This is a genomic window from Pseudomonas sp. PDM27 (assembly GCF_019219205.1).
In the GTDB taxonomy this organism is placed as follows: Bacteria; Pseudomonadota; Gammaproteobacteria; order Pseudomonadales; family Pseudomonadaceae; genus Aquipseudomonas; species Aquipseudomonas laurylsulfatiphila.
This window is the reverse complement of sequence record NZ_JAHUWF010000003.1, coordinates 284977-399123: the sequence shown is the minus strand read 5'-3', so window position 1 is coordinate 399123 and position 114147 is coordinate 284977. Positions and strand designations below refer to the sequence as shown.

The window sequence follows — 114147 nt, the reverse complement described above, 5'->3', positions numbered from 1 at the left end:
CTGTTCCCGGTGACGCCTTCGGAACTCAAGTCTCTGGATGCTGAAGAGGCCTGGAACCCGGAGGGTATCGCCCAGCGCGCCACCCGCGCCCTGCGTGCGCAATTCCCTGAGCTGGGTGTGATCACCGACGTGGCCCTGGATCCGTTCACCACCCACGGCCAGGACGGCATTCTTGATGAAGAAGGCTACGTGCAGAACGACATCACCGTCGATGCACTGGTCAGGCAAGCCCTGTCCCACGCCGAGGCCGGCGCTCAGGTCGTGGCCCCATCGGACATGATGGACGGTCGCATCCAGGCGATTCGCGAAGCCCTTGAGGTGGCCGGTCACGTCAACGTGCGGATCATGGCCTACTCGGCCAAGTACGCCAGCGCCTATTACGGCCCGTTCCGCGATGCGGTCGGTTCGGCGCTGAACCTGGGCAAGGCCAACAAGGCCTCCTATCAGATGGACCCGGCCAACAGCAACGAAGCCCTGCACGAAGTCGCGGCGGACTTGTCAGAAGGTGCGGACATGGTCATGGTCAAGCCAGGCATGCCGTACCTCGACATCCTGTGCCGGGTCAAAGAAGAATTCAAAGTGCCGACGTTTGTCTATCAAGTCAGCGGCGAATACGCCATGCACATGGCGGCGATCCAGAATGGCTGGTTGAGCGAAGGGGTTATCCTCGAGTCGCTGACCGCTTTCAAACGTGCAGGCGCCGATGGCATCCTGACGTACTTTGCCGTTCGTGCCGCTCAATTGTTACGAGAGCAGAAATAGCCCTCCCAGGAACATTCGATGAATACCGAAGTACTCACTGAAGTTGCCGTAAAAGACGCTCAACCGGTGGTGGAGCAAGTCGACGAGACCCCGCCGGAGCTGGAGCCAGCTCCGCCCGCGGCGGTCGTCGAACCTACTGCGACAGCGCCGGCGGTGGCCATTCCCGGTCTGGATGACAGCAGCCTGTACATTCACCGCGAACTGTCGCAACTGCAGTTCAACATCCGCGTGCTGGAGCAGGCGCTGGACGAGTCCTACCCGTTGCTGGAACGGCTGAAGTTTCTGCTGATCTTCTCCAGCAACCTGGACGAGTTCTTCGAAATTCGCGTCGCCGGACTGAAGAAGCAGATCACCTTCGCCCGTGAACAGGCGGGCGCCGATGGTCTGCAACCGCATCAGGCACTGGCGCGCATCAGCGAACTGGTACACGGTCACGTCGACCGTCAGTACGCGATCCTCAACGACATTCTGTTGCCGGAGCTGGAGAAACATCAGGTCCGCTTCATCCGTCGCCGCAATTGGACGACCAAGCTCAAGACCTGGGTCCGCCGCTATTTCCGCGACGAAATTGCACCGATCATCACCCCCATCGGTCTCGACCCTACGCACCCGTTCCCTCTGCTGGTGAACAAGAGCCTGAACTTCATCGTCGAGCTCGAAGGTATCGACGCCTTCGGTCGCGACTCCGGTCTGGCGATCATCCCGGCGCCACGCCTGCTGCCGCGCATCATCAAGGTGCCGGAAGAAGTCGGCGGTGCCGGCGACAACTATGTATTCCTGTCGTCGATGATCCACGCTCACGCCGATGACCTGTTCCAGGGCATGAAGGTCAAGGGTTGCTACCAGTTCCGCCTGACCCGCAACGCCGACCTCGCGCTGGACTCCGAAGACGTCGAAGACCTGGCCCGCGCCTTGCGCGGCGAGCTGTTCTCCCGTCGCTACGGTGACGCAGTGCGCCTGGAAGTGGCCGACACGTGCCCGAAACACCTGTCCGACTACCTGCTCAAGCAGTTCAACCTGAGCGAGACCGAGTTGTACCAGGTCAACGGTCCGGTGAACCTGACGCGGCTGTTCAGCATCACCGGCCTGGACAGCCAGCGCGAGCTGCAATACCTGCCGTTCACCCCGCAGATCCCGAAACTGCTGCAGAACAGCGAGAACATTTTCAGTGTGATCAGCAAGCAGGACATCCTGCTGCTGCACCCGTTCGAGTCGTTCACCCCGGTGGTCGACCTGCTGCGCCAGGCCGCCAAGGACCCTCACGTGCTGGCGGTGCGCCAGACGCTGTACCGCTCTGGAGCCAACTCGGAAATCGTCGATGCGCTGGTGGATGCGGCGCGTAACGGCAAGGAAGTCACGGCGGTGATCGAATTGCGTGCGCGGTTCGATGAAGAGTCCAACCTGCAACTGGCCAGCCGCCTGCAAGCGGCCGGTGCGGTGGTGATCTACGGTGTGGTCGGCTTCAAGACCCACGCCAAGATGATGCTGATCCTGCGTCGCGAAGCGGGCGAGATCGTGCGTTATGCGCACCTCGGCACGGGTAACTACCACGCCGGCAATGCCCGCCTGTACACCGACTACAGCCTGCTGACCTCCGACGACGCCCTGTGCGAAGACGTCGGCAAACTGTTCAGCCAGTTGATCGGCATGGGTAAGACGCTGCGCATGAAGAAGCTGCTGCACGCGCCGTTCACCCTGAAAAAGGGCATGCTGGACATGATTGCCCGGGAAACCCAGTTCGCCCTCGACGGCAAACCGGCGCACATCATCGCCAAGTTCAACTCGCTGACCGATCCGAAGATCATCCGCGCGCTGTACAAGGCCAGCCAGTCAGGCGTGCGCATCGATCTGGTGGTGCGTGGCATGTGCTGCCTGCGGCCGGGCATCGCCGGGGTCTCGCATAACATCCACGTGCGTTCGATCATTGGCCGTTTCCTGGAGCACACCCGGGTCTTCTACTTCCTCAACGGCGGCGATGAGCAGATGTTCCTGTCCAGCGCCGACTGGATGGAACGCAACCTCGACAAGCGCGTCGAGACTTGCTTCCCGGTGGAAGGCAAGAAGCTGATCATGCGGGTCAAGAAAGAGCTGGAGTTGTATCTGACCGATAACACCCACAGCTGGAGCCTGCAGCCGGACGGTCGTTACGTCCGTAACACACCGACCGGCAACCAGAACCCGCGCAGCGCCCAGGCGACATTGCTGGAGCGTTTGGGCAGTCCGATTCTCACGGTCCGCTGAGGCAAGAAAAATGGCGATCCCCAGGGATCGCCATTTTCATTTGCGCCAGACCCATCCCCTGTAGGAGCTGCCGAAGGCTGCGATCTTTTGATTTTGCTTTAAAAGATCGCAGCCTGCGGCAGCTCCTACAAGGGGCGGTGGCTTAGCGGGCGGTCAACACGATGTCGACCCGGGTCAGCCATTGCGCTTCAATTTCAAAGTCGGCCTGGGTCAGCTGGTTTTCGTCCAGCCAGTTCTCCGGGAACACCACTTCCAGGTGGTTGCCATAGGCGTTCAGTTCCACCTGGGGCATTTGCTGGGTGCCGCGGATGTGGTGGAACAGAATCGCAAAGCGCAGTAGCACGCACAGGCGAATCAGCTTGACGCCGTCGTCGCCGAAATCGGCGAACTTGTCCTTGGGAATATTGCGCCGGTGGCCACGTACCAGCAGCGCGAGCATCAACTGGTCTTCGCGGGAGAATCCGGCGAGGTCCGAGTGCTCGATCAGGTAGGCGCCGTGCTTGTGATACTGGTAGTGGGCGATATCCAGACCCACTTCATGGACCTTGGCCGCCCAGCCGAGCAGTTCGCGCCAGACACCGTCTTCCAGGTCCCAGTCTTCAGCCACCTGGTCAAATGCGTGCAGCGCCTTGCGCTCGACCCGTGCCGCCTGTTCCTGATCGACGTGGTAGCGCTCCATCAGCGAGGTGAGGGTGCGTTCGCGCACGTCCTCGTGATGATGGCGGCCCAGCAAGTCATAGAGCACGCCTTCGCGCAGGGCGCCTTCGCAGTGATCCATGCGTTGCAGTTCGAGGGAGTCAAAGATCGCTTCGAGGATGGCCAGGCCCGCCGGGAAAATCGCCCGGCGATCCGGCTTGATACCTTCGAAATCGATTTTCTCGACGTCGCCCAGCTTCATCAGTTTGCGCTTGAGCCAGGCCAGGCCTTCGGCGTTGACCTCGCCGGTGCCGTGGCCGCCAGCCTTCAGCGCCAGACCGATGGCGCGGATGGTGCCCGAGGAGCCGATGGCTTCATCCCAGGTCAGGCGGTGCAGGGCGTGCTCGATGCTCATGATCTCCAGCCGCGCCGCCGTGTACGCCTGGGCGTAACGGGCCGGAGTGATCTTGCCGTCCTTGAAATAGCGCTGGGTGTAGCTGACGCAACCCATCTGCAGGCTTTCGCGCAGCAGTGGTTCGAAGCGCTGGCCAATGATGAATTCGGTACTACCGCCGCCGATGTCGGCCACCAGGCGCTTGCCCGGGGTATCGGCGAGGGTGTGGGACACGCCGAGATAGATCAGGCGCGCTTCTTCACGGCCGGAAATGACTTCCACCGGGTGGCCGAGAATTTCTTCGGCGCGACGGATGAATTCGGCGCGGTTGCGCGCTTCACGCAAGGCGTTGGTGCCGACGATGCGCACGGCACCCGTGGGCATACCGTTGATCAGTTGGGCAAAGCGCTTGAGGCAATCGAGCCCGCGTTGCATGGATTCTTCGTTGAGATGGCGCTCGTCGTCGATGCCGGCGGCCAGCTGAACCTTCTCCCCGAGACGCTCGAGAATACGGATTTCGCCGTTCTGGGCCTTGGCCACGACCATGTGAAAGCTGTTGGAGCCCAGGTCGATTGCGGCGATCAGGGACAGATTCTTGGCTTGGGATTGCGGCATGGTCGGGGGTCTCGGTCGATAACCTCGACATCGTGCCACGATCAAAGGCTGCCGCCAACGCGTAGGTGACCGCTTTGCGGTCAATCGCGAGCAAGCTCGCTCCCACAGGGTTCCAGGTTGCCTCTAATCCCGCGACCGGCGCAGGACCCATGTGGGAGCGAGCTTGCTCGCGATGACGGTATCGCTGGCGCTGAAGGTTTGTCAGACCGCTGCTTCGACCGTGCCAATGAAATTCGCCAGCTCCGCCGTCTGCGGATTGGCGAACAAAACTTTCGGATCCCCCACCTCATGCACCTTGCCCTGGTGCATGAACACCAGCTTGTCCCCAACCTCCCGGGCGAAGCGCATTTCGTGGGTGACCATGATCAGTGTCATGCCTTCCTTGGCCAGTTGTCGGACCACGCTCAGCACTTCATTGACCAGCTCCGGGTCCAGGGCCGAGGTGATTTCATCGCACAGCAACACTTTCGGCGACATCGCCAGGGCGCGGGCAATCGCCACCCGCTGTTGCTGGCCGCCGGACAGTCGATCCGGAAAGGCATCGAACTTTTCCCCCAGCCCGACCCGTTCCAGCATCTGTCGCGCCAATTCGGCGGCCTTGGCCTTTGGCACCTTCTGCACCACTTGCGGCGCCAGCATGACGTTCTCACCCACGGTCAGGTGCGGGAACAGGTTGAACTGCTGGAACACCATGCCGACTTTCTGTCGCAGGCTGCGCAGGTCGGCGCGGGCGGCGTCGAGGTATTCGCCGTCGACTTCGATCACACCGTCATTGATCGACTCCAGGCCGTTGAGGGTGCGCAGCAAGGTGGATTTGCCCGAGCCACTGCGGCCGATGATCGCCACCACCTGGCCTTCCTCGATGCTCAGGTCGATGCCTTTGAGCACATGATGGTCGCCGTAGTATTTATGCAGGGCGGAAATTCTAAGCAGAGGCATGCAGTCTCCTTTCCAGGTAGCGCGCACTGAGCGACAGGGGGTAGCAGAGCAGGAAATAGCCAAGGGCCACGAGGCCATAGACCATGAAGGGTTCGAAGGTCGCGTTGGCGAGCATGCCGCCGGTCTTGGTCAGTTCGGTGAAGCCGATGATCGAGGTGACGGCGGTGCCTTTGACCACTTGGACCGAGAAGCCCACGGTCGGCGCCACGGCGATGCGCAGCGCCTGGGGCAGGATCACATGGCGCAATTGTTCCAGCGGGTTCAGCGCCAGGCTCGCCGAGGCTTCCCATTGGCCGTTGGGGATCGATTCGACGCAGCCGCGCCAGATCTCCGCCAGGTAAGCGCTGGTGAACAGCGTCAAGGCAATCGCCGCTGCCATCCACGGCGAGATTTCCACCCCGGCCAGGGCCACGCCGAAAAACACCAGGAACAGCTGCATCAGCAGCGGCGTGCCCTGGAACAGTTCGATGTAGGTGCGGGCAAAGCTGCGCGGCAGGGATTTACCCGATATGCGCATGACCATGATCAGCAGGCCGATCAGCCCGCCGCCAACGAACGCCACCAGCGACAGCGCCAGCGTCCATTGCAGGCCGGTGAGCAGGTTGCGCACGATGTCCCAGAAAGTGAAATCACTCATCGGCTGCTCCTTGCGATGAACCGTTGGCCTATCCAGTTCAGCAACTGGCGGATCAGCAGCGCCATGCACAGATAGAGCAAGGTGGTCAGGGCGTAGGTTTCAAAGGCGCGGAAGTTGCGCGACTGAATGAAGTTGGCGGCGAAGCTCAGTTCTTCAGTGGCGATCTGCGAACACACCGCCGAGCCGAGCATGACGATGATGATCTGGCTGCTCAGGGCCGGCCAGACTTTGCCCAGTGCCGGCAGCAGCACCACATGGCGGAACGCTTCGAAGCGCGTCATCGCCAACGCCGCCGCGGCTTCCAGCTGACCCCGGGGGATCGCCTGGATGCCGGCGCGGATGATCTCGGTCGAATAGGCGCCGAGGTTGATCACCATCGCCAGCACCGCCGCCTGCCATTCGGAAATCTGCACGCCCAGGGACGGCAAGCCGAAGAAGATGAAAAACAGTTGCACCAGGAAGGGCGTGTTGCGGATCAACTCGACGTAGACGGCGAAAATCCCCGCGAAAGGCCGGATGTTCCATGCTCGCACCAGCGCCCCGACGATGCCCAGCCCCACACCGAGCACAGCGCCGATGGCGGTCAGCTCAAGGGTGAACAACGCACCGCGCAGCAACAAATCGGTGTTGTTCACCACCGGCAAGAAGTCGAACTGATAAGCCATAACGTCTCTCCTGCGCGCGAGATCAGAGGTCGGCCGGCAGTGGTTCTTTCAGCCAGGTCAGGGCGTTTTTCTCCAGTGCGCCGTCACTCTTGGCGGTGACGAGGATCTGGTTGACCTTGTCCAGCAGCGCCGGCTCGTTCTTGTTCACACCGACGTAGACCGGCGAATCCTTGAGCTTCACTTTCAGCACCGGCACGCGTTTCGGACTCTTCTCGCTGATCGCGACCATCACCACGTTGCCGCTGGCGATCAGGTCGACCTGGCCCGCCAGGTACGCGGCGATGGTCGAGTTGTTGTCTTCGAAGCGCTTGATGGTCACGCCTTCGGGGGCGACCTTGGTCAGCTCGATGTCTTCGATGGCGCCGCGGGTGACGCTGATGGTCTTGCCCTTGAGGTCATCCAGGGTCTTGATGTCGGCGTCTGGCGGACCGAACACGGCGAGGTAGAACGGCGCATAGGCGCGGGAGAAGTCGATGACCTTCTCGCGCTCCGGGTTCTTGCCGAGGCTGGAGATCACCAGGTCGACCTTGCCGGTGGTCAGGAACGGGATGCGGTTGGTGCTGTTGACCGGAGTCAGTTCGAGTTTGACCTTGAGCTGGTCGGCCAGCAGTTTCGCGGTGTCGATATCGAGGCCACGGGGTTTCATGTCCGGCCCGACCGAGCCGAAGGGCGGGAAGTCCTGGGGCACGGCCACCTTGAGGACGCCGCGCTTGACCACATCCTCCAGACCGTCGGCGTGGGCGGGTGCCTGGGTCAGCATCAGACTGGCAAACAGGGCGGCGAGGAGGGTGCTGAAACGCTGGGTCATGGCAAATCTCCAAATCGGCAAGAAGTGATTTCTGCCGATCGACAGAGCATGGGCCATGCCAACATGGGGTTTTGGGGGCGCCAGAGCGCGGTTTTGCTGGCGTCGAACGGTCTTACTGGTCTGAACAGTCAGGTTGTGTTTCGCACCCCGATGGCGCAGCCGGGAAAATCACCGAACCCCCATGGGGCACGACTTGCCGGGCGTCGCGAATAGCTTTACAACTGAGCGCACATTGGCCTGGTTCGTCTGGAAAACCATGAACTCGATCTCCCGCGCCGTACCCGAAGTGGCGCTGCAAGCCATCCGCAAACTGATTACCGAGCAGGGCTTCGGGCCGGGGGATGCCTTGCCCTCGCAACGGGACCTGGCGGTCCAGTTGGGCGTAAGCCGGGCTTCTTTGCGCGAGGCGTTGTCGTCCCTGAGTGCGCTGGGCGTCATCAGCATCCAGCCGGGCAAAGGCGTGTTCGTGCAGGCGCCGGTGGAGCTGCCGCGAGGCGAGGTCGCAGCGGGCTGGCCGTTTGCGGCACAGGCTTCGCCGCTGGATATCTTCCAGTTGCGCTACGCGCTGGAGGGGTTTGCCGCGGGGTTGGCGGCCGTGACCTTGAGCACCGAGGAACTCGATGCGCTGGAAGACAATGTCGCTGCCATGCGCAACGAACTCAAGGCCGCAGACTTCGAAGCGGCGGCGCGCCTGGACTTCGAATTCCACCGGCGCATCCTGCTGGCCAGCGGCAATCAGGCAATGTTGAGTATCCTCACCGCCAGCGCCGATATCTTCCTGGAAAGCCAGAAACTACCGTTCATCCGGGCCGAGCGGGCCATGGAAACCTGGCAGGAGCACCGCAAGATCCTTCGCGCGCTGGCTCGCCGTGCCTCTGGCGCCGCGCAAAAAGCCATGCACGAGCACGTGCGCAACGCGGCGTTGCGCACTGGAATCGCCTTTGTCGCTCCCGCCACGGCGTGAACCCGGCTATACCCAAACTCATGGAACACCATAGCGAGACTCAATCAACTGCACCTTCCTGAACGAGGGAAGGGCAGCTATGATGGGCCACGTTTTTTTGCTTACAACCCTGGAGAATTCCATGAGCAGCGATCTTATCAAACACGTTAGCGACGCTAGCTTCGAGGCCGACGTACTCAAGGCTGAAGGCGCTGTACTGGTCGATTACTGGGCTGAGTGGTGCGGCCCTTGCAAAATGATCGCTCCTGTTCTGGACGAAATTGCCGAGACCTACAAAGGCAAGCTGACCGTCGCCAAGCTGAACATCGACGAAAACCAGGAAACCCCGGCCAAGCATGGCGTGCGTGGTATCCCGACCCTGATGCTGTTCAAGAACGGCAACGTTGAAGCGACCAAGGTCGGCGCACTGTCGAAGTCGCAACTGGCTGCTTTCCTCGACGCCAACATCTAAGCGTCGTTGCAAAGTGTCCTTAAAAAGCCTCGCAAATAGCGGGGCTTTTTGCGTATTCAGGGCTAGACGCTCCTAAACTCAGGTGGTACATTCGGCCCCGCACTGGTTTCTCCATTGCCCCCTGCTAGCCGTCGCCGACGCACTCCTTTTCGAATAAGTACGCGATCCTGTCGCCTTCTCTGCGGCGCGGCCTCATTAAGCCAAAAGCTTAATTTCCCCCCTCCATAAATGATTACGTCATTCCTATATGAATCTGACTGAACTCAAGCAAAAGCCGATTACCGAACTGCTCGAATTGGCCGAACAGATGGGCATAGAAAATATGGCCCGTTCGCGCAAGCAGGACGTGATTTTCTCCCTGCTCAAGAAGCACGCGAAAAGCGGTGAGGAAATCTCCGGTGATGGCGTGCTGGAGATTCTCCAGGACGGCTTCGGCTTCCTGCGCTCCGCTGACGCTTCCTATCTCGCCGGTCCAGACGATATCTACGTCTCGCCGAGCCAGATCCGTCGTTTCAACTTGCGCACCGGTGACACCATCGTTGGCAAGATCCGCCCTCCAAAGGAAGGCGAGCGTTATTTCGCGCTGCTCAAGGTCGACACGATCAACTTCGACCGTCCGGAAAACGCGAAAAACAAGATTCTCTTCGAGAACCTGACCCCGCTGTTCCCGACCGTACGCATGAAGATGGAAGCCGGTAACGGTTCCACCGAAGACTTGACCGGTCGTGTCATCGACCTGTGCGCCCCGATCGGTAAAGGCCAGCGCGGTCTGATCGTTGCTCCGCCGAAAGCGGGCAAGACGATCATGCTGCAGAACATTGCCGCGAACATCGCGCGTAACAACCCTGAAGTTCACCTGATCGTGCTGCTGATCGACGAACGTCCGGAAGAAGTAACCGAAATGCAGCGCACCGTGCGCGGCGAAGTGGTTGCCTCGACGTTCGACGAGCCGCCAACCCGTCACGTGCAGGTTGCCGAAATGGTGATCGAGAAGGCCAAGCGCCTGGTCGAGCACAAGAAAGACGTGGTGATCCTGCTCGACTCCATCACCCGTCTGGCCCGTGCCTACAACACCGTGATCCCGAGCTCCGGCAAGGTACTGACCGGTGGTGTCGATGCCCACGCCCTGGAGAAACCGAAACGTTTCTTCGGCGCCGCGCGGAACATCGAAGAAGGCGGCTCGCTGACCATCATCGCCACCGCGCTGGTTGAAACCGGCTCGAAGATGGACGAAGTGATCTACGAGGAATTCAAAGGCACCGGCAACATGGAGCTGCCTCTGGATCGCCGCATCGCTGAAAAGCGCGTATTCCCGGCCATCAACATCAACCGTTCCGGCACCCGCCGCGAAGAGTTGCTGACCGCCGACGACGAGCTGCAGCGTATGTGGATCCTGCGTAAGCTGCTGCATCCGATGGATGAAGTCGCTGCCATCGAGTTCCTGGTCGACAAGCTGAAAACGACCAAGACCAACGATGAGTTCTTCCTGTCGATGAAACGCAAGTAAGTCGAGCAGGGCTGTGCCCTGTGTGGCTGTCTCGTTAGTTCAAATTCGGATGCCGCTGGCTCATAGCCAAGGCGCTGCGACGAGTCATAGCCCGCTATGGCGAGGAGCAGCAACGCAGGATATGAGCTAGCGGCGCCGAAGTTGACTAACAGAGACAGCCATACAGGGCACTAGAGCCGGGGAAACCCGGCTTTTTGCTATCCGATTTTTGATCAGGTGGCAGTTCGTGGTTCTGAACCGAAGGGTTCGGCGCTAAACTGCCTGCCCCGAACGCCACGGCCAACACGAGGCTTACGCATGCAGTATCGCGACTTGCGCGACTTTATCAGCGGGCTGGAACAGCGCGGCGAACTCAAGCGCATTCAGGTTCCGGTGTCCCCAGTCCTGGAAATGACCGAGGTCTGCGACCGCACCTTGCGCGCCAAAGGCCCGGCCCTGCTTTTCGAAAAGCCCACGGGTTTTGACATTCCGGTGCTCGGCAACCTGTTCGGTACGCCTGAGCGCGTAGCACTGGGCATGGGCGCGGAAGCAGTCAGCGAACTGCGCGAGATCGGCAAGCTGCTGGCGTTCCTCAAGGAACCCGAGCCGCCGAAAGGCCTGAAGGATGCCTGGTCCAAGCTGCCGATCTTCCGCAAGATCATCTCGATGGCGCCCAAGGTGGTCAAAGACGCGATCTGCCAGGAAGTGGTCATCGAAGGCGACGATGTTGACCTCTCGAAGTTGCCGGTGCAGACCTGCTGGCCAGGCGACGTCGCACCGCTGATCACCTGGGGCCTGACCGTCACCAAGGGGCCGAACAAGGACCGACAGAACCTCGGTATCTACCGCCAGCAGGTGATTGGCCGCAATAAAGTCATCATGCGCTGGCTGAGCCACCGTGGCGGTGCGCTGGATTATCGCGAGTGGTGCGAAAAGCATCCGGGCCAACCCTTTCCTGTTGCCGTTGCATTGGGCGCAGACCCGGCGACCATCCTCGGCGCCGTGACCCCGGTGCCCGACAGCCTTTCCGAATACGCCTTCGCCGGCCTGTTGCGCGGTAACCGCACCGAGCTGGTGAAATGCCGCGGCAATGACCTGCAAGTGCCGGCCACCGCCGAAATCATCCTCGAAGGCGTGATCCATCCGGGCGAGATGGCCGATGAAGGCCCGTACGGCGACCACACTGGTTACTACAACGAAGTCGACAGCTTCCCGGTGTTCACCGTCGAGCGCATCACCCACCGGATCAAGCCGATCTACCACAGCACCTACACCGGTCGTCCGCCGGATGAGCCGGCGATCCTCGGCGTCGCGCTGAACGAAGTGTTCGTGCCGATCCTGCAGAAGCAGTTCCCGGAGATCACCGATTTCTACCTGCCACCCGAAGGTTGCTCTTACCGCATGGCCATCGTGACCATGAAAAAGTCGTACCCGGGCCATGCCAAGCGGGTAATGCTGGGTGTCTGGTCGTTTTTGCGACAGTTCATGTACACCAAGTTCGTTATCGTCACCGACGACGATATCAACGCCCGGGACTGGAACGACGTGATCTGGGCCATCACCACGCGCATGGACCCCAAGCGCGACACGGTGATGATCGACAACACGCCGATCGACTACCTGGACTTCGCTTCGCCGGTGTCCGGCCTGGGGTCGAAAATGGGCCTTGATGCCACGCATAAATGGCCGGGCGAAACCACCCGTGAGTGGGGCCGTGTCATCGTCAAGGACGATGCGGTGACCCAGCGGATCGATGCCATCTGGAATCAGTTAGGAATAGATTGATGCGTGTAACCTTGCAGCCCTCCGGAGCAGTGCTTGAGATATTGCCCGGCGAGCGGATTCTCGATGGCGCGCGACGACTGGGCTATGAATGCCCGCAAAGTTGCCGCAACGGCAATTGCCACGTGTGCGCGGCGCTGCTGGTGGAAGGTCGGGTCGAGCAGGCCGGCAATGTGCGTGATCATGGCGAGTTCTACACTTGCATTGCGGAGCCGCTGGAAGACTGCATTGTGCTGTGGGATGGCGTGCTCGCCTTGGGAGAACTGCCGGTGCGCAGCGTGTCGTGTCAGGTCATTGAGTGCAAGGACGTGGGCGGCGATACCTGGCGCGTGCGTCTGCGGGCTCCGGCCGGCAAACCGCCGCGCTACCACGCCGGCCAGTACCTGATGATCGAGCGCGAGAATGGCGAAAAGTCCGCCTTCTCCCTCGCTTCGGCACCGCATGCGGGGCGCGACCTGGAAATCCACGTACTGGCGCGCGAATCCAGTGCGCTGAGCCTGATCGAGCAGCTCCAGCGCAACAGCATGGTGCGGGTCGAGTTGCCGTTTGGCGATACCCACCTGGAGGAGTTGCCGGACGGTCCTCTCGTGCTGATCGCCGCCGGCACCGGCATGGGTCAGATCCACGGCCTGATCGAACATTGCCGGGCCACGGGTTTCAAGCATCCGGTGCATTTGTATTGGGGCGTGCGTCGTCCAGAAGATTTTTATCAAGTCGAGCATTGGAACGAATGGCTGAAATTGCCCAACCTGTTCCTGCACAAGGTCGTCAGCGATCAATGCGGTTGGGAAGGGCGCTGCGGCATGTTGCATGAAGCGGTCTGTGAAGACTTTCCCGATCTCAAGGCCCTGCATGTCTACGCCAGTGGCTCGCCGGCCATGGTCTACGGCACGCTGGATGCGCTGGTGGAAGCGGGAATGGACGCCCACCAGATGCGCGCCGACGTATTTGCCTACGCCCCTCGCTCCTGACGCTGCCCCCCTGTAGGAGCGAGCTTGCTCGCGATGGACTCAAGAACACTGCGGGTAGCCAGACCTCCCGCGTAATCGTTAACGACCATCGTCGGAACGCCGCCCGGAGCAAGCTCGCTCCCACAGGTATATAACTCCGTATATAGCCTATCGATATTTATAAACTTTAATAAATATCGGTAGGTTATATGTCACGCAGGCAACCCATTAAGAACTGTGCCATGGCATTCAAATTGCCTTAAAACTTATGTGCCTTATTGTTACAGCCGTGCGTTCTATTAAGTAATTCTTCACCCGCGGGGAGCTGAACGCTATTCGCCATGAGCGCCATCGAATCTGCTTTTTTGAATCTGGCTTACCCTCCGCGGCTCGATCTGGGGCCGCAGCTCACCCACGAACAATTGCTCAGCTCGATGCAGTCGACCATGGCCCGTCACAAGGGTGGGCCGGTGTGGCTGTTTGCCTATGGCTCGCTGATCTGGCGGCCTGAATGCACGGCGGTTGAGCGGGTTCGCGGCCGGGTGCATGGCTACCATCGCGGGTTGTACCTGTGGTCTCACGAACATCGCGGCACTCCGGAAATGCCCGGCCTGGTGTTCGGCCTGGATCGCGGTGGCTCTTGCAGCGGTTTCGCCTATCGATTGCCCGAAGAGCAACTCGAAGCGTCGCTGTACGCACTTTGGCAGCGCGAGATGCCATTTCCTTCCTACCGCCCGCACTGGCTCAACTGCCGACTCGAAGATGGCAGCCAGGTTCAGGCCTTGGGGTTTGTGCTGGAGCGACATCTGCCCAGCTATGCCGGTAACCTGCCGGACCATGTGCTGAGCCATGTGTTCGAAAACGCTTGCGGGCGTTACGGCACCACTCGCGATTATGTCGAGCAGACCGCGCACGCCCTGCGTAGCCACGCCATGCCAGACCGGAATCTGGAGGCGCGGCTCAAGCGCTGTAAATCAAAGGCTGATCAAGCGAGTGCTTCGCGGCCCTGACTGGCGACTTGTTTGTGGCGTAGCGTCGGGGCGAGGAAGGCCATCGCCAGCAGGCAGGCGCCCACCAGCAGCACGAAACCACCGTCCCAACCGAAATGGTCCACGGTGTAGCCCATCGCTGCACTGGCCGCGACCGAACCGCCCAGGTAACCGAACAGGCCGGTGAAGCCCGCCGCCGTGCCGGCCGCTTTCTTCGGAGCCAGCTCCAGCGCCTGCAGGCCGATCAGCATGACCGGGCCGTAGATCAGGAAGCCGATGGAAAGCAGCGCGATCATGTCGATCATCGGGTTGCCGGCCGGGTTGAGCCAGTAAACCAGCGTCGCGACCGTCACCAGCGCCATGAACACCATGCCGGTCAGGCCGCGGTTGCCACGGAAGATCTTGTCCGACATCCAGCCGCACAGCAGGGTGCCCGGGATACCTGCCCACTCGTAGAAGAAATACGCCCACGAGGTTTTATCCACGGTGAAGCCCTTGGCTTCCTTGAGGTAGGTCGGTGCCCAGTCCAGCACGCCGTAGCGCAGCAGATAGACAAAGACGTTGGCCAGGGCGATGTACCAGAGCATTTTGTTGCGCAGCACGTATTTGACGAAGATTTCCTTGGCGCTGAATTCCTCTTCGTGGCTGGCATCGTAGCCTTCCGGGTAGTCGTTCTTGTACTGCTCGATCGGCGGCAGGCCAACCGATTGCGGGGTGTCGCGCATGGTCACAAAGGCAAACACCGCAACCGCCAGTGCCACCGCTGCCGGCACGTAGAACGCCGCATGCCAGTCATTGAACAGGCCCATGCCGATCAGGAACAGCGGGCCGATCAGGCCGCCGCCGACGTTGTGCGCCACGTTCCACACCGACACCACGCCGCCACGTTCCTTCTGCGACCACCAGTGCACCATGGTCCGGCCACTCGGCGGCCAACCCATGCCCTGCGCCCAGCCGTTGATGAACAGCAGAATGAACATCATGGTCACGCTGGACGTCGCCCAGGGCGCGAAACCGAAAATGAACATCACCCCGGCCGACACCAGCAGGCCGAACGGCAGGAAGAAACGCGGGTTGGACCGGTCGGACACCAGGCCCATGAGGAACTTCGACAGGCCGTAGGCAATCGCGATGGCGGACATCGCCAGACCCAGCTGACCGCGGGAGTAACCCTCGTCGATCAGGTAGGGCATGGCCAGGGAGAAGTTCTTGCGCAGCAGGTAGTAACCGGCATAGCCAATGAAGATGCCGGCGAAGATCTGCCAGCGCAGGCGTCGGTAGGTGCTGTCTATTTTTTCTTCAGGCAATGGAGCCTGATGTGCGGCAGGACGAAAGAAAGCAAACATTCAAGAGCTCCAGATTTCTTGTTTTGACTGCGGTTACGAATGTTACAGTTTCGTTACCGAAAATAGCACCGGTTCTCATCGGCAAAACAGCGGAAATGTTGGATATCGCGCATTCCTTTATGAACATGTCGCTCAGGTGAAGGTGAAGGGCGTTGTAGGAAGCATTACCCACCCATGCTTTACGCGGCTGATCCATCCCGGGTAGGGCAATTCTTTGGGAAATGTCCTTCTCTGCTACCGGAAGCCGTGACCTTCAGTGCCGCACCCTTGAGCTTTAACCTTGGCCGCACAGCCAATTTTGGCGTTTCAGGTGCGAGGGAGAGGAGGATGCGGTGGTTTGTGTTCGTGGTGCTGCTGTTTGTCTGGTCTGTTGCAAGCAACGCAGGTGAGGTGTTCCTGATACCGGAAAACAACCCCAAGCCGATTTACCCACCGGCGCTGCACCGGGCTGGAATCACCGGTAATGTCCGGGTCAGGTTCGTGGCGCATGCCAACGGCGCGGTCAGCAAGGTGAGCATTTTGCAAAGCGATCACCCTGATTTCGCCGAGGCGGCCCGAGTCGCCATAGCGCAGTGGCGGTTCAAGCCATGGACCGTTGAGGGTGGCAAGCCTGAGGAGCAGGAAGTCATTGCGCCGATAATATTCGGGTTCGATGTGTATCTACCGCTGCATCTCAACCAGCGGCTCAAGGCATTGAGATGCCGCGATCTCAATGAGGCACTGGCGCGAGCCCCGGAGCACGAGTGGATTTATTCCGCCGCCTTCCATTACATCCGGGCTTATCTGTCGAACGCGTTTTCCACGGCAACACTGCCGACCGAACGGCGTCTGTCATTGATCGCTGAAATGAACAGGAAGGTGCCGATCATTATCAGGCAATGCTCGAACAACCCGGGTTCCAGGTATGTAAGGTTTTTGCCGGAAGATATCCGCCAGTTACTGTAGGGAAAGAGCCTGGACCCAGAGGTCCGGGCCCTTTGCCGGGGTCAGCGAACCTGCACCACCACTTTCCCGACGGCTTTACGCTGGCCAAGATCATTGATCGCCTGCGCCGCATTGCCCAGTGGATACACCTGCGACACCAGCGGTTTCAATTTGCCTTCGGCAAACCAGCCAAACAGCTGCTGGAAGTTCGCGGCGTTGTCCTGCGGTTGGCGTTGGGCGAAGGAACCCCAGAATACGCCGAGCACCGCCGCGCCTTTGAGCAGCGCCAGGTTGACCGGCAATTCGGGGATGCGCCCGCTGGCGAAGCCGACCACCAGCAGGCGGCCGTTCCAGGCGATGGCGCGGATGGCCTGGTCGAACAGGTCGCCGCCCACCGGGTCGTAGATCACGTCGGCGCCCTGGCCGTCGGTCAGGCGCTTGATTTCGTCCTTGAGGCTGGTTTCGCTGTAGTTGATCAGTTCATCGGCGCCGGCGGCCTTGGCCACGGCGAGTTTTTCCGCGCTGCTGGCCGCGGCAATCACCCGGGCGCCCATGGCTTTGCCGATTTCCACTGCCGCCAGGCCGACACCGCCGGAGGCACCAAGCACCAGCAGGGTTTCGCCTGGTTGCAGGTTGCCGCGCTGCTTGAGGGCGTGCATCGAGGTGCCGTAGGTCATGCTGAAGGCGGCGGCGGTGTTGAAGTCCATGGAGGGCGGAATCGGCAACGCGTTGTAGCCTGGCACGGCGACCTGTTCGGCAAAGCTGCCCCAGCCGGTCAGGGCCATGACCCGGTCACCGACTTTCAGGTGGCTGACCTTCTCGCCGACTTCGCGGACCACGCCGGCCGCTTCGCCACCCGGGGAAAACGGGAAGGGCGGCTTGAACTGGTACTTGCCCTCGATGATCAGCGTGTCGGGGAAATTGACCCCGGCGGCGTGCACGTCCAGCAGGATTTCATTCTTCTTCGCGACAGGACTGGCGACGTCTTCCAGCACCAGCGATTCGGCAGGGCCGAAGGCTTTGCACAGCACGGCTTTCATCAGGGCTATTCCTTTGGGAGTGATGGCCGATAAGTGTAGGTGTGTGGGTCGAAGGGTCAACGAGCATGCCCAGCCCTGATAGTCAGCCATAAGCTTGTGCTTGCATGGCGGGTCGTTATGCTAGGCCGCAAACCGGATAAGGAGTGAATTGTGAAAGCGTGGATCATGTTGTTGCTGGCCCTGTCCCTGCCTGTGGCAGCGGTGGCCGAAGAAGCCAAAGAAGATACGGCTCCCAAGGTCAGTTACATCACCCTGAGCCCACCGTTCGTGGGGAACTACGGGCTGGACGGCACGCCGAAATTGAAAGTCTACAAGGCCGATGTGGCGTTGCGGGTGACCGGTGACGAGGCTGCCAAGGCGGTGAAGGCCAATGAACCCTTGATCCGCAATCAATTGGTCGCGCTGTTCGCCCAGCAGACCACCGAGACGATGAACAATGTCGAGGCCAAGGAAAAGCTGCGTCAGGAAGCCCTGAAACAGACCCAGCAGGTGATGAGCGACGAAACCAGCAAGCCGGTGGTTGAGGATTTGTTGTTCAACAACCTGATCATTCAGTAAGACTTCTATTGCTTGAGCTGGCGTCATCGCGAGCAAGCTCGCTCCCACAGTGGATTTGTGTTGAGGCACAATCACATGTCCGCCACAGCCCCCTGTGGGAGCGAGCTTGCTCGCGATGGGGCCAGTCCAGGCGATGAACGACTCAAGGCTTTAAGGCAATCACCGCCGCCCACTGCTCCGGCGTCACCGGCATCACCGACAGCCGCGAACCTTTCTGCACCAGCGGCATCTCGGCCAGCGAAGTCTGCTGTTTCAGGTAATCCAGTTTCAGCACCCGGGCAAACGTCTCGACATGGGCGACATCGATCGCGCTCCAGGCGTTTTTCTCCGCCGTTGCCTTTGGGTCGTAGTAATGACTTTCAGGTTCCAGCGCCGTCGGGTCCGGATACGCGGCTTCGACAATTTTGCCGATGCCGGCGATGCCCGGCTCCGGGCAGCTGGAATGATAGAAAAAGAACTCATCCCCTACGGCCATGGCCCGCAGGAAGTTGCGTGCCTGGTAGTTTCGAACCCCGTCCCAGCGCGCTTTGCCGAGTTTTTCCAACCCCTTGATCGAGAGTTCGTCGGGCTCGGATTTCATCAGCCAATAGGCCATGTCTTTTTGCTCCTTGCGGGGTGATTGAGCCGCTTTTCGGCAATTTTATGACAAACCGACAGTCGGTTGACGTCAGCATTTGCGCAGCGGTTCACGTTGTCGCAAAATGCCGGCCTTTAAAGCTTGACGCTGCTGCACGGCCTACAAACGGAAACCGCTGCTGTCATCGTGTAGATCTGCCTTTGGGGGGCAATCGATGAAACGCAAACCGGATTTACTATGGATTTTGGTCATTTTGTTTGGCCTTGGCGTCGTGACCACCGGCTATGCCCAAAGCCTGTGGGCCAGCAAGACCGATGCGCCGGTCGAGCTCGCCCAATTGCAGCAACAGTCGACAGCCTTCAAGCGCTGATCCTGTTGTCCCGGCGTCGCTGATCGAAGTGGCGCCTAGCCTGCGTAATACCAGGCCTTGTCCGTCACCGTTCCCTGCAGCGGCACATCCCAGCTCGCCTGAGCCAATCGCTCCACCTTTTGACACTCATGGGCCAGCCCCAACAGCGTCGGCTTGCGCCAGTCATTGCGGCGCGCCAGGTAAGCCAGGCTCCGATCGTAGAAACCGCCGCCCATCCCCAGGCGTCCGCCAACATCGTCAAACCCCACCAATGGCAACAACACCAGGTCCAGCGCCCAGATCCTGCGCTGCCGGGCGAGGTTGGCCCGTGGTTCGAGAATGCGGAAGCGGTTGGGTTTGAGTTTTTCCCCGGGCCGGATGCGCTGGAACACCATTTTGGTTCGCGGCCAGGCACTCAGCACCGGCAGATAGGTGGCCTTGCCCCGGCGCTGCGCGGCACGCAGCAACAGACGCGGATCAATTTCACCATCGGTCGGCAGATAGAGGGAGATGTGTCTGGCGCGGCGGAACAGCGGTTGCTGGGCCAATTGCCTGTACAGCCCGCGAGCGGCCTGGCGCTGCTGACTGGGTGTCAGTGCGCGACGGGCCTTGCGCAGCATGCGTCGAAGTTGCGGGCGGGGAAGCAGCGCAGGTTCGGTCATGGATTCGGACTTCGGCAGGACGGATACGTAAAGCGTACCCGCAAAAACGCCAATGCCGGTATTTAAACCGGCATTGGACTGGAATCAGGCTCCCCGAATGTGTCGCTGTCGACTTAGCCCTTGAACCCGAAAGTTCAAGGTGGAAGATGCAGTAGGCTTTAAGGCTTTCCGTCTAGCGGACATGCACACCAGCCCAACGTGCAACCTCCAGGGTATAGCAAATCGGCTCAGGGACATCGCCAACTGGCAAACACCCCAGGGAGTGATGGCAGTATACCGCAAGCGGCGACGCGAATCAGCCTTTGGTGACGTCCGGATCGGTCGCCAGGACCAGATCGACGCGATCGAGCAGGTCGCGAACCTGCTCACGGGTCGAGCCGCTGACCTGAACATCCGGGCGATCTTCCTTGTGCAGCAGGTCGTGGGTGATGTTCAGCGCAGCCATCACGGCGATACGGTCGGCGCCGATGACTTTGCCGCTGCTGCGGATCTCGCGCATCTTGCCGTCCAGATAACGGGCGGCGCTGACCAGGTTGCTGCGCTCTTCCTGAGGGCAGATGATCGAATACTCTTTGTCGAGAATCTGCACGGTGACGCTATTGCTTGAACTCATGAGTCTTGCTCCAGGGCCTTGAGGCGCGAAATCATCGACTCGACCTTACGCCGGGCGATTTCGTTTTTTTCAATGAGATGCGCGCGTTCCTCGCGCCAGGTCTTTTCCTGAGCTAGTAAGAGTCCGTTTTGACTCTTAAGTTGCTCGACTCGGGTAATCAGCAGTTCGAGTCTGGCCATCAGCGCTTGCAGGTCGGTGTCTTCCATTGTCTTCACTGTCTGATGGGTGTTGGACTGTAGGAGCGAGCTTGCTCGCGATGGTCGCCAACGATAACGCTGGGTCCCTGACAATCCGCGGCGTTCTCGGGTTCATCGCGAGCAAGCTCGCTCCTACAGGGGTAGTCGATGTAGGATACAAGGCCTTCATTCTAGACATAGCGCCGTCTGGCGCCTAGCTGCCCATGACCATTCAGAATTCCCCGTACCAAGGCTTCGCCACCCTGCTGACTTCCAGCGGCCACAACGTCTCGCCTGCCGAACTGCACGGCCTGTTGCTCGGCCGCAGCTGCGCCGGTGCCGGTTTCGACGCCGAAGGCTGGCTGATCGACGCCGCCGAACTGCTCGAAAGCGAGCCGCAGGACAACGTTCGCAACGCCCTGATCGGCCTGCAAGAGATGGTAAAAGGCGAGCTCACCGGCGATGACGTGACCGTCGTTCTGCTGCTGCCGACCGACGACGCTCCGCTCACCGAGCGTGCCGCCGCCCTGGGCCAATGGTGCCAGGGTTTCCTCAGCGGTTTCGGCCTGAACTGCCGTGACAGCAGCGCCCTGAGCACCGAGGCCACCGAAGTGTTGCAGGATCTGGCGGCCATTTCCCAGGTGCAAGACGCGCTGGAAGAGTCCGACGACGGCGAAAACGACTATATGGAAGTCATGGAGTACCTGCGCGTCGCGCCGCTGCTGCTGTTCTCCGAGACCAAGAAAGACGTGCCGGCCGCCGCCAAACCGTCGCTGCACTAATCGTTTGCCAGGGAACGCCATCTGCCCATGATCCACATCCCGAAATCGGAATACAGCCGTCGCCGCAAGGCCCTGATGGCGCAGATGGAACCCAACAGCATCGCCATCCTGCCCGCCGCCGCGGTGGCCATTCGTAACCGCGACGTCGAGCACGTCTACCGCCAGGACAGCGACTTCCAGTACCTCAGCGGTTTTCCCGAGCCCCAGGCCGTACTGGTGCTGATGCCGGGGCGCGTGCATGGCGAATACATCCTGTTCTGCCGCGAGCGCAACGCCGAGCGCGAATTGTGGGATGGCCTGCGCGCCGGGCAGGAAGGCGCGATTCGCGACTTCGGCGCCGACGACGCCTTTCCCATCACCGATATCGACGACATCCTGCCGGGCCTGATCGAAGGCCGTGACCGGGTGTACTCGGCCATGGGCAGCAACCCCGAATTCGACCGCCACCTGATGGAATGGATCAACGTGATCCGCTCCAAGGCCAACCTCGGTGCCCAGCCGCCGAACGAATTCGTTGCCCTGGATCATCTGCTGCACGACATGCGCCTGTATAAGTCGGCGGCAGAAGTGAAAGTGATGCGCGAGGCGGCGCGGATTTCTGCCCAGGCGCACGTACGGGCAATGCAGGCCTGTCGCGCCGGGTTGCACGAATTCAGCCTGGAAGCCGAGCTCGATTACGAATTCCGCAAGGGCGGGGCGAAGATGCCGGCCTACGGGTCGATCGTCGCGGCGGGGCGCAACAGCTGCATCCTGCATTACCAGCAGAATGATGCGCTGCTCAAGGACGGTGACCTGGTGCTGATCGACGCCGGGTGCGAGATCGACTGCTACGCCAGCGACATCACCCGGACCTTTCCGGTCAGCGGCAAGTATTCAGCGGAGCAGAAAGCGATTTACGAGTTGGTGCTGGCCTCCCAGGAAGCCGCCTTTGCCGAAATCGCCCCGAACAAACACTGGAATCAAGCGCACGAGGCCACAGTCCGGGTCATCACGGCCGGGCTGGTCAAGCTGGGGCTGCTGCGGGGCGACGTCGACGAGTTGATCGCCAGCGAAGCCTACAAGGCGTTTTACATGCACCGCGCCGGTCATTGGCTGGGCATGGATGTGCACGATGTCGGTGAATACAAGGTCGGCGGCGAGTGGCGCGTACTGGAGGTCGGCATGGCGTTGACCGTGGAGCCGGGGATCTACATTGCTCCGGACAACCAGAGCGTGGCGAAGAAATGGCGCGGCATTGGCGTGCGCATCGAGGACGACGTAGTGGTCACCAGAACCGGCTGTGAAATATTGACGGGCGGCGTGCCGAAAACCGTCAACGAAATCGAGGCCCTGATGGAGCAAGCACGGACACAAGCGGCATGAGTCGAGTCAATTTGGCAATCATCGGTGGCGGGCTGGTCGGTGCGAGTCTGGCGCTGGCCTTGCAGGCCGGCGCCAAGGCCCGTGGCTGGAAGATCGTGCTGATCGAGCCGTTCGCCCCGGGGGATACGTATCAACCGAGTTACGACGCCCGTTCTTCGGCGCTGTCCTTTGGCTCGCGGCAGATTTACCAACGCCTGGGCATCTGGCAGGAAGTTTCGCGCCGCGCCGAGCCGATCAAGCAGATTCATGTTTCCGACCGTGGTCGATTCTCGACGGCGCGGTTGTCGGCGATGGAAGAGGGTGTTCCAGCGCTGGGTTATGTCGTTGAAAACGCCTGGCTCGGCCAATGCCTGTGGCAAGGCCTGGACAAGGACGTGATCAGCTGGCGTTGCCCGGCGGAAGTCACCCGCATGGAGCCGCTGACCGATGGCTATCGCCTGACCCTCAACGATGAAACCACCCTTGAGTGCGACCTCGCGGTGCTCGCCGATGGCGGCCGTTCCGGCCTGCGCGAGCAACTGGGGATCGGCATCCGCAAGCGTCCTTACAACCAGAGTGCGCTGATCGCCAACATCACCCCGAGCGAGGCCCACAACGGCATGGCCTTCGAGCGTTTCACCGACGAAGGCCCGATGGCGTTGCTGCCGCTGCCGGAAAACCGCTGCGCACTGGTCTGGACTCGCCTGGGCATGGACGCACAGCGCCTGGCAGCCCTTGACGAGCGCAGTTTCCTCAGTGAGTTGCAGGGCGTCTTCGGTTATCGCCTCGGTACGTTGAAGCAGGTTGGTGCACGACACCTGTATCCGCTGACACTGGTCGAGGCCGAGGAACAGGTGCGCCCGCATCTGGCGGTGCTCGGCAACGCGGCGCACAGCCTTCATCCGATTGCCGGCCAGGGGTTCAACCTGTCCCTGCGCGATGCCCAGGCCCTGGCCGATGCCTTGCTCGCCAGCGAAAAACCCTTGGGCGACTTTGCCACCTTGCAGGCCTATCGCGAACATCAGCGTCTAGACCAGGACCTCACCGTGGGCTTCTCCGATCAGGTTACGCGCCTGTTCGGCAGTACCCAGCCGCTGGTGTCCCTGGGCCGCAACATCGGCTTGCTCGGCCTCGACCTGCTGCCACCGGCCAAACGCTGGTTTGCCCGGCAGGCGATGGGGCTGGGGACGCGACCGGATGCATAGCCGGCTGACCCGCCGATTTGGCAAGGCACGATCGATAAAAAACCTTTACGTGCGGCTCAAGCCGCAAGAGAGACAGGCTTAAAGCATGGAAATGCGCGCAGATCTGCTGATTGTCGGGGCCGGAATGGTCGGCAGCGCCCTGGCGCTGGCGTTGCAGAACAGCGGGCTGGAAGTCCTGCTGCTGGACGGCAGCCCCATGAGTGTCAAACCCTTCAATGCCCAAGCCGTGTTTGAGCCGCGCGTAAGCGCCTTGTCGGCTGCCAGCCAGCGGATTCTCGAACGCCTTGGCGTCTGGGACGGCATCGCCGGGCGGCGCAGCAGCCCCTACACCGACATGCAAGTCTGGGATGGCAGTGGCACCGGGCAAATCCACTTCTCGGCGGCCAGCGTGCATGCCGAGGTGCTGGGGCATATCGTCGAAAACCGAGTGGTCCAGGATGCCTTGCTCGAGCGCCTGCACGACTGTGACCTGGGCTTGCTGGCCAATGCGCGACTGGAACAGATGCGCCGCTCCGGCGATGACTGGCTGCTGACCCTGGCCGATGGCCGCACCCTGCGCGCGCCGCTGGTGATCGCGGCGGATGGCGCCAATTCGGCCGTGCGGCGCCTGGCCGGGGTCGCGACCCGCGAATGGGATTATCTGCACCATGCCATCGTCACCAGCGTGCGTTGCGCCAAGCCGCACCAGATGACGGCCTGGCAGCGCTTCACCGACAACGGTCCGTTGGCGTTTCTGCCGCTGGAGCGCGACGGCGAACAGGATTGGTGCTCGATCGTCTGGTCGACCACACCCGGCGAAGCCGAACGCTTGATGGCGATGGATGACCAGGGTTTCTGCAAGGCACTGGAGCGAGCCTTTGAGGGGCAACTCGGTGAAGTGCTCAGCGCCGACCCGCGGCTGTGTGTGCCCCTGCGCCAGCGGCATGCCAAGCGTTATGTGGCGGAAGGCCTGGCGTTGATCGGCGACGCGGCCCACACCATTCACCCGTTGGCCGGGCAGGGTGTGAACCTCGGATTCCTCGATGCCGCCGTGCTGGCCGAAGTGTTGCTGCAAGCGGCAACCCGTGGCGAACGCCTGGCGGATGTGAAAGTCCTCAGCCGTTACGAGCGTCGGCGCATGCCCCACAACCTGGCACTGATGGCGGCGATGGAAGGCTTCGAGCGCTTGTTCCAGGCGGATCCGTTGCCGGTGCGCTGGTTGCGTAATACCGGGTTGAAAATGGTTGAGAAGATGCCGGAAGCCAAGGCCTTGTTCGTGCGTGAAGCTCTGGGGTTGACCGGGGATCTGCCGGCGCTGGCCAAGCCCTGAGTTCTCTATTGAGGCTGATGGCCTCTTCGCGAGCAGGCTCGCTCCCACCTTGGAATGCATCTCAAATGTGGGAGCGAGCCTGCTCGCGAAGACGGCGGCAGATTCGCCCTCAATTTCTGCTTGTGCAACATCCGGTAACTCCTCCGCAACCAGCTTTGATTGAGAAGGCAAATGTGAGTCCTTATCATTTGACCTCATTTTTCAATCGAGAGACCGCTCCCATGTTGGCACCGAAGCGTCTACTGACTGCACTGGCCCTGACCCTGATCGGCAGCACCGCCGCCCAGGCCGCTGACGAGGTGGTGGTCTACTCCTCGCGTATCGACGAGTTGATCAAGCCAGTATTCGATGCCTACACCGCCAAGACCGGCGTGAAGGTGAAGTTCATCACCGACAAGGAAGCGCCGCTGATGCAGCGGCTCAAGGCCGAGGGCGCGAATACGCCGGCCGACCTGCTGCTGACCGTCGATGCCGGCAACCTCTGGCAAGCCGAGCAGATGGGCATCCTCCAGCCATTCACCTCGAAAACCATCGACGCCAACATTCCGCTGCAGTACCGGGCCGCCTCTCATGCCTGGACCGGCTTGAGCCTGCGGGCGCGGACCATTGCCTATTCCACTGACCGCGTGAAGCCGGGCGAACTGACCACCTACGAAGCCCTGGCCGACAAGCAATGGGAAGGCCGCCTGTGCCTGCGTACGGCGAAGAAGGTCTACAACCAGTCCCTGACCGCGACCATGATCGAAGTGCACGGCGCCGACAAGACCGAGGAAATCCTCAAGGGCTGGGTCAAGAACCTGTCCACTGACGTGTTCTCCGACGACACAGCCGTGCTCGAAGCGATCAATGCCGGCCAGTGCGATGTCGGCATCGTCAACACCTACTACTACGGCCGTCTGCACAAGCAGAAGCCGGAACTGCCGGTGAAGCTGTTCTGGCCGAACCAGGCCGACCGTGGCGTACACATCAACCTGTCGGGTATCGGCCTGACACAACACGCGCCACACCCGGAAGCGGCCAAGGCCCTGGTGGAGTGGATGACCACGCCTGAGGCGCAGAAGATCTTTGCCGACGTGAACCAGGAGTTCCCGGCGAACCCGGCCGTGCAGCCATCGGCTGAAGTCGCCGCATGGGGCAAGTTCATCGCTGATACCTTGCCGGTGGAAATTGCCGGCAAGCGCCAGGCTGAGGCGATTCGCCTGATGGACAAGGCTGGCTGGAACTGAGCCTGCTGGTTTAAAGAGCAAAAGATCGCAGCCTTCGGCAGCTCCTACAGGGTGATCACCAACCCACTGTAGGAGCTGCCGAAGGCTGCGATCTTTTTGCGTTTTCTCTACACTTCAAAATTTCGCGAGAGATTTTCCTTGGCCCACCCCGCCCAACGCCGCTGGTATCCCGTCGTCTTCGCCATCGCTGCGCTGGTCCTGTTGCCCCTGAGCGTCCTGCTGCTTTCCTGGCAAACCATCGATCAACAGATCTGGTCCCATTTATGGGACACACAGATGCCGCGCTTGCTGGGCAATACCCTGACCCTGGTGCTAGGTGTCGGTGTCGGCGTGACAGTCCTGGGTGTCAGCCTTGCCTGGCTGACCAGCCTTTGCGAATTCCCCGGCCGGCGCTGGCTGGACTGGGCGCTGATGCTGCCCTTCGCGATTCCGGCCTATGTGCTGGCCTTCGTCTTCGTCGGCCTGCTGGATTTTGCCGGCCCCGTGCAGACCCTGCTGCGCGAATGGTTCGGCAGCGGTCTGCGGCTGCCGCGCGTGCGCTCCACGGGCGGGGTGATTGTGGTGCTGGTGCTGGTTTTCTATCCCTATGTGTATCTGCTGGCCCGCACGGCCTTCCTCGCCCAGGGCAAAGGCCTGATGGAAGCGGCGCGGGTCCTGGGTCAATCGCCCTGGCAAGCGTTCTGGCGCGTGGCATTGCCCATGGCGCGACCGGCCATCGGTGCGGGCGTGGCGTTGGCACTGATGGAAACCCTGGCGGATTTCGGCGCCGTGTCGGTGTTCAACTTCGATACCTTCACCACGGCCATCTACAAGACCTGGTACGGTTTTTTCAGTCTGTCTTCTGCCGCGCAACTGGCCAGCTTGTTGCTGCTGGTGGTGATGCTCGTGCTCTACGGCGAGCGGCGTGCTCGCGGGGCCAACCGGGCGGGCAACGAGCGGCCACGGGTCAAGGCGCTGTATCACCTGCGGGGCTTCAAGGCACTGGCGGCTTCGACCTGGTGCGGTCTGGTGTTTGCCTGCGCTTTTGTTATCCCGATGCTGCAATTGGCGGTGTGGTTCTGGCAGCGCGGACGCTTCGATCTCGACGAGCGCTACACCGGGTTGATCGTCCATACCTTGTACTTGGGGGCGATGGCGGCGTTGATCACCGTCAGCGTCGCCTTGTTGCTGGCGTTTGCCCGACGCCTGGCGCCCACCCGGGTCATTCGTTCCGGGGTCAGTCTGGCCAACCTGGGTTACGCCTTGCCGGGTTCGGTGCTGGCGGTGTCGATCATGCTGGCGTTCAGTTACCTGGATCGCGAGCTGGTGATCCCGCTTTCGAGCTGGCTCGGTGGCGCGGGCAAGCCGCTGCTGCTGGGCAGTCTGTCAGCATTGTTGCTAGCCTATCTGGTGCGCTTCATTGCGGTGGCCTACGGGCCACTGGAAAGCAGCCTGGCGCGTATACGGCCATCTTTGCCCGAAGCGGCACGTAGTCTTGGCGTCAGTGGGCCGCGACTGTTTTTCAAAGTGTATCTACCGTTGTTGTTGCCCGGCACCTTGAGCGCGGCGCTGCTGGTGTTCGTCGACGTGCTCAAGGAAATGCCCGCGACCCTGCTGATGCGCCCGTTTGGCTGGGACACGCTGGCGGTGCGGATCTTTGAAATGACCAGCGAAGGAGAGTGGGCGAGGGCATCTTTGCCAGCGTTGACCCTGGTGCTGGTCGGGCTGCTGCCGGTCATCGGATTGATCCGGCGCTCAGCGCATCGAAACAGCTAGGTGTCAGTCCTACACCTTGCGGCTACAATGCGCGGCATTCGGTGCGGTCCGTCTGACAGACCAGGTAGCTGAAATCGGCTAAAGGCCTTTTGTTTCAAGGCATTCAGTCCGTGCAGCACTTGCCCGCACCTTCGCCACGCCCGGAAGGAGAAACCCATGGGACAGCGTACGCCTCTGTATGACCTTCATCTCGCGCTCGGCGCAAAGATGGTCGATTTTGGCGGTTGGGACATGCCTCTGCATTATGGATCGCAGGTCGAGGAACACCATCAGGTGCGCCGCGATTGCGGTGTCTTCGATGTATCCCACATGACCGTTATCGACGTCAGCGGCTCCCAGGCCAAGGCCTGGCTTCAGCATTTGCTGGCCAATGATGTCGAACGCCTGCACAGCCCCGGCCGTGCGTTGTACAGCACCATGCTTAATGAGCGAGGCGGCATCGTCGACGACATGATCGTCTACCGTCTCGACGAGGGCTATCGCCTGGTGGTCAACGCCTCCACCCGCGATCAGGACATGGCCTGGATGCAAGCGCATCTCGACGGTTTCGACGTGCAGCTTCGCGAGCGTTCCGAGTTGGCGATGCTGGCCATCCAGGGCCCTCACGCCCGGCAAAAAATTGCCGAGCTGGTCAACCAGTCCCGCGGCAACCTGATCCAGCTCCTCAAGCCCTTCGAAGGCCTGCCCGATGGCGACTGGTTTATCGCGCGCACCGGTTATACCGGCGAAGACGGCCTGGAAATCATTCTGCCGGCGAATCAGGCGCCCGGGTTCTTCAACGATCTGGTCGGTGCCGGGATTTCTCCCATCGGCCTTGGCGCGCGGGATACCTTGCGGGTCGAAGCCGGCATGAACCTTTACGGTCAGGACATCCAGCAGGATGTTTCACCCCTGGCCTCCAATATGGCCTGGACCATCGCCTGGGAACCTGCCACCCGGCAGTTCATCGGGCGCAAGGCCCTGGAAGCCGAGCAAGCTGCTGGTGTACAGCACAAACTGGTCGGTCTGGTCCTTGAGGAACGCGGTGTTTTACGCGCTCATCAGGTCGTGCGCATCGCTGATGTTGGCGAAGGGGAGATCACCAGTGGTAGTTTCTCTCCTACGCTTAGCAAGTCGATAGCACTGGCGCGCGTGCCGATGGCAACTGCCGACCGCGCTGAAGTGGAAATTCGTGGCAAGTGGTACCCGGTCCGGGTGGTCAAACCGACCTTCGTACGCCACGGCAAAACCTTGATCTAATCTTTTCCAGCGGTTAACGACCGCTGACAATTTCCTGAGGACACAGAACATGAGCAATATCCCTGCCGACCTGCGTTTTGCCGAAAGTCACGAATGGGCACGTCTGGAAGCCGATGGCACCGTCACCGTGGGCATCAGCGATCACGCGCAGGAAGCGCTGGGTGATGTGGTGTTCGTCGAACTGACCGAAGTTGGCAACGTGTTTGCCGCTGAAGATCAGGCGGGTGTCGTTGAATCGGTTAAAGCCGCTTCCGATATCTACTCCCCGATTGCCGGTGAAGTGATCGCGGTCAACGAAGCGCTGAGTGCTGAGCCTGAGCTGCTCAACTCCGATCCGTATGGCGCGTGGATCTTCAAGCTCAAGCCAAGCAACACCGCCGATCTGGAAAAACTGCTGGATGCCGCCGGCTACAAGGCCGCCATCGGCGAGTAATGCTCGCCCCCCGTAGGAGCTGCCGCAGGCTGCGATCTTTTGCTTTTGTTTTTAAAATCAAAAGATCGCAGCCTGCGGCAGCGCCTGCAAAGGCTGAGTCAAGACCGCAAGACGGCTTTGCTCATCGCCGTGAACATGCCCTCCTTAAAACCGCGCTCGCGGTAAAGGCTCAACAGGTGAATCGGTGGGTAGTGATAGCCGATCCCGCCCCCCCCCCCCCCAATGCCTGCATCTGCGCCATGAAAGTCGCGCGTGCCTGGGCCGTATCCTTTGCGCGTCACCGGGTCTATGTCGGCAAACACCGGGGTGGCGGAGCCAGTTTGACTGATGACGCCACGCCATCCACGCGGAGATCGACTGCTATGCTGGTTTGACCGTGTTGCATCGACGCTGAGCGCCAGTCAAGAGAGAGCCCGTCATGTCCCAGTTGCCGTCCCTGAGCCAGTTACACGACCCCAATGCCTTTCTGCGCCGCCACCTAGGACCCGATGCCGCCGAGCAACAGGCGATGCTCGACAGCCTTGGCCTGGGCAGCCGGGTCGAGTTGATCGAGCAAACCGTGCCGCCGGGCATCCGCCTCAACCGGGCGTTGGACCTGCCCCCGGCGCTCGATGAGGAGGCTGCGCTGGCCAAGCTGCGTGGTTATGCCGAGCAGAACCAGGTCTGGACCAGCCTGATCGGCATGGGCTACCACGGTACCCTCACACCGGCGGTCATTCTGCGTAACGTGCTGGAAAATCCCGGCTGGTACACCGCGTACACACCCTATCAACCGGAGATCGCCCAAGGGCGGCTCGAAGCGCTGCTGAACTTCCAGCAATTGACCATCGACCTGACCGGCCTGGAACTGGCCAACGCCTCGCTGCTGGATGAGGCCACTGCCGCGGCGGAAGCCATGGCCCTGGCCAAGCGGGTCGCCAAGTCCAAAAGCAACCTGTTCTTTGTCGACGAAAACTGCCACCCGCAAACCATTTCCGTGGTGCAGACCCGCGCCGAAGGTTTCGGCTTCGAGCTGATCGTCGATGCTGTGGATAACTTGAAGCAGCACCAGGTGTTCGGTGCGCTGCTGCAATACCCTGACACCCACGGCGAGATCCACGACCTGCGGCCACTGATCGATCACCTGCACGCGCAACAGGCCCTGGCCTGTGTCGCGACGGATTTGCTGAGTCTGTTGTTGCTGACCCCGCCGGGTGAACTGGGCGCCGATGTGGTGTTCGGCTCGTCCCAGCGATTTGGCGTGCCCATGGGCTACGGCGGGCCGCATGCGGCATTTTTTGCCAGCCGCGATGAGTACAAGCGAGCGATTCCCGGACGGATCATCGGTGTTTCGAAAGATGCGCGGGGCAACACCGCCCTGCGCATGGCCCTGCAAACCCGCGAGCAACATATCCGCCGGGAGAAGGCCAACTCCAACATCTGCACGGCCCAGGTGCTGCTGGCCAATATCGCCAGTTTCTATGCGGTCTACCATGGCCCGGAAGGACTCAAGCGGATCGCCCAGCGGGTTCACCGGCTGACCTGCATTCTGGCCGCCGGGCTAGAGCGCAAGGGCATCACCCGGGTCAACCGGCACTTCTTCGACACCCTGACCCTGGAAGTCGGCGGAACCCAGACCGCGATCATCGAAAGTGCCCGGGCCGCGCAGATCAACCTGCGTATTCTCGGGCGCGGCCAACTGGGCTTGAGCCTCGACGAGGCCTGCGACGAAACCACCGTGGAGAGGCTGTTCGACGTGTTTCTGGGGGCCGATCACGGGCTCAGTATCGAGGACCTGGATGCCGAAGTCCTGCCTGGCGGAATTCCCCAAGGGTTGCTGCGAACTTCACCTTATCTGCGTCATCCGGTGTTCAGCGCCCATCACAGCGAAACCGAGATGCTGCGCTACCTCAAGCAACTGGAAAACAAGGACCTGGCGCTCAATCAATCGATGATCCCGCTGGGCTCCTGCACCATGAAACTCAACGCCACCAGCGAGATGATCCCGATCACCTGGCCGCAGTTCGCCAACCTGCACCCGTTCGTGCCGAAAGAGCAGGCCGTCGGGTACGGGCTGATGATCGAGGAACTGGAGCGCTGGTTGTGCGCGATCACCGGTTTCGATGCCATCTGCATGCAGCCCAACTCCGGTGCCCAAGGCGAGTACGCCGGGCTTCTGGCGATCCGCAAATATCATGAGAGCCGGCAACAGGGCGGCCGCGATATCTGCCTGATTCCTTCGTCGGCACACGGCACCAATCCCGCGTCGGCGCAAATGGCCGGGATGCGCGTGGTGATCGTCGAATGTGACGAGGCGGGCAACGTCGACCTGGACGACCTCAAGGAGAAAGCCGCGCAGGCCGCCGACAAACTCGCCTGCCTGATGGCGACCTATCCTTCGACCCATGGCGTGTATGAGGAAGGCATCAGCGAAATCTGTGAAGTGATCCACCATCACGGCGGACAGGTGTACATGGATGGCGCCAACCTAAACGCCCAGGTCGGGCTGGCGCGGCCGGCGGATATTGGCGCCGATGTCTCGCACATGAACCTGCACAAGACCTTCTGCATTCCCCATGGTGGCGGCGGTCCGGGCATGGGGCCGATTGGTGTTCGGGCACATCTGGCGCCGTTCGTGGCCAACCATCCGGTGGTGCCGATCGACGGGCCGCAGCCGCAAAATGGCGCCGTCAGCGCGGCGCCCTGGGGCAGCGCAAGCATTCTGCCGATCAGCTGGATGTACATCGCCATGATGGGGCCGCAACTGGCGGACGCCAGCGAAGTGGCGATCCTGGCTGCGAATTACCTGGCGCGGCATTTGTCCGGTGCCTTTCCGGTGCTCTACACCGGGCGCAACGAACGGGTTGCCCACGAATGCATCCTCGACCTGCGACCGCTCAAGGCATTGACCGGCATCACCGAAGAGGACGTCGCCAAACGACTGATGGACTACGGCTTCCATGCCCCGACCATGTCGTTCCCGGTGCCGGGGACGCTGATGGTCGAACCGACCGAAAGTGAATCGAAGGCGGAGCTGGACAGGTTTATCGGCGCAATGCTGAGCATCCGCGCGGAAATCAACGAGGTGCAGAACGGTAATTGGCCGGCGGAAGAAAACCCGCTGAAAGGCGCGCCGCATACGTTGGCCGATATCACCGGCGTATGGGCGCGGCCGTACAGCATCGAGCAAGCCGTCACGCCGGACGCGCATACCAAGGCTCACAAATACTGGCCGGTGGTGAACCGGGTGGACAATGTGTATGGGGACCGGAACCTGTTTTGCGCGTGTGTGCCGGTGGATGACTACCGCTGACCTCCCAGGCAATACATAACCCCTGTGGGAGCGAGCCTGCTCGCGATTGCGGTGTGACAGTCAATGAAGCTTTTACTGATCCACCGCTATCGCGAGCAGGCTCGCTCCCACAGGTGGGGCCCGGTGAACGTGGGATTTGTGTTCGCCGGGCAAAAAAATGCCGCTCATGTGAGCGGCATTTTTCATTCGCAACGCTTATTCAGACGCCACGGCATTCTTCGCCAGGATCGCATTCGCCAACTCCATGTCCGTGGCTTGCAGGCCCGGGTTGTCGGCGCGGACTTTCTGCATGGCCGCTTCCAGGTACGGACCGCGGATGCTGCCGTCGCTGGCGACGAAGCTGCTGGCATCGTCCTGGGCCGCGACGACCAGTTTGTGATCCTTGGATGTCAGATAGCTCGAACCGGTGGTTGCACCGGACGTAAGAACGTTACGCCAAAAAGTATCGGCCATCGCCGAACCGACAGGCAGGGACAACAGCGCGACGGTAGCGACAGCAAGTTTGAAACGCATGACAGGGTGACTCCACTGGGTTGACTACGCGGTTGGATTGCCAACCCCCAATCGAGTTCCGTGGCTGCCTATTCCGCCGCTTCGACCAACAGGATTGCGCCTTGCTGGCCGACCACCCGCACGCGGCTGCCAATGGCAACGTCCGGCCCGCGGGCCATCCACACGCCGTCGGCCACCTTGATTTTGCCGCGACCGTCGACAATTGCTTCATGCACCACGAAGGTCTTGCCGATCAGCTCCTGACCACGCAGGTTCAGGTGCGGCTGATCGCTCAGGCGAGTCGCCGTGTGCTGACGCCGCCACCAGTACAAGGCGGTGGCGATCGACAGCAGGCCGAACAACAGAAATTGCCATTCCCACGACAGACCCGGCAGGAAGAAGGTCAAGACGCCCACGGCAGCCGCTGCCATACCGATCCACAGCAGGTAGCCGCCGGCACCGAACACTTCAAGAATCAACAGCACCGTGCCCAGCGCCAACCAGTCCCAGAATGAAAGATGCTGCAAAAATGCCCACATGGCGCGCCTCAGGCTTTCTTGTTATCGAAAGTGGCTTTGACGATTTCGCCAATGCCGCCCACCGCGCCGATCATCGAACTGGCCTCCAGCGGCATCAGGATCACTTTGCTGTTGTTGGCCGAAGCCAACATGCCCAGCGCGTCGATGTACTTCTGCGCCACGAAGTAGTTGACCGCTTGCACGTTACCGCTGGCGATCGCTTCGGACACCACCTTGGTGGCCTGGGCTTCTGCCGCGGCTTGCCGCTCCCGGGCTTCGGACTCCAGGAAGGCGGCCTGCCGGCTGCCTTCGGCTTCGAGGATCTGCGCCTGCTTCTTGCCTTCGGCGGTCAGGATCGCTGCGGCACGCAGGCCTTCGGCCTCGAGGATCTGTGCACGCTTGATCCGTTCGGCCTTCATCTGCCCCGACATCGCCGCCATCAGGTCGGCGGGTGGGCTGATGTCCTTGATCTCGATCCGGGTGATCTTGATGCCCCACGGCGCGGTCGCTTCATCGACGGTGCGCAGCAGTTTTTCGTTGATGCCGTCCCGCTGGCTGAGCATGGCGTCGAGCTCCATCGAGCCGAGCACCGTGCGGATGTTGGTTTGCAACAGGTTGCGGATGGCGTGCTCGAGGTTGTTCACCTCGTAGGCTGCCTGGGCCGTGTTGACCACCTGGAAGAAGCACACAGCGTCGATTTGCACCGTGGCGTTGTCGGCGGTGATGACTTCCTGCGGCGGAATATCCAGCACGCTTTCCATCACATTCATCTTGCGCCCGATGCGGTCCATCACCGGAACGATGACGTTCAGCCCCGGCTTGAGCGTGTTGGTGTAGCGCCCGAAACGCTCGACGGTCCATTCAAAACCCTGGGGCACGACCTTGAAGCCCATGAACAGAATGGCGACCACCAGGCCGACAAAAAGCAAAAGCACACTACCGATCTGCATAACGATTCCTTGTTGATGTGTGGATCTGTGGAGTAGCAATCGTTGGAGTGTAGCGGTGCCGATGGCGGATAAGAACAGCCGGGTTCAGTTCTGCTCGCTCTGGGGCGTCACGCGCAGAACCTCCTCGATGGTTGTCAGCCCGGCGGCGACCTTTTGCGCCCCCGACAGCCGCAGGCTGCGCATGCCTTCCTTGAATGCCTGGCGCCGCACGGCCAGCAGATCGGTATCGGGACTGATCAACGCCTTGATGCCATCGCTGAGTTGCATGATTTCGTAGACCCCGGCACGGCCGCGATAACCGGTGTCGCGACACTCCACGCAACCGACGGCACGCTGGGCATTGCCTGGCAGCGGGGCCTGCCAGGGGCGGGTCAGGGTTTGCCAGTCATCTTCGCCCAGCACCAGCGGCGCCTTGCAGTGCGGGCACAGGGTTCGCACCAGTCGCTGGGCCATGACGCCAAGCACCGTGGCCTTGATCAGGTAATGCGGCACGCCGAGTTCCAGCAGGCGGCTGATGGCGCCGGGCGCATCGTTGGTGTGCAGGGTCGACAGCACCAGGTGCCCGGTGAGCGCCGCCTGGATCGCCATCTCCGCGGTTTCGAGGTCGCGGATCTCGCCGATCATGATGATGTCCGGGTCTTGTCGCATCAGCGCACGCACGCCGGCGGCGAAAGTCAGGTCGATGTTGTGCTGGACCTGCATCTGGTTGAAGGCCGGCTCGACCATTTCAATCGGGTCTTCGATGGTGCAGAGGTTGACCTCCGGCGTCGCCAGTTTTTTCAGGGTGGTGTAGAGGGTGGTGGTCTTGCCTGACCCCGTCGGCCCGGTGACGAGGATGATGCCGTGGGGCTGGCGGGTCATGTCCTGCCAGCGGCGCAGGTCGTCGGTGGAGAAACCGAGTTGGTCGAAGTCCTTGAGCAGGACGTCCGGATCGAAGATCCGCATGACCATTTTTTCGCCGAAGGCGGTGGGCAGTGTCGACAAACGCAGTTCAACTTCGCCGCCGTCCGGGGTCTTGGTTTTCACCCGGCCGTCCTGGGGTTTGCGTTTCTCCGCGACGTTCATGCGCCCCAGGGTTTTCAGGCGACTGACGATGGCCATGGTGACCTGGGGCGGGAACTGGTAGACGTTGTGCAGCACGCCGTCGATGCGAAAGCGCACCGTGCCTTGCTCGCGACGGGGCTCGATGTGGATGTCGCTGGCGCGTTGCTGGAACGCGTACTGGAACAGCCAGTCGACGATGTTGACGATGTGGGCATCGTTGGCGTCCGGCTCCTGGTCGCTGGCGCCGAGGTTGAGCAACTGTTCGAAATTGCCGAGGGTGCTGACGTGCGGGTCGGCGCTGTTGGCCCCGGTGACCGATTTGGCCAAGCGGAAAAATTCGACGCTGAAGCGCTGGATGTCCACCGGGTTGGCCACCACGCGCTTGATCGGCAATTTGAGCACGTGGGTCAGGTCAGCCTCCCAGCCGCTGACATATGGCTGGGCGCTGGCCACGGTCACCGCCTCACGGTCGATCGCTACCGCGAGGATCTTGTGACGCTGGGCGAAGGCATAGGACATCAGCGGGGTCACGGCCGCGACGTTGATTTTCAACGGATCGATGCGCAGATAAGGCTGTCCGGCCTGCCGGGACAGCCACAGGGTCAGGCTTTCCAGGTCCAGCAGTTTGCCGGGGCGGCTGAGGTCGGCCAACTGTTGGCTGGCGATGAACTCCAGCGGATGCATTTGGCCGTGGGTGGCGTTGCGGCGGCGGGCATTGAGCGCGTGTTCGGCCGAATCCTGGCTGATAAAGCCCTGCGCGACCAGTTCGCGCAGCACATCATTGAGATCCAGCCAGCGGTCCTGAAAGGCGAGTTGTACGGACATGCGGGCTCCTTTTGAACGACAGTGCGCAAAGGATAGCCGTGGCCCGGCTGACCGCTGGGCCACTACCCGACGAAGCCGTTTCGGCGTTTTTCAGCCCGCCGCCTGTACCGTTTCGGCCCAGGCGGAGTCAGCTTCCTGCAGCTCTACCGAGCAGACGCAGATCAGGTTACGAAGTTTTTCCGCGATCACTTGCGCGCGGTGCCAGCTCAAACCGTCGATGACGATCTCGATGGTCAGCCAGTCGTCCTGGCGCTGCACGTTGACCTGTTCCGGCGTGAGCAATTGCAAGGCGAACAGATTGAGGGCGCGACACAGCAGGTCCGGTTCGGCCTCGGCCAGCATTTGATAGTGAACCCGGCAATGGGCATTGCTGACGTTCCAGACATCGGCGCGGGCAGGTGGGGTGTTCACGGCTTCGAGATACGGCATGGTCAGGCTCCAGAATTACTGGAGAAATATTTACATCCTGTGCCGGGTATTTCTTCTCTATGATTGGCCAAATGGCAGCAACACAGACTTAATCAATTCACATATTGAGAGATTAAAGGTTTTTTTATGCAGAGCGAACTGGACAGCTACGACCGCAAGATCCTCGCCTTGCTGCAAGAGGACGCTTCGTTCTCCAGCGCGCAGATCGCCGAGCAGGTGGGGCTCTCGCAATCGCCTTGCTGGCGGCGGATCCAGCGGATGAAGGAGGAGGGCATCATTCGCGGCCAGGTGACCTTGCTCGACCGCAAGAAAATCGGCCTGAACACGCAGATCTTCGCGGAGGTGAAACTCAATGCCCACGGGCGTTCGAACTTCACCGAATTCACCGAGGCGATTCGCGGCTTTCCGGAGGTCCTGGAGTGTTATGTGCTGATGGGGTCGGTGGATTTTCTGCTGCGGATTGTCACGGCGGACATCGAGGCGTACGAGCGCTTCTTCTTCGAGAAGCTGTCGATGGTGCCGGGGATTCAGGAGGTCAACTCGATCGTGGCGTTGTCGGAGATCAAGTCGACTACCAGTTTGCCGGTCTGAATTTTGTGGTGAGTCTGCTGGCCTCATCGCGAGCAAGCTCGCTCCCACAGGGGAAATGCGTACACCACAACCCTTGTGGGAGCGAGCTTGCTCGCGATGACGGTATTACAGACGCAGCAGCATTTTCCAGGCACGGTTCTGATACACCGCAATCGCCTGCTGCTTGCGCGCATCCAGGACTTCGTCGGTGATCGATTCGTTGGCCAGTTGTGCCAGTTTGTTCAGCTCGCCGTACAGGCGATCCATTTCCGGGATCTCCAGCACGTTACGCGCATGGTGCAGCCAGACCTGGATGCGTTCGATGCGCGGCAGTTGCTCGGCCAGGTCTTCCGGTTGTTGCTGATAGCGTTGCAATTGCAGCGAGTTGGCTTCTTCGCCCAGTAGGCGTGGCAACCAGCTGCCCAGTTGCGCAGCGCCCTGGCGATTGCCACGGGTGTTGCGGTCGGCAGCCCAGGTGCGGGCCAGCAGCCAGCGTGAGGTAGTCAGAGAGAACAGGCCCCAGCGCGGGTCTTCGAGCTCTTCAAGGAACTGCTCGGGCGCGGCTTTGCGCACGTCTTCATCGTCCAGGCCGGCCTGGACCAGCGGGCGCCAGTCTTCCAGCAAGGCATCAAGGGCGATGCGCAGATCGTGAGTGGACTGACGGGGTGCGGCTTGACCCAGGCTGCTGATCAGTGCGCGCATTTCGGCCAGGCATTCGACCCAGTCCTGCAACAGGCGCCAGTGACCGTTGAAGCGATACTGCTCGGCCAGGCGCTGGCTGCTGCCGAGCAAGTGCCAGCTCAGCGCGGCGAACGCGTCGTCCAGCGGCGTTTCGGCGGTGATCTGCGGCGCCGGCAGGCTCAACGAATAGCTGTGGGCGTCGTACAGGCGATAACCGCGCTCGGCCTTGCTGATATCGCAGGGCATCAGCGCCAGTTTCTCGGCCAGCTCGGCGGCCAGCTCCAGCAATGCGGCCGGCTCGCCTTCGCGCAGCTCCAGCTCCAGCTCGCAGATTTCTTCTTTCTGCTTGCCGACCACTACGTGGCCAAGGTCCAGGGCGGCTTCGATGACCACCTTGGTCTTGCCGCGGCCCCAGGCGATTTCCGCGCGTTCGCGGACGAAGTCGGTGGTGAAGATCGGCTTCAGGGTTTTTTTGTCCAGTTCGGCCAGTTCCTCGGGCCAGCATTCGCCGTCGAGTTTCTTCAGGTCGAGCTTGGCTTTGGGCAGGTTCCAGTCGTACTCGTTACGCACCGACAGGCCGGCGACGCTCTGGCCACGGGTCTTGAGGGTCTGGATCACTTCTTCGCCATCCTTGCGCAGGCGCAGGGCGACTTTGGCCTGGGCCAGATCGCGCTCTGGGGTGTCGAAGTACTGATTCATCAACTCACGGCGTTCCCAGCCACTTTTGTTGCGTTTTTTCAGTAAGGGGTGCTCGCGCAGGGCGGCGAGGGTTTCGCGGCTGACGCGGAGTTTGATTTCGGTTTCTTTCTGCATGGCCGGAAAATCCAGGATCGGGAGCGCAGCCGGGGGAATGTGTGGCTGCCAAGGTCGTGCAGTGTACAGGACTCAAGGTTAGTACGCGCCGAGACGGTTTATTCCTGTCATCGGTTGGTTCTATGATGAACCTCAATTCGGGTGCCGGGAGTCAGCGATGCCATTGCCGTCGATGAAAGAACAGTTCGCTGCGCTGATCGCCGCGCCGTCTGTCAGTTGTACCCAGCCCAGACTCGATCAAAGCAACCGCCCGGTCATCGATCTGCTGGCGACGTGGCTCGGTGAGCTGGGTTTTACCTGCGAGATCCAGCAGGTCAACCCCGGCAAGTTCAACCTGCTGGCCAGTTTCGGCTCCGGCCCCGGCGGCCTGGTGCTGGCCGGGCACAGCGACACCGTGCCGTTCGACGGTGCGCTGTGGCAAACCGACCCGCTGAAGCTGACGGAAGTCGACGGTCGTTGGGTGGGCCTGGGCAGTTGCGACATGAAGGGCTTTTTCGCCCTGGCGATCGAGGCGGTCATCCCGCTGCTCGATCAGCCGTTCAAACAACCATTGCTGATTCTCGCCACCTGCGATGAAGAAAGCTCGATGTCCGGTGCCCGCGCGCTGGCCGAAGCGGGGCGGCCGCTGGGACGGGCGGCGGTGATCGGCGAGCCGACTGGGCTCAAGCCGATCCGCATGCACAAAGGCATCATGATGGAGCGCATCGACATCCTCGGGCAGAGCGGTCACTCTTCCGACCCGCGCCTGGGCCACAGCGCCCTGGAGGCCATGCACGATGCCATCGGCGAACTGCGTGGCCTGCGCTTGTTGTGGCAGCGCGAATTCCGCAATCCACAGTTTGGTGTGCCGATGCCGACGATGAACTTCGGCTGCATCCATGGCGGCGACAATCCCAACCGCATCTGCGGCCAGTGTTCGCTGGAATTCGATTTGCGACCGCTGCCCGGCATGGACCCCAAGGTCCTGCGCGCCGAGATCCTGCAGAAGCTCAAGCCGGTTGCCGAGCGGCATCAGGTCAAGATCGATTACGCGCCGTTGTTCCCCGACGTGCCGTCGTTCGAACAGGCCGAGGACGCCGAGCTGGTGCGCCTTGCCGAAAAGCTCACCGGTCACAGTGCCGAAGCAGTGGCGTTCGGCACCGAAGCACCTTATCTTCAGCGCCTTGGCTGCGAAACGCTGGTGCTTGGCCCGGGTGATATCGCTTGCGCCCATCAGCCGGGGGAATACCTCGAAATGTCACGTTTGCAGCCTACGGTGCATCTATTAAGGCAGCTGATTGAACACTATTGCCTGACACCGGCCCAAACTGAGGCCCTGTAGGAGCGAGCTTGCTCGCGATGAACGCAAGGGCCACGCGTCCATTCAGACAGGTCGCGTAATCGTTGAAGTCCATCGCGAGCAAGCTCGCTCCTACAGGGGCTGTGATTTGCCTGACAAGCCGTATAAATTGCCGATGTCCCAACCCGTATTCATGAGGAGAGCGCGCGTGTCGCCAAGCCTGTTCCGACGATAACCATCAGCCCGCTGTGCGTTTTCAGTTTCGCCCTTTTTTCGGCTGCTATTTATTACAGGCCCAGGTTCATGCCCGAATACGTCAATTGGCTTCGTCACGCTTCGCCTTACATCAACGCCCACCGCGATTGCACCTTTGTCGTCATGCTGCCCGGCGACGGCGTTGAACACCCGAACTTCGGCAATATCGTCCACGACCTGGTGCTGTTGCACAGCCTGGGCGTGCGCCTGGTGCTGGTCCACGGCTCCCGGCCGCAAATCGAAGCGCGCCTCGCGGCCCGTGGCCTGACCCCGCATTACCATCACGGCATGCGCATCACCGATGCCGCGACCCTGGAGTGCGTGATCGACGCGGTCGGCCAGTTGCGCATTGCCATTGAGGCTCGCCTGTCGATGGACATGGCTTCGTCGCCCATGCAGGGCTCGCGCCTGCGGGTGGCCAGCGGCAACCTGGTGACGGCACGGCCGATCGGCGTGCTTGAAGGCGTCGACTATCACCATACCGGCGAAGTGCGCCGGGTCGACCGCAAGGGCATCAACCGTCTGCTGGACGAGCGCTCCATCGTGCTGTTGTCGCCGCTTGGCTATTCGCCGACCGGGGAGATTTTCAACCTGGCTTGCGAAGACGTCGCCACCCGCGCGGCCATCGACCTGGGCGCGGACAAGCTGCTGCTGTTCGGCGCCGACCTGGGCCTGATCGACGAACACGGGCGCCTGGTGCGCGAACTGCGTCCGCAGCAAGTGCCGACGCATTTGCAACGGTTGGGCAGCAACTATCAGGCAGAATTACTGGATGCCGCGGCCGAAGCTTGCCGTGGCGGCGTGGCCCGCAGCCATATCGTCAGTTACGCCGAAGATGGTGCGTTGCTGACCGAGCTGTTCACCCGCGACGGTGGCGGCACTCTTGTGGCCCAGGAACAGTTTGAAGTGGTACGCGAAGCGGCCATTGAAGACGTCGGTGGTTTGCTGGATTTGATCAGTCCGCTGGAAGAGCAGGGCATCCTGGTGCGCCGCTCCCGCGAGGTGCTGGAGCGCGAAATCGAGCAGTTCAGTGTGGTTGAACGCGAAGGCATGATCATCGCCTGTGCGGCGCTGTATCAGATTGCCGATTCGGACGCGGGTGAACTTGCGTGTCTGGCGGTGAATCCGGAGTACCGCCATGGTGGTCGCGGTGATGAGCTGCTGGAGCGTATTGAAACCCGCGCGCGGGCGCAGGGATTGAAAACCTTGTTCGTCCTTACCACCCGCACTGCGCACTGGTTCCGCGAGCGTGGTTTCGAACCCAGCAGCGTCGACCGGCTGCCGTCGGCGCGGGCGTCGCTGTACAACTATCAGCGTAATTCGAAGATCTTCGAAAAAGCCCTTTGATCAGGATGCGGTCCCTGTAGGAGCGAGCTCGCTCGCGAAAATCGTGAACGATAACGCGTAAAACCAGATGTCCCGTGGCGTCCTTGGGTTTTTCGCGAGCAAGCTCGCTCCTACAGAGGTCGGTGGTGTTACTCAGTGACAAACTTCGCGCTGACATACGGCGAATAGTCCGGCAGCACCGTCTCTACCTTCCCTTGCTCCTTCAAGAACTTCGCCGTCTCGCCAATGGCCTTGGCCGTGCCGCCGTCCAGCAGCGCGGTGCTCTGTTGCGCCTTGGCATCCGGGAATGCGGAACCGGCCAGTAACTCCGGCACGTCGGCGGCGTTGGCACCGGTCAGTTTGGCGATTTTCTGAACGGGCTCCGAGTCGACCGTCCAGTTGGCTTTATGCGCGGCGTAATCAGCAAAGGAGTCGAGGGTGACCTTGGCGAATTTGGCCACCACCTCTGGGTGCTTCTCTGCGTAATCCTTGCGCGCTACCCAGACTTCGAAGGTTGGCGCGCCCCATTGGCCGACCTGCGCAGCGTCGGTCAGGGTCTTGCCAGTCTTGCGGATTTCCCCCAGTGCGGGTGACCAGACAAACGCGCCATCAATATCACCACGCTTCCAGGCGGCGGCGATTTCCGCCGGCTGCAGGTTCACCACTTTGACTTTCGAAGCGTCCAGGCCCCAGTGCTTCAGCGCACCGAGCAGGCTGTAGTGGGAGGTTGAAACGAAAGGTGTGGCGATGGTCTTTCCGATCAGATCTTGCGGTTTTTCGATGCCGCTGCCGTTACGCACCACCAACGCTTCGGCGGCATTGATCTGGGCCGAGACGATGAACGCGACAATCGGCAGGTTGCGCGAGGCGGCAGCGGCCAGTGGGCTGGAGCCGAGATTGCCGATTTGCACATCGCCCGAGGCAATCGCCGTGACCACTTCCGGGCCGCTGTTGAAGCGCCGCCAGTCGATGGGCTGGCCGATGGTTTTTTCATAAAGACCCTCGGCCTGGGGGACTTTGCTGGGGTCGATTCCGGTTTGATAACCGACGGTGAGGTTCGCCGCCTGAGCGGTGAAGGAAAGTGCGAGTGATACACAAACTGTAACAATTGATCCGGATAGTGCGCGTTTGGTCGTCATGGGGCCGCCTTTCGGTAAAGGATTTGTTTCCGAATTGCGTCAAAAACTAAACGATCTAAAAAATCAAAAATAAATACCGATTAGGAATTAGCTTATGAGCCAAACCCTATATTCAGGGGGTGGCGGGGAGCTGGGAGCTAAATTCCTAAACGGTATTAGAAAAGAATCGGGTAATTCTTTTCAGGTTCATGACGAATTCATGACCCTGCAGGGACCAAAAAACGGGGGGTTAGACTATGGTCGTAGACACACATGGTTACGATTGACTTGTGGGTCACGGTCTGGCGCTAATCGCGCATCTTAGGATTTCGGGCGACGACTCGAGACCAGGAATACAAGAATTAGAATCGAGAGGAGCTACACAATGAACAAGTCCACCTTGGCTTTGGCCGTGGCCGTTGGGGTTTTGGCGCAGCAGGCAGGCGCCGCAGGTTTCCTGGAAGACAGCAAGGCGTCCATCAGTTCCCGGACCATGTATTACAACAACGATAACCGTGAAGGCGGTGCGGATCAGAGAGAGTCCGCAGAAGGCCTGAAACTCGATTATCTGTCCGGATTCACCCAAGGCACCGTCGGTTTCGGTATCGACGCCCAGGCACTGCTGGGTATCCACCTGGACGGTGGCAAGGGTCACCACCCAGACAACAACACCTTCTTCCCAAGCGACAGCGATGGTTCGGCCGTGTCCGAATGGAGCCGTGCAGCCGCTAACGTCAAGGCGCGCTTCTCGAAGACCGAAGCCCACCTGGGTGGCGCTCTGGCACCCAACTTGCCGATCCTGGTCGCGAACGACAGCCGTCTGCTGCCACAGACCTTTGACGGCGGCACCATTACTTCGAAAGAAATCGACAACGTGACCTTCAACGCAGGTCAGTTGGAGCATTCGGCAGGTCGTGCCTCTTCGAACTCCACCGGCCTGGCCGTGGCTGGCGGTACAGAGGGCAGCAACAAGTTCTACTACGGTGGTGCTGACTGGAAGGTCACCAAGGACCTGACCCTGCAGTACTACCACTCGAATCTGAAGGACTACTACAAGCAGGATTTCCTGGGCTTGATCCACGTGCTACCGATCAGCGCCAACCAGTCCTTCAAGACGGATATTCGTTACTTCGACAGCAGCTCCGACGGCAGGAACGGTGATCCGGGTTTCCGTTTCAACAACAACAACGGTTTCGCCAAGAACCCGGGCGAGGTCGATAACAAGACCTGGAGCGCCATGTTCACCTACACCCTGGGTGGCAACGCCTTCCTGCTCGGTCATCAACGCGTCAGCGATGACGGTGGTTTTGTCTACTTGAACCAAGGCAACGTGGTCGATGGCAATGGCCGTCCGGAAGGGAACGGCGGCGCCAGCTTCTACCTGTTCACCGACTCCATGATCAACGGATTTGTTCGTGCCGGTGAAAACACCACTTTCGGCCAGTACTCCTATGACTTCGCGGCACTGGGTGTGCCGGGCCTGAAAACGTCGATCGCCTACCTGCACGGCGATGACATCAAGGCTACCAGCGGCAGCGGCCCTGACAGCTCCGAGTGGGAGCGCGACATGCGGATCGACTACACCATCCAGCAAGGTACACTCAAAGGTTTCGGCGTAACGCTGCGTAACGGCGTCTACCGTGGCAGTGAAGTCTCCAACAACCCTGATGTTGACCAGACTCGCCTGATCTTCAACTACACCTACAGCTTCCTGTAACAAGCCTTGTGAAAAAGCCTCGCCGGTTGGCGGGGTTTTTTTGAGCTGATTTTAATATTCCATAATGATCTTTACTGATTATTTATTATTCTTTTTAGTTTTTATTCATCCCGCTTAAAGTGCGTCTGTCCGACACTCATCCCTGAGCTCGGGTTCGGCAATTTCGTCCCTCGACAATTGATCAGTTTCAGGAATCGGCCTTGCCGCCGATACCTCGGATCTGCCGTGGGAAGTCATATTCCACAGTGATATTAAAAAAACCAAAGAAATTCTTTTTGGCTTTAAGGCCATGTATCCTGCGGCCCGCCAAACGACCGGCCTAGACGGTTTGCCGCGAATTTATGCATTCAGGATCCCGGGCAATCGATTCGGGACCAGGAACATCAGAACTAGAAACGAGAGGAGCGAAACATGAACAAGTCCACCTTGGCCATGGCTGTGGCCGTCGGGGTATTGGCCCAGCAGGCAAACGCCGCGGGTTTCATCGAAGACAGCAAGGCAACACTGGGGCTGCGTAACTTCTACATCAACACCGACTACCGCGACGGTACCGGTCCCAACAAAAACGAAGAGTGGGGCCAAGGCTTCGATCTGCGTTTCATCTCCGGTTACACCCAAGGCACCGTCGGTTTCGGTATCGATGCGATCGGCCTGTTGGGCGTCAAGCTGGATTCGGGCGGCGGTACCAACGGCGCCACGGCGACCTCTTACGGCGGCACGGTTTTCCCGAGCAAATCCAATGGCGAGGCGGTAGATGATTTCTCCAGCCTGGGCCTGACCGCCAAAGCCAAGGTTTCCCAGACTGAACTGAAGCTGGGCACCCTGCAGCCGAAAAACCCGGTAATCGTGACCAACGATGGTCGCCTGCTGCCGCAAACCTGGCAGGGTGGCCAGATCACTTCCGCCGAGATCAAGGACCTGTCGCTGGTCGGTGGTCAGATCGAAGCCGTTAAAGGCCGTAACTCCAGCAACAACGATCAAATGTCGATTTCCGGTGCGAACACTCGCGGTACCAAGTTCCGCGACAGCAACAAGTTCATCTATGCCGGCGGCGACTACAAGATCACCAAGGACCTGACGGCCCAGTACTACTACGGCAAGCTGGAAGAGTTCTACAAGCAGCACTTCCTGGGTCTGGTTCACAACTGGGCAATCGGCCCGGGCGTGTTGAAGTCGGATTTCCGTTATTTCAACAGCTCTGATGATGGTGCCAACGGTCACGACCCGCTGTACTACACCACTGGCAACTACAACGCGCCAAACGGTAAAGGCAAGGTCGACAACAACCTGTACAGCGGCCTGTTCCTGTACTCGGTTGCCGGTCATACCTTCGGTGGCGGTTACCAGGTCAGCAACGGCAGCAGTGACTTCCCTTGGCTGAACCAGGGTGACGGTTCGTCGAACTACACCATCACCGATTCGCAAATCCAGAAGTTCGGCCGTGCCGGCGAGAAAACCTGGCAAGCACGTTACTCGTTCGACTTCGCCAAGGTCGGCGTGCCTGGCCTGACTGCGGGTCTGGTGTACCTGCACGGCGACAGCATCGATACCGTCAACGCCAAGGGTGGCCAGGCGGCCAACGGTGCTTCCGAGTGGGAGCGTGACCTGAGTGTTGCCTACGTGGTGCAGGAAGGTCCGTTGAAGAACCTGGGCCTGGCGTGGAAAAACGCTACCTGGCGCACCGATCTGCCGAACACCCGTTCGCAGGACGAAAACCGCCTGATCGTCAGCTACTCGATCCCGCTGTTGTAATAGCGCTCGCGTAACCGATGCAAAAAAGCCCCGCCCGGTATTGCACCGGGCGGGGCTTACATGTTCAGGACGGGTTCACCCCCGTAATCCCGTCCTGAAGTTCCCTCTTTGCAGCAACTCAAGGCCTTCTCGAACCTCGTGGTCGATCTTCGACGGGTTGTGCGTGCTCGTCCAGTGAACAGATCTTTAATATTTCTTAATGATCTAAATAAATCGATATTTATTCTTTTTCATAGATAAAAAACACAGGCACAGTTGAACCCATCAAGCACTCACAAGGAGCAGCACCATGGGTCTCAGACTTGGCGATATCGCCCCCGATTTCGAACAGAACTCCAGCGCCGGTATCATCCGTTTCCACCAGTGGCTGGGCGATAGCTGGGGCGTGCTGTTTTCCCATCCGGCGGATTTCACGCCGGTATGCACCACCGAACTGGGTTTCACCGCCAGGCTCAAGGATGAGTTCGCGGCACGCGGCGTCAAGGCTATCGCACTGTCCGTGGACCCTGTGGAGTCGCATCACAGATGGATCGAGGACATCAATGAGACGCAGAGTACCGTGGTCAACTTTCCGATCCTGGATGACGCCGACCGCAAGGTCTCGGACCTCTACGACCTGATCCATCCCAACGCCAACGACACCCTGACCGTGCGTTCGCTGTTCGTGATCGATCCGAACAAAAAGGTTCGGTTGACGATTACCTACCCGGCGAGCACCGGGCGCAATTTCAATGAAATCCTGCGGGTGATCGACTCGCTGCAACTCACCGACAACTACAAGGTGGCCACACCGGCCAACTGGCAGGACGGTGATGAAGTGGTGATCGTGCCGTCGCTCAAGGATGAAGAGGAAATCAAACAGCGTTTTCCCAAGGGCTATCGGGCGGTCAAGCCTTACTTGCGCCTGACGCCACAACCGAACCGGTAAGTCATCAATATTTGTGGTGTGGCTGATGCCGCCTTCGCGAGCAAGCCCGCTCCCACAGTTGACCGCGTACACCCTGTGGGAGCGGGCTTGCTCGCGAAGGCGCTAGATCAGACACCACAGGTTTCACTGTTGACAGCACCCACAGAGCAGGGGATTTCAGGCCGTTTCGACGGCCTTTTTTTTTGCCCGAATGAAGTCGATTTGTATATCTCTATAAAGCATAACCAAATGAATAAATATGATTTATGGATATATGAATCTGCTGTTAAGGTCACTCCATCGAAGCGAGATCGCAAACCGCGAATCGCCAACACCGCTCAAGGAATCGTCTGAATGTTGGTCGTCTCACTCGGAGGCAGTCCCAGTCAGCGCTCCCGTTCCGGGGTGCTGCTGGACCGCTCCAAGCGTTGGTTGCAAGAACAGGGCGTGGAGGTGGTGAGTTATCAGGTACGGGACTTCCCGGCCGAAGACTTGCTGCATGCACGCTTCGACAGCCCGAAGGTCATTGACCTGCTGCAACAGATTGAAAACGCCGATGGCCTGCTGATCGCTACACCGGTGTACAAGGCTTCGTTTTCCGGCGCATTGAAAACCGTGCTGGATCTGCTGCCCGAACGCGCCCTGAGCCACAAGGTGGTGTTGCCGATGGCAACCGGCGGCAGCATCGCCCACATGCTGGCGGTGGACTACGCGCTCAAGCCGGTGCTGTCGGCGTTGAAAGCCCAGGAAATGCTCCACGGGATTTTCGCCGTCGACAGCCAGATCGCTTACGGCGAAGGCAGCGCCCTGGCGCAGTTGGCGCCGGAGCTGGAGCAACGGCTGAATGAATCGCTGGAGCTGTTTCTCAGCGCCATGGCACGACGGCCCAAGCCGCTCGATCCGAACCTGTTGAATGAACGTTTGTTGAGTGCTCGCTGGAGCATATGAGCTCCACTGAACATTAGCCCCACCCGAAAATTGAAGTACTGGCCTTACTCGCCCGCCAACGGGCAAGCAGGTGCAGCCAAAACCCAACTGCAAAAAGGAGAGCGCCATGCGCCCTGTCATTTTGCGTCGTGGTCTGGTCGCTCTGTTTGCTGCGGCTGTCACCTTCGGCGCCATTACTCAAGCCCAGGCCGAGACGCTACGAATCGGTTATCAGAAATACGGCACCCTGGTGCTGCTCAAAGCCAAGGGCACCCTGGAAAAACGTCTCGCCGCCCAAGGCGTGGACGTGCAATGGACTGAGTTCCCCGGTGGCCCGCAACTGCTGGAAGGCTTGAACGTCGGCTCCATCGACTTCGGCGTTACCGGCGAAACCCCTCCCGTGTTCGCCCAAGCGGCCGGCGCCGATCTGCTTTACGTCGCCTACGAACCGCCAGCGCCGCACAGTGAGGCGATCCTTGTGCCGAAGGACTCGCCGATCAAGTCGGTGGCAGAGCTCAAGGGCAAGAAGGTCGTGCTCAACAAGGGCTCCAACGTGCACTACCTGCTGGTGCGTGCACTGGAAGACGCCGGCCTCAAATACACCGACATCCAGACCGTCTTCCTGCCGCCAGCCGATGCCCGCGCTGCGTTCGAGCGTGGCAGTGTCGACGCCTGGGTCATCTGGGACCCGTACCAGGCCGCCGCCGAACAACAGTTGCAAGCGCGCACCCTGCGCGATGGCCAGGGCATCGTCGACAACCATCAGTTCTACCTGGCGACCAAACCCTACGCGCAAAAAAATCCCGAGGTGATCAAGACCCTGGTGGAAGAAGTGCGCGCGGTCGGCGAGTGGTCCAGGGCCAATCCTGAAGACGTGACCCAGCAAGTCTCGCCACTGCTCGGCCTGTCGGCAGACATCACCCGCACTTCGGTGAAACGCCAGGGTTACGGCGCGTTGTTCCTGACTCCGGAAGTGGTCGCGGCGCAGCAGAAAATCGCCGACACCTTCTACCAGCTCAAGCTGATTCCAAAGCAATTGAGCATCAAAGACGTGATCTGGACGCCGCCGGCAGCCGTTGCCAAAGCTCAATAACCAGAGCTCAGAAACATAAGCCCAGCAAATCGATTCCCCAAGGAGACCACTCCACATGAGCCTCAATATCTTCTGGTTCCTGCCTACCCACGGCGACGGCCATTACCTTGGCACCGCTGAAGGCGCACGCGCCGTTGACCACGGTTACCTGCAACAAGTCGCGCAAGCGGCGGACCGACTGGGTTTCGGCGGTGTGCTGATTCCCACCGGCCGCTCCTGCGAAGATTCGTGGCTGGTGGCGGCGTCGCTGATCCCGGTGACCCAGCGTTTGAAATTCCTTGTCGCCCTGCGCCCCGGGATCATTTCCCCGACGGTAGCGGCGCGTCAGGCCGCGACCCTGGATCGTCTGTCTGGCGGCCGCGCGCTGTTCAACCTGGTGACCGGCGGTGATCCGGAAGAGTTGGCCGGCGATGGTCTGTTCCTCAGCCACGAAGAACGCTACCAGGCTTCCGTGGAGTTCACCCGTATCTGGCGCCGCGTGCTGGAAGGCGAAACCGTAGATTACGACGGCCAGCACATCAGCGTGAAGGGCGCGAAATTGCTCTATCCACCGATCCAGCAGCCGCGCCCGCCGCTGTACTTCGGCGGCTCTTCGGATGCCGCGCAAGACCTGGCTGCCGAACAGGTGGAAATGGTCCTGACCTGGGGCGAGCCGCCGGCCGCCGTGGCGGAAAAAATCGAACAGGTCCGCGCCAAGGCTGCGAAGCTCGGACGCACAGTGCGCTTTGGCATTCGCCTGCACGTGATCGTGCGCGAAACCAACGATGAAGCCTGGAAAGCCGCGGATCGACTGATCTCCCATCTCGACGACGACACCATCGCGCGTGCCCAGGCATCGCTGGCGCGCTTCGATTCGGTCGGTCAACAACGCATGGCCGCATTGCATGGCGGCAGCCGCGACAAGCTGGAAGTCAGCCCGAACCTGTGGGCCGGTGTCGGCCTGGTGCGTGGCGGTGCCGGTACGGCGCTGGTGGGCGATGGCCCGACGGTGGCCGCCCGCGTGAAGGAGTACGCGGACCTCGGCATCGACACCTTTATTTTCTCCGGTTATCCACACCTGGAAGAGTCGTACCGAGTCGCTGAACTGCTGTTCCCGCACCTCGATGTCGAGCGTCCTGAACTGCCGAAAAGTGCTGGCTACGTCAGTCCGTTCGGCGAGATGGTCGCCAACGACATTCTGCCCAAAGCCGCGTCCCAGAGCTGAGGCGCGGTCATGAAGAAAATCATCCACAGTCTCGCGCCCTGGGCGTTGCCGGTGTTGTTGCTGGCGGTGTGGCAGTTGAGTGTGTCGGCGGGCTGGTTGTCGACACGGATTCTGCCGGCGCCGGTTGCCGTGATCGAAGCTGGCGTGAACCTGGTGCGCAGCGGCGAAATCTGGACGCACCTGGCGATCAGTGGCTGGCGTGCCGCGCTGGGCTTCACCATCGGTGGCGGCATCGGCCTGACGCTCGGCTTCATCACCGGCCTGTCGAAGTGGGGCGAACGCCTGCTCGACAGTTCGGTGCAGATGATCCGCAACGTGCCGCACCTAGCGCTGATTCCGCTGGTGATCCTGTGGTTCGGCATCGATGAGTCGGCAAAGATTTTCCTGGTGGCGCTGGGCACGCTGTTCCCGATTTACCTCAACACCTATCACGGCATCCGCAACGTCGACCCGGCGCTGGTGGAGATGGCGCGCAGCTATGGCCTGACCGGCTTCAGCCTGTTCTGGCAGGTGATCCTGCCGGGGGCACTGCCTTCGATTCTGGTTGGCGTGCGCTTCGCCCTCGGCTTCATGTGGCTGACGTTGATCGTCGCGGAAACCATTTCCGCCAGTTCCGGTATCGGTTATCTGGCGATGAATGCCCGGGAGTTCTTGCAGACCGACGTGGTGGTGCTGGCGATTTTGCTCTACGCGGTGCTCGGCAAACTGGCCGACCTCGCGGCCCGTGGACTTGAGCGTGTGTGGCTGCGCTGGCACCCGGCGTATCAGGTTGCCAAGGGAGGTGCGGCATGATCGCGGAACAACCTCCACGCCTGCTGCGCGGCATTCCGCTCGCGGTACGCAAGCTGCAAAAAACCTTTGGCTCGCGGCAGGTGCTGCGCGAGATCGACCTGCACATTCCGGCGGGCCAGTTTGTCGCCGTGGTGGGGCGTAGCGGTTGCGGCAAAAGCACCTTGCTGCGATTGCTCGCCGGCCTTGACCGGCCCACCGGTGGTGAATTGCTCGCCGGTGCGGCGCCATTGAGTGACGCGCGGGAAGACACGCGGCTGATGTTCCAGGAAGCGCGTTTGCTGCCGTGGAAAAAGATCATCGACAACGTCGGTCTGGGCCTCAAGGGCAACTGGCGGCCGCAAGCGCTTGAAGCCTTGGACGCGGTGGGGCTGGCCGACCGCGCCAACGAATGGCCGGCAGCGTTGTCCGGTGGACAGAAGCAACGCGTGGCTTTGGCCCGTGCGTTGATTCATCAGCCGCGCCTGCTGTTGCTCGATGAACCCTTGGGTGCGCTGGATGCCCTGACCCGAATTGAAATGCAGCAACTGATCGAACGGCTCTGGCAGCAGCACGGTTTTACGGTGTTGCTGGTGACCCATGACGTCAGTGAAGCGGTGGCGATTGCCGATCGGGTGATCCTGATCGAAGACGGCGAAGTCGGCCTCGACCTGCACGTGGAACTGCCGCGCCCTCGAGTGCGCGGCTCCCATCGGCTGGCGGCGCTGGAAACCGAAGTCCTCAATCGCGTGCTGGCGCTGCCCGGCCAACCACCGGAGCCGGAACCTGTTTCACCCTTGCCTACGCAATTGCGCTGGGCTCAATAATTCAAGTCTTACCCAACGACAGGAATCAACATCATGACTATCAAGGCCATCAACGTTCGCAACCAGTTCAAAGGCTCCATCAAGGAAATCGTCCTCGGCGACGTGCTGTCGGAAATCGACGTGCAGACCGCTTCCGGCATCGTCACTTCGGTGATCACCACGCGCTCGGTGAAAGAGCTGGAACTGGCGGTGGGCAGTGAAGTGATCGCGTTTGTGAAATCCACCGAGGTGTCGATCGCCAAGTTGTAAGCCACATGCGTAAACAACAACCCCGAAGGGTTTGAGCCCTTCGGGGTTTTTTTGTGCGTGTGATTCATCGGGATCGGTGGTGCGGCCTTCGCGAGCAGGCTCGCTCCCACAGGGGAATGCTTTTCAAATGTGGGAGCGAGCCTGCTCGCGAAGAGGCCAGTAAGGCCAATCAAGAAATCAGGATGGAATGCCGCGCTTGGGCAAGTATGGCGGTAGATAAAGCCCTACATAAGCATCAAACACCCGCATCCCTTCCTCGGCCATGCGCGGCGTAATCTGCCCGTGCTGCTGCACCGAGCGCGCATACACCCGGTCGCCAAGCTCCATGGCCAGGGCGAACACATCGACATCACCCGGCAGCGTCGGCAGTTCGAAGTGGTGATCGAACAGCTTGTGCATCAGCTCGCCCAGTTCGAGGTCGTGCTGGCGGTCGGCCTGGGTGACTTCGGTCAGGCCGTGCTGGGCCAGAATGAGTTGGCGGGCGGCGGCGTCCTCTGCGTAGATGTCGAGCATGCGTTGTTCCACCAGGCGTGACAGGTCGCGCCAGCTGCCAAGGGCGTGATGATCGATGGGTGCTTGCAGGCAGGCGCGGAAGGCCGCATGGACGTCGGCGGTCAAGGCTTCGAGCAACGCCGGCACGCTGGCGAAGAAATGGTAGACCGAGGAGGGCGGAATCTCCGCGCGCTCGGCGACACTGTAGATCGACAGACTGGCCACGCCCTCGGCGGCCAACAGCGTGCGGGCCGCATCGAGTATCGAATCGATCCGGGCCTGGCTGCGTGCGCGGGGTTTGCGGGGGGTGGCTACGCGTGTCATTGGAGTCTCCTGCGGGGCAGCGGGCATTGTACGAGTCGGGTTGTGTGTTGTCTGCCCGGACGCCTTCGCGAGCAAGCCCGCTCCCACATTTGGCCCTTGGTGAACATGGAGTTTGTGTACAGCGCAGCTCCAGTGTGGGAGCGGGCTTGCTCGCGAAGCAGGCGACTCGGTCCAACTGAAATTACCCATAAAAAAACGCCGCAGGCTTCAGCAGCCGGCGGCGTTTTTTTACTGCAACCGCTTACACGGTATGCAGGTACCAGTTGTACTCGAGGTCGGAGATGGAGTGTTCGAACTCCTCCAGCTCGCTCTCTTTACAGGCCACGAAGATATCGATGTATTTCGGATCGATGTACTTGGCCATGACTTCGCTGTCGTCCAGCTCGCGCAGCGCATCACGCAGGTTGTTCGGCAGGCTTTGCTCGTTTTGCTCGTAGCTGTTGCCTTCGACCGGAGCGCCAGGTTCGACCTTGTTGACCAGACCGTGGTGCACGCCTGCCAGGACCGAAGCCATCAGCAGGTACGGGTTGGCATCGGCGCCGGCCACACGGTGTTCGATGCGTACGGCATCGGCGGAACCGGTCGGCACGCGAATCGCTACGGTGCGGTTGTCCAGGCCCCAGCACGGCGAGTTCGGCACGTAGAACTGTGCGCCGAAACGACGGTAGGAGTTGACGTTCGGGCAGAGGAAAGCCATCTGCGCCGGTAGGGTCTCGAGCACACCGCCGATCGCGTGACGCAGTGCGGCGTTCTGCTCGGGATCCTCGCTGGCAAAAATGTTCTTGCCGTCTTTGTCGAGAATCGAGATGTGGACGTGCAGACCATTACCCGCCTGGCCTGGGTAAGGCTTGGCCATGAAGGTGGTGTCCATTTCATGGTCGTAGGCGATGTTCTTGATCAGGCGCTTGAGCAGGACCGCGTAGTCGCAGGCCTTGATCGGATCGGCCACGTGGTGCAGGTTCACTTCGAACTGCGCCGGGGCACTTTCCTTGACGATGGCGTCGGCCGGAATGCCTTGCTCTTTGGCACCTTCCAGAATGTCCTGGAGGCAGTCGACGTATTCGTCGAGGTCGTCGATCAGGTAGACCTGGGTCGAGTGCGGACGTTTGCCGGAAACCGGCGAGCGAGGTGGTTGCGGACGACCGTTCACGTTCTCCTGATCGATCAGGTAGAACTCCAGTTCGAACGCGGCGCAGATGGTCAGGCCCATTTCGTCGAACTTGCGCACCACATTGGCCAGCACTTCACGCGGGTCGGCGAAGAAGGGTTCGCCTTCGAGTTCGTGCATGGTCATCAACAGTTGCGCGGTCGGGCGCTTCTGCCATGGCTCGTTGCACAGGGTATCGGGGATTGGATAGCAGATTCGGTCAGCATCACCGATGTCCAGGCCCAGGCCGGTGCTTTCCACCGTCGAGCCGTTGATATCCAGAGCAAATAGAGAGGCCGGCAGGTTGATGCCTTTCTCGTAAACCTTGTGGAGGCTGGTGCGTTCGATGCGCTTGCCGCGCACCACACCATTCATATCCGCAATCAGAAGGTCAACGTACAGAACCTCAGGATGTTCCTTAAGGAACGCGTTCGCTTCGTTAAGCTGAACGGCACGCGGGGGTACCGACATGATGCAACACCTTTGTTGTTAAAAATATCAATCATTGATCTTTTCTGGTTTCAGTCAACCCGAACGGCATGCCGAAGTCAAGCGAGGCCTTTTTTGCCCTAAAAAAGCGCTCGTATGGCTTTTTTGAGGCACTTTGGGGCGATTTTACTCCGCTGGACGTAGCGGCGGCCGCGAGCTTGAGCGGGCCGTGTTGTATTTTTTACGGGGGTGTTGTGTAAAAAAATGAACAAGGCTAAGCTCGAATCAAACCCATAACAGCAATAATACCGGGGTGCTTCATGTCTCGCCTGCCGATAATCGGCGTCACCGACTGCTCAAGACAGCTCGGTCGGCATGTTTATCACATCAGTGATGACACGGCCGTCCGTTCCGTGGTCTCGGCGCTTGCGGTGATCCTCCCATCCGCGACGGTTCAACCGTCCCCGTCCGATATTCTGGACGGTCGCGATGGCACCCCCATTACGGTTACTCCATTCAATATAGAACCGATTCACAATAGCGGCCTGACCATCGTTCGGGGCATCGCTCGTGATTCTGCACGCCCGGCCTCTGCGGCAGTGTTGGCAAACACGCTAATCTGCCGCGCAAACGCTCTACAACGCGACGCCGATGCGTCAAACAACGCCTGACCTTAAAAGGGTCAGACAACTCAAGCCTAGAGGCATTTATGAGTAACAACCTCGACCAGCTCACCGATTGGTTGAAAAACCACAAGATCACAGAAGTCGAATGCATGATCGCCGACTTGACCGGGATTACCCGGGGCAAGATTTCGCCGACCAACAAATTCATCGCCGAAAAAGGCATGCGCCTGCCAGAAAGCGTTCTGCTGCAGACCGTGACCGGCGATTACGTCGAAGACGACATCTATTACGAACTGCTCGACCCGGCCGACATCGACATGATCTGCCGTCCCGACCAGAGTGCGGTATACCTGGTGCCGTGGGCCATTGAGCCGACCGCCATCGTTATCCACGATACCTACGACAAGCAAGGCAACCCGATCGAGCTGTCGCCGCGCAACGTGCTCAAGAAAGTCCTGAAACTCTATTCCGACAAAGGCTGGCAGCCCATCGTGGCGCCGGAAATGGAGTTTTACCTGACCAAGCGCAGCGACGACCCGGACTACCCGCTGCAGCCGCCAATTGGCCGCTCCGGTCGCCCGGAAACCGGTCGCCAGTCGTTCTCCATTGAAGCGGCGAACGAGTTCGATCCGCTGTTCGAAGACGTCTACGACTGGTGTGAACTGCAGGACCTGGACCTCGACACGCTGATCCACGAGGACGGCACGGCGCAGATGGAAATCAACTTCCGTCACGGCGATGCCCTGTCCCTGGCCGACCAGATCCTGGTGTTCAAGCGCACCATGCGCGAGGCCGCGCTCAAGCACAACGTGGCCGCGACCTTCATGGCCAAGCCGATGACCGGCGAGCCGGGCAGCGCCATGCACTTGCACCAGAGCATCATCGACATCGAGACCGGCAGGAACATTTTCTCCAATGAAGACGGGACCATGAGCCAGTTGTTCCTGCACCACATCGGTGGCTTGCAGAAACTCATTCCCGAGCTGTTGCCGCTGTTCGCCCCCAACGTCAACTCGTTCCGCCGCTTCCTGCCCGATACCTCGGCGCCGGTGAACGTGGAGTGGGGCGAAGAGAACCGCACCGTGGGCCTGCGGGTCCCGGATGCCGGGCCGAATAACCGTCGGGTGGAAAACCGCCTGCCGGGCGCCGATGCCAACCCGTACCTGGCGATTGCCGCGAGCCTGCTCTGCGGGTACATCGGTATGGTCGAAGGCCTGAACCCGAGTGCGCCGGTGGTAGGGCGTGGCTATGAACGCCGCAACCTGCGCCTGCCCCTGACCATCGAAGACGCACTGGAGCGCATGGAAAACAGCGCGATCATCGAGCGCTACCTGGGCAAAAATTTCATCACTGGCTACGTCGCGGTCAAGCGGGCCGAGCATGAAAACTTCAAGCGCGTGATCAGTTCGTGGGAAAGGGAATTCCTGCTCTTTGCCGTCTGATACGCCGGGCGCCGCCGCAGTCGAGCGGCGCCTTCACCTGATTTTTTTTAGGAGATTCACATGACCAGCAACAACCCGCAAACCCGTGAATGGCAAACCCTGAGCAACGATCACCACCTGGCCCCGTTCAGCGACTTCAAGCAGCTGAAAGAGAAAGGCCCGCGGATCATCACCAATGCCAAGGGCGTTTACCTCTGGGACAGCGAAGGCAACAAGATCCTCGACGGCATGGCCGGCCTGTGGTGTGTCGCGATTGGTTATGGTCGCGATGAACTGGCCGATGCCGCCAGTAAGCAGATGCGCGAGCTGCCTTACTACAACCTGTTCTTCCAGACGGCGCACCCGCCGGTACTGGAACTGGCCAAGGCCATCGCCGACATCGCGCCGCAAGGCATGAACCATGTGTTCTTCACCGGTTCCGGCTCTGAAGGTAACGACACCATGCTGCGCATGGTTCGTCACTATTGGGCGATCAAGGGCCAGCCGAAGAAAAAAGTCATCATCAGCCGCAAGAACGGCTATCACGGTTCCACCGTGGCCGGCGCGAGCCTGGGTGGCATGACGTACATGCATGAACAGGGCGACTTGCCGATCCCGGGCATCGTCCACATTGCCCAGCCGTACTGGTTCGCCGAAGGCGGCGACATGACCCCGGAAGAATTCGGTGTGTGGGCGGCCAATCAGCTGGAAGAAAAGATTCTGGAAGTCGGCGTCGACAACGTCGGTGCCTTTATTGCCGAGCCGATCCAGGGCGCCGGTGGCGTGATCATTCCGCCAGACACCTACTGGCCGCGCATCAAGGAAATCCTCGCCAAGTACGACATCCTGTTCGTGGCTGACGAAGTGATTTGCGGTTTCGGTCGTACCGGCGAGTGGTTCGGCAGCGATTTCTACGGCCTCAAGCCCGACATGATGACCATCGCCAAGGGCCTGACCTCGGGCTACATCCCGATGGGCGGCCTGATCGTGCGTGATGAAGTGGTGGACGTGCTCAACGAAGGCGGCGACTTCAACCACGGCTTCACGTACTCCGGTCACCCGGTGGCGGCTGCGGTGGCGCTGGAAAACATCCGCATCATGCGCGACGAGAAAATTATCGAGCGCGTCCATGCAGAAACGGCACCGTATTTGCAAAAGCGTCTGCGGGAACTGAACGATCACCCGCTGGTGGGTGAAGTTCGCGGGGTCGGTTTGTTGGGGGCCATCGAACTGGTCCAGGACAAGGCCACGCGCAAGCGTTACGAGGGCAAGGGCGTCGGCATGATCTGCCGTCAGTTCTGCTTCGACAACGGCCTGATCATGCGCGCCGTCGGCGACACCATGATCATCGCTCCGCCACTGGTGATTACACCGGCGGAAATCGATGAACTGGTGACCAAGGCTCGCAAGTGTCTTGACCTGACCCTGAGTGCATTGCAGGGCTAAGTGCTAGGCTCTGAGCGGAAGTCCGAAGTTCTGCATATGAAGTAGGAACTTTCGCTCAGAACTGTCAGAAAGCGTGGCCGTTTCCTTGAAAGACCGATGTGGATCTTGCCAGACTAGCCGCGGTTCCAGTTGCCCGGGTTCGGTCGCTGAACAAGTGGTTCAAAAAAGAAAAATTTGGAGCATTACGCATGAAGGCACTAGGTAAAAAGCTCGCTGGCAAGACTCTGCTTGCCATGTCCGTGATGGGTTTGATGGCGGGCGCGGTTCAGGCCGATGACAAAGTACTGCACGTGTACAACTGGTCCGACTACATCGCACCGGACACCGTCAAGAAGTTTGAAGATGAGTCGGGCATCAAGGTTGTCTATGACGTCTTCGACAGCAACGAAACCCTGGAAGCCAAGTTGCTGGCAGGCAAGTCCGGCTACGACATCGTCGTACCGTCGAACAACTTCCTGGCCAAGCAGATCAAGGCTGGCGTCTACCAGAAGCTGGACAAGTCCAAGTTGCCTAACTGGAAGAACCTGAACACCGACCTGCTCAAGGCCGTTTCCGTGAGCGACCCGGGCAATGAACACGCCTTCCCGTACATGTGGGGTTCGATCGGTATTGGTTTCAACGCCGAGAAGGTCAAGGCGGCACTGGGTGCCGACGCACCGGTCGATTCCTGGGACCTGATCTTCAAGCCTGAAAACGCCGCCAAGCTGAAAGCGTGTGGTATCAGCCTGCTGGACTCGCCAACCGAGATGATTCCGGTGGCGCTGCACTACCTGGGCCTGCCAACCGACAGCCAGAAGAAAGAAGACATCGACAAGGCTGAAGCGCTGATCATGAAGGTCCGTCCTTCGATCGCCTACTTCCACTCCTCCAAGTACATCTCCGACCTGGCCAACGGCAACATCTGTGTGGCCGTGGGTTACTCGGGTGACATTTACCAGGCCAAATCCCGCGCTGCCGAAGCCGGTGACAAGGTGAAGGTCAGCTACAACATTCCGAAAGAAGGTGCCGGCAGCTTCTACGACATGGTCGCCATCCCTAAAGATGCCGAAAACGTCGAAGGCGCCTACAAGTTCATGACCTTCCTGCAGAAGCCGGAAATCATGGCTGAAATCACCAACGCCGTACGTTTCCCGAACGGTAACGCGGCTGCAACTGCGCTGGTCGACAAAGACATCACCAGCGACCCGGGCGTTTACCCGCCGGCGGACGTGCTGGCCAAGCTGTACGCGATTGCCGACTTGCCGGCCGCGACCCAGCGGATCATGACCCGCAGCTGGACCAAGATCAAATCGGGTAAATAAGTAAAACCCTGTAGGAGCGAGCCTGCTCGCGATGAACCGGAGAGCACCGCGGGGTGTCAGGCACCCCGCGTCATCGTTGATGACATCGCGAGCAGGCTCGCTCCTACAGATATCTGTACAAAAGTTTTGCTGGAACGGTTTTTCGAGGGTAAGTTGCGCGCCGGTTTTGTTGCCGGGCAACCACGGTTGTCATGTAACGCGGGGCAACTTGGGCCCAACTAATTTCAGAGGACCTCCACGTGCCTATTTTTTCTTTGTTGCGCAATGCCATGCTGGTCGGCGCCGGGCTGACGATTGCCGTCAGTGTCCAGGCCGCCGGTACCGTGCATATTTATAACTGGTCGGACTACATCGGCGAGACCACCCTGGCCGACTTCCAGAAAGAGACCGGGATCAAGCCGGTTTATGACGTTTTCGATTCCAACGAAACCCTGGAAGGCAAGTTGCTGGCCGGGCGTACCGGCTACGACGTGGTCGTGCCGTCGAACCACTTCCTCGGCAAACAGATCAAGGCCGGGGCATTCCAGAAGCTCGACAAGTCGCAGCTGCCGAACTATTCGAACCTCGACCCGGTGCTGCTCAAGCGCCTGGAGCAGAACGATCCGGGCAACCTGTACGCCGTGCCGTACCTGTGGGGCACCAACGGCATCGGTTACAACGTCGACAAGGTCAAGGCTGTGCTGGGCGTCGATACGATTGATTCGTGGGGCGTGCTGTTCGAGCCGGAGAACATCAAGAAACTGCAAAGTTGTGGCGTCGCGTTCCTCGATTCCGCCGATGAAATGATGCCGACAGTGCTCAACTACATGGGCCTGAACGCTAACAGCACTGATCCCAAGGATTACGAAAAGGCCACCGCCAAGTTGCTTGCCGTGCGCCCTTACGTGACCTACTTCCACTCCTCCAAGTACATCGCGGACCTGGCCAACGGCGATATCTGCGTGGCGATCGGTTTCTCCGGCGACATCTTCCAGGCCAAGAACCGCGCCGAAGAAGCCAAGAAAGGCGTGAACATCGCCTACTCGATCCCGAAAGAGGGCGGTGCGCTCTGGTTCGACATGCTGGCGATTCCGAAGGACTCGGCCAACGTCAAGCAGGCTCACGCCTTCATCAACTATTTGCTGAAGCCTGAGGTCATCGCCCAGGTCAGTGATTACGTCGGCTACGCCAACCCGAACCCCGGGTCGGACAAACTGATGGAACAGTCCATTCGCACCGATGAAGCGGTTTATCCACCGCAAGAGGTGCTCGACAAGACCTACGTGTCGGTCGAATTACCGCCGAATATTCAACGCTTGATGACCCGCAGCTGGACCAAGGTCAAGTCGGGTAAATAGCTTCAAGGCTCAAACTATCCAAGGTTGGCTCACCTTGAGCGACCTGCACTCTTTTTTTTGGGAGTTTCGTAAATGGCAGTTGCCTCCGGCGCCTATAAGAAAGCCCTCGAGGGCGACCAGCAACCTAAACAGGTGCTGGTCAAAATCGACCGGGTCACGAAGAAGTTCGACGAGACGATTGCCGTGGACGACGTGTCCCTGGAAATCAAGAAGGGCGAGATCTTCGCCCTGCTCGGCGGCTCGGGATCGGGCAAGTCCACATTGCTGCGCATGCTCGCAGGTTTCGAACGGCCCACGGAGGGGCGCATTTTCCTCGATGGCGTAGACATCACCGACATGCCGCCCTACGAGCGGCCGATCAACATGATGTTCCAGTCCTACGCCTTGTTCCCGCACATGACCGTGGCGCAGAACATCGCCTTCGGCCTCAAGCAGGACAAACTGCCTGCCGCCGAAGTCGATGCGCGGGTGGCCGACATGCTCAAGCTGGTGCAGATGAGCCAGTACGCCAAGCGCAAGCCGCATCAGTTGTCCGGCGGCCAGCGTCAGCGTGTGGCCCTGGCCCGTTCCCTGGCCAAGCGACCGAAGCTGCTGCTGCTCGACGAACCGATGGGCGCCCTGGACAAGAAGCTGCGTTCGCAAATGCAGCTGGAGCTGGTGGAGATCATCGAGCGCGTCGGCGTAACCTGCGTCATGGTGACCCACGACCAGGAAGAGGCCATGACCATGGCCGAGCGCATCGCGATCATGCACCTGGGCTGGATCGCCCAGATCGGCAGCCCGATCGACATCTACGAAACCCCGACCAGTCGCCTGGTCTGTGAATTCATCGGTAACGTGAACATCTTCGAAGGCGAAGTGATCGATGACGCCGAAGGCCACGCGATCATTACCTGCAAAGACCTGGATCGTCAGATCTACGTCGGCCACGGCATCAGCACTTCGGTGCAGGACAAGTCGGTCACCTACGCGATCCGTCCGGAAAAACTGCTGGTCACCGCCGACATGCCGACCTGCCAATACAACTGGTCCAGCGGCAAGGTGCACGACATCGCCTACCTGGGCGGGCACTCGGTGTTCTACGTCGAGCTGCCAAGCGGCAAGCTGGTGCAGTCGTTCGTGGCCAACGCCGAACGTCGCGGGCAGCGTCCGACCTGGGGTGATCAGGTCTACGTGTACTGGGAAGACGATAGCGGCGTGGTGCTCCGCTCATGAACATGCGCAAATTCAAGCGTCGACTCAATCGAATAATTCCCGGTGGCCGTCAGATGGTCATCGGGGTTCCCTTCATCTGGCTGTTCCTGTTCTTCATGCTGCCGTTCTTCATCGTTTTGAAGATCAGCTTCGCCGAAGCGGACGTGGCCATTCCTCCCTACACCGAAATCTACAGCTACGCCGAGCAGAAGCTGCAGTTGCTGCTTAACCTGGGCAACTACGCGATGCTGGCCGGTGACGAACTGTACATCGCCGCTTACCTCGGCTCGTTGAAGATGGCGCTGTTCAGCACCATTCTCTGCCTGCTGATCGGCTACCCGATGGCCTACGGCATCTCCGTTGCCCGCAAGGAAGTGCAGACGGTGCTGGTGCTGCTGATCATGATGCCGACCTGGACCGCGATCCTGATCCGCGTGTATGCGTGGATGGGCATCCTCAGCAACAACGGCCTGCTCAACGGTTTCCTGATGAGCATGGGCTGGATCAGCGAGCCGCTGCAGATCCTCAACACCAACCTGGCGGTCTACATCGGTGTGGTTTATTCCTACCTGCCGTTCATGATCCTGCCGCTGTACGCCAACCTGGTGAAGCATGACCAGAGCCTGCTGGAAGCCGCGTCCGACCTGGGTTCGAGCACCTTCAACAGCTTCTGGAAAATCACCGTGCCGCTGTCGAAAAACGGCATCATCGCTGGCTGCATGCTGGTGTTCATCCCGGTGGTGGGCGAGTTCGTGATCCCGGAACTGCTCGGCGGCCCGGAAACCCTGATGATCGGTAAAGTGCTCTGGCAAGAGTTCTTCAACAACCGTGACTGGCCGGTGGCGTCTGCCCTGGCGGTGGTGATGCTGGCGATCCTGATTGTGCCGATCATTCTGTTCAACCGCAGTCAGGCCAAGGAAATGGAGGGTAAAGAATGAAGCGCTTCCGTTTCTCCAGCCTGATGCTGGTAGTGGGTCTGTTGTTCATCTACCTGCCGATGCTGATCCTGGTGATCTATTCGTTCAACGCCTCGAAACTGGTGACGGTGTGGGGCGGCTGGTCGATCAAGTGGTACGTCGGCCTGCTCGACAACTCGCAACTGATGGGCTCGGTGGTGCGCTCGCTGGAAATCGCCTGCTACACGGCCGTCGCGGCGGTGGCACTGGGTACCCTGGCGGCGTTCGTCCTGACGCGCATTACGCGCTTCAAGGGCCGCACCCTGTTCGGTGGCCTGGTCACCGCGCCGCTGGTGATGCCTGAGGTGATCACCGGTCTGTCGCTGTTGCTGCTGTTCGTGGCCATGGCGCAGATGATCGGCTGGCCGCAGGAACGCGGCATCGTCACCATCTGGATCGCCCACACCACGTTCTGTGCCGCTTATGTGGCGGTGGTGGTTTCGGCGCGCTTGCGCGAGCTGGACCTGTCTATCGAAGAAGCAGCCATGGACCTGGGCGCGAAGCCGTGGAAGGTGTTCTTCCTGATCACCATCCCGATGATCGCGCCGTCGCTGGCAGCGGGCGGCATGATGTCCTTCGCCCTGTCGCTGGATGACCTGGTGCTGGCGAGCTTCGTGTCGGGCCCGGGCTCCACGACCTTGCCGATGGAAGTGTTCTCGGCGGTACGTCTGGGCGTGAAGCCCGAGATCAACGCCGTGGCCAGCCTGATCCTGCTGGCGGTGTCCATCGTGACCTTCCTGGTCTGGTTCTTCAGCCGTCGAGCCGAAGAAAGCCGCAAGCGTGCGATCCAGCAAGCGATCGAAGAAGCAGCCGCCGATTCGTGGAAGCAACCGGACGTGCGTCGCGCGCAGGCACCGGAAGCGGCCTGAGCCTGAAGTCGGGTTGACCACAACACTGCGGTCAACCCGACCCCCTGTGGGAGCGAGCTTGCTCGCGATAGCGGACTGACATTCAACATCGATGTTGACTGTGATGCCGCCATCGCGAGCAAGCTCGCTCCCACAGGTTCTTTGGCGGTCAGGCAATCCACGGGGATTGGCGAATGACCTCGACGAAATTCATCGGCTTGAATCCCGGCTCCTGATCCACCAGCACATCCGTCTTCACATTCCCGAACGTAGTCTGCGGACGATGACGCAAGCCATCGGCAAACGCGCAGATGATGCACTCCTTGAACCCCTCGCCCCGTGGGTGCGCATGCACCACCGCTTCACGCTGCACGCTGGAGAACGCCGCGTAGTCCATGCCCAGCACGTCCATCTCGACACCCGCCGTTACCAGTGCCACGGTGGGTCGCAAGTGTTGAGGAACGCCCGGTGTGGTGTGCAGGGCAATCGATAGCCAGACCTGCTCGATATCGTCGTCGCTCAGCCCGTAAGGCTTGAGAAATGCGGCTGCCGCATTGGCGCCATCGACTTCGAAGCGCTCGTTGTCGCTGCGGTGACCCTCCACCAGGCCCAGGTCATGGAACATTGCGCCGACGTACAGCAACTCCGGGTTGTAGGCCAATTGCTTGCGCTCACCGCTCAGGGCGCCGAACAGGAAGACCCGGCGCGAGTGGTGGTAGAGCAGGTCCGATTCGATGTCACGGATGTATTCGGTGGTGGCCTTGGCCAGCGCGCTGTCGGGGATCCTGATGCCGGCGATGGTGGTGCTCATGGAGTTTTCCTCGTCGTGAACGCCTGGGTGGCGCTGAGGGTTTCAGTCTGTTCCGCCCCCCGAAACCGGACAATCGCGCCATGGCTGCGATCCCGGCCAATGAGCATGCATATCGCGCCAACCTCGCTTGTTGCGCCTGGTTTGGCTAGGGTGCATGCAAACCCTGTGGGAGCGAGCTTGCTCGCGATGGTCGTCAACGATAACGCGGGGAACCTGATACCCCGCGGCGTCTTTGATTTCATCGCGAGCAGGCTCGCTCCTACAAAGGGACGGTGCAATCAGATCCAAAGGAGGCGATTCACGTCATGAGTAAAACCATCGCCATCGTGGTCTTCGCCGGCGTCCAGTCGCTGGATGTCACCGGCCCCATGGATGTGTTTTCCGAGGCCAATCGATTCCTTGCCCCGCAGGATCACTATCGGCTGGAGGTGATCGGCGTCGAGCACGGGATAATGGCGTGCTCCAACGGTTTGGCACTCAATGCCCATCGGCATTTCAGCGAAGCACTCGAGGCGTACGACTTGTTATTGGTGGCTGGCGGGCCGCAATTGCCGTTCATGAGTTTCGGCGTGGCGTTCGACACCTGGTTGCGCGGGGCCTGCGGGCGGGCGCAACGGTTTGGCTCGATCTGCAATGGTGCGTTCATGCTCGCCCGCGCCGGGTTGCTGGAGGGGCGCACGGTCACCACGCATTGGCAGGACGCATCGGATCTGGCGGCGCTGTGTCCCTCGTCCCGGGTGGAAGCGGATCGACTGTACGTTGAGGACGGCGACCTGTTCACCTCGGCCGGGGTCACGGCGGGGATCGATCTGTCGTTGTATCTGTTGGGTCGGGATCACGGTCCGGAAGTGGCGCTGAATGTCGCCAAGCGGCTGGTGGTGTTCACCCAGCGTTCGGGCGGGCAGTCGCAGTTCAGCCCGTTCCTCACGCCCCACGCCGAACCGGACTCGGCGGTGGCGATGGTCCAGCATTACGTGCTGGCCAACCTGACGGGCGATTTAGCCATCGCCGACCTGGCCAATGCCGCCAACATGAGTGCGCGTAATTTTTCCCGGGTGTTTGCCAGGGAGGCGAAAATCACCCCGGCCGAGTTCGTCGAACGCGCGCGGGTCGATGCGGCGCGGGTGATGCTCGAAAGCACTCGTGCGCCGCTCAAGACCGTGGCCTATCAATGCGGCTTTCGCGATGCCCAGCACATGCGCAGTGTGTTCAATCGCAGATTGGGGGTGACGCCGCAGCAGTTCAGGTTGAATTTTGCGGCGATGGTTTGAAATGATTTTTTGGGTGTCTGTCAGGGCCCCTTCGCGAGCAGGCCCGCTCCCACAGGGATCCTAGTTGAACACAAATTTTGTGAACACCAGCAAAACCTGTGGGAGCGAGCCTGCTCGCGAAGGGGCCAGTCCAGTCAGCAAAAGTCTATGGCGCCACCCGCGCCGGCAACAGCTTCAACGTACTGCGGGTATTGGCAGTGACCTCTTCATCATTGAGATGCGCCTGGAAATACATCCCCTCGATATAGGCCTCAGCCTGATCATCATAATGACTATCGAACACTACACCGCTCTGGCCAACCGGGTTGACGGTCAGGCTGTGGGCCGGGTCGGCGAAGTCGATCAGGCGCCGGGTCGAAGGGCCGTAGGTCACGGGCCAGGGTGCCGGGCCAATTTTCGCCGAGAGGTTGTTCGGCACTTCATGGCTGCCGGGTGCGGCGAAGGGGCCGACATTGAAGACCAGGTCCAGTGGCTTCTGCTGCCCCAGCGGATGACCATGGGTCAAGGTGTGCGCGCGACCCCACTGCCATTGCGAGGCGTCTGCGCCGAGGGTGCTCTTGAGGTGGGCGAGGCTGGCTTGCCAGGCGGTCTTCACCGTGTCGGCGCGGGTTTCCTTGCCGAGGGTGCTGCGGTTGTCCCACCACGGTGAATCGGCGCTGGCGGCCAGGCGGGGGAGCGCGGCGTCGATCACCCGGGTCGAGAGCAGTGTTTCGAAAAAGTCGTTACCCAGTTCATCGTGCATCGTCGCGTCAGCCAGGTTGAACAGCAACTGGTTGAACAGCGTGGCGCTGGTGGATTCGAGCGGGTAGTCGCCTTTCCACTGGGCCAGTTGCTCCACCAGTTTGAGTTCGGCGGGGTCGCTCACCATTTCGCGCAACACCGGCAGCAGCGGCGCCAACAAGCGCGGGCCGTAGGCGGTGGTAGTGCCCAGCTGCAGTTTCTGGCTGTTTTCCAGGTCCCATTTCACGGCTTTGTCGCTGAGCTGGCGATTGAGCTGCTGGCCGCGATCGGCAAGGTTGTAATAGCCGGGAATCTCCATGCCGGTCGGCGACACTGGCTGGAAGTTGGCCGAGACGATGTAGCCCCGCGCCGGGTTTTCTTCCTGAGGGTTGGCGCTGAACGGGTAGAAGCCATCCTTGTCGGCCTCGGCGGTGCTGCCGTCGAGGATGAACCATGGGCGTACACCCGCCGGACGTTTCGGCAGTTGCGCCGCCGCCCACCAGCCGATGTCACCCTTGGCATTGGCCCATACGACGTTCAGGCCCGGTGCCTGGATTTTTGCCGCAGCACTGCGGGCCTTGGCCAGGCTGTCGGCGCGGTTGAGCTGGTAGAAACCGTCCAGAATCGGGTTCTGGCTTTCGAGAAACGCCCACCACATGGCAATCGGTGTCTTGCCGACGCCGCTGCCCAAGGCATCGTTGACGATCGGGCCGTGGGGCGACTGGCGCAGCACCAGCGTCACCGGTTCCTGGCCCTTGACCGCAATCTTCTGTTCGCTGGTGACCATGTCCACCCACTTGCCGCGATACCAGACCTGATTGGGATTGTCCGGGTTGACCTTCTCGGCGATCAGGTCGAGGTCGTCGTTCTGGAACATGGTGATGCTCCAGCCGAAGTCGTTGTTCATGCCCAGGGAGGCGAACGGCATCAAGGCCTGGTAGTGGCCGTAGAGTTCGAAGCCCGGCGCCGAGAGCTGCGCTTCGTACCACACCGACGGCGCGGAGAAACGGATATGCGGATCGCCCGCCAGTAGCGGCTTGCCGCTTTGGGTCCGGCTGCCCGCGACGACCCAGGCGTTACTGCCCTCGAACTGGGGCAGGCCGTTGTCAGCCAAGGCCTGTTCGCTCAGGCGGGCGAGGGCGTTGAGGTCTTTCCAGTCGACGCTGGCCAGGGAAGGTGCGGTCCCGTTGAGCACGCCTTTGGACTGCCAGTCGAGATCGAAAACGCTTAGGTAGTCGGGGCCCAGTTGATCGCGCACGAATGTCAGCAAGGGTTCGGTACGAAAGGCCGCCGCAAAACTGTAGGCCATGTAACCGGCAATGCTGATGGTGTCCTGGGCGGTGAACGGGCGTTTTGGAATGCCCAGCACATCGAACTCCACGGGTTTGGCGTGGCTGTCCTGATACTGGTTGATGCCGTCCAGATAGGCCTGCATGGCGATGAACGAGGGTGACTGTTTGTCGAGATTGGCGAAGTAGGTTTCAGCGCGTTCGCGAATGCGCAGGCTGCGCATCAGTTTGTCGGTGTCGAGCAGCTTCGTTCCAAGCACCTCGGCCAGTTCGCCACGAGCCAGACGACGCAGGACTTCCATCTGGAACAGGCGGTCCTGGGCATGCACGTAGCCGAGCGCGCGGTACAGGTCGGTTTCGTTGTCGGCGCGGATATGCGGAACGCCGCGCTCGTCGTAGCGCACGGTGACCGAGCCTTGCAGGTGTTGCAGTTCCACCATGCCCTGGCGTGACGGCTGCTTGCTGTAGAGGTACCAGCCGGCGCCGGCGGCCAGCACGACGATCAACAGCGCGAGAGCGGTCAAGCTGCGTTTCATGGGGACTCCTTGTTGTTATTGTGATTCCAGGTGCCACTGTGTAACACGACGTGCCGGCTTGGTGCATCGCCCGTAGGAGGGATTCGTATTACCGCGTCTTTCCCTGCTTCGCCGGATCTACAGGCCATGGGCAGTAACACCCCACCGCCAGTGTGTGCGTAGCACTCACCGCACGGCCCTCATCGAGCGCTTGCAGGATGGGCTCGATAAAGCTGTTGCTGGAATTGCAGGTCAGGCCTTCGCTGTAGGGGCCGAAGTACGCCAGTTTGCCGCTGCGGTCCCAGATCGCCACGGCCGGGCTGGCGGGGATCTGTTCGGAACCGGGCAGGACGTCGATGGTTTTCAGGCGGCTCAAGGTGCCCGGTAACTGGCCATGGCTACCGGGTTTTTGCACGGCATAGAATTCCACGCCATGGGGGACATAGCGCTCGACCAGTTCGGTCAGGTGTTGTTGATTGCCGACGTTGCACGGGCAGGCCGGGTCCCAGAAATGCACCAGGCGGATGGCGCCAGGGCCTGCGAGGTCATCGGGAAGGCGCAGCGGATCCCCCGAAAACATTGCCGTGTGCTCGCTGAACGCCCGCAGGTAACGCCCCTGGAACCAGTCGTAGGCCGCCCACAGTACGCCGGCACACACCACGGCGAGCAGGCTGGCAAACAGGGTGGCGCGAAAGGGCGGGCGCATCGGTTCAGTCCTCGAAGGCCGGCTAGCTTGCCATGCTTGCCGCGACAGAAGAATATCGAAGGCTTATAAAGTCCGTTTCACGCTCTGGAATCGTCCATGCCGGCCACTTTCGACCCCGATCTTCTACGTGCAAGCTTGCTGCCACTGGCGGCCGGGCAGCCGTTGTCGGCGCAGGCGAAGGCCTACCAGCAGTTCTATGGACTGGATTTTGCGCCGCGTCAGGTGCGCAGCGGTCTCGGGCGCTTCGAGGTCGATGGATATGAGCTGGTCAGCCAGTTCTGGTGGCCCGAGCGGGCGAAGGCGACGTTGTTTGTCATCCACGGTTTCTACGACCACACCGGGCTCTACCGGCATGTGATCGAATGGGCGCTGGACCAAGGCTTCGCGGTGATTGCCTGCGACCTGCCGGGGCATGGCTTGTCCAGTGGCGAGCGGGCGAGCATCAAGGATTTCGCCGAGTACCAGGACACGCTGCAAGGGTTATTCAGCGAGGCTCAATCCCTCGACTTGCCGCAACCGTGGCACCTGTGCGGGCAAAGTACCGGTGGGGCGATCGTGATCGACCATGTGTTGAATGCGGGGGCGAGCAGTCCGGCCCAGGGTCAGGTGATCCTGTTGGCACCGCTGGTGCGGCCGCGAGCGTGGGGTTGGTCGCATCTGAGCTATTACTTGCTCAGGCCGTTCGTCAAAGCCATCGCCCGGCGCTTCAGCGAGAACTCCAACGACCCCGCCTTTCTGCCGTTCCTGCAAGCCGATCCATTGCAGCCGCTGCGTCTGCCGACAGCCTGGGTTGGCGCGCTGGCACGCTGGATCAAACGCGTTGAAGCGGCGCCGGTCAGCACCAGGCGGCCGCTGATCGTGCAGGGGCAGGCGGACATGACCGTGGATTGGGAACATAACCTTGAAGTGTTGCGGGGCAAGTTTGATAGGCCGCAGGTGCTGATGCTGCCTGAGGCGCGGCATCATCTGGCGAATGAAACACTGGTGATGCGGCAGGAGTATTTAGGGTTCTTGACCAAGCGGATGAGTCGTCAGAATCGATAAGCAAAATTAAAAGATCGCAGCCTTCGGCAGCTCCTACAGTGCGATCTTTTCACTGGCTCAGGTTCGAATTGCTCTGCCCCACCGCCAACCCCGCGCGAATCGCCGCCAGTGCCGCCTGATAGTAAGCCTGGCCTTGCGTCGACTCGGCAAAGGTCGCGAATTCTTCCAGTTCGTCGTCCGACAGGTCGCGATAGACATACAGCAGCGTGTTGTTCAGGTCGCTGCCAATCTGGTCCATCAGGCGTTGGCGCTGGCCGTTGAGCATGCCCTGGGCCTGACCGGCACCGAGCAATCCCGGGATCATCGAACTCAGGCTGTCGGCGGCCACACCGGCAATCGCCAGGCTGACTTCCGCACCGGCCTCGCGAGCAGGCAGCGCTTGTGCCAAATGGCCGATGATCAGCAGGCGGCTGTCGCTGGCCTGCATCTTTGGCAAGCCCTTGGCATTTTTCGCCAGTTGGTCGCGACGGGTTGCCAGCAACTCGGCAGCAACGATCTTCTTGCCCAGGGGCGACTGGAAAAACGTCAATGCAGGTTTTGGATCGGCGAGGTTCTTGCGCAATTGCGCTTCGGCGCGCAGGTCCACGGCCTGGGCGGAAAAACGCTGATTGCTGTTATTGACCAGAGCCTGATACACCGCCGGAGGCAGGCTGCCCTGATAGCGTTGCTGGGCAGCCGAGAGGGCGTCGTTGAAATGCGCGCGTTGTTCCGGCCAGCCGGCGACCTTGTACAACTGGTCGTGGCCGTCTGCCCAGGCGGGCATAACGCAGAACATCAACAGTGATAAAAGCAAACGGCGCATAGGGACTCCTGTCAGCAGGCGACTATTCTCCGTGTGGCATCCGTACTTGTCGAGAATTCGTATCAACCCGCTGCGCGGCTCTGTCGGATTTTCGGGCACAGGAATACTATGCGCGCCATGCAAATATCCTCTGATCACCCGCTGCTGTTACGAATCGTCGACGACCTGGCCGAGCACGGCTGGTCGCAGCAGAATATTTTCCTGCCTCAGGACTTGACCCGAGCGCTGGCGGCCGAATGTCGCAAACGTGCTGCCGAGGGTGAACTGGCTCCGGCCGCCGTGGGCCGTGGACCGTTTTCGGAAATCCGCGAAGGGATTCGTGGCGACCATATCCAGTGGATCGACCCCGGCCAGGCCGAGGCTTGCGACAGCTATCTGAGTTTGATGGACAGCCTGCGCGAGGCGATCAACCGCGGTCTGTTTCTCGGCCTGGAGGATTTCGAAAGCCATTTTGCGATGTACCCGCCCGGGGCGTTCTACCTCAAGCATGTCGATCGCTTTCGCGATGACGACCGGCGCATGGTTTCGGCGGTGGTTTACCTCAATGACGCCTGGCTTCCCGAACACGGCGGCCAGTTGCGCATGTACCTCGACAACGATCGCGTCTACGACGTGCAGCCTACCGGCGGCTGCCTGGTGGTGTTTCTCTCCGGAGAGGTTCCCCACGAAGTCCTGCCCGCGACCCGCGATCGCCTGTCGCTGACGGGCTGGTTCCGGCGACGCGGCAACGAGCCGTTCTGATCATGCAGAAAATTCTCGTCAGCCGCTGCCTGTTGGGCCACCGCGTTCGTTACGACGGCGGGGCCAGCGGGCCGTTCGATCAGCTTCAGCAATGGCTCGACGAAGGTCGGGTCGTGGCGTTGTGCCCGGAAGTCGCCGGCGGATTGCCGACGCCTCGGGCGGCAGCGGAAATTCCAGGCGGGCAGGGCGCGCAAGTCCTTGATGGCGAGGCCGTGGTGATCACTACCGAGGGTGAGGACGTCAGTGCGCAGTTTTTGTCGGGGGCGTATCAGGCGCTGGAACTGGTGCAGAAACACGGCATCCGCATTGCCGTACTCAAGGCCAACAGCCCGTCCTGCGGCAATCTGCTGACCTATGACGGGACGTTCAGCGGTGTGAAGGTCGATGGCGAGGGCGTGACGGCGGCGCTGCTCAAGCGCCATGGTGTGCAGGTGTTCAGTGAGCTGGAGTTGCCGCAGGCGGCGGCAGCCTTGGCCGCACAAGACTGACAATCACCACAACTCCACTGTGGGAGCGAGCCTGCTCGCGAAGACGTAGTGTCAGTCGACATTGATATTGACTGACATATCGCTTTCGCGAGCAGGCTCGCTCCCACAAGGTTGCCCAGTGATTTCAGGGTTTGGGTACCACGCCCGCATCCACCCCCAACCACTTCTGCTCCAGCGCTTGCAGTCGCCCATCATCCTTGATTCGCTGCAAGGCGTTTTCCAGGCTCGCATGGAACGCCGGATTTCCCTTCTGAAACGGAATCGCCAGGCTCACGGCCGGGTTGGTTTCAGGCTTCTTTTCGGTCAACGACTGCACCAGCAGAATGGAGCGCGGCTCTTCTTTCTGCGCGATCAATTGCGCACGGGCTTGAACGTAAGGTTCGCTGAAATCGAAACGATCCCTGAGATCCGGGGTCACTGCTATGTGGTTGATAGCGATGTCGTATTTGCCGCTTTCGACGCCGGTCAGCAGATCGCTGCCGTCGGTGACGACAAAGTCGGCCCGGACATCGAGTTCACTTGCCAGCAGTTGGCCCAGTTCGACTTCGAAGCCGGTGAGCTTGTCGCCATCCTTGAAATTGAATGGGGGAGTGTTGGCTTCAACGGCTATGCGCAACTCGCCCCGGTCGTTGACGTCATCAATCAGTTCGGCATGAGCCAAAGGGCTCAGAAGGGGTAGCAGGCAGATCAGGCCAGGCAGAAAGCGCATGGTCACTCCTTTGAATTTATTATCGCGACCCTCTGATTCAGGCTCGCTTTGCTATGGTTGTCGAGTGCCTTCGACAACGAATGGCCATGAAGTTGTCATGGTCACGCGGATTTTACGAAAAAACTGGAGAAGAGAATGAAAACCTTTATGTCACGTGCTGCTTTGGCGGGCCTGTTGATGGGTGTTTCGGTGCTGGCCAGTGCTGCAACGCCGGCTCCGGAAGGCGCCAAAGTGTCCATCGTGTCTCCCAAGGACGGCTCGAATGTTCCACAGACGGTCGTCGTCAAGTTCGCTGTCGAGAATATTGCCTTGGCACCGGCGGGCGACCCCACCAAGAACACCGGTCATCACCATTTGCTGATCGACGTCGATGAGTTGCCGGCCGCCGGGGCGCCGATCCCCAAAGATGCCAACCACCAGCATTTCGGCGCCGCGCAGACCCAGGCTGAAGTAACGCTCACGCCGGGCAAGCACACCTTGCAGTTGGAACTGGGCGATAGCAACCACATGCCGTTCGATCCGCCGATCGTTTCCGAGAAGATCACCGTCAATGTGAAATAAAAAAGGGAGCCCGCTTCGCTGGGGCTCCCTTTTTTACAGTTGCAAGCTTCAAGCTGTAAGCCTCAAGTCAAAGCAAAAGCGAACTCAACTTGCCGCCTGAAGCTTGCCGCTTGTAGCTGCTTTTAGAACAGCACCCGACTACGGATGGTGCCTTTGACGTGTTGCAGCTTCTCTTGCGCCAGGTCCGAGTACTCGGCGTCGACGTCGATCACCACGTAGCCGACCTTCTCGTTGGTCTGCAGGAACTGACCGGAGATGTTGATGCCGTTTTCGGCGAAAACCTTGTTGATCTCGCTGAGTACGCCCGGAATGTTTTCGTGGATGTGCAGCAGGCGGTGCTTGCCAGGGTGAGCCGGCAGGGCCACTTCCGGGAAGTTCACGGACGATACCGAAGTACCGTTGTCGCTGTACTTGACCAGTTTTTCCGCGACTTCCAGACCGATGTTGGCCTGGGCTTCAGCGGTGGAGCCGCCGATATGCGGGGTCAGGATCACGTTATCCAGGCCACGCAGCGGGCTTTCGAACTCTTCGTCGTTGGAGCGCGGCTCCACCGGGAATACGTCGATGGCCGCGCCGATCAGGTGCTTGTCCTTGATGGCGGCCGCCAGGTGGTCCAGTTCGACCACGGTGCCGCGGGCGGCGTTGATCAGGATGCCGCCTTTCTTGATGGCACGGATTTCTTTCTCGCCCATCATCCACTGGGTGGCGGCGGTTTCCGGTACGTGCAGCGAAACGATGTCGGACATCGCCAGCAGCTCGTGCAGGTTGCCTACCTGAGTGGCGTTACCCAAAGGCAGCTTGGTGATGGTGTCGTAGAAGTACACCTGCATGCCCAGGCCTTCCGCCAGGACCGACAGTTGAGTACCGATCGAGCCGTAACCGACGATGCCCAGCTTCTTGCCGCGGATCTCGAAGGAGTTGGCCGCGCTCTTGATCCAGCCGCCACGGTGGCAGGAAGCGTTCTTCTCAGGGATACCGCGCAGCAGCAGGATCGCTTCGGCCAGCACCAGCTCCGCTACGGAACGGGTGTTGGAGTAGGGCGCGTTGAACACCGCGATACCGCGTTCGCGGGCAGCGTCCAGGTCGACCTGGTTGGTGCCGATGCAGAAACAGCCGACCGCAACCAGCTTCTTCGCGTGATCGAAGATCTCTTCGGTCAGTTGAGTGCGCGAGCGAATGCCGATGAAGTGAGCATCAGCGATCTTTTCCTTGAGCTGGGCTTCCGGCAGAGAACCTGTGAGGTACTCGATGCTGGTGTAGCCCGCCGCCTTGAGGACGTCGACAGCCGATTGGTGGACGCCTTCGAGAAGAAGGAACTTGATCTTGCTCTTATCGAGAGAAGTCTTGCTCATCTGCGTAAACCTGTATCCCGGAGAAAAATGGCAGGGAAGGGAGCAGCCCGGAGCTGACCCGGACGGCAGGAATGCCGTCACCGCAGAACAGCCTTTGGGCACTACCCTGCGGGGTCGGTATGCTAGCATATGCACCCCGCTAAACACTCATTCCTGCGACGTGAAGCGTTCTCAGGATGACCATGAATTGTTCGAGAGTTCTGTCGATGACCAATCCTGCCCTGATTGAAGAGCTGAAGACCCTGGTTGAGCCTGGCAAGGTGCTGACCGATGCCGACTCCCTGAATGCTTACGGTAAGGATTGGACCAAGCATTTCGCCCCGGCCCCGACCGCCATCGTGTTCCCCAAGACCACCGAGCAGGTCCAGGCCATTGTCCTGTGGGCCAACAAACACAAGGTGGCGCTGGTGCCGTCCGGCGGTCGCACCGGCCTTTCCGCCGCAGCGGTAGCGGCCAATGGCGAAGTGGTCGTGTCGTTCGACTACATGAACCAGATCCTCGACGTGAACCTCACTGACCGCACCGCCGTTTGCCAGCCGGGCGTGGTTACCGAGCATCTGCAGAACGTGGCCGAAGAAAACGGCCTGTACTACCCGGTGGACTTCGCTTCGGCAGGATCGAGCCAGATTGGCGGCAATATCGGCACCAATGCCGGCGGGATCAAGGTGATTCGCTACGGCATGACCCGTAACTGGGTCGCCGGCATGAAAGTCGTCACCGGCAAGGGCGACGTGCTGGAACTGAACCGTGACCTGATCAAGAACGCCACCGGCTACGACATGCGCCAGCTGTTCATCGGGGCTGAAGGCACACTCGGGTTCGTGGTCGAAGCGACCATGCGCCTCGATCGCGCGCCGAAAAACCTGACCGCGATGGTCCTCGGCACCGCCGATTTCGACTCGATCATGCCAGTGCTGCACGCGTTCCAGAGCAAGCTCGACCTGACCGCCTTCGAATTCTTCTCCGACAAGGCCCTGGCCAAGGTCATGGCCCGTGGCGACGTGCCGGCGCCGTTCGAGTCCGACTGCCCGTTCTACGCGCTGCTGGAATTCGAAGCGACCACCGAAGAAGTGGCCAACCACGCCCTGGAAACCTTCGAGCACTGCGTCGAGCAGGGCTGGGTGCTGGACGGCGTGATGAGCCAGAGCGAAACCCAGCTGCAGAACCTGTGGAAGCTGCGCGAATATATCTCCGAAACCATCTCCCACTGGACGCCGTACAAGAACGACATCTCGGTCACCGTATCGAAAGTCCCGGCGTTCCTGAAGGAAATCGACGCGATCGTCGGCGAACACTACCCGGATTTCGAAATCGTCTGGTTCGGCCACATCGGCGACGGCAACCTGCACTTGAACATCCTCAAGCCGGATAACCTGAGCAAGGACGAGTTCTTCGCCAAGTGCGCCACCGTCAACAAGTGGGTGTTCGAAACCGTCGAGAAGTACAACGGTTCGATCTCCGCCGAGCACGGTGTGGGCATGACCAAGCGGGATTACCTGACCTACAGCCGTTCGCCGGTCGAGATCGAGTACATGAAAGCGGTCAAGGCAGTGTTTGACCCGAACGGCATCATGAACCCGGGCAAAATCTTCGCGGTTTGAACTGCAAACCTTAAGCACCCTTGAAGGCAGGAGACGGTAAATGAGCTATCAGCACCAGTATGTCGACGGTACGCGTATTCATTTCCCGTTGGGGAAAGTGGTGTGCATCGGCCGCAACTACGCCGAACACGCCAAGGAACTGGATAACCCGGTACCGACCGAGCCACTGCTGTTCATCAAGCCGGGCAGTTGCGTGGTGCCGCTGGAAGGCGGTTTCAGCATTCCGGTCGAGCGCGGTTCGGTACATTACGAGGCGGAAATCGCTGTGTTGATCGGCAAGCCGTTGTCGACCAAGCCAAGCCGTGAAGAAGTGCTCGACGCCATCTCCGGTTTCGCCCCGGCCCTGGACCTGACCCTGCGCGACAAGCAGGCCGAGCTGAAATCCAAGGGGCTGCCGTGGGAAATCGCCAAGTCCTTCGACGGTGCAGCGGTGATTGCTCCGTTCGTGTCCGGCAGCACCTTTGCCGACCTGACCGACATCGGCATCCGCCTGACCATCAATGGCGAAGTGCGCCAGGACGGCAACAGCAGCGCAATGCTCAACCCGATCGTGCCGATGATCCAGCACATGGCCGGCTGCTTCTCGTTGCAGGCCGGCGATGTGATCCTCACCGGCACGCCAGTGGGCGTCGGTCCGCTGAATGTCGGTGACGAGATCGTCCTGGAACTGCCGGGCGCCAGCCGCTTCAGCAGCAGCGTTCGCTAGTCCAGACACCGCCAAACCCTGTGGGAGCGAGCCTGCTCGCGAAAGCGGTGTGTCATTCAATATCTTTGTTGGATGACACGCCCCCATCGCGAGCAGGCTCGCTCCCACATTGGTTTCTCCGTGGCCTGTAGATGGCTCACCCTGTCATTTCCCGTTTTTTTCACATTCTGTCTGGATAATTTCAGGGCTTTCGGCCTCTGAACCGGCCCCAAACTGTGCTATTACCCCTAGCCTGAATTTCTGGAACGCATTCCCCAATGGCCACTCCTCCGCTATCCGCGCTTAAACCTGCCCGCCGCTCACGCTTCGCCCTGCGTTGGCACACCTGGCTTCTGTTGGTGGCCGTTGTCGCCTACGGCGTTGCATTTGCGATGCATTGGGATGCGCGGGGCGTGCTCTGGGTGAAAGAGCAATTCAAAAGCCCGGCCGAGCGTCAGGCCAGTATCTGGCTGCCGGACTATCGGGCGGTGATCGATGCCAAACCGTTGCCGGGCATGGAGAAGGACGAAGCATCAGACGTGGCCTATGACTCTCAGACCAAGACCCTGTTTTCGGTCATGGGCAAGAACCCCTTCCTGGTCGAGTTGAACCTGCAGGGTGATGTGCTGCGCAAAATGCCTTTGGTCGGCTGGAGCAACCCTGAGGCCGTCACCGTGCTGGGCGACGGCCGACTGGCCATTGTCGATGAGCGCGAGCATCTGATCGCTATCGTCAAGGTCGATGCCGACACCCGCGAACTGAACATTGCCGACTTCCCGAAATACAACCTCGGCCCTTCCAAAGACCAGAACAAAGCCTTTGAGGCTGTTACCTGGGATTCGCGCAATCAGCAACTGGTGCTGGGTGAAGAGCGCCCGCCGGCATTGTTTGCCTGGAAGGGTGACAGCAAGGTCCTGACCGGCGACAAGCTGAAGCTGGCCAGTCATGCACTGGACATGCGCAACCTGTCGGCGCTGGACATCGACCCGCGGACCGGCCACATGCTGGCGCTGTCTGCCGACTCGCACCTGTTGCTGGAACTGGACAAGAAGGGCGAGCAGGTCAGTTTCATCACCCTGTTGCGTGGCTTCAACGGCCTGAAAAACACCATTCCGCGTGCCGAAGGCGTGACCATGGATGAAGCTGGCACGCTGTACATGGTGAGCGAGCCGAACCTGTTTTATCGCTTCGAAAAACAGAGGTAATGCCTCTGTGTAGGAGCTGCCGCAGGCTGCGATCTTTTGACTTTGGCGTTCTGACGGACGCCAGAATCAAAAGATCGCAGCCTGCGGCAGCTCCTACGTTGATTGCGTATACGTAAAGGGCCCGCGGCCATTAAGCTTCAGTTCAGACGGGCGTGATATTTCATCCGCCTGTTTTGACCCAGAGCCCGCCCGAATGCGTCGATTTGCCCGCCCCAAATCCCTGATTCTGATCCTGTCGGTGATCTCGCTGGTCGCCTTGGTTGCGCTCGGCCAATACCTGCGTCTGTTCGAGCGTGCCTGGTTCAATCTGCATACGCTGTGGCAGCCGGTGAGTTCCCAGACCATGGGCCTTGATCAATACCGGGTCGTGACCGAAGCGCAGGTGATCGATGGCCTGGCGGACAACGTTTCAGCGTTGACCTACGACCCGGTGCGCAAAAGCCTGTTCACCGTCACCAACAAACACAGCGAGCTGATCGAGTTGTCCCTCGACGGCAGGATTTTGCGCCGTGTGGCACTGGTCGGTTTCGGCGATCCGGAGGCGGTGGAGTTCATCAGTGAGGACATCTATGTGGTCACTGATGAAAGCCAGCAGCGGCTGATCAAGATTCGTCTGGAGCAGGACACCACTTTCGTCGATGCGGCAGACGCCGAGCAGATGACCATTGGCGTCCACATGGGTGGCAACAAGGGTTTCGAGGGGCTGGCTTACGATTCCGTGGGCAAGCGCCTGTTCGTTGCCAAGGAGCGCAACCCGATGCTGATCTACGAGGTGCACGGTTTCCCGCGCTTCAATCCTGAAGAATCCTACTCGATACACGTGATCAACGACCCCAAGCGAGATGCCGGGATGTTCGTGCGGGATCTGTCGAGCCTGCAATACGACGAGCGCAGCGGGCACTTGCTGGCGCTGTCGGATGAGTCGCGGTTGATTCTGGAGCTGGATGTGAGCGGGCGTCCGCTGAGCACAATGTCATTGGGCAAGGGGCGCCAGGGCCTGCAAAACATCGTGCCGCAAGCGGAGGGGATCGCCGTGGACGACGACGGTACGCTGTACCTCGTCAGCGAGCCGAATCTGTTCTACGTGTTCAAGAAACCAACACAACCCTGACCAACACCACAAAATACTGTGGGAGCGAGCTTGCTCGCGATTGCGGTCTGTCATTCAACATTTCAGTCGACTGACACGGCCTCATCGCGAGCAAGCTCGCTCCCACAGGTATTTCATCTGCCCACAAATATGTGGAAGGCCTGGCTTACTCGGCGCGCAGGGTCTTCACGCCTTCGCTGGTACCCAGCAACAACAGATCCGCCGGACGCGCCGCGAACAAGCCATTGGTGACCACGCCGACGATCGCGTTGATCTGTGTCTCCAGCTCCACCGGGTTGGTGATCTGCATGTTGAACACGTCGAGGATGATGTTGCCGTTGTCGGTCAGCACGCCTTCGCGGTAGACCGGGTCGCCACCGAGCTTCACCAGTTCGCGGGCCACATGGCTGCGGGCCATCGGGATGACTTCCACCGGCAGCGGGAAAGTACCGAGGACCGGCACCAGTTTGCTGGCATCGGCGATGCAGATGAACGTCTTGGCCACGGCCGCGACGATCTTCTCGCGGGTCAGGGCGGCGCCGCCACCCTTGATCAGGTTCAGGTGCTCGTCGCTTTCATCGGCGCCGTCGACATAGAACTCCAGGTCGCTGACGGTGTTCAGTTCGTACACCGGAATCCCGTGGCCCTTGAGGCGCGCGGCGGTGGCTTCGGAACTGGCAACGGCGCCATCGAATGCGCCCTTGTGCTGGGCCAGGGCGTCGATGAAGCAGTTGGCGGTGGAGCCGGTGCCGACCCCGACGATGCTCTTGTCGTCGAGTTTCGGAAGGATGAAGTCGACGGCGGCCTGGGCCACTGCCTGTTTGAGTTGATCCTGGTTCATGCGGGCTCCGGAGTGCCGAGGAGGGAACGAAAGGCCGGCATTATAGGCCCCGGGGCAGGGAAGGTCATTGCCCGATTGGCAGGTCGACCGTTCCTTGTAGGAGCGAGCTTGCTCGCGATGGTCGTGAACGATAACGCGTGAAAATAGATGTGCAGCGGTGCCATTGCGTTTTTCGCGAGCAAGCTCGCTCCTACAACAGGTGGTCGTGCGGCCAAAATGCGGGTTAGACTCCTTGGTCCCGCCCAACCCGCTCAGTGATGCTTTCCGATGCTTGAACAGTACGTCAAAAAGATCCTCACCTCGCGCGTTTATGACGTTGCCGTAGAAACCCCCTTGCAGTCAGCCCGCCAGCTTTCCGAGCGGCTGGGCAACAGCATTTGGCTCAAGCGCGAAGACTTGCAGCCGGTGTTCTCCTTCAAGATTCGCGGCGCCTACAACAAGTTGACCCAGTTGAGCGACGAAGAGCGCGCCCGCGGCGTAGTGACGGCTTCGGCGGGCAACCATGCGCAAGGCCTGGCCCTGGCGGCGAAGGTGCTGGGTGTGAAGGCGACCATCGTGATGCCAAAGACCACCCCGGAGATCAAGGTCGAAGGCGTGCGCTCGCGCGGCGGTAAAGTGGTGCTGCACGGCGATTCGTTCCCGGAAGCCCTGGCCTACTCGCTGAAACTGGTCGATGAAAAAGGCTACGTCTACATTCACCCGTACGACGATCCCCACACCATTGCCGGGCAGGGCACCGTGGCGATGGAGATTCTGCGCCAGCACCCGCAGCCACTGGATGCGATTTTCGTCCCGGTGGGCGGTGGCGGCCTGATCGCCGGCATTGCGGCGTACGTGAAGTACCTGCGCCCGGACATCAAGATCATCGGCGTCGAGCCGGATGACTCCAATTGCCTGCAAGCCGCCATGGCGGCGGGCGAGCGCGTGGTGTTGCCGACCGTGGGCATCTTCGCCGACGGGGTTGCGGTGGCTCAGATCGGTCAGCACACCTTTGACATCTGCAAGGACTATGTCGATGAAGTGATCACCGTCAGCACCGATGAAATCTGTGCTGCTATCAAGGATATCTACGACGATACCCGCTCGATCACCGAACCTGCCGGCGCCTTGGGCGTGGCCGGGATCAAGAAGTATGTCGAGCAGCGCGGCGTCAGCGGTCAGACTTTCGTTGCCATCGACTCCGGCGCCAACGTCAACTTCGATCGCCTGCGCCACGTCGCCGAGCGTGCGGAACTGGGCGAGGGCCGCGAAGCGATCATCGCCGTGACCATTCCCGAGAAGCCGGGCAGCTTCAAGGCGTTCTGCGAAGCCATCGGCAAGCGCCAGATCACCGAATTCAACTACCGCTACAACACCGGCAGCGAAGCGCACATCTTTGTCGGCGTGCAGACCCATCCGGAAAACGACCCGCGCAGCGCCCTGATCGCCAGCCTGAGCGAACAGGGTTTCCCGGTGCTGGACCTGACCGACAATGAACTGGCCAAGTTGCACATCCGTCACATGGTCGGCGGGCGTGCGGCGCATGTGGTCGACGAAGTGATCCTGCGTTTCGAATTCCCGGAGCGTCCGGGGGCGCTGTTCAACTTCCTCAACAAGCTCGGCGGGCGCTGGAACATCTCGATGTTCCATTACCGCAACCATGGCGCGGCGGATGGCCGGGTCGTCGCGGGCCTGCAAGTGCCCCACGATGAGCGCCACCTGGTGCCGGCGGCGCTGGAAGAAATCGGTTACCCGTACTGGGACGAAAGCGACAACCCGGCCTACCAGCTGTTTCTTGGCTGAGGGGCTACGCTGATGGGCAGGTCATAAGGAAATCGAACAATGGAAACGTTAACTGCCCTGAAAGCGGCGCACATGGTGGCAACCGTTGTACTGCTGGCTTGTGCGCTGGGTCTGGGCGTCTGGGTTTTGCTGGCGCGGCGCAAGGGTGATGCGACGGCGGGAAGCCGCACCCTGCAACGGCCACGTGTATTTGTCTGGCTGTTGATGGGGCTGGCGCTGCTGAGCATGCCGTTTACCGGCTGGTGGATGGTGCACCTGGTGGGCTGGCCGTTGGGACAGACCTGGTTGCTGGCCTCCAGTGTGTTTTACACCGTAGCGGCACTGGCGTGGTTCTGGCTGCTGGTGCGGCTGAACAAGCTGCGCAAGGCGCCGGGTGGCGTGGGCAAGTTCACCTTTGCCCTGGCGTTGTTCAGTTTTGTCTGTTTTGTCGCCATTGCGGGGTTGATGGGCGCCAAACCTGTGTAGGAGCGAGCTTGCTCGCGATGGGCGTTAACGAAAACGCGGGGCGCCTGAAGCCCCGCAGCGATCTTAAGTTTTTCGCGAGCAAGCTCGCTCCTACAGTAAAGCGATATCAGTCGCGCAACGAAATCACCGGCCAACCACGCTTCTCAGCCTCGGCCCGCAAGTTCGGATCAGGATCAACCGCCACCGGATTCGTCACCTGCTCCAGCAACGGCAAATCATTCATCGAGTCGCTATAGAAGTAGCTGTCTTCCAGCGTAAACCCGGTTTCTTCCAGCCAGCGATTCAACCGCGTCACCTTGCCTTCGCGGAAGCACGGCACATCGGTGCTGCGTCCGGTGTAGCGGCCGTCGAGCATTTCGCATTCGGTGGCGATCAGGGTTTCGACGCCCAGGCGCTCGGCGATCGGCCCGGTGACGAAGCGGTTGGTGGCGGTGATGATCACCAGTTTGTCGCCGGCGGCGCGGTGCTTGGCCAGCAGTTCAATAGCCTTGGGCAGCACGATCGGCTCGATGCAGTCGCGCATGTAGTCGCTGTGCCACTGATCCAGCGTGGCCATTTCGGTACGCCCGAGGACTTCCAGGCAGAAGTTCAGGTAAGCAGCGTTATCCAGTTTGCCGGCCAGGTAATCCTGGTAGAACTCATCGTTGCGTGCCTTGTAGGCGACGGCGTCGAGAAAGCCGCGCTCGCACAGGTAATCGCCCCAGGCGTGATCGCTGTCACCGCCCAGGAGGGTGTTGTCCAAATCGAATAAAGCCAGGCGCATTGCAGTTACCCGCTGAAAAGTCAGTAAAAAGGCGACAAGAATACGGTCTTTTCACAAGAGTGCACATAAGGTAGGAACCTTCGTTGCCGCCTTAACAACCTTTGTGGAACAATGCGGCGACATGCGTTTGCGAGGTTGTTGCCGTGATCGACCCCGATGGTTTTCGCCCCAATGTCGGGATCATTCTGACGAATGACGCCGGCCAGGTGCTATGGGCTCGCCGAATCAATCAAGATGCCTGGCAGTTTCCGCAGGGGGGAATCAACCCCGAAGAGACGCCGGAAGACGCCTTGTACCGCGAGCTGAACGAAGAAGTAGGCCTGGAGCGCGAAGATGTTGAAATTCTCGCCTGCACCCGGGGCTGGTTGCGCTATCGTTTGCCGCAACGTCTGGTACGTACCCACAGCCAACCGCTGTGCATCGGCCAGAAACAGAAATGGTTTCTCCTGCGCCTGATCTCCAACGAGCAACGGGTGCGGATGGATTTGACCGGTAAACCGGAATTCGATGGCTGGCGCTGGGTCAGCTATTGGTATCCGTTGGGCCAGGTGGTGACATTCAAGCGCGAGGTGTATCGACGCGCTCTCAAAGAGCTTGCCCCGCGCCTTTTAGCGCGCGACTGACGACGGAGTTCGACCCCGAGCCATGCTCAATACGCTGCGCAAGATCGTCCAGGAAGTTAACTCCGCCAAGGATCTCAAGGCGGCGTTGGGGATTATTGTGTTGCGCGTCAAAGAGGCCATGGGCAGCCAGGTCTGCTCGGTCTACCTGCTTGACCCCGAGACCAACCGCTTCGTGCTGATGGCCACCGAGGGCTTGAACAAGCGCTCGATCGGTAAAGTCAGCATGGCACCCAACGAAGGTCTGGTTGGCCTGGTCGGTACGCGCGAAGAACCCCTGAACCTCGAAAACGCTGCGGACCACCCGCGCTACCGTTACTTCGCCGAGACCGGTGAAGAGCGCTTCGCCTCATTCCTCGGGGCGCCGATCATTCACCACCGCCGCGTCGTCGGCGTGTTGGTCATTCAGCAAAAAGAACGTCGCCAGTTCGATGAAGGTGAAGAAGCCTTCCTCGTGACCATGAGCGCGCAGCTCGCCGGCGTTATCGCCCACGCCGAAGCCACCGGCTCGATCCGTGGCCTCGGTCGTCAGGGCAAAGGCATCCAGGAAGCCAAGTTCGTCGGCGTACCGGGGTCGCCGGGTGCGGCTGTGGGTACGGCGGTGGTCATGCTGCCACCGGCCGACCTGGACGTGGTGCCGGACAAGACCATCACCGACATCGACGCCGAACTCGGGCTGTTCAAGACCGCCATCGAAGGCGTGCGCGCCGACATGCGCGCGTTGTCGGCCAAGCTCGCCACGCAGTTGCGCCCGGAAGAGCGCGCCTTGTTCGACGTCTATTTGATGATGCTTGACGATGCGGCGCTGGGCAGCGAAGTCACCACCGTGATCAAGACCGGTCAGTGGGCCCAGGGCGCGTTGCGCCAGGTGGTCACCGATCACGTCAACCGTTTCGAATTGATGGACGACGCCTACCTGCGTGAGCGCGCCTCGGACGTCAAGGACCTCGGCCGGCGCTTGCTGGCTTATTTGCAGGAAGAGCGCCAGCAAACCCTGGTCTACCCCGACAACACCATCCTGGTCAGCGAAGAACTGACGCCGGCGATGCTCGGCGAGGTGCCGGAAGGCAAGCTGGCCGGCCTGGTGTCGGTGCTCGGTTCCGGTAACTCCCACGTCGCCATCCTCGCCCGCGCCATGGGCATCCCAACCGTGATGGGCCTGGTCGACCTGCCGTACTCCAAGGTCGACGGCATCCAGATGATCGTCGACGGCTACCATGGCGAGGTCTACACCAACCCGAGTGACGTGCTGCGCAAGCAGTTCGCCGAAGTGGTCGAGGAAGAGAAGCAACTGGCCCTCGGGCTGGATGCGCTGCGTGATCTGCCGTGTATCACGGTCGATGGCCACCGCATGCCGCTGTGGGTCAACACCGGACTGCTGGCGGACGTGGCGCGCGCGCAGAAGCGCGGTGCCGAAGGCGTGGGCCTGTACCGCACCGAAGTGCCGTTCATGATCAACCAGCGGTTCCCGAGCGAAAAGGAACAACTGGCGATCTACCGCGAACAACTGGCCGCGTTCCACCCGCAACCGGTGACCATGCGCACTCTGGACATCGGTGGCGACAAGTCACTGTCGTACTTCCCGATCAAGGAAGACAACCCGTTCCTCGGCTGGCGCGGCATTCGCGTCACCCTCGACCACCCGGAAATCTTCCTGGTGCAGACCCGTGCCATGCTCAAGGCCAGCGAAGGCTTGAACAACCTGCGCATTCTGCTGCCGATGATCTCCGGCATTCATGAGTTGGAAGAAGCGCTGCACCTGATCCACCGCGCCTGGGGCGAAGTGCGCGACGAAGGCTGTGACGTGCCGATGCCGCCGATTGGCGTGATGATCGAGATCCCGGCAGCGGTGTACCAGACCAAGGAACTGGCGCGGCAGGTGGATTTCCTGTCGGTCGGTTCCAACGACCTGACCCAATACCTGTTGGCCGTGGACCGCAACAACCCGCGGGTCGCCGATCTTTACGACTACCTGCACCCGGCGGTGCTTCAGGCATTGCAGAACGTCGTGCGTGACGCCCATGCCGAAGGCAAGCCGGTGAGCATCTGCGGTGAGATGGCGGGTGACCCGGCGGCGGCCGTGCTGTTGATGGCGATGGGTTTCGACAGCCTGTCGATGAACGCCACCAACTTGCCGAAGGTGAAGTGGATGCTGCGCCAGATCAACCTGAGCAAGGCCAGGGAATTGCTGGCCGAGCTGATGACCATCGACAACCCGCAGGTTATCCACAGCTCGCTGCAACTGGCGCTGAAGAACCTCGGGTTGGCGCGGATGATCAATCCGGCGGCGATCAAGGCGCCGCTCTGAAAAGATCGCAGCCTGCGGCAGCTCCTACAGGGTTTGTGCACACCTGTAGGAGCTGCCGAAGGCTGCGATCTTTCAGATTTTGATCTCCACTTCTCCAAGATGCCCGCCATAGGGTCCGAAACTGCGTTCGACGATATGCCGCGTGCCATCCGCCTGCACAATCAACGCCGTACTCGCCCGCGTCCCATAACTCTGGCTGGCAATGAACACACTCGACAGCAACGTCTCGGTCGCCAGCCCCACTCCGGTGTCGGGCAACTCGGCAAACGGCGCGGTCTGCGCATCGCTCAATAACGCCAGCAGTGCCTGAGGCTGCGGATCAACCAGCACCTCGCTCAACGCCGCCCTGGCCTTGAGCAGTTTCGGCCAGGGTGTATCCAGCCCGGCATTGGATAACCCGTAGACCCCGGGGGCCAGCATGACGGCTTCCGCTTCCCGTTGATTGAAGTGCCAGAGCTCATGGGAATTGCCGACCAGCAGGTTAAAGCCACCATACTCCAGCGAACGGTCGACAACGTCGGCTAAATAGTCGTCGATTGTCAGTTCCCCGGTGAGAAATCGCGCGACCAGCTCCCCACGAGACTTGCGCCCTGGCGGTCGGTGGGGGTCGCGGATGTTGGTCAGCGCCGCAAATCGTCCGTTGGCACCGACACCGAGCCAGGTGCCACCGGCCTCGAGGTCGCGCCCCGCATGCACGTGCGGCGCTTCGGGCCATGGCGCCAGTGGGAGGCTGGGGCGGGCGTAAAACTCATCGCGATTGGCCGCCACGACCAGCGGCTGGGCATGACCCGGTCGCCAGGCAAAAACAATCAGGCACATCAGGCTGTCCTTGTGTGTTTTTTGCTCACTCTACGCAGACATCGCTCATCGATCCATCGCCTTGCACAGTGGAGCTTGAGGCCATGCATCCGTTACCATGCCGCTCCGGTTTTGGGGATACGGGCGGGACAACCATGGAATTTCTGCTCTATCTGGCGCTCGGCGCCTGTGCAGGTGTGCTCGCCGGGCTGTTTGGCGTGGGTGGCGGGATCATCATCGTCCCGGTGCTGGTGTTCAGCTTCAAGGCCCAAGGCTTCGATCCGTCGATCCTCACGCACCTGGCAGTGGGGACGTCCCTGGCGACGATCATCTTTACCTCGGTCAACGCGGTACGCGAGCATCACCGCCGTGGCGCCGTGCGTTGGCCGATCTTCATGTGGATGACCGTCGGCATTCTGATCGGTGCCGGGTTCGGCGCCTTGACGGCGGAAGCGATTTCCGGCCCCAACCTGCAGAAACTCATTGGTGTATTTGCCCTGGTGATCGCCGCTCAATTGGCACTGGAGGTCAAACCCAAGGCCAGCCGAACCGTGCCGGGCAAACTCGGTCTGACCGTGGCCGGCAGCGTGATTGGCTGGGCCTCGGCGATTTTCGGCATTGGCGGCGGTTCGTTGACCGTGCCATTCCTGACCTGGCGCAGCGTACCGATGCAGCAAGCCGTGGCCACTTCATCGGCCTGCGGGCTGCCGATTGCCCTGGCCAGTGCATTAAGTTTCATGATTCTGGGCTGGCACGATCCGTTGCTTCCGGCCCATAGTCTCGGTTTTGTTTATTTGCCGGCGCTGCTGGGCATTGCCCTGACCAGCATGGTGTTCGCCCGTTTGGGCGCGCGACTGGCCCACAGGTTGTCGCCGAGGTTGCTGAAAAGGCTGTTTGCCGCTTTGCTGTTCTGCGTCGGCTTGAACTTTCTAGTCTGAAGCATCTGCTCTGACGGGCAGCGCAATCCTGGCTTAATCCTGAGGTGGCAGCGTCGCCCGGGAATTTTTGAGATTTGAACTCTAACGAGGAGTCGCAATGCTGCCTTACCCGCAGATCGACCCGGTGGCCCTGGCCATCGGTCCGCTGAAAATCCACTGGTACGGCCTGATGTACCTGATCGGCATCGGCGGCGCCTGGCTGCTGGCCTCCCGCCGGTTGAACCGCTTCGACCCGACCTGGACCAAGGAGAAGCTCTCCGACATGGTGTTCTGGATGTCGATGGGGGTGATCGTCGGCGGACGCCTGGGTTATGTGCTGTTCTACGACCTGAGCGCCTATCTGGCCAACCCGACGCTGATTTTCGAAGTGTGGAAGGGCGGCATGTCGTTCCACGGCGGTTTCATCGGCGTGATGCTGGCGGCGCTTTGGTTCGGTAAAAAGAACAACAAGTCGTTCTTCCAGTTGATGGACTTCGTTGCGCCGATGGTGCCGATTGGCCTGGGGGCCGGGCGTATCGGCAACTTCATCAACGCCGAGTTGTGGGGCAAGGCAACCGATGTGCCGTGGGCGATGGTATTTCCGACCGATCCGGCGCAACTGGCGCGTCACCCCTCGCAGCTGTACCAGTTCGCCCTCGAAGGCGTGGCGCTGTTCCTGATCCTCTGGCTGTTCTCGCGCAAGCCGCGGCCGACCATGGCGGTATCGGGCATGTTTGCGCTGTTCTATGGCATCTTCCGTTTCATTGTGGAGTTCGTCCGCGTACCGGACGCGCAGCTGGGCTATCTGGCCTGGAACTGGCTGACCATGGGCCAGGTGCTGTGCCTGCCGATGATCGTCGGCGGCCTGGTCCTGATCTGGCTGGCGTATCACCGCGCCCCGGCGACTCCAGCGGCAGCCGTATAAAATTCGAACCCCGCAGCGTAGGCTGCGGGTTCAAGGACACAGGTAACTCATGAAGCAATATCTCGAACTGGTCGCCCACGTCATCAAGAACGGCACCAAGCAGGCCAACCGTACCGGCGTGAACACCATCAGTTTTCCCGGTGCGATGCTGCGTTATGACCTGCAGGAAGGTTTCCCGGCGATCACCACGCGCAAGATGGCCTTCAAATCGGCCATCGGCGAAATGTGCGGATTCCTCCGTGGCGTGAACAACGCTGCCGAATTCCGTGCCCTGGGCTGCAAGGTCTGGGACCAGAACGCCAACGAAAACGCCCAGTGGCTGGCCAACCCGTTCCGCCAGGGCGAAGACGACCTTGGCGAAATCTACGGCGTGCAATGGCGCAAATGGCCGGCGTACAAGCAGATTCCGCTCAGCAACCCGGCCGCCATCGAGCAGACCCTCAAGCAAGGTTATCGCCAGATTGCCGAAGGCGAAGAAGACGGTCAGGCCTATGTGGTGCTGTACAAGGCCATCGACCAGGTGCGCCAGTGCGTCGACACCATCATCAAGGACCCGGGCAGCCGTCGCATCCTGTTCCACGGCTGGAACTGCGCCCAACTCGATGAAATGGCCTTGCCGCCGTGCCACCTGCTGTACCAGTTCCACCCGAATGTCGAGACCAAAGAGATTTCTTTGACCCTCTACATCCGCTCCAACGACCTGGGCCTGGGCACGCCGTTCAACCTCACCGAAGGCGCCGCGCTGCTGAGCCTGATTGGGCGCCTGACCGGCTACACGCCGCGCTGGTTCACCTATTTCATCGGCGATGCGCACGTCTACGAAAATCACCTGGACATGCTCAACGAGCAGCTCAAGCGTGAACCGTTCCCGATGCCGAAACTGGTGATTTCCGACCGTGTGCCGGAGTTTGCCAAGACAGGTGTGTATCAGCCGGAATGGCTGGAGCTGGTGGAGCCGGGCGACTTCTCGCTGGAAGGCTACGAGCACCACGCGCCAATGACCGCGCCGATGGCGGTCTGAAGTACAACACCTGAACCTGTGGGAGCGGGCTTGCTCGCGAAAGCGGTCGATCAGTCGACGTTAATGTTGAATGAACAACCGTATTCGCGAGCAAGCCCGCTCCCACATTTGTTTTGTGGTGTTCTCAGTGGCCGTGACTACGGCCGACATGGGAATGTTCAGCCTCTGTCGCCACAACCCCGCCGCTCACTTCCAACTGCTGCAAAATCCCGCATTGATCGACACCCGGCCTCTCGCCGCAGCGTTGGCGCAGGTCGAGCAGTTGTGCCTGCAAGGCCAGCAGGCCGTCGATCCGCGCCTTGACGTGGTGGATGTGCTCGTCGATCAGTGCGTTGACGCTTTCGCACTGGTCCTGCGGACTGTCGCGAAACGCCAGCAGGCTGCGGATTTCCTCGAGGGTCATGTCGAGGGTGCGACAGTTGCGGATGAAGGTCAGGCGCTCGGCGTGGGCCTGGGTGTAGACGCGATAGTTGCCGTCACTGCGGGCCGGTTCCGGCAGAAGGTTCTCGCGCTCGTAGTAGCGGATCGTCTCTACGGCGCAGTCCGTGAGTTTCGCCAATTCTCCAATCTTCATGACGACAATCTCCATAACTCCAAAATGGGTGCTTGACCCTGTAGTGGCTACAGGGTCTTTACTGGGCAACAGGCACTCTTATGGACGCAACCAATGAGCGATTCTCAGCATACCCACAAACCTGTGGCCGAACATGAAATCGGCGTTAAGCTTCGACCCTTGCCCAAGCATGACCATGGCGGTCACGGCGACGCTTGCTGTTCATCAAGAACGGCAGCGCCTGCGCGGGTCACGCTGAGCGAATCGCCGACGGCGGGTGCCCGTCTGAGCAGCTTTCGCATCGAGGCGATGGACTGCCCGACCGAGCAGACGCTGATCCAGAATAAGCTAAGCAAGCTGACAGGCGTGCAGCAGCTGGAGTTCAATCTGATCAACCGGGTGCTCGGCGTGACCCACGATTTGCCAGGCACCGAGCCCATCATCGAGGCGATCAAGTCCCTGGGCATGCACGCCGAACCGCTGGAGCAGGGGACTGAAACACCGGCCGCGAAACCCGACAGGAAACACTGGTGGCCATTGGCGTTGTCCGGTGTGGGCGCATTGCTGGCGGAAGTCATCCACTTCACCGCTACCGCGCCTGATTGGGTGGTCGCGATCATTGCGCTGGTGTCCATCCTCAGCGGCGGTCTCGGCACCTATAAAAAGGGCTGGATCGCGCTCAAGAACCTCAATCTGAATATCAACGCGCTGATGAGCATTGCCGTTACCGGCGCCGTCCTGATCGGTCAGTGGCCGGAAGCGGCGATGGTGATGTTCCTGTTCACCGTGGCCGAGCTGATCGAGGCTCGCTCCCTGGATCGTGCACGCAATGCCATCGGCGGGCTGATGCAGATGGCGCCTGAGCAGGCGACGGTATTGCAGGCCGACGGCAGTTGGGTCGAGCAGGATGTCAAAGTCATCGAAATCGGTGCGCGGGTGCGTGTGCGTCCCGGCGAGCGCATTGGTCTGGACGGCGAAGTGCTGTCCGGGCGTTCGACCATCGATCAGGCGCCCATTACCGGGGAAAGCCTGCCGGTAGAGAAAACCGTCGGCGACAAAGTGTTCGCCGGCACCATCAATCAGGCCGGTTCCCTTGAGTACGCGGTCACTGCCGTCGCGGGCAATTCGACTTTGGCACGCATCATCCACGCCGTTGAACAGGCGCAAGGCGCGCGGGCGCCGACCCAGCGATTCGTCGATCAGTTTTCGAAAATCTACACCCCGGCAGTGTTTGTTCTTGCGCTGGCCGTGGCGGTCATCCCACCGCTGTTCATGGGCGAGTTGTGGTTCGACTGGATTTACCGGGCGCTGGTGCTGCTGGTGGTGGCGTGCCCGTGTGCGCTGGTGATTTCCACGCCGGTGACCATCGTCAGCGGCCTCGCGGCGGCGGCGCGCAAAGGGATCCTGGTCAAGGGCGGCGTCTATCTGGAGGGCGGTTACAAGCTCGACTACCTGGCCCTGGACAAGACCGGCACCATCACCCATGGCAAGCCGGTGCAGACCGATTACCTGTCGCTGGACCCGACCGCCGATGCATCGGCGCCAGCCATTGCCGCCGCGCTGGCCGGGCGTTCGGATCATCCGGTTTCCCTGGCGATCGCCAAAGCGGCTGTGGATAACCAGGGTGCGACGCTGATTGTGGATAACTTCGAAGCCCTGGGCGGGCGCGGTGTGCGCGGGGAGATCAACGGCCAGCTCTACCACTTGGGCAACCATCGTCTGGTGGAGGATCTGGGCCTGTGCTCGCCGGCGCTGGAAGAAAAACTGTTTGCCCTGGAAAAGCAGGGCAAGTCGGTGGTGCTGCTGCTTGATTCGTCCGGTCCTTTGGCACTGTTCGCTGTGGCAGATACGGTAAAGGCGTCCAGTCGCGAAGCCATCGAGCAACTGCATGACCTGGGCATCAAAACCCTGATGCTCACCGGCGACAACGTCCACACCGCGCAGGCCATTGCCGCGCAGGTCGGCATCGACGAAGCCAGGGGCGACCTGTTGCCGGGGGACAAATTGCAGTCTATCGAGGCCCTTTATGCCCAGGGGCACCGGGTCGGCATGGTCGGCGACGGCATCAACGACGCGCCTGCACTGGCGCGCTCCGAGATCGGTTTCGCCATGGCCGCCGCTGGCACCGATACCGCGATAGAAACCGCCGATGTCGCCCTGATGGACGATGATCTGCGCAAGATCCCGGCATTCATTCGCCTGTCGCGGCAGACGTCGAGCATCCTCAAACAGAACATCGCCCTGGCGTTGGTCATCAAGGCGATCTTTCTTGGGGTAACCTTCGCCGGGGTCGCTACCATGTGGATGGCAGTGTTCGCCGACATGGGCGTGAGTTTGCTGGTGGTGTTCAACGGTTTGCGCCTGCTGCGCAAGTAAAGAATGAGGGGCGGTTGTGCTGAGTGCCGAGCTGAAGGCGTTTTACATGGTGGCCCGCCTGGGCAGCATTACCCAGGCTGCCAAAAAGCTTGGCCTGAGCCAGCCGACGGTGACGACGCAGATCCGCAACCTCGAAAGCCAGTATGCAGTCGAGCTGTTCTACCGTGGCGGTCGGCGTCTGAGCGTCAGCGAGGAGGGCGCGCGGCTGCTGCCGATGGTCAAGGTGCTGATGCAGCAGGAAGCCGACATCGAGTTTTTCCTGCGTAACTGCGGCCAGGTCCAGGGCACATTGCGCATTGCCGCCACGGCGCCGTATTACATCCTTGACCTGGTGAAAACCTTTCGCGAGCGTTTGCCGCAGGTGGAGGTGTCGGTGGAAATCGGCAATTCCCAGCAAGTGCTCGAAGCGCTGGAAGATTACCGGGTCGATGTTGCAGCGTCGTCGCAGCTGCTCGATGACGCGCGCCTGGTTCGCCGGGTGCTCGGCAGCGATCCGCTGGTGCTGGCGGTGCATCGCAATCATCCACTGGCGGTTCATGATCACGTACCACTGGGCGCCCTGGCCGGGCATACCCTGCTGATGCGCGAACCGGGCTCGACCACCCGACGCCTGACCGAAGAGTTGCTGGCCAGCGCCGGAGTGAGTTTCGGGCCGCTGCTGGAGATCGGCAGCCGCGAATCGATCCGTGAGGCGGTGCTGCGCAACATCGGCATCAGCATCATCGCCCGCCAGGAAGTACCCCATGATCCGCAACTGCGGGTGCTGACCATCGAGAATGCACCGCAGATTCCCGAATACCTGTATTGCCTCAAGGAACGCAAAGGTGCGCGGTTGCCGGCGGCGTTCCTCGGGTTGGCGCAGGAAATGGCGCCGGCCTGAATTCTGGGGGGCCTGTACCGGCCTCATCGCGAGCAAGCTCGCTCCCACAGTGGCTTTGAGGTGAAACACAAATTGTGTGAACACCCAAAATCCCTGTGGGAGCGAGCTTGCTCGCGATGGCGGCTGATCAGGCGACTCAAAACTTAACCCAAAATCCTCGAATACCACTATCGGCAGTTTTTGCCTTACTGCCACATGACGGACTCATTACAACCCTAGGATGGCCTTCATCTGCCAGATGAGGTCCGTCCATGAACAACTCGATCGCAACTGCCCTGACCAATCCCGGCGCACCGATGAAAGTGCGCGGCGTACAGAAACGTTTCGGCGCTTTCACGGCGCTGGATAACGTTTCACTCGACGTGGCGGCCGGTGAGCTGGTGTGTCTGCTGGGGCCGTCGGGCTGTGGCAAGACCACCTTGCTGCGCTGCATCGCCGGCCTGGAAAAGCAAGACAGCGGCGAGTTGTACCTGGGGGATCGCGACGTTTCCCACCTGGCGCCCCAGGCGCGGGACTACGGCATTCTGTTCCAGTCCTACGCGTTGTTCCCCAATCTCACCGTCGAAGCGAATATTGCCTACGGCCTTGCCGGCAATGGTCGCGACCAGATTCGCCAGCGTGTCGGTCAGATGCTGGAACTGGTCGGCCTGAGCGGCAGCGAGAAAAAATATCCCGGTCAGTTGTCCGGTGGCCAGCAGCAGCGGGTTGCACTGGCTCGCGCTCTGGCCCCGGCGCCTTCGCTGTTGCTGCTCGACGAGCCGATGTCGGCCCTCGATGCCCGGGTGCGCGAGCATCTGTGCACCGAACTGCGCCAGCTGCAACGCAACCTCGGCATCACCACCCTGATGGTGACCCATAACCAGGACGAGGCCATGCTGATGGCCGACCGTATCGCCGTGATGAACAACGGCAAGGTCGAGCAGTACGCCACGCCCCAGGAAATCTACAACCGCCCGGCCACACCGTTCGTGGCGGAGTTCGTCGGCCAGGGCAACTGGTTGCCGTTCCAGCGCAGCAGCGACAGTCACGCCCAGGTCGGCGGGATGAGCATGCGTCTGGCCGATGGCGGTGCCAAGACCGCGTCGGGCCGTTTGTTCTGCCGTCCGGAAGCGATCAACGTCAATCCGCTGGTGCACGAGGAAAACCTGTTCCCGGCCAAGGTGCGTGAGATCACCTTTCTCGGCAACCGCTGCCGCATGAGCTTCGAGCTTGATCATTTGCCGGGCCATGCACTGTTGGCGGAACTGGCACCGGAAGCCATGCCGCGCCTTGGCGCCCGGCAGATCATGGTCGCCTTGCCACCGCGTAGCCTGCAGGTGTTTGCCTGATGAGCGCGAACATCGCGCTGCCGCTGCCACACAAGCAGGTTCGGCAGACTTCCCGTGCCGAGATCGGTGACCGGCTGTTCGTGGTCGGCGGCAAAGTGCTTCTGCTGGTGCTGTTGGGCGTTGCCGTATTGATGCCGTTGCTGGCGATCTTCTGGCGTGGCTTCAGCGCTGAATCCGGGCAGGGTGGTGGTTGGGTTGCAGCGAAAGAACTGGTGACCAGCGAAAACTTCCACTGGTTGCTCGGCAACAGTCTGAAGGTTTCCCTCAGCGTCGCGGCGATTGTCGTACCTCTGGCTTATTTGTTTGCCTACGCGCTGCAACGCACCTTGATTCCCGCCAAGGGCATATGGCGTGGCATTTCCCTGCTGCCATTGATGGCGCCGTCGATGCTGCCCGGTATTGCGCTGGTTTACCTGTTCGGCAACCAGGGCATGCTGCGTGGCCTGCTCTCGGACAACATCTACGGCTTCTGGGGCATTGTTCTGGGTGAGGTGATCTATACCTTCCCGCACGCCTTGATGATTCTTCTGTCGGCCTTGTCCCTGGCGGATGCGCGACTGTTCGATGCGGCTTCAAGCATGGGCGCCAGTCCGGCGAAAGCGTTCCGCAGCATCACCTGGCCGGCGACCCGTCAGGCGGTTTTCGCTGCGTTCTGCCTGGTGTTCACCCTGACCATCACTGATTTCGGTGTTCCGGTGGTGGTCGGTGGCGATTATCAGGTGCTGGCACTGGAAGCCTATAAAGCCGTGGTCGGCCAACAGCAATTCGGCCGCGGTGCCTTGATCGGCATGGTGTTGTTGCTGCCGGCGCTGTTCAGCTTTGGCGTTGATGCCTGGTTGCGTCGGCGTCACGGCGACTCCATGAGCGGTCGCGCCCAGGTGTTCAAGCCTGCGCCATCGAAGCTGCGCGACGCTTGCTACCTGGCCATCGTCCTGTTGATCAGCGCGGCGTTGCTGCTGGTGTTCGGCATGGCGGTGTTCTCGTCCCTGGTGAAGTTCTGGCCGTACAACCTGTCGCTGTCGCTCAACCACTACCAGTTCAATGAAACCGCCGGCGGTGGCTGGCTGGCCTACGGCAACAGCTTGAAGATGGCTTTGGGCACGGCGCTGATCGGCAGCCTGCTGATTTTCACCGGCGCCTACCTGATGGAAAAAACCAGGGGGCAGCGCGGCCTGAACCTGACCTTGCGCATGCTCAGTTTCGTACCGATGGCGGTGCCGGGCCTGGTGTTGGGGTTGGGTTATGTCTTCTTCTTCAACCTCACCGGCAACCCGCTGCATGTGCTGTACGGGACCATGACCCTGCTGATCGTCTGCACCATTGCGCACTATTTGACCACCGCGCAAATGACCGCCACCACCGCATTGCGTCAACTCGATGCCGAGTTCGAAGCCGCCGCGCTGTCGCTCAAGGCGCCGCTGTACCGCCATTACCTGCGCGTCACCGTGCCGATTTGCCTGCCGGCGCTGCTGGACATCGTGCGCTATCTGTTCGTCTCGGCCATGACCACCGTCTCGGCGGCGATCTTCCTCTACAGCCCCGACACCATCCTCGCGGCGGTGGCGGTGCTGAACATGGACGACGCCGGCAACGTCGGCGGCGCGGCGGCGATGTCGACCCTGATTCTGTTCACCTCGGCGGGCGTGTCCCTGCTGCTGGCCTGGGCCTCGCGCGGTTTTCTGCGCCGCTCCCAGGCCTGGCGGCAGACCGCACCCGGTCACTGATTCACCCCCTCAACTCAAATACAGGAAAAGATCATGTTCAAGCCTATGGCCCTGGCCGCCGCTGTCCTCACTGCTTTCAGCCTGAACGCCTTCGCGGCGAAAACCGAGTTGACGGTGTACACCGCCCTCGAATCCGAACAGCTGAAAACCTATAAAGAAGCCTTCGAAAAGGCCAACCCGGACGTCGAAATCAAATGGGTGCGCGATTCCACCGGCATCATCACTGCCAAGTTGCTGGCCGAAAAAGAACGCCCGCAGGCTGACGCCGTGTGGGGCCTGGCGGCTTCCAGCCTGGCGATCCTCGACCAGCAGGGCATGCTGCAAAGCTATGCACCGAAGGACCTGGGCAAGATCGGCGCCAACTACCGTGACGCCGCCAACCCGCCAGCCTGGGTCGGCATGGATGTCTGGGCCGCGACCATTTGCTTCAACACCGTCGAAGCCGAAAAGCAGGGCCTGACCAAACCCGTGAGCTGGCAAGACCTGACCAAGCCTGAGTACAAAGGCAAGATCGTCATGCCGAACCCGGCATCGTCCGGCACCGGCTTCCTCGACGTCAGCGCCTGGCTGCAAACCTTCGGCGAGAAGCAGGGCTGGGCCTACATGGACGGCCTGCACCAGAACATCGGCCAGTACGTTCACTCCGGTTCCAAGCCTTGCAAACTGGCGGCTGCGGGTGAGTTCCCGATCGGTATTTCCTTCGAGTACCCGGCCGTTCAACTGAAACGCCAGGGCGCACCGCTGGACATCATCCTGCCGAAGGAAGGCCTGGGCTGGGAGATCGAAGCGACTGCGGTGATCAAAGGCACTGCCCACGAGGAAGCCGCGAAGAAACTGGCTGACTTCTCCGCCAGCCCCGAGGCGATGGAACTCTACAAAGAAAACTTCGCCGTGCTCGCCCAGCCTGGCATCGCCAAGCCGCAGACCGAACTGCCAGCCGACTACGAACAGCGCCTGATCAAGAACGACTTCGCCTGGGCTTCGAAGAACCGCGACGAGATCCTGACCGAATGGCGCAAGCGTTATGATGGCAAGTCCGAGAAAGTGGCGGCCAAGTAAGGTCTTCATCGGCTGAAAGGGCCTCTTCGCGGGCAAGCCCGCTCCCACAGGGAAATGCGTTCCAATGTGGGAGCGGGCTTGCTCGCGAAAGCGGTCTACCCTTCACCACAAATCTCACTGATCGGGAGACTTCTGATGCACAGCCATGAACAAACCGTCGCCAAGGTCTTCGCCCTCTATGAACGCTTTGGCGACAGCGATTACATCGGCGAGCCGGTGTCGCAGATCGAGCACATGTCCCAGGCCGCCCAATGCGCGATGGCCGAAGGCTTCGACGACGAAGTCGTGCTGGCGGCGTTCTTCCACGATATCGGGCACATCTGCGCCGAAGGTGCCGAGAACATGGGCGGCTACGGCGTGGTCAGCCACGAACGGCTGGGCGCCGAATACCTGCGTCGCGCCGGCTTTAGCGAGCGCATGGCTCGGTTGGTGGAGTACCACGTCCAGGCCAAGCGTTATCTGACACTCAGGGAGCCTGGGTACTACGAACGCCTGAGCGAAGCCAGTCGCCGGACCCTGGAATATCAGGGTGGCGTGATGACCGAAGCAGAAGCCGATGCCTTCGAGCAGGACCCGTTGTGCGAAGTCAGTTTGCGCATGCGCCAGTGGGATGAACAGGCCAAGGAGATGCATGTGCCGGTGATTGATCTAGGAGTGTTGAGGCACAAAGCCATCAGAGTCTTGTCTCGCGAGGCCTGCTGAAACGCCCTACAAGTAAATGAAACTGTTCGCGCAGAGAGTTCCGGCGAGACGGGCTAGCTTGATCGGCCCTTATTCAATGAGAAACTCCACCATGCGTTATTTGAAAGTGACTGCCCAGGACCGCAGCGCGAACGGCAAGGCCGACACCGTCCTCCTGCATTTTTTCGAGGAGAGTAGCGGGGCAGAGGACAGGCTCATCCATAAGGCCTATGCGCTGGATATCACGGCTGATGGCAAGGTTGATTTCCAGGTCGGTGATGTGAACAACGATGGTAAGGAAAACATCAAGGACGAGCGGTTGCTCAGGTCGTTTGCCAACGCCTACTTGCAGCTCAAATGGTTCAACCGCGGCGATACCTGGGATCGCTATTTGAAGATATTCACCGAAGATTTCGCCAACGACGGTTCGCCAGACACCGTGCGCCTGCACTTTCATGAAGGCGTCGGCAAACCGTCGGATCAAACTATCGTTTACACCGCGTCCGCCTATGACACCAACAACGACGGGAAGATGGATTGGCTGATCCACTTCGATATGGATAACGACGGTGACCAGGATGCGGTGGATCAGCAGCGCGTCTCACAGCTCAGCACTGCGTATCTGCAGTTCAACTGGAGCTGACGATCAGCAAGTTCACAACTGCTGCGCCAACACCTCAACCTGCTCCTGCCGCTCCGCCTGATTCAACTTCGGATGCGGATTCAACGACGACCACTGCGGATGCGCCCGCGCCTTGCTCAACGCCTCGGGCAGCTTGCCTTCGCGCCAGCTCTTTTCCTGAGGCGTGGCCACCTGGATGCTGTCCATCGCCGCATGCCCGCGGGCGTTCAGCGCCTGCAGCAATTGCCGCTGGCGCAGCGCCAGCAGGCGCAGCACGTTGTCATCCACCGTCAGTTCTCGCTGGCCCTTGATCTTGCCCAGCAAGCGGTTGCCATAACTGCGTGCGGTTTGCAGGGCGCCACCGGCGATGGCGCCGGCCAGTGCAGCGGCGCCGAGCGTAATCCCGCCCACCAGCAAATCGACCCCGGCCCCGGCAGCGGCGCCTGCGGCAATTCCACCGCCGACGCGCACACCCAGTTGCTTGAGGGTTTCCGGGTTGAACAGATCATCACCCCAACGGCCATCGAGCAGCGGCAAATCACTGGCCGCGGCATCCTCTGGGCGGAAGGCGTAGAGCTTGAGCAGGGCCTCGACGCAGCGCTGCTCGCGCTGGCGTACGGCTTTGCGCAATTCGCTGATCGCCTGTTGTTCCTGCTCGGCTTCACTGACCACGCTGCGCCGGCAAGCCGCGCAATCGATCAGCAATTCGGCAATCAATCGCTCCGCGCTTTGCTGGCGAGCCAGACGCTGGGCCTGCTGATCGGCGATCAGGCGCTCGAGTTGCGGCCGGGCCGTTTCCAGCAACAGGGCCAGACTTTCATAGAGTCGACGTTCGCCATCTTCTGGCGGCGCGACACTGTCGAAACGCACCAGGGCATGCAAGCCCAGCCGCGCCAGCGCTTCACGCCAGGCCGGTTCGCGGTGGTTGGCGCTGCTGACGAAATTCAGCACCGGCAGCAAGGGTTTGCCGCAACTGGCCAACACTTCCAGCTCGTCGCGATACTTGGCCAGCACCGGCTCACGGGCGTCGATCACATAAAGACCGGCATCCGACGCCAGCAACTGGCGCAGCACCTTGGCTTCCTGTTCGAAGCGTTGCCGGGCTTCGCTGCCATCCAGGAAACGCGCCAGGCGTGCCGGACCGTCGAGGCGTTCACCTGGGCGTTCCAGGCGCTCGAGATAATCGAGCAGGGCGATGGCGTCTTCCAGGCCAGGGGTGTCGTAGAGGTCGAGCAGTGGCTCGCCGTCCACCGACAGCCGTGCGCCTTCGACGTGCCGCGTGGTACTGGGACGATGGGACACTTCACCGAAACCGACGTCGCGGGTCAGGGTGCGCAACAACGAGGTTTTACCGACGTTGGTGTGACCGACCACGGCAAGTTTCAGAGGCTGCTTCCTGGTGTCAGTCATGACCCGTCTCCAGCCAGTTCATCGGTGCACAATCGGCAAACGGCAACTCAAGCTGTTGCAGCGCCACGTGCCAATCGCCCAGGCGTTCGGCGTCCAGCGCTTCACCGGGCGGCGCCTGCAACAACCACACGCGGGTGGCGCTGGCGCTGCGGGCCAGTTCGGCAATCAAGGCCAGGCTGCCGCGATCCGGCGAGCGCTGTGGATCGCAGGCGATGGCCAGGCGTGCCGGGGGAAAGCGGCTCAGTTGTTCGAGGAGTTTGTGCCGCGACTCGCGACTGTCGAGGATGCCGGCGTTACTGACGTTTTTCGGCAATGGCGGTGGCCACGGGCGTTGGTCGTCCAGTTCGATGGCGACCAACAGCGCGCCGTCGCTTTGCTGCTCGGTGACACCGCTTTCCACGCGATGCAGTTGCGCCGGTGCCGCATCGCTGACGCCGAGGCGCTCGCTGGTGGGCATCAAGCGTTCACGCAGTTGCGCGTAACCGGGCAGGTTCAAATCCAGACGCAGCGCCGTTTGCCCTGTCTTCCAGCGCCACAGGCAAAACAGCGCGAGCAGCAGGCGCGGCAAAACGCCGTAGACCAGCAGTACGCCCACCAGCCAGGCGGCCCAGGCCTGGCGGGCGCTTTCGATGTTCAGTGCGGCATCGCCACTGGCGCGAATCATCTCCACGGTCGGCACACTGAAGCCAAGCAGGGCCGGCAACGCACCCAGCGCCTGGGTGACGGCGATAAAGGTGTCGGCACTGAGGATCGTGGTTTCCCAGACGAAGCCGTAGCGCCGGGTCGCCATCAACATCAGCAGGATCACCAGCGCGCTGAGCATCGCCAGCAACCACAGGCTGTTGACCAGCACACCGATGGCCCAGCGATTGAGTTTCTGCCGTTGCAGTAACAGGAGCAGGGCGGGGGCCAACTGCGCGGCTTTGGCGTCACGAGCGAGTTTTTCGCTGAGCCATAGCCACAGGCGTCCGAGGCTGGCGCCGTGTTCGCCGGCAAACACCAGTCCCAACGCCCAACTCAGCAACAGGACCAGATTGAGCCCGAGCAGGCTGCCCAAGGCCCAGAACACATTCACCGGGTGCAGGCCGTCGCCCATAGCCGCGAAGGCTAGGCCGGCACCGCTGATCACCGCCAGCACGGCCATTACGATCAGCGCCAGTCGTGCGCCTTGCAGCCAGTGTTTGAGGGCTGCAGTCAGGCCATCGCGTTCAGCCAGCCACAGGGCGCGACGTTGAATGCGCGCTGGCAAATCGCCGCCGGCGCTGCGGGCCAGTCGGTTGGCTTCCAGGTCTTCCAGGGGGCCTGCGTGTTCTTCGCGCAGGCGGATGGTTTCTGTCAGCCAGAGGGTATTGAGTTCAGTCACGCGGCATCCCGTCGCTTAAATGAGCTGTGAGCATAACCGCTGTGGCGCTTATCGGCGAAAGCGAGGCTCTGGTATCCTCGCCGGCATGACTAAATCACTCCCCCTCAGCCTGATCGCAGCCCTCGGTGAAAACCGTGTGATCGGCGTCGACAACAGCATGCCCTGGCACTTGCCGGGGGACTTCAAATATTTCAAGGCCACCACCCTCGGCAAGCCGATCATCATGGGTCGCAAGACCTGGGATTCTCTCGGTCGTCCGCTGCCGGGCCGCCTGAACATCGTGGTCAGTCGCCAGGCGGATCTGCAACTCGAAGGCGCGGAAGTTTATCCGTCGCTGGAAGCCGCCGTCGTTCGCGCCGAAGCATGGGCGAAGGAACAGGGCGTCGATGAATTGATGCTGATTGGCGGCGCGCAGTTGTATGCGCAAGGACTGACACAGGCTGACCGGTTGTACCTGACCCGCGTGGCGCTGAGTCCGGAAGGGGATGCGTGGTTTCCGGAGTTTGATTTGAAGGAATGGAAACTGGTATCGGATGTGCCGAATCCGGCGGAAGGCGACAAGCCGGCGTATAGCTTCGAAGTCTGGGAAAAAGCCTAAAAGCATCGCGAGCAAGCTCGCTCCCACAGTGTTTTGAGGTGAATCACAAATTGTGTGAGCACCACAGATCCCTGTGGGAGCGAGCTTGCTCGCGATAGCGGTCTATCAGACGCTACTCAAGCCTGCGCCAACGCCGAATGCTCATCTGCATCCAGCAGCGCCTTATCGGTCTGCTGCATCACCTGGCTGGTAATCGCCCCGGCCGTCATCGAACCACTCACGTTCAGCGCCGTACGCCCCATATCAATCAGCGGCTCGACCGAAATCAGCAACGCCACCAGTGACACCGGCAAGCCCATCGCCGGCAGCACGATCAACGCGGCAAAGGTCGCGCCACCACCGACACCGGCCACACCGGCCGAGCTCAGCGTCACAATCGCCACCAGCGTCGCGATCCACAATGGGTCCAGCGGGTTGATGCCCACGGTCGGTGCCACCATCACCGCCAACATCGCCGGGTACAGACCGGCACAGCCGTTCTGGCCAATGGTCGCGCCGAACGAGGCGGCGAAACTGGCAATGGATTGCGGGATGCCCAGGCGGCTGGTCTGCGCTTCGATGCTCAACGGAATCGTCGCTGCGCTGGAACGGCTGGTGAACGCAAACGTCAGCACCGGCCAGATCTTGCGGAAGAACCGCAGCGGGTTGATCCCGGCGGTCGACACCAGCACGCCATGCACCACGAACATCAGGCCCAGACCGATGTAGGACACCACCACGAAACTGCCGAGCTTGATGATGTCTTGCAGGTTGGAACCGGCGACCACTTTGGTCATCAGCGCCAGCACGCCGTACGGGGTCAGCTTCATCACCAGGCGCACCAGACGCATCACCCAGGCTTGCAGGGTGTCGATGGCGTTGATCACTTTCTGACCTTTCTCGGCATCGTCCTTGAGCAATTGCAGCGCCGCGACACCCAGGAACGCAGCGAAAATCACCACGCTGATGATCGAGGTCGGCTTGGCCCGCGCCAGATCGGCGAAGGGGTTTTGCGGAATGAACGACAGCAGCAGCTGCGGCACATTCAGGTCGGCGACCTTGCCGGCGTAATCGGTCTGGATGGTTTGCAGGCGCGCCATTTCCTGAGTGCCGGCCACCAGGCCTTCGGCGGTCAGGCCGAACAGGTTGGTCAGGCCGATGCCGATCAGCGCCGCAATGGCCGTGGTGAACAGCAGCGTGCCGATGGTCAGGAAGCTGATCTTGCCCAGCGACGAAGCGTTGTGCAGACGAGCCACGGCGCTGAGGATCGAGGCGAACACCAGCGGGATCACGATCATTTGCAGCAATTGCACATAACCATTGCCCACCAGATCGAACCAGCCGATCGAGGCTTTCAGTACCGGGTTGCCGGCACCGTAGACCGTGTGCAACGCCACACCGAACGCCACGCCCAGCACCAGCGCGAGCAGGACTTTTTTCGCCAGGCTCCATGTCGTGTGGCGGGTTTGCGCCAGGCCGAAGAGCAGGGCGAGGAACACCAGCAGATTGAGGATCAGCGGCAGATTCATGAAGACTCCGATAAGACTTGTGCTGGTTGCACCCTTGGGCAACCGCGAACCGGCAAGCCTAACAGCTTGAAAACTAATGAATTAATATCAAAAACGTATGATATCCGTCGTTTTTGGAATAAGCGGATGTCGCTGTCAGAAATGCAACTGGCGCGAAAGGGACGCGGGCGGTCGCTGACAGACGAGGACTGTCACACTTATTTGTTAGCGTCGATCTCTTTCACATTCAGGGAGAAACGCCAATGAAGTTCGCACCGAAATTACTGGCTGCAGCACTTTGCCTGGGCCTTGCCGGCCAGGTTTTCGCAACGGATCTGAAACACTGGCCAGCCGATCAGGCCAAGGCGCTGGACGCGATGATCGCCGCCAACGCCAACAAGGGTAACTACGCGGTGTTCGACATGGACAACACCAGTTACCGCTACGACCTCGAAGAGTCGTTGCTGCCGTTCATGGAGAACAAGGGCCTGATCACCCGCGACAAGCTCGATCCCTCTCTGAAACTGATTCCGTTCAAGGACACCGCCGACCACAAGGAAAGCCTGTTCAGCTACTACTACCGCCTCTGCGAACTCGACGACATGGTTTGCTATCCATGGGTCGCCCAGGTCTTCTCCGGCTTTACCCTCAAGGAACTCAAGGGCTACGTCGACGAGATGATGGCGTCTGGCAAGCCGGTACCGGCGACTTATTACGAAGGCGACGTGCTCAAGAAGCTCGACGTCAATCCGCCGAAAATCTTCACCGGCCAGCAAGAGTTGTACAACAAGCTGATGGAGAACGGCATCGAGGTCTACGTGATGACCGCCGCCTCCGAAGAACTGGTGCGCATGGTCGCGGCCGATCCGAAGTACGGCTACAACGTCAAACCGCAGAACGTGATCGGCGTGTCGCTGCTGCTCAAGGACCCGAAGACGGGCGAACTGACCACCGCGCGCAAGCAGATCACTGACGGCAAATATGACGAGAAGGCCAACCTCGGCCTGGAACTGACCCCGTACCTGTGGACCCCGGCGACCTGGATGGCCGGCAAACAGGCGGCGATCCTGACCTACATCGATCAGTGGAAAAAACCGGTGCTGGTTGGCGGCGATACCCCGAGCAGTGACGGCTACATGCTGTTCCACAGTGTTGACGTGGCCAAGGGCGGCATCCACCTGTGGGTCAACCGCAAGGACAAGTACATGACCCAGATCCAAGGCATGATGGCCAAGAACGCCGCGGCCCAGGCCAAGGAAGGCTTGACGGTGACTGCCGACAAGAACTGGGTGGTCGTGAAGCCGGAAGAGATTCAATAAAGCCGAGTCGCCTCCATCGCGAGCAAGCTCGCTCCCACAAAGATCTCGGGTGAAACACAGACTGTGTGAACACCGTAGATCCCCTGTGGGAGCGAGCTTGCTCGCGATGAGGCCAGTCGGTGCAATGAAAGACTCCGCTTGATCGACATCTCCTGACAGTCGCAACCTACGCATTCTTGCGTAAGGGACTACGACTACGCCAGAATCCGCCGGCTTGTGCGCCTTACCCCCGGACTCTACCGTCTACCTGTCACTGAACATCAGTGATCGGGTTTGGTAGCCCGGCTGTGTAGGGTGCAACGCCTCATGATTTGCAGACGTTCTTGCGTCTCTGCTTTTTATGGTGGTCATGCACAGGGCGCTTTCGGGCGCGCCGGTTTCCTTACACCCCGGTCTACCAACCTGCGCATGGCCGCCACCTATTCGTTTGGTAGCGAGGGTGATGGCTCCTTGTCTTATGGTGTAAGGAGTTTTATCTATGCTCAAAATTACCCCCGATCCCCCAAATACCGACAACCTGTCCACCCGCATCAACGCCACCCCGCGCAAACCCAGCCAAACATTCGTCATCGCACCGGGCCTCGACACCGAAACCCTGTTGGCCCACGCCTGCGAATCCCTAGCCTCGGCCAATGTCATGGCCAGCGATTTCGCCGGACTGCTGGAAGGCTCTCAACGCAGCACGATGCTGGGGATAGCGCAGGTCATCATGCTGGGCGAACTGGCGGTGAACCAGGCGCTGGATAACCTCGACCCGCAGGAATAATGGAAACGCTGTTAACTGTAGGAGCGAGCTTGCTCGCGATGGTCGTTAACGATGACGCGTTCTTTCTGGTTTAACGTGTCGTCCTTGCTTCCATCGCGAGCAAGCTCGCTCCTACAGTGGATCTGTGCAAACAAAAATGCCCCGCACTGGGCGGGGCATTTTTATGTTCGATGCTTGAGGCTTACAGCCCGTCAAGCATCGCTTTGTTACGCACGGCACCCTTGTCGGCACTGGTGGCCAGCAGGGCGTAGGCTTTCAGTGCAGTGGTCACTTTACGTGGACGCACTTCCACCGGTTTCCAGCCTTTCTTGTCCTGCTCGACCCGGCGCGAGGCCAGTTCTTCGTCGCTGACCAACAGGTTGATCGAGCGGTTCGGAATGTCGATCAGCACTTTGTCGCCGTCCTGCACCAGGCCGATCGCGCCGCCGGCAGCCGCTTCAGGCGAAGCGTGGCCGATGGACAGGCCCGAGGTGCCGCCGGAGAAACGGCCGTCGGTGAGCAGGGCGCAGGCTTTGCCCAGGCCTTTGGATTTCAGGTACGAGGTCGGGTAGAGCATTTCCTGCATGCCCGGGCCGCCTTTCGGGCCTTCGTAGCGAATGATGACGATGTCGCCTTCCTTCACTTCGTCGGCGAGAATGCCGCGTACGGCGCTGTCCTGGCTTTCGAAGATCTTCGCGTTGCCTTCGAAGACGTGGATCGACTCGTCGACGCCAGCGGTTTTCACCACGCAGCCGTCCAGGGCGATGTTGCCGTAGAGCACGGCCAGGCCGCCCTCTTTCGAGTAAGCGTGCTCCACACTGCGGATGCAGCCGTTTTCACGGTCGTCGTCCAGGGTTTCCCAACGGGTCGACTGGCTGAACGCGGTTTGTGTCGGGATGCCCGCCGGACCTGCCTTGAAGAAGTGGTGCACGGCTTCGTCGTTGGTCTGGGTGATGTCCCACTTGGCGATGGCTTCTTCCATGCTGCGGCTGTGCACGGTCGGCAGCTGGGTGTGCAGCAGGCCGCCACGGGCCAGCGAGCCGAGGATGCTGAAGATGCCGCCGGCGCGGTGCACGTCTTCCATGTGGTACTTCTGGATGTTCGGCGCGACCTTGCACAGTTGCGGCACGTGACGGGACAGACGGTCGATGTCGCGCAGGTCGAAATCGATCTCGGCTTCCTGGGCAGCGGCCAGCAAGTGCAGGATGGTGTTGGTGGAACCGCCCATGGCGATGTCCAGGGTCATGGCGTTTTCGAAGGCCTGGAAGTTGGCGATGTTGCGCGGCAATACCGACTCGTCGTTCTCGCCGTAGTAACGCTTGCACAGCTCAACGATGGTGCGGCCGGCCTGCAGGAACAGCTGCTCGCGGTCGCTGTGGGTGGCCAAGGTCGAGCCGTTGCCCGGCAAGGCCAGGCCCAGCGCTTCAACCAGGCAGTTCATCGAGTTGGCGGTGAACATGCCGGAGCACGAACCGCAGGTCGGGCAGGCGCTGCGCTCGTACTCAGCGACTTTCTCGTCAGAAGCGCTGGAGTCGGCGGCGATCACCATGGCGTCGACCAGGTCGAGGCCGTGGGAGGCGAGTTTGGTCTTGCCGGCTTCCATCGGGCCGCCGGAGACGAAGATCACCGGGATGTTCAGGCGCAGGGACGCCATCAGCATGCCAGGGGTGATCTTGTCGCAGTTGGAAATGCAGACAATGGCGTCGGCGCAGTGGGCGTTGACCATGTACTCGACGGAGTCGGCGATGATCTCGCGGCTCGGCAGCGAATACAGCATGCCGTCGTGGCCCATGGCGATGCCGTCATCGACAGCGATGGTGTTGAATTCCTTGGCCACGCCGCCAGCGCGTTCGATCTCGCGGGCGACCAGTTGCCCCAGGTCCTTGAGGTGCACGTGGCCCGGTACGAACTGGGTGAACGAGTTGGCAATGGCGATGATCGGCTTCTTGAAGTCGTCATCTTTCATCCCCGTGGCGCGCCACAGTGCGCGTGCACCGGCCATGTTGCGGCCGTGGGTGGATGTTTTCGAGCGGTAATCAGGCATGAAGCACTCCGGGCGGCTAATCAGGTATCAAAAGGGAAGTGAGCTTCTATTGACGTCTGGAACACTCAGAAATGGCCGCGTGTCCGGAAGTTGCCGATAACTTTGCGGGATCGCCGCGCGCTTCAGCTTGAGCTCATAAACCCGCCGGGGATGACTGGCGATGAATGTTCGCGATTCTACACGGCTGGCGGCTGGAGGGAATGCCTGCAAACCTGGAGGCGGCGCTTACGAGACGTGCGGGCGCGTTTTCTGTAGGAGCGAGCCTGCTCGCGATGAACCTGAGAACGCCGCGGGGTACCAGGTTTCCCGCGTTATCGTTGACGACCATCGCGAGCAAGCTCGCTCCTACACGGTTGGGGGTGTATTAGAGCCAAATGGCATCCCACAGCGAGTAATCACCTACATGAGCGACAAGCCCAGCGCGCAATGGGTTGGCGATGATGTATCGCGCTGCTGCTTTCAAATCTTCCTCGCGACGCAAGGCTCGGTCGAAGTAGCCCTTTTGCCATACCGGTGCACACAGACTTCGCTGCTTATTGATGTGTCGTGCACAGCGGGATTTAGTGGCTTGCATCAGTTTCGGTAAATCACCGTTATGCAGTTCCACCAGCCAGTGAAAATGGTCTGGCATCACCACCCAGGCTACAGAGGTGGCAATGCCGGTTTCCTGAGCTTTTCTGAATTCCTGCACCACCAGACGACCCATGCGCCAATCCTTGAAGATCGGTTGCCGTTCATGGGTGACTGCGGTCAGTAGATAGATGCGACCAGGCTCTGAATGACGACCGGTACGTAATTGATGGGCTTTCGGCGTGCTGGACATTCCGTTGTCCTCTTCTGAGATGTGAAGAGAAACGATAGGTATGCAATGGGTGCTTGTCGCAGTGACAGTGGTTCTGGATATGTCATGTAAATGTAGGAGCGAGCTTGCTCGCGATGGACCCGAGAACACCGCGGGGCACCAGACTCCCCGCGTTATCGTTGACGACCATCGCGAGCAAGCTCGCTCCTACAGGTCAGTGCCCTATCCTGGCATTCGTCAGCAACCCCCAAAGGCTGAAGGCGATGAAGCCAACAGCAATGGTCATCAGCAAATTGCCCCCGGTTTGTGCGAGCGCAGCGCTGCTGACCGCGGCGGTGATGAACATAATGCTATTGCCTGCAGATGCTGCCGTTCCGGCGCTGTTTGAGAACAGCAACATGGCTGCGGAAATTGCGGCAGGTCGCACAAGGGTGACTGCCAGAGCACTGATCAGCATCGGTATGAGAAGGGTGATAGTTGTCATCAATTCATAATTGACGATCAATGCTAACAACACACCGGCGGCACCCAGCAATCCGAGCCCGATGTTGATTTGTAGTGTGAGGGAGATGTGTTTCTGCACGGCGCTGGCAACTACTCCACCAAGGAAGTAAGCCAACCCATACACCATAAGCACTAGCGCGTACTGGTATTCGGATAACTTCAACTCATCCATGAAAATCAGCGGCGTCACGCTGATCAATGCGAAGTAACAGGCAAACACTAACGCGGCAATCCACCAGTAGCGGATGAAGTCTCGATTTCCAACAATGGATTTCAGTGTGCGTAGAACGGAAACCGGTGTTCTTTGATGGCTGACTGCTTTGGATGGCAGTATTACTTGGGCATGGATAAACATACCGAGCGCCATGATCGCAAAACCATAAAAACTTCCCTGCCAATCGAACGTGGTTTGCAACCATGATCCCAATAGCGGCGATAGTGCAACAAAGGAGCCGCTTAGTGTCATGTAATAAATTCGCACTCGGGCGCGATCCTGTTCTTCGAACAAGTCCTCCACCAGTGCATGACCCAGTACAAAGAAACCACACCCGATTGCCTGGATGACGCGATATAGCAGGAAGCCCGGATAGTCTGTAGCCAGCACGCACCCTATCGAGCCGAGCGTAGAAACAACGATGCACCCAAGAAGAACTTCCTTGCGCCCCCACTTATCCGAGAGCGGGCCGGTTATTAATTGAGAAATCGCAAAAACCAGCGTGAACAGGCTGGTGGATAGGGCGATTTCTGAGGTTGAAGTGTTGAACTCCCCGGCCAAGGCAGGAAAAGAAGGCAGGAGGATATTCAGCGGGAAAAAAACTGATCAACGAGATGTTGGTAATGAGGATAAAGCGGGAGGCCCGTTGGCGTTTCAGGTCGCTACTTAGAGCTGGGTAAGAGGACTCAGACATTGTTTTTGTTTTCCGGAGTGATCAAGCGTTCATGCTTGAAACCAGAAACCGATACTAGTCTGGGACGCAGGGAGTTCAATCAAAAGCGCTGTAGGAGGCTTCCTGTTTTGATGCCGGGAACCTCTGTAGGAGCGAGCCTGCTCGCGATGAAATCAAAGACGCCGCGGGGTATCAGGTTCCCCGCGTTATCGTTGACGACTATCGCGAGCAAGCTCGCTCCTACATGGATTTGCGTTTTAGCTGTTCGGCAACAACCGGCAAGTAATGCTCTTGATGTAACGGGTTTCCGCAATCGCCGGGTGCACCGGATGATCCGGGCCCTGGCCGCCGCGTTCCAGCATCTGGATGTTGCGGTCCAGGTGACGGGCGCTGGTCAGCAGGATGTTCTGCAGGTCGTCTTCCGGCAGGTGCATCGAGCACGATGCGCTGACCAGGATGCCGTCCTTGGTGAGCAGGCGCATGGCTTGCTCGTTCAGGCGGCGGTAGGCGCCTTCGCCGTTTTTCATGTCTTTCTTGCGTTTGATGAACGCCGGTGGGTCGGCCACGATCACGTCGAAGCGTTCTTCGCTGGCTTTCAGCTCTTTGAGGGCTTCGAACACGTCGCCTTCGATGCAGGTCATTTTCTCGGCGAAGCCGTTCAGCGCGGCGTTGCGCTCGACGCCGTCAAGGGCGAAGGCCGAGGCATCGACGCAGAACACTTCGCTGGCGCCGAACGCGGCAGCCTGCACGCCCCAGCCGCCGATGTAGCTGTACAGGTCCAGCACGCGTTTGCCTTTGGCGTACGGCGCCAGGCGTGCGCGGTTCATGCGGTGGTCGTAGAACCAGCCGGTTTTCTGGCCCTGGATGACCGGTGCTTCGAATTTCACGCCGTTCTCTTCCAGTGCGACCCACTCCGGCACCAGGCCGAACACGGTTTCGACGTAGCGGGTGAGGCCTTCGGCGTCACGGGCGGCGGAGTCGTTCTTGAACAGGATGCCGCTTGGCTTGAGCACTTGGGTCAGCGCCGCGATCACGTCGTCTTTATGGGCTTCCATGGTCGCCGAAGCGATCTGCACCACCAGGATGTCGCCGAAACGGTCAACCACCAGGCCAGGCAGCAGGTCGGAGTCGCCGTAGACCAGGCGATAGAACGGCTTGTCGAACAGGCGCTCGCGCAGGGACAGGGCCACGTTCAGGCGGTGCACCAGCAGCGATTTGTCCAGCGGCAGCTTGATGTCGCGCGACAGCACACGGGCGCAGATCAGGTTGTTCGGGCTCATGGCGACGATGCCCAGCGGTTTGCCGCCGGCGGCTTCGAGGATCGCCTGGTCGCCGGCCTTGAAACCGTGCAAAGGCGTAGCGGCTACATCGATTTCGTTGCTGTAGACCCACAAGTGACCGTTGCGCAGACGACGGTCGGCGTTGGCTTTGAGGCGCAGGCTAGGCAGGGACATGTCGTCGCTCCGGAAAAAAGAGCGGGAGTATAGCGTGTTGAGACCCCGGATTGGCCTGCAAGTGGACATGTGGCGAGGGTTGTCTTGCGATTTGGTATGTCGGATCCAACTTCATAAAGGTTAGAATCGCCGTCTGACCCAGAGTGTGTACCTATGTCCCAAGAGCTGACTTCCGAACAGATCCAACACGCCCTGCAGGGCATCAGCGTACCGGCCCAGCCGCAGATCATGGTGGATTTGCAGATGGAGCAGTACATGCCCGACCCGGATCTGGAAGTCATTGCCAAGCTGATATCCCAGGATCCGGGTCTTTCCGGTTCCCTGCTGAAGATCGTCAATTCGCCGTATTACGGGCTGAGCAACAAGATTGCCTCGATCCAGCGCGCGGTCAATCTGCTGGGCAGCCGCTCGGTCATCAACCTGATCAATGCGCAGTCGATCAAGGGCGAGATGAATGACGACACCATTGTCACCCTGAACCGTTTCTGGGACACCGCTCAGGACGTGGCCATGACCTGCCTGACCCTGGCCAAGCGCATCGGCGTTGAAAATGGCGACGAAGCCTATGCCCTGGGCCTGTTCCACGACTGTGGCGTGCCCTTGATGCTCCAGCGTTTCCCCGACTACATGGGTGTTCTGGAGCAGGCCTATGCCAACGCCAGCGCCGAATGCCGGGTGGTGGACACGGAGAATCAGGTGTTCAATACCAATCACTCGGTGGTCGGTTATTACACGGCCAAGTCCTGGCGTCTGCCGGAGCACGTGAGCGCGGCGATCGCCAATCATCACAATGCGTTGGCGGTGTTCAGCGATGAGACTTCGCGCAACAGTTCGTTGAAGAACCTGTTGGCGATCCTGAAAATGGCCGAACACATTTGCGCGTCGCATCGGGTGCTGGGCAATCAGGCCGAAGATCACGAGTGGAACAGCATCGCGCCGCTGGTGCTCGATTATGTCGGCCTCTCGGACTACGACTTCGAGACCCTCAAGCAGACGATCCGCGACCTCGGCACTCATCGCTGAGTGTCGGACCTTTCCAGGCCATGCGCCTGATCCGAGAGCACCATGCCTGAATTGCCAGAAGTCGAAACCACCCGTCGCGGCATCGCGCCGTACCTGGAAGGCCAGCGCGTCAGCCGGGTGATCGTGCGTGATCGCCGTCTGCGTTGGCCGATCCCCGAGGACCTCGATGTGCGCCTGTCCGGCCAGCGCATCGTATTGGTGGAGCGGCGCGCCAAATACCTGCTGATCAACGCCGAAGTCGGCACCTTGATCAGCCATTTGGGCATGTCAGGCAACTTGCGTCTGGTGGAGGCCGGGTTGCCGGCGGCCAAGCATGAGCATGTGGACATCGAACTGGAGTCGGGCCTGGCCCTGCGTTACACCGATCCGCGGCGCTTCGGCGCCATGCTCTGGAGCCTCGATCCGCTCAATCACGAATTGCTGATTCGCCTGGGGCCGGAACCGCTGACCGACCTGTTCGACGGCGAACGCCTGTTCCAGCAGTCCCGTGGCCGTTCGATGGCGGTCAAGCCGTTCATCATGGATAACGCGGTGGTGGTGGGCGTCGGCAATATCTATGCGACCGAAGCGTTGTTCGCCGCCGGAATCGACCCGCGCCGCGAAGCCAAGAGCATTTCCCGTGCGCGGTATTTGAAACTGGCCATCGAGATCAAGCGCATCCTGGCGGCCGCCATCGAGCGCGGCGGTACAACGTTGCGGGACTTTATCGGTGGTGACGGTCAGCCCGGTTATTTCCAGCAGGAACTGTTCGTGTACGGCCGTGGTGGCGAACACTGCAAGGTCTGTGGCACGGGGCTGCGGGAAGTGAAGCTGGGGCAGCGCGCCAGCGTTTTTTGCCCGCGCTGTC

At 60.6% G+C, this 114147-nt stretch carries 104 protein-coding genes, 1 other RNA gene and 2 pseudogenes (2 of these 107 cut by a window edge); 68 read left to right on the top strand and 39 right to left on the bottom strand.

What is annotated here, in order from left to right; all coding sequences use genetic code 11:
• A protein-coding gene (gene hemB / locus KW838_RS09675; protein WP_007978864.1) for a porphobilinogen synthase crosses the window boundary here: on the top strand, positions 1 to 762 show its 3' portion. The gene continues 252 nt to the left of window position 1, outside the view; the window shows 762 of its 1014 coding nt (coding positions 253-1014); the start codon falls outside the window, past its left edge; its stop codon occupies positions 760 to 762.
• A gap of 18 nt (positions 763 to 780) precedes the next feature.
• A complete protein-coding gene (gene ppk1, locus KW838_RS09670) occupies positions 781 to 3003 on the top strand; it encodes a polyphosphate kinase 1 (RefSeq protein ID WP_102699655.1) in 2223 nt (740 codons plus the stop codon).
• A gap of 142 nt (positions 3004 to 3145) precedes the next feature.
• Here ppk1 and ppx read toward each other — a convergent pair whose 3' ends face one another.
• The 5 genes from ppx to KW838_RS09645 all read right to left on the bottom strand — a co-directional run bounded on the left by ppx (position 3146) and on the right by KW838_RS09645 (position 7697).
• Positions 3146 to 4648 (bottom strand): exopolyphosphatase, encoded by a 1503-nt coding sequence (gene ppx, locus KW838_RS09665; RefSeq protein WP_102699654.1) that lies wholly within the window; start codon positions 4646 to 4648, stop codon positions 3146 to 3148.
• A gap of 201 nt (positions 4649 to 4849) precedes the next feature.
• A complete protein-coding gene (locus KW838_RS09660) occupies positions 4850 to 5587 on the bottom strand; it encodes an amino acid ABC transporter ATP-binding protein (RefSeq protein ID WP_218500985.1) in 738 nt (245 codons plus the stop codon).
• Positions 5574 to 6224 (bottom strand): amino acid ABC transporter permease, encoded by a 651-nt coding sequence (locus KW838_RS09655; protein ID WP_095964293.1) that lies wholly within the window; start codon positions 6222 to 6224, stop codon positions 5574 to 5576. Before KW838_RS09655 ends, KW838_RS09660 begins: the two co-directional genes overlap by 14 nt.
• A complete protein-coding gene (locus KW838_RS09650; protein WP_007978873.1) occupies positions 6221 to 6889 on the bottom strand; it encodes an amino acid ABC transporter permease in 669 nt (222 codons plus the stop codon). Before KW838_RS09650 ends, KW838_RS09655 begins: the two co-directional genes overlap by 4 nt.
• A gap of 22 nt (positions 6890 to 6911) precedes the next feature.
• A complete protein-coding gene (locus tag KW838_RS09645) occupies positions 6912 to 7697 on the bottom strand; it encodes a transporter substrate-binding domain-containing protein (protein WP_218500984.1) in 786 nt (261 codons plus the stop codon).
• Between the two features lie 256 nt (positions 7698 to 7953).
• Here KW838_RS09645 and KW838_RS09640 point away from each other — a divergent pair, with 256 nt between their 5' ends.
• From KW838_RS09640 to KW838_RS09615, 6 genes are all read left to right on the top strand, one after another.
• Positions 7954 to 8661 (top strand): FadR/GntR family transcriptional regulator, encoded by a 708-nt coding sequence (locus KW838_RS09640; RefSeq protein ID WP_102699680.1) that lies wholly within the window; start codon positions 7954 to 7956, stop codon positions 8659 to 8661.
• A 121-nt stretch (positions 8662 to 8782) separates the two neighbouring features.
• The gene (gene trxA / locus KW838_RS09635) at positions 8783 to 9112 is read left to right on the top strand and encodes a thioredoxin TrxA (RefSeq protein ID WP_003206727.1); all 330 of its coding nucleotides are present in this window, start codon (positions 8783 to 8785) and stop codon (positions 9110 to 9112) included.
• A 247-nt stretch (positions 9113 to 9359) separates the two neighbouring features.
• A complete protein-coding gene (gene rho, locus KW838_RS09630) occupies positions 9360 to 10619 on the top strand; it encodes a transcription termination factor Rho (protein ID WP_003206716.1) in 1260 nt (419 codons plus the stop codon).
• 297 nt (positions 10620 to 10916) lie between these two features.
• The gene (ubiD, locus tag KW838_RS09625; protein ID WP_095964291.1) at positions 10917 to 12383 is read left to right on the top strand and encodes a 4-hydroxy-3-polyprenylbenzoate decarboxylase; all 1467 of its coding nucleotides are present in this window, start codon (positions 10917 to 10919) and stop codon (positions 12381 to 12383) included.
• Positions 12383 to 13351: a CDP-6-deoxy-delta-3,4-glucoseen reductase gene (locus KW838_RS09620; protein WP_095964290.1), complete on the top strand. Its 969-nt coding sequence runs from the start codon at positions 12383 to 12385 to the stop codon at positions 13349 to 13351. The genes ubiD and KW838_RS09620 overlap by 1 nt, the downstream gene beginning before the upstream one ends.
• Positions 13352 to 13671: 320 nt before the next feature.
• Positions 13672 to 14340, top strand: coding sequence for a gamma-glutamylcyclotransferase (locus tag KW838_RS09615; RefSeq protein ID WP_007978886.1), 669 nt, complete (start codon positions 13672 to 13674; stop codon positions 14338 to 14340).
• On the opposite strand, the gene glpT is transcribed toward KW838_RS09615, so the two are convergent.
• Positions 14316 to 15665 carry a glycerol-3-phosphate transporter gene (gene glpT / locus KW838_RS09610; RefSeq protein WP_015097309.1) on the bottom strand — a complete coding sequence of 450 codons (1350 nt, stop codon included), beginning with the start codon at positions 15663 to 15665 and terminating at the stop codon, positions 14316 to 14318. The genes KW838_RS09615 and glpT overlap by 25 nt on opposite strands.
• Positions 15666 to 15992: 327 nt before the next feature.
• Between glpT and KW838_RS09605 the strand changes: the two genes are divergently transcribed.
• Entirely contained in the window at positions 15993 to 16610 is a 618-nt protein-coding gene (locus KW838_RS09605) for an energy transducer TonB (protein ID WP_218500983.1), read from the top strand.
• A 41-nt stretch (positions 16611 to 16651) separates the two neighbouring features.
• Here the strand turns inward: KW838_RS09605 and KW838_RS09600 are convergent, their stop codons facing one another.
• Positions 16652 to 17629: an NADPH:quinone oxidoreductase family protein gene (locus KW838_RS09600; protein ID WP_218500982.1), complete on the bottom strand. Its 978-nt coding sequence runs from the start codon at positions 17627 to 17629 to the stop codon at positions 16652 to 16654.
• 150 nt (positions 17630 to 17779) lie between these two features.
• On the opposite strand from KW838_RS09600, the gene KW838_RS09595 reads away from it, so the two are divergent.
• Entirely contained in the window at positions 17780 to 18187 is a 408-nt protein-coding gene (locus KW838_RS09595) for a flagellar basal body-associated protein FliL (protein WP_218500981.1), read from the top strand.
• Between the two features lie 142 nt (positions 18188 to 18329).
• On the opposite strand, the gene KW838_RS09590 is transcribed toward KW838_RS09595, so the two are convergent.
• On the bottom strand, positions 18330 to 18782 hold the full coding sequence (locus tag KW838_RS09590) for an EVE domain-containing protein (RefSeq protein WP_218500980.1): 453 nt from the start codon (positions 18780 to 18782) through the stop codon (positions 18330 to 18332).
• 196 nt (positions 18783 to 18978) lie between these two features.
• Between KW838_RS09590 and KW838_RS09585 the strand changes: the two genes are divergently transcribed.
• Positions 18979 to 19134 (top strand): hypothetical protein, encoded by a 156-nt coding sequence (locus KW838_RS09585; RefSeq protein WP_007978897.1) that lies wholly within the window; start codon positions 18979 to 18981, stop codon positions 19132 to 19134.
• 35 nt (positions 19135 to 19169) lie between these two features.
• Here the strand turns inward: KW838_RS09585 and KW838_RS09580 are convergent, their stop codons facing one another.
• The 4 genes from KW838_RS09580 to KW838_RS09565 form a co-directional block, all read right to left on the bottom strand.
• Positions 19170 to 19775 (bottom strand): 5-formyltetrahydrofolate cyclo-ligase, encoded by a 606-nt coding sequence (locus KW838_RS09580; RefSeq protein WP_218500979.1) that lies wholly within the window; start codon positions 19773 to 19775, stop codon positions 19170 to 19172.
• An 86-nt stretch (positions 19776 to 19861) separates the two neighbouring features.
• A non-coding RNA gene (gene ssrS, locus KW838_RS09575) (6S RNA) lies at positions 19862 to 20040 on the bottom strand.
• A gap of 30 nt (positions 20041 to 20070) precedes the next feature.
• Positions 20071 to 20388, bottom strand: a complete 318-nt coding sequence (locus KW838_RS09570; RefSeq protein WP_007978902.1) for a cell division protein ZapA — start codon at positions 20386 to 20388, stop codon at positions 20071 to 20073.
• Positions 20385 to 20594, bottom strand: coding sequence for a TIGR02449 family protein (locus tag KW838_RS09565; RefSeq protein WP_007982902.1), 210 nt, complete (start codon positions 20592 to 20594; stop codon positions 20385 to 20387). Before KW838_RS09565 ends, KW838_RS09570 begins: the two co-directional genes overlap by 4 nt.
• Positions 20595 to 20788: 194 nt before the next feature.
• Between KW838_RS09565 and KW838_RS09560 the strand changes: the two genes are divergently transcribed.
• The 8 genes from KW838_RS09560 (at position 20789) to gcvH (ending at position 29854) form a co-directional block, all read left to right on the top strand.
• Entirely contained in the window at positions 20789 to 21346 is a 558-nt protein-coding gene (locus tag KW838_RS09560) for a YecA family protein (RefSeq protein WP_095964285.1), read from the top strand.
• A gap of 27 nt (positions 21347 to 21373) precedes the next feature.
• A complete protein-coding gene (pepP, locus tag KW838_RS09555) occupies positions 21374 to 22708 on the top strand; it encodes a Xaa-Pro aminopeptidase (protein ID WP_218500978.1) in 1335 nt (444 codons plus the stop codon).
• Positions 22705 to 23892, top strand: a complete 1188-nt coding sequence (ubiH, locus tag KW838_RS09550; protein WP_218500977.1) for a 2-octaprenyl-6-methoxyphenyl hydroxylase — start codon at positions 22705 to 22707, stop codon at positions 23890 to 23892. The genes pepP and ubiH overlap by 4 nt, the downstream gene beginning before the upstream one ends.
• A 91-nt stretch (positions 23893 to 23983) precedes the next feature.
• Positions 23984 to 25201, top strand: a complete 1218-nt coding sequence (locus KW838_RS09545; RefSeq protein WP_218501020.1) for a 2-octaprenyl-3-methyl-6-methoxy-1,4-benzoquinol hydroxylase — start codon at positions 23984 to 23986, stop codon at positions 25199 to 25201.
• A gap of 221 nt (positions 25202 to 25422) precedes the next feature.
• Positions 25423 to 26427, top strand: coding sequence for an extracellular solute-binding protein (locus KW838_RS09540; protein ID WP_218500976.1), 1005 nt, complete (start codon positions 25423 to 25425; stop codon positions 26425 to 26427).
• A gap of 138 nt (positions 26428 to 26565) precedes the next feature.
• The gene (locus KW838_RS09535) at positions 26566 to 28182 is read left to right on the top strand and encodes an iron ABC transporter permease (protein WP_102699639.1); all 1617 of its coding nucleotides are present in this window, start codon (positions 26566 to 26568) and stop codon (positions 28180 to 28182) included.
• Between the two features lie 156 nt (positions 28183 to 28338).
• Positions 28339 to 29421: a glycine cleavage system aminomethyltransferase GcvT gene (gcvT, locus tag KW838_RS09530; protein ID WP_218500975.1), complete on the top strand. Its 1083-nt coding sequence runs from the start codon at positions 28339 to 28341 to the stop codon at positions 29419 to 29421.
• 49 nt (positions 29422 to 29470) lie between these two features.
• Positions 29471 to 29854, top strand: a complete 384-nt coding sequence (gene gcvH / locus KW838_RS09525; protein WP_102699637.1) for a glycine cleavage system protein GcvH — start codon at positions 29471 to 29473, stop codon at positions 29852 to 29854.
• A gap of 131 nt (positions 29855 to 29985) precedes the next feature.
• Here gcvH and KW838_RS29860 read toward each other — a convergent pair.
• Positions 29986 to 30125 (bottom strand): annotated as a pseudogene (locus KW838_RS29860) (DegT/DnrJ/EryC1/StrS aminotransferase family protein); the annotation flags it as partial.
• Between the two features lie 147 nt (positions 30126 to 30272).
• Here KW838_RS29860 and gcvP point away from each other — a divergent pair.
• On the top strand, positions 30273 to 33146 hold the full coding sequence (gene gcvP / locus KW838_RS09520; protein WP_218500974.1) for an aminomethyl-transferring glycine dehydrogenase: 2874 nt from the start codon (positions 30273 to 30275) through the stop codon (positions 33144 to 33146).
• A 195-nt stretch (positions 33147 to 33341) separates the two neighbouring features.
• Here gcvP and KW838_RS09515 read toward each other — a convergent pair whose 3' ends face one another.
• The 5 genes from KW838_RS09515 to KW838_RS09495 form a co-directional block, all read right to left on the bottom strand.
• The gene (locus tag KW838_RS09515; protein WP_007978921.1) at positions 33342 to 33659 is read right to left on the bottom strand and encodes a DUF2388 domain-containing protein; all 318 of its coding nucleotides are present in this window, start codon (positions 33657 to 33659) and stop codon (positions 33342 to 33344) included.
• A 68-nt stretch (positions 33660 to 33727) separates the two neighbouring features.
• Positions 33728 to 34177: an NfeD family protein gene (locus KW838_RS09510; RefSeq protein ID WP_102699635.1), complete on the bottom strand. Its 450-nt coding sequence runs from the start codon at positions 34175 to 34177 to the stop codon at positions 33728 to 33730.
• Positions 34178 to 34185: 8 nt separating this feature from the next.
• Complete coding sequence (locus tag KW838_RS09505; protein WP_102699634.1) at positions 34186 to 35106, bottom strand: SPFH domain-containing protein; 921 nt, start codon at positions 35104 to 35106, stop codon at positions 34186 to 34188.
• 84 nt (positions 35107 to 35190) lie between these two features.
• Complete coding sequence (locus KW838_RS09500; protein WP_218500973.1) at positions 35191 to 36975, bottom strand: GspE/PulE family protein; 1785 nt, start codon at positions 36973 to 36975, stop codon at positions 35191 to 35193.
• 90 nt (positions 36976 to 37065) lie between these two features.
• Positions 37066 to 37404 (bottom strand): hypothetical protein, encoded by a 339-nt coding sequence (locus tag KW838_RS09495; protein WP_218500972.1) that lies wholly within the window; start codon positions 37402 to 37404, stop codon positions 37066 to 37068.
• Between the two features lie 126 nt (positions 37405 to 37530).
• Here KW838_RS09495 and KW838_RS09490 point away from each other — a divergent pair, with 126 nt between their 5' ends.
• Positions 37531 to 37995, top strand: a complete 465-nt coding sequence (locus tag KW838_RS09490) for an Lrp/AsnC family transcriptional regulator (RefSeq protein ID WP_218500971.1) — start codon at positions 37531 to 37533, stop codon at positions 37993 to 37995.
• A gap of 105 nt (positions 37996 to 38100) precedes the next feature.
• Here the strand turns inward: KW838_RS09490 and KW838_RS09485 are convergent, their stop codons facing one another.
• Positions 38101 to 39468, bottom strand: coding sequence for an inorganic triphosphatase (locus tag KW838_RS09485; RefSeq protein ID WP_102669321.1), 1368 nt, complete (start codon positions 39466 to 39468; stop codon positions 38101 to 38103).
• Between the two features lie 157 nt (positions 39469 to 39625).
• On the opposite strand from KW838_RS09485, the gene argE reads away from it, so the two are divergent.
• Both argE and argA read left to right on the top strand, forming a co-directional pair.
• A complete protein-coding gene (argE, locus tag KW838_RS09480; RefSeq protein ID WP_102673504.1) occupies positions 39626 to 40789 on the top strand; it encodes an acetylornithine deacetylase in 1164 nt (387 codons plus the stop codon).
• 261 nt (positions 40790 to 41050) lie between these two features.
• Entirely contained in the window at positions 41051 to 42349 is a 1299-nt protein-coding gene (gene argA / locus KW838_RS09475; protein ID WP_218500970.1) for an amino-acid N-acetyltransferase, read from the top strand.
• A 128-nt stretch (positions 42350 to 42477) separates the two neighbouring features.
• Here the strand turns inward: argA and tauA are convergent, their stop codons facing one another.
• A complete protein-coding gene (gene tauA, locus KW838_RS09470) occupies positions 42478 to 43467 on the bottom strand; it encodes a taurine ABC transporter substrate-binding protein (RefSeq protein ID WP_218500969.1) in 990 nt (329 codons plus the stop codon).
• A gap of 364 nt (positions 43468 to 43831) precedes the next feature.
• On the opposite strand from tauA, the gene KW838_RS09465 reads away from it, so the two are divergent.
• The 9 genes from KW838_RS09465 (at position 43832) to KW838_RS09425 (ending at position 52890) form a co-directional block, all read left to right on the top strand.
• A complete protein-coding gene (locus tag KW838_RS09465) occupies positions 43832 to 45163 on the top strand; it encodes an OprD family porin (protein ID WP_218500968.1) in 1332 nt (443 codons plus the stop codon).
• A gap of 411 nt (positions 45164 to 45574) precedes the next feature.
• Positions 45575 to 46915 carry an OprD family porin gene (locus KW838_RS09460; RefSeq protein ID WP_095964269.1) on the top strand — a complete coding sequence of 447 codons (1341 nt, stop codon included), beginning with the start codon at positions 45575 to 45577 and terminating at the stop codon, positions 46913 to 46915.
• A gap of 289 nt (positions 46916 to 47204) precedes the next feature.
• Entirely contained in the window at positions 47205 to 47843 is a 639-nt protein-coding gene (locus KW838_RS09455) for a peroxiredoxin (RefSeq protein WP_015097285.1), read from the top strand.
• A 333-nt stretch (positions 47844 to 48176) separates the two neighbouring features.
• Entirely contained in the window at positions 48177 to 48770 is a 594-nt protein-coding gene (gene ssuE / locus KW838_RS09450) for an NADPH-dependent FMN reductase (protein ID WP_102699626.1), read from the top strand.
• A gap of 106 nt (positions 48771 to 48876) precedes the next feature.
• The gene (locus tag KW838_RS09445) at positions 48877 to 49842 is read left to right on the top strand and encodes a sulfonate ABC transporter substrate-binding protein (protein WP_218500967.1); all 966 of its coding nucleotides are present in this window, start codon (positions 48877 to 48879) and stop codon (positions 49840 to 49842) included.
• A 55-nt stretch (positions 49843 to 49897) separates the two neighbouring features.
• Complete coding sequence (ssuD, locus tag KW838_RS09440) at positions 49898 to 51046, top strand: FMNH2-dependent alkanesulfonate monooxygenase (RefSeq protein ID WP_102699624.1); 1149 nt, start codon at positions 49898 to 49900, stop codon at positions 51044 to 51046.
• Between the two features lie 9 nt (positions 51047 to 51055).
• On the top strand, positions 51056 to 51838 hold the full coding sequence (gene ssuC / locus KW838_RS09435) for an aliphatic sulfonate ABC transporter permease SsuC (RefSeq protein WP_218500966.1): 783 nt from the start codon (positions 51056 to 51058) through the stop codon (positions 51836 to 51838).
• Positions 51835 to 52641, top strand: coding sequence for an aliphatic sulfonates ABC transporter ATP-binding protein (gene ssuB / locus KW838_RS09430; RefSeq protein WP_102699623.1), 807 nt, complete (start codon positions 51835 to 51837; stop codon positions 52639 to 52641). Before ssuC ends, ssuB begins: the two co-directional genes overlap by 4 nt.
• Before the next feature lie 33 nt (positions 52642 to 52674).
• Positions 52675 to 52890, top strand: coding sequence for a molybdopterin-binding protein (locus tag KW838_RS09425; protein ID WP_007967989.1), 216 nt, complete (start codon positions 52675 to 52677; stop codon positions 52888 to 52890).
• Between the two features lie 177 nt (positions 52891 to 53067).
• Here KW838_RS09425 and KW838_RS09420 read toward each other — a convergent pair whose 3' ends face one another.
• Both KW838_RS09420 and KW838_RS09415 read right to left on the bottom strand, forming a co-directional pair.
• On the bottom strand, positions 53068 to 53706 hold the full coding sequence (locus KW838_RS09420; protein ID WP_218500965.1) for a TetR/AcrR family transcriptional regulator: 639 nt from the start codon (positions 53704 to 53706) through the stop codon (positions 53068 to 53070).
• Positions 53707 to 53947: 241 nt separating this feature from the next.
• Positions 53948 to 55324: a glutamine synthetase family protein gene (locus KW838_RS09415; protein ID WP_007976355.1), complete on the bottom strand. Its 1377-nt coding sequence runs from the start codon at positions 55322 to 55324 to the stop codon at positions 53948 to 53950.
• Positions 55325 to 55602: 278 nt separating this feature from the next.
• On the opposite strand from KW838_RS09415, the gene KW838_RS09410 reads away from it, so the two are divergent.
• From KW838_RS09410 to KW838_RS09375, 8 genes are all read left to right on the top strand, one after another.
• Positions 55603 to 55953, top strand: a complete 351-nt coding sequence (locus KW838_RS09410; RefSeq protein WP_218500964.1) for a gamma-glutamyl-gamma-aminobutyrate hydrolase family protein — start codon at positions 55603 to 55605, stop codon at positions 55951 to 55953.
• Positions 55954 to 55991: 38 nt separating this feature from the next.
• Positions 55992 to 57350, top strand: a complete 1359-nt coding sequence (locus KW838_RS09405; protein ID WP_102699620.1) for a glutamine synthetase family protein — start codon at positions 55992 to 55994, stop codon at positions 57348 to 57350.
• 60 nt (positions 57351 to 57410) lie between these two features.
• The gene (locus KW838_RS09400; protein WP_102699619.1) at positions 57411 to 58775 is read left to right on the top strand and encodes an aspartate aminotransferase family protein; all 1365 of its coding nucleotides are present in this window, start codon (positions 57411 to 57413) and stop codon (positions 58773 to 58775) included.
• A 188-nt stretch (positions 58776 to 58963) separates the two neighbouring features.
• A complete protein-coding gene (locus KW838_RS09395) occupies positions 58964 to 60076 on the top strand; it encodes a polyamine ABC transporter substrate-binding protein (protein WP_007976361.1) in 1113 nt (370 codons plus the stop codon).
• 239 nt (positions 60077 to 60315) lie between these two features.
• Complete coding sequence (locus KW838_RS09390) at positions 60316 to 61413, top strand: polyamine ABC transporter substrate-binding protein (RefSeq protein WP_102699618.1); 1098 nt, start codon at positions 60316 to 60318, stop codon at positions 61411 to 61413.
• Between the two features lie 72 nt (positions 61414 to 61485).
• Positions 61486 to 62628, top strand: a complete 1143-nt coding sequence (locus KW838_RS09385) for an ABC transporter ATP-binding protein (protein WP_095964263.1) — start codon at positions 61486 to 61488, stop codon at positions 62626 to 62628.
• A gap of 35 nt (positions 62629 to 62663) precedes the next feature.
• Positions 62664 to 63545: an ABC transporter permease subunit gene (locus KW838_RS09380; RefSeq protein ID WP_173900802.1), complete on the top strand. Its 882-nt coding sequence runs from the start codon at positions 62664 to 62666 to the stop codon at positions 63543 to 63545.
• Positions 63542 to 64432, top strand: coding sequence for an ABC transporter permease subunit (locus KW838_RS09375; RefSeq protein WP_015097268.1), 891 nt, complete (start codon positions 63542 to 63544; stop codon positions 64430 to 64432). Before KW838_RS09380 ends, KW838_RS09375 begins: the two co-directional genes overlap by 4 nt.
• Before the next feature lie 148 nt (positions 64433 to 64580).
• On the opposite strand, the gene KW838_RS09370 is transcribed toward KW838_RS09375, so the two are convergent.
• A complete protein-coding gene (locus KW838_RS09370) occupies positions 64581 to 65222 on the bottom strand; it encodes an HD domain-containing protein (RefSeq protein WP_102699616.1) in 642 nt (213 codons plus the stop codon).
• 305 nt (positions 65223 to 65527) lie between these two features.
• Between KW838_RS09370 and KW838_RS09365 the strand changes: the two genes are divergently transcribed.
• On the top strand, positions 65528 to 66493 hold the full coding sequence (locus tag KW838_RS09365; RefSeq protein WP_218500963.1) for a GlxA family transcriptional regulator: 966 nt from the start codon (positions 65528 to 65530) through the stop codon (positions 66491 to 66493).
• 145 nt (positions 66494 to 66638) lie between these two features.
• Here KW838_RS09365 and KW838_RS09360 read toward each other — a convergent pair whose 3' ends face one another.
• Positions 66639 to 69038 (bottom strand): penicillin acylase family protein, encoded by a 2400-nt coding sequence (locus KW838_RS09360; RefSeq protein ID WP_218500962.1) that lies wholly within the window; start codon positions 69036 to 69038, stop codon positions 66639 to 66641.
• Between the two features lie 88 nt (positions 69039 to 69126).
• A complete protein-coding gene (locus KW838_RS09355) occupies positions 69127 to 69723 on the bottom strand; it encodes a DUF6436 domain-containing protein (RefSeq protein WP_218500961.1) in 597 nt (198 codons plus the stop codon).
• Between the two features lie 96 nt (positions 69724 to 69819).
• On the opposite strand from KW838_RS09355, the gene KW838_RS09350 reads away from it, so the two are divergent.
• Entirely contained in the window at positions 69820 to 70767 is a 948-nt protein-coding gene (locus KW838_RS09350) for an alpha/beta hydrolase (RefSeq protein ID WP_218500960.1), read from the top strand.
• A gap of 49 nt (positions 70768 to 70816) precedes the next feature.
• Here KW838_RS09350 and KW838_RS09345 read toward each other — a convergent pair whose 3' ends face one another.
• The gene (locus KW838_RS09345) at positions 70817 to 71569 is read right to left on the bottom strand and encodes a DUF2059 domain-containing protein (RefSeq protein ID WP_218500959.1); all 753 of its coding nucleotides are present in this window, start codon (positions 71567 to 71569) and stop codon (positions 70817 to 70819) included.
• Between the two features lie 108 nt (positions 71570 to 71677).
• Between KW838_RS09345 and KW838_RS09340 the strand changes: the two genes are divergently transcribed.
• Positions 71678 to 72310, top strand: a complete 633-nt coding sequence (locus KW838_RS09340) for a 2OG-Fe(II) oxygenase (protein WP_218500958.1) — start codon at positions 71678 to 71680, stop codon at positions 72308 to 72310.
• Positions 72311 to 72312: 2 nt separating this feature from the next.
• Positions 72313 to 72798 (top strand): DUF523 domain-containing protein, encoded by a 486-nt coding sequence (locus KW838_RS09335; protein ID WP_218500957.1) that lies wholly within the window; start codon positions 72313 to 72315, stop codon positions 72796 to 72798.
• A 124-nt stretch (positions 72799 to 72922) separates the two neighbouring features.
• Here the strand turns inward: KW838_RS09335 and KW838_RS09330 are convergent, their stop codons facing one another.
• Entirely contained in the window at positions 72923 to 73507 is a 585-nt protein-coding gene (locus KW838_RS09330; protein ID WP_218500956.1) for a transporter substrate-binding domain-containing protein, read from the bottom strand.
• A gap of 135 nt (positions 73508 to 73642) precedes the next feature.
• Between KW838_RS09330 and KW838_RS09325 the strand changes: the two genes are divergently transcribed.
• Complete coding sequence (locus KW838_RS09325; RefSeq protein ID WP_102699607.1) at positions 73643 to 74068, top strand: DUF4399 domain-containing protein; 426 nt, start codon at positions 73643 to 73645, stop codon at positions 74066 to 74068.
• A 122-nt stretch (positions 74069 to 74190) separates the two neighbouring features.
• Here KW838_RS09325 and serA read toward each other — a convergent pair whose 3' ends face one another.
• Positions 74191 to 75420, bottom strand: a complete 1230-nt coding sequence (gene serA, locus KW838_RS09320; RefSeq protein ID WP_007976393.1) for a phosphoglycerate dehydrogenase — start codon at positions 75418 to 75420, stop codon at positions 74191 to 74193.
• 206 nt (positions 75421 to 75626) lie between these two features.
• On the opposite strand from serA, the gene KW838_RS09315 reads away from it, so the two are divergent.
• The 4 genes from KW838_RS09315 (at position 75627) to KW838_RS09300 (ending at position 80022) form a co-directional block, all read left to right on the top strand.
• Entirely contained in the window at positions 75627 to 77021 is a 1395-nt protein-coding gene (locus tag KW838_RS09315) for an FAD-binding oxidoreductase (RefSeq protein WP_032829505.1), read from the top strand.
• Between the two features lie 40 nt (positions 77022 to 77061).
• Positions 77062 to 77727 carry a fumarylacetoacetate hydrolase family protein gene (locus tag KW838_RS09310; RefSeq protein ID WP_218500955.1) on the top strand — a complete coding sequence of 222 codons (666 nt, stop codon included), beginning with the start codon at positions 77062 to 77064 and terminating at the stop codon, positions 77725 to 77727.
• A 257-nt stretch (positions 77728 to 77984) separates the two neighbouring features.
• A complete protein-coding gene (locus tag KW838_RS09305; RefSeq protein WP_218500954.1) occupies positions 77985 to 78911 on the top strand; it encodes an SdiA-regulated domain-containing protein in 927 nt (308 codons plus the stop codon).
• A gap of 193 nt (positions 78912 to 79104) precedes the next feature.
• A complete protein-coding gene (locus tag KW838_RS09300; RefSeq protein WP_102700006.1) occupies positions 79105 to 80022 on the top strand; it encodes an SdiA-regulated domain-containing protein in 918 nt (305 codons plus the stop codon).
• A 145-nt stretch (positions 80023 to 80167) separates the two neighbouring features.
• Here the strand turns inward: KW838_RS09300 and rpiA are convergent, their stop codons facing one another.
• Entirely contained in the window at positions 80168 to 80842 is a 675-nt protein-coding gene (gene rpiA / locus KW838_RS09295; protein ID WP_015097253.1) for a ribose-5-phosphate isomerase RpiA, read from the bottom strand.
• Between the two features lie 267 nt (positions 80843 to 81109).
• On the opposite strand from rpiA, the gene ilvA reads away from it, so the two are divergent.
• The gene (ilvA, locus tag KW838_RS09290) at positions 81110 to 82624 is read left to right on the top strand and encodes a threonine ammonia-lyase, biosynthetic (protein WP_102700005.1); all 1515 of its coding nucleotides are present in this window, start codon (positions 81110 to 81112) and stop codon (positions 82622 to 82624) included.
• Positions 82625 to 82663: 39 nt separating this feature from the next.
• Positions 82664 to 83089 (top strand): DUF2269 domain-containing protein, encoded by a 426-nt coding sequence (locus tag KW838_RS09285; protein ID WP_218500953.1) that lies wholly within the window; start codon positions 82664 to 82666, stop codon positions 83087 to 83089.
• Between the two features lie 106 nt (positions 83090 to 83195).
• Here the strand turns inward: KW838_RS09285 and KW838_RS09280 are convergent, their stop codons facing one another.
• Positions 83196 to 83852: an HAD family phosphatase gene (locus KW838_RS09280; RefSeq protein ID WP_218500952.1), complete on the bottom strand. Its 657-nt coding sequence runs from the start codon at positions 83850 to 83852 to the stop codon at positions 83196 to 83198.
• Between the two features lie 143 nt (positions 83853 to 83995).
• On the opposite strand from KW838_RS09280, the gene KW838_RS09275 reads away from it, so the two are divergent.
• Positions 83996 to 84475: an RNA pyrophosphohydrolase gene (locus tag KW838_RS09275; protein WP_003229203.1), complete on the top strand. Its 480-nt coding sequence runs from the start codon at positions 83996 to 83998 to the stop codon at positions 84473 to 84475.
• Positions 84476 to 84497: 22 nt separating this feature from the next.
• Positions 84498 to 86780, top strand: a complete 2283-nt coding sequence (ptsP, locus tag KW838_RS09270; RefSeq protein WP_102700002.1) for a phosphoenolpyruvate--protein phosphotransferase — start codon at positions 84498 to 84500, stop codon at positions 86778 to 86780.
• A 72-nt stretch (positions 86781 to 86852) separates the two neighbouring features.
• Here ptsP and KW838_RS09265 read toward each other — a convergent pair whose 3' ends face one another.
• The gene (locus KW838_RS09265; protein WP_218500951.1) at positions 86853 to 87599 is read right to left on the bottom strand and encodes an NRDE family protein; all 747 of its coding nucleotides are present in this window, start codon (positions 87597 to 87599) and stop codon (positions 86853 to 86855) included.
• A gap of 134 nt (positions 87600 to 87733) precedes the next feature.
• Here KW838_RS09265 and KW838_RS09260 point away from each other — a divergent pair, with 134 nt between their 5' ends.
• From KW838_RS09260 to KW838_RS09250, 3 genes are all read left to right on the top strand, one after another.
• Positions 87734 to 88516: a sulfite exporter TauE/SafE family protein gene (locus KW838_RS09260; protein ID WP_033048041.1), complete on the top strand. Its 783-nt coding sequence runs from the start codon at positions 87734 to 87736 to the stop codon at positions 88514 to 88516.
• Positions 88517 to 88613: 97 nt separating this feature from the next.
• Positions 88614 to 89420: a prolipoprotein diacylglyceryl transferase gene (gene lgt, locus KW838_RS09255; protein WP_015097247.1), complete on the top strand. Its 807-nt coding sequence runs from the start codon at positions 88614 to 88616 to the stop codon at positions 89418 to 89420.
• A gap of 49 nt (positions 89421 to 89469) precedes the next feature.
• Entirely contained in the window at positions 89470 to 90441 is a 972-nt protein-coding gene (locus KW838_RS09250; protein ID WP_154909952.1) for a thymidylate synthase, read from the top strand.
• A 124-nt stretch (positions 90442 to 90565) separates the two neighbouring features.
• Here KW838_RS09250 and cadR read toward each other — a convergent pair whose 3' ends face one another.
• On the bottom strand, positions 90566 to 91015 hold the full coding sequence (cadR, locus tag KW838_RS09245; protein WP_102699997.1) for a Cd(II)/Pb(II)-responsive transcriptional regulator: 450 nt from the start codon (positions 91013 to 91015) through the stop codon (positions 90566 to 90568).
• A 93-nt stretch (positions 91016 to 91108) separates the two neighbouring features.
• Between cadR and KW838_RS09240 the strand changes: the two genes are divergently transcribed.
• The 7 genes from KW838_RS09240 to KW838_RS09210 all read left to right on the top strand — a co-directional run bounded on the left by KW838_RS09240 (position 91109) and on the right by KW838_RS09210 (position 99685).
• Positions 91109 to 93370, top strand: a complete 2262-nt coding sequence (locus tag KW838_RS09240; RefSeq protein WP_218500950.1) for a heavy metal translocating P-type ATPase — start codon at positions 91109 to 91111, stop codon at positions 93368 to 93370.
• 16 nt (positions 93371 to 93386) lie between these two features.
• Positions 93387 to 94250: a LysR family transcriptional regulator gene (locus tag KW838_RS09235; protein ID WP_218500949.1), complete on the top strand. Its 864-nt coding sequence runs from the start codon at positions 93387 to 93389 to the stop codon at positions 94248 to 94250.
• 251 nt (positions 94251 to 94501) lie between these two features.
• Positions 94502 to 95578 (top strand): putative 2-aminoethylphosphonate ABC transporter ATP-binding protein, encoded by a 1077-nt coding sequence (locus KW838_RS09230; RefSeq protein ID WP_102699994.1) that lies wholly within the window; start codon positions 94502 to 94504, stop codon positions 95576 to 95578.
• Positions 95578 to 97302 (top strand): putative 2-aminoethylphosphonate ABC transporter permease subunit, encoded by a 1725-nt coding sequence (locus KW838_RS09225; RefSeq protein WP_218500948.1) that lies wholly within the window; start codon positions 95578 to 95580, stop codon positions 97300 to 97302. The genes KW838_RS09230 and KW838_RS09225 overlap by 1 nt, the downstream gene beginning before the upstream one ends.
• 33 nt (positions 97303 to 97335) lie before the next feature.
• Positions 97336 to 98361 (top strand): putative 2-aminoethylphosphonate ABC transporter substrate-binding protein, encoded by a 1026-nt coding sequence (locus KW838_RS09220; protein WP_218500947.1) that lies wholly within the window; start codon positions 97336 to 97338, stop codon positions 98359 to 98361.
• Positions 98362 to 98496: 135 nt separating this feature from the next.
• The gene (locus KW838_RS09215; protein WP_218500946.1) at positions 98497 to 99063 is read left to right on the top strand and encodes a phosphonate degradation HD-domain oxygenase; all 567 of its coding nucleotides are present in this window, start codon (positions 98497 to 98499) and stop codon (positions 99061 to 99063) included.
• A 91-nt stretch (positions 99064 to 99154) separates the two neighbouring features.
• Positions 99155 to 99685 (top strand): hypothetical protein, encoded by a 531-nt coding sequence (locus KW838_RS09210; RefSeq protein WP_218500945.1) that lies wholly within the window; start codon positions 99155 to 99157, stop codon positions 99683 to 99685.
• Between the two features lie 12 nt (positions 99686 to 99697).
• Here the strand turns inward: KW838_RS09210 and KW838_RS09205 are convergent, their stop codons facing one another.
• Both KW838_RS09205 and KW838_RS09200 read right to left on the bottom strand, forming a co-directional pair.
• Entirely contained in the window at positions 99698 to 101074 is a 1377-nt protein-coding gene (locus KW838_RS09205; RefSeq protein ID WP_218500944.1) for a GTPase/DUF3482 domain-containing protein, read from the bottom strand.
• Positions 101067 to 102437 carry a DUF2868 domain-containing protein gene (locus KW838_RS09200; protein ID WP_218500943.1) on the bottom strand — a complete coding sequence of 457 codons (1371 nt, stop codon included), beginning with the start codon at positions 102435 to 102437 and terminating at the stop codon, positions 101067 to 101069. The genes KW838_RS09205 and KW838_RS09200 overlap by 8 nt, the downstream gene beginning before the upstream one ends.
• An 85-nt stretch (positions 102438 to 102522) precedes the next feature.
• On the opposite strand from KW838_RS09200, the gene KW838_RS09195 reads away from it, so the two are divergent.
• The gene (locus tag KW838_RS09195) at positions 102523 to 103035 is read left to right on the top strand and encodes a dihydrofolate reductase (protein WP_218500942.1); all 513 of its coding nucleotides are present in this window, start codon (positions 102523 to 102525) and stop codon (positions 103033 to 103035) included.
• Positions 103036 to 103151: 116 nt separating this feature from the next.
• On the opposite strand, the gene KW838_RS09190 is transcribed toward KW838_RS09195, so the two are convergent.
• A complete protein-coding gene (locus KW838_RS09190) occupies positions 103152 to 104543 on the bottom strand; it encodes an L-cystine transporter (protein WP_218500941.1) in 1392 nt (463 codons plus the stop codon).
• A 242-nt stretch (positions 104544 to 104785) separates the two neighbouring features.
• Here KW838_RS09190 and KW838_RS09185 point away from each other — a divergent pair, with 242 nt between their 5' ends.
• Together KW838_RS09185 and KW838_RS09180 are read left to right on the top strand one after the other, a co-directional pair.
• Positions 104786 to 105841 (top strand): haloacid dehalogenase-like hydrolase, encoded by a 1056-nt coding sequence (locus tag KW838_RS09185; protein ID WP_218500940.1) that lies wholly within the window; start codon positions 104786 to 104788, stop codon positions 105839 to 105841.
• A gap of 478 nt (positions 105842 to 106319) precedes the next feature.
• A complete protein-coding gene (locus tag KW838_RS09180) occupies positions 106320 to 106607 on the top strand; it encodes a DUF6124 family protein (protein ID WP_218500939.1) in 288 nt (95 codons plus the stop codon).
• Between the two features lie 181 nt (positions 106608 to 106788).
• Here KW838_RS09180 and ilvD read toward each other — a convergent pair whose 3' ends face one another.
• The 4 genes and pseudogenes from ilvD to KW838_RS09160 all read right to left on the bottom strand — a co-directional run bounded on the left by ilvD (position 106789) and on the right by KW838_RS09160 (position 112277).
• A complete protein-coding gene (gene ilvD, locus KW838_RS09175; protein ID WP_218500938.1) occupies positions 106789 to 108630 on the bottom strand; it encodes a dihydroxy-acid dehydratase in 1842 nt (613 codons plus the stop codon).
• Positions 108631 to 108994: 364 nt separating this feature from the next.
• On the bottom strand, positions 108995 to 109453 hold the full coding sequence (locus KW838_RS09170; RefSeq protein WP_102673478.1) for a transposase: 459 nt from the start codon (positions 109451 to 109453) through the stop codon (positions 108995 to 108997).
• 193 nt (positions 109454 to 109646) lie between these two features.
• A pseudogene (locus tag KW838_RS09165) lies at positions 109647 to 110844 on the bottom strand (MFS transporter).
• 236 nt (positions 110845 to 111080) lie between these two features.
• The gene (locus tag KW838_RS09160) at positions 111081 to 112277 is read right to left on the bottom strand and encodes a class I SAM-dependent rRNA methyltransferase (protein ID WP_007978942.1); all 1197 of its coding nucleotides are present in this window, start codon (positions 112275 to 112277) and stop codon (positions 111081 to 111083) included.
• Between the two features lie 153 nt (positions 112278 to 112430).
• On the opposite strand from KW838_RS09160, the gene KW838_RS09155 reads away from it, so the two are divergent.
• Positions 112431 to 113300, top strand: coding sequence for an HDOD domain-containing protein (locus tag KW838_RS09155; protein ID WP_218481150.1), 870 nt, complete (start codon positions 112431 to 112433; stop codon positions 113298 to 113300).
• A 42-nt stretch (positions 113301 to 113342) separates the two neighbouring features.
• Positions 113343 to 114147 carry the 5' portion of a bifunctional DNA-formamidopyrimidine glycosylase/DNA-(apurinic or apyrimidinic site) lyase gene (gene mutM, locus KW838_RS09150; protein ID WP_015097228.1) on the top strand. Its footprint extends 8 nt past the window's final position, so the window shows 805 of its 813 coding nt (coding positions 1-805); it begins with the start codon at positions 113343 to 113345; its stop codon lies beyond the right edge, outside the window.

Bases quoted from the DNA above. Each gene is read 5' to 3' on its own strand.
- KW838_RS09375 (WP_015097268.1), top strand. From the start codon at position 63,542: ATGAAGCGCTTCCGTTTCTCCAGCCTGATGCTGGTAGTGGGTCTGTTG.
- KW838_RS09660 (WP_218500985.1), bottom strand. From the start codon at position 5,587: ATGCCTCTGCTTAGAATTTCCGCCCTGCATAAATACTACGGCGACCAT.
- ssuD (WP_102699624.1), top strand. From the start codon at position 49,898: ATGAGCCTCAATATCTTCTGGTTCCTGCCTACCCACGGCGACGGCCAT.
- KW838_RS09330 (WP_218500956.1), bottom strand. From the start codon at position 73,507: ATGCGCTTTCTGCCTGGCCTGATCTGCCTGCTACCCCTTCTGAGCCCT.
- gcvT (WP_218500975.1), top strand. From the start codon at position 28,339: ATGGGACAGCGTACGCCTCTGTATGACCTTCATCTCGCGCTCGGCGCA.
- gcvH (WP_102699637.1), top strand. From the start codon at position 29,471: ATGAGCAATATCCCTGCCGACCTGCGTTTTGCCGAAAGTCACGAATGG.
- KW838_RS09190 (WP_218500941.1), bottom strand. From the start codon at position 104,543: ATGAATCTGCCGCTGATCCTCAATCTGCTGGTGTTCCTCGCCCTGCTC.
- KW838_RS09515 (WP_007978921.1), bottom strand. From the start codon at position 33,659: ATGCGTTTCAAACTTGCTGTCGCTACCGTCGCGCTGTTGTCCCTGCCT.
- ilvD (WP_218500938.1), bottom strand. From the start codon at position 108,630: ATGCCTGATTACCGCTCGAAAACATCCACCCACGGCCGCAACATGGCC.
- KW838_RS09315 (WP_032829505.1), top strand. From the start codon at position 75,627: ATGACCAATCCTGCCCTGATTGAAGAGCTGAAGACCCTGGTTGAGCCT.
- KW838_RS09335 (WP_218500957.1), top strand. From the start codon at position 72,313: ATGCAGAAAATTCTCGTCAGCCGCTGCCTGTTGGGCCACCGCGTTCGT.
- KW838_RS09620 (WP_095964290.1), top strand. From the start codon at position 12,383: ATGCGTGTAACCTTGCAGCCCTCCGGAGCAGTGCTTGAGATATTGCCC.
- KW838_RS09645 (WP_218500984.1), bottom strand. From the start codon at position 7,697: ATGACCCAGCGTTTCAGCACCCTCCTCGCCGCCCTGTTTGCCAGTCTG.
- KW838_RS09500 (WP_218500973.1), bottom strand. From the start codon at position 36,975: ATGTCCGTACAACTCGCCTTTCAGGACCGCTGGCTGGATCTCAATGAT.
- KW838_RS09580 (WP_218500979.1), bottom strand. From the start codon at position 19,775: ATGACCGAACCTGCGCTGCTTCCCCGCCCGCAACTTCGACGCATGCTG.
- KW838_RS09170 (WP_102673478.1), bottom strand. From the start codon at position 109,453: ATGTCCAGCACGCCGAAAGCCCATCAATTACGTACCGGTCGTCATTCA.
- KW838_RS09615 (WP_007978886.1), top strand. From the start codon at position 13,672: ATGAGCGCCATCGAATCTGCTTTTTTGAATCTGGCTTACCCTCCGCGG.
- KW838_RS09590 (WP_218500980.1), bottom strand. From the start codon at position 18,782: ATGGCCTATTGGCTGATGAAATCCGAGCCCGACGAACTCTCGATCAAG.
- KW838_RS09210 (WP_218500945.1), top strand. From the start codon at position 99,155: ATGCGTTATTTGAAAGTGACTGCCCAGGACCGCAGCGCGAACGGCAAG.
- ppk1 (WP_102699655.1), top strand. From the start codon at position 781: ATGAATACCGAAGTACTCACTGAAGTTGCCGTAAAAGACGCTCAACCG.
- KW838_RS09250 (WP_154909952.1), top strand. From the start codon at position 89,470: ATGAAGCAATATCTCGAACTGGTCGCCCACGTCATCAAGAACGGCACC.
- ppx (WP_102699654.1), bottom strand. From the start codon at position 4,648: ATGCCGCAATCCCAAGCCAAGAATCTGTCCCTGATCGCCGCAATCGAC.
- KW838_RS09565 (WP_007982902.1), bottom strand. From the start codon at position 20,594: ATGGAAGACACCGACCTGCAAGCGCTGATGGCCAGACTCGAACTGCTG.
- KW838_RS09655 (WP_095964293.1), bottom strand. From the start codon at position 6,224: ATGAGTGATTTCACTTTCTGGGACATCGTGCGCAACCTGCTCACCGGC.
- KW838_RS09260 (WP_033048041.1), top strand. From the start codon at position 87,734: ATGGAATTTCTGCTCTATCTGGCGCTCGGCGCCTGTGCAGGTGTGCTC.
- KW838_RS09395 (WP_007976361.1), top strand. From the start codon at position 58,964: ATGAAGGCACTAGGTAAAAAGCTCGCTGGCAAGACTCTGCTTGCCATG.
- KW838_RS09160 (WP_007978942.1), bottom strand. From the start codon at position 112,277: ATGTCCCTGCCTAGCCTGCGCCTCAAAGCCAACGCCGACCGTCGTCTG.
- pepP (WP_218500978.1), top strand. From the start codon at position 21,374: ATGATCCACATCCCGAAATCGGAATACAGCCGTCGCCGCAAGGCCCTG.
- KW838_RS09560 (WP_095964285.1), top strand. From the start codon at position 20,789: ATGACCATTCAGAATTCCCCGTACCAAGGCTTCGCCACCCTGCTGACT.
- KW838_RS09540 (WP_218500976.1), top strand. From the start codon at position 25,423: ATGTTGGCACCGAAGCGTCTACTGACTGCACTGGCCCTGACCCTGATC.
- KW838_RS09240 (WP_218500950.1), top strand. From the start codon at position 91,109: ATGAGCGATTCTCAGCATACCCACAAACCTGTGGCCGAACATGAAATC.
- KW838_RS09585 (WP_007978897.1), top strand. From the start codon at position 18,979: ATGAAACGCAAACCGGATTTACTATGGATTTTGGTCATTTTGTTTGGC.
- KW838_RS09350 (WP_218500960.1), top strand. From the start codon at position 69,820: ATGCCGGCCACTTTCGACCCCGATCTTCTACGTGCAAGCTTGCTGCCA.
- KW838_RS09545 (WP_218501020.1), top strand. From the start codon at position 23,984: ATGCGCGCAGATCTGCTGATTGTCGGGGCCGGAATGGTCGGCAGCGCC.
- KW838_RS09490 (WP_218500971.1), top strand. From the start codon at position 37,531: ATGCAGAGCGAACTGGACAGCTACGACCGCAAGATCCTCGCCTTGCTG.
- argA (WP_218500970.1), top strand. From the start codon at position 41,051: ATGCCCGAATACGTCAATTGGCTTCGTCACGCTTCGCCTTACATCAAC.
- lgt (WP_015097247.1), top strand. From the start codon at position 88,614: ATGCTGCCTTACCCGCAGATCGACCCGGTGGCCCTGGCCATCGGTCCG.
- KW838_RS09505 (WP_102699634.1), bottom strand. From the start codon at position 35,106: ATGCAGATCGGTAGTGTGCTTTTGCTTTTTGTCGGCCTGGTGGTCGCC.
- KW838_RS09180 (WP_218500939.1), top strand. From the start codon at position 106,320: ATGCTCAAAATTACCCCCGATCCCCCAAATACCGACAACCTGTCCACC.
- KW838_RS09570 (WP_007978902.1), bottom strand. From the start codon at position 20,388: ATGAGTTCAAGCAATAGCGTCACCGTGCAGATTCTCGACAAAGAGTAT.
- KW838_RS09325 (WP_102699607.1), top strand. From the start codon at position 73,643: ATGAAAACCTTTATGTCACGTGCTGCTTTGGCGGGCCTGTTGATGGGT.
- KW838_RS09485 (WP_102669321.1), bottom strand. From the start codon at position 39,468: ATGCAGAAAGAAACCGAAATCAAACTCCGCGTCAGCCGCGAAACCCTC.
- KW838_RS09345 (WP_218500959.1), bottom strand. From the start codon at position 71,569: ATGCGCCGTTTGCTTTTATCACTGTTGATGTTCTGCGTTATGCCCGCC.
- ssuE (WP_102699626.1), top strand. From the start codon at position 48,177: ATGTTGGTCGTCTCACTCGGAGGCAGTCCCAGTCAGCGCTCCCGTTCC.
- KW838_RS09310 (WP_218500955.1), top strand. From the start codon at position 77,062: ATGAGCTATCAGCACCAGTATGTCGACGGTACGCGTATTCATTTCCCG.
- KW838_RS09650 (WP_007978873.1), bottom strand. From the start codon at position 6,889: ATGGCTTATCAGTTCGACTTCTTGCCGGTGGTGAACAACACCGATTTG.
- cadR (WP_102699997.1), bottom strand. From the start codon at position 91,015: ATGAAGATTGGAGAATTGGCGAAACTCACGGACTGCGCCGTAGAGACG.
- KW838_RS09195 (WP_218500942.1), top strand. From the start codon at position 102,523: ATGACTAAATCACTCCCCCTCAGCCTGATCGCAGCCCTCGGTGAAAAC.
- KW838_RS09410 (WP_218500964.1), top strand. From the start codon at position 55,603: ATGTCTCGCCTGCCGATAATCGGCGTCACCGACTGCTCAAGACAGCTC.
- rpiA (WP_015097253.1), bottom strand. From the start codon at position 80,842: ATGAACCAGGATCAACTCAAACAGGCAGTGGCCCAGGCCGCCGTCGAC.
- KW838_RS09155 (WP_218481150.1), top strand. From the start codon at position 112,431: ATGTCCCAAGAGCTGACTTCCGAACAGATCCAACACGCCCTGCAGGGC.
- KW838_RS09425 (WP_007967989.1), top strand. From the start codon at position 52,675: ATGACTATCAAGGCCATCAACGTTCGCAACCAGTTCAAAGGCTCCATC.
- tauA (WP_218500969.1), bottom strand. From the start codon at position 43,467: ATGACGACCAAACGCGCACTATCCGGATCAATTGTTACAGTTTGTGTA.
- ptsP (WP_102700002.1), top strand. From the start codon at position 84,498: ATGCTCAATACGCTGCGCAAGATCGTCCAGGAAGTTAACTCCGCCAAG.
- KW838_RS09455 (WP_015097285.1), top strand. From the start codon at position 47,205: ATGGGTCTCAGACTTGGCGATATCGCCCCCGATTTCGAACAGAACTCC.
- KW838_RS09355 (WP_218500961.1), bottom strand. From the start codon at position 69,723: ATGCGCCCGCCCTTTCGCGCCACCCTGTTTGCCAGCCTGCTCGCCGTG.
- KW838_RS09280 (WP_218500952.1), bottom strand. From the start codon at position 83,852: ATGCGCCTGGCTTTATTCGATTTGGACAACACCCTCCTGGGCGGTGAC.
- ubiD (WP_095964291.1), top strand. From the start codon at position 10,917: ATGCAGTATCGCGACTTGCGCGACTTTATCAGCGGGCTGGAACAGCGC.
- KW838_RS09340 (WP_218500958.1), top strand. From the start codon at position 71,678: ATGCGCGCCATGCAAATATCCTCTGATCACCCGCTGCTGTTACGAATC.
- KW838_RS09605 (WP_218500983.1), top strand. From the start codon at position 15,993: ATGCGGTGGTTTGTGTTCGTGGTGCTGCTGTTTGTCTGGTCTGTTGCA.
- KW838_RS09420 (WP_218500965.1), bottom strand. From the start codon at position 53,706: ATGACACGCGTAGCCACCCCCCGCAAACCCCGCGCACGCAGCCAGGCC.
- KW838_RS09365 (WP_218500963.1), top strand. From the start codon at position 65,528: ATGAGTAAAACCATCGCCATCGTGGTCTTCGCCGGCGTCCAGTCGCTG.
- KW838_RS09445 (WP_218500967.1), top strand. From the start codon at position 48,877: ATGCGCCCTGTCATTTTGCGTCGTGGTCTGGTCGCTCTGTTTGCTGCG.
- KW838_RS09215 (WP_218500946.1), top strand. From the start codon at position 98,497: ATGCACAGCCATGAACAAACCGTCGCCAAGGTCTTCGCCCTCTATGAA.
- KW838_RS09640 (WP_102699680.1), top strand. From the start codon at position 7,954: ATGAACTCGATCTCCCGCGCCGTACCCGAAGTGGCGCTGCAAGCCATC.
- glpT (WP_015097309.1), bottom strand. From the start codon at position 15,665: ATGTTTGCTTTCTTTCGTCCTGCCGCACATCAGGCTCCATTGCCTGAA.
- KW838_RS09385 (WP_095964263.1), top strand. From the start codon at position 61,486: ATGGCAGTTGCCTCCGGCGCCTATAAGAAAGCCCTCGAGGGCGACCAG.
- argE (WP_102673504.1), top strand. From the start codon at position 39,626: ATGCCATTGCCGTCGATGAAAGAACAGTTCGCTGCGCTGATCGCCGCG.
- KW838_RS09415 (WP_007976355.1), bottom strand. From the start codon at position 55,324: ATGTCGGTACCCCCGCGTGCCGTTCAGCTTAACGAAGCGAACGCGTTC.
- KW838_RS09285 (WP_218500953.1), top strand. From the start codon at position 82,664: ATGGAAACGTTAACTGCCCTGAAAGCGGCGCACATGGTGGCAACCGTT.
- KW838_RS09495 (WP_218500972.1), bottom strand. From the start codon at position 37,404: ATGCCGTATCTCGAAGCCGTGAACACCCCACCTGCCCGCGCCGATGTC.
- KW838_RS09300 (WP_102700006.1), top strand. From the start codon at position 79,105: ATGCGTCGATTTGCCCGCCCCAAATCCCTGATTCTGATCCTGTCGGTG.
- KW838_RS09600 (WP_218500982.1), bottom strand. From the start codon at position 17,629: ATGAAAGCCGTGCTGTGCAAAGCCTTCGGCCCTGCCGAATCGCTGGTG.
- ssuC (WP_218500966.1), top strand. From the start codon at position 51,056: ATGAAGAAAATCATCCACAGTCTCGCGCCCTGGGCGTTGCCGGTGTTG.
- ilvA (WP_102700005.1), top strand. From the start codon at position 81,110: ATGCTTGAACAGTACGTCAAAAAGATCCTCACCTCGCGCGTTTATGAC.
- KW838_RS09230 (WP_102699994.1), top strand. From the start codon at position 94,502: ATGAACAACTCGATCGCAACTGCCCTGACCAATCCCGGCGCACCGATG.
- ssuB (WP_102699623.1), top strand. From the start codon at position 51,835: ATGATCGCGGAACAACCTCCACGCCTGCTGCGCGGCATTCCGCTCGCG.
- KW838_RS09265 (WP_218500951.1), bottom strand. From the start codon at position 87,599: ATGTGCCTGATTGTTTTTGCCTGGCGACCGGGTCATGCCCAGCCGCTG.
- ubiH (WP_218500977.1), top strand. From the start codon at position 22,705: ATGAGTCGAGTCAATTTGGCAATCATCGGTGGCGGGCTGGTCGGTGCG.
- KW838_RS09405 (WP_102699620.1), top strand. From the start codon at position 55,992: ATGAGTAACAACCTCGACCAGCTCACCGATTGGTTGAAAAACCACAAG.
- KW838_RS09185 (WP_218500940.1), top strand. From the start codon at position 104,786: ATGAAGTTCGCACCGAAATTACTGGCTGCAGCACTTTGCCTGGGCCTT.
- KW838_RS09220 (WP_218500947.1), top strand. From the start codon at position 97,336: ATGTTCAAGCCTATGGCCCTGGCCGCCGCTGTCCTCACTGCTTTCAGC.
- serA (WP_007976393.1), bottom strand. From the start codon at position 75,420: ATGAGCAAGACTTCTCTCGATAAGAGCAAGATCAAGTTCCTTCTTCTC.
- KW838_RS09225 (WP_218500948.1), top strand. From the start codon at position 95,578: ATGAGCGCGAACATCGCGCTGCCGCTGCCACACAAGCAGGTTCGGCAG.
- KW838_RS09400 (WP_102699619.1), top strand. From the start codon at position 57,411: ATGACCAGCAACAACCCGCAAACCCGTGAATGGCAAACCCTGAGCAAC.
- KW838_RS09205 (WP_218500944.1), bottom strand. From the start codon at position 101,074: ATGACTGACACCAGGAAGCAGCCTCTGAAACTTGCCGTGGTCGGTCAC.
- rho (WP_003206716.1), top strand. From the start codon at position 9,360: ATGAATCTGACTGAACTCAAGCAAAAGCCGATTACCGAACTGCTCGAA.
- KW838_RS09465 (WP_218500968.1), top strand. From the start codon at position 43,832: ATGAACAAGTCCACCTTGGCTTTGGCCGTGGCCGTTGGGGTTTTGGCG.
- trxA (WP_003206727.1), top strand. From the start codon at position 8,783: ATGAGCAGCGATCTTATCAAACACGTTAGCGACGCTAGCTTCGAGGCC.
- KW838_RS09510 (WP_102699635.1), bottom strand. From the start codon at position 34,177: ATGTGGGCATTTTTGCAGCATCTTTCATTCTGGGACTGGTTGGCGCTG.
- KW838_RS09370 (WP_102699616.1), bottom strand. From the start codon at position 65,222: ATGAGCACCACCATCGCCGGCATCAGGATCCCCGACAGCGCGCTGGCC.
- KW838_RS09460 (WP_095964269.1), top strand. From the start codon at position 45,575: ATGAACAAGTCCACCTTGGCCATGGCTGTGGCCGTCGGGGTATTGGCC.
- gcvP (WP_218500974.1), top strand. From the start codon at position 30,273: ATGTCCCAGTTGCCGTCCCTGAGCCAGTTACACGACCCCAATGCCTTT.
- KW838_RS09305 (WP_218500954.1), top strand. From the start codon at position 77,985: ATGGCCACTCCTCCGCTATCCGCGCTTAAACCTGCCCGCCGCTCACGC.
- KW838_RS09360 (WP_218500962.1), bottom strand. From the start codon at position 69,038: ATGAAACGCAGCTTGACCGCTCTCGCGCTGTTGATCGTCGTGCTGGCC.